The sequence below is a fragment of the Streptomyces sp. NPDC005878 genome (genome assembly GCF_040629815.1).
Lineage (GTDB): Bacteria > Actinomycetota > Actinomycetes > Streptomycetales > Streptomycetaceae > Streptomyces.
Genome location: NZ_JBEXWK010000037.1, coordinates 1 through 82,807, shown reverse-complemented (window position 1 = coordinate 82,807; position 82,807 = coordinate 1). Strand labels below are relative to the sequence as shown.

The window sequence follows — 82,807 nt, the reverse complement described above, 5'->3', positions numbered from 1 at the left end:
GCGCCAACGCCCGTGGCCCAGTACGTGGTGCTCTTGCCGAGCTAGCCGGCCGTCCGTCCACCGTCCCCCTCGCCCGCGCAGACGCAGGGCTGCCACGAGAAGGGACACCCACCATGACCGCGCCCGACCTCAATGCCGGAGAACTCCCGCACCTGACCACGGACCGCCCCCGCCACCGCTCGGCGACCCACCGGACCACCCGCGAGCTGTTCGGCCACGACGGGAAGTTCTTCACCGTCCCCGGCACATTCCCCGGCGGCCTGCCCGACCACATCGGCTTCACCCCCGCCGTCTACGCCGTACTCCACGCCCCCAACCCTGCGACCGGCGAGGCCGAGTTCATCGTCCGCGACGTCGACGGCCAGCGCCTCACCCTCGGAACCCCCGCCCCCGACCAGACCGCCGCCATCCGCAGTGCCCTGTCCGCACTGGCCGAAGACCGCCACGCCCACGCACAGCGGGTCGAGCACAACCGAGTCCACATCCTCGGCCTGGCCCCGACCCCGCCCGTGCGCATCGGCCACACCGAAGCAGACACCTGCGTCGTACACGTCCGCTGCTCCTGCCCGCAGGTCGAGGGGCTCGCGGCGCACTACGAGCACGTATCCCTGGCAGCAGACGGGTGGCTAGACGAAGCCCCCACCACGCCCTGGAAGTTCTGCCCGACCTCCCCGACCCAGGTCATCACTTACAGCGGCACGGCCCGCCTGACCAGTACCTCTCGCAACGACAAGGGCCAGGCCGTCGTGCAGGTCCAGCACACCGACGGGCGCCACGAGGTCATCGCCCTTGCCCGGGTGAGCGACATGACCTGATCTCCAACCTCATGCCGACAGCCGGCCCACGAGGGTCCCTCGCCTTCGCGGATGCGCACTCAACCGCCCCGCCACCCGAGGTGTGGTGGCGGGGCCTTCCCGTCCCCTCCCCGTTGGCTACAGCCGGGCTGGCACCGGCCGGTTCGTCCGGCAACGGCCCATCCGCGCAGGTGAGCGGCAGGTTGTGGGGCTTGGTATGCAAACGCCGAGTGTGCCGTCACCGCCCGGCCAAACCTGGCCGCGCTCCTCAACTCCCAGCTCTCCGAAGGGAATTGCTGCGATGACGGCCCTGTTCGATGGCCCCACCTCAGTGCACTTCTTCACCGGCGGCTGCGGTGACATGCGTGGCTTCACCGACGCCGGATTCCTGTCCCTGTACGCCGCGAACCACCACCCGGCCAGCGTGGTCACGGCGCGCATCAACTGGCCCGGCCTCTTCGTGAACCCAGCCGACGTACAGGCCATCGACATGCGCTGCGTGCCCTCAGCCCAGGTACTGGTCGCGTCTCCGATCTGCACGGAAGCATCCCCGGCGGGCGGCAAGGCCGCCCCGCGCAAGGCCGTGGAACTGGATGCGAACGGCCGCCCGAAGCCGGGCCCGGACTGGCCGCAAACCCGCATCACCATGTGGGAGCCCGTCCGCTACGCCGAGGTCCACCGACCCCTTGCCTACGTCGGCGAGAACGTCGCCCAGTTCGGCACCTCCCCACTGTTCAAGGCATGGCTGACGGTCTGGGAAGCCCTCGGTTACACCCCGGTCATTGCGTCGGTGAATGCCGCTCACCTCAAGGTCGACGGGATTCCTCCGCTGCCTCAGTCGCGGGACCGAGTGGTGTGGTGCTTCCTGCGCAACGACGTCGCCGAGGCCAACGGACTGCCCGACCTCCGGCCGACCTGCGACGCCATGTGCCCCACCTGCGGCCCCGTCGAAGGCGTCCAGCGCTGGAAGAAGAACCCGGAATTCCCGGTCGGCGAGTACGGTCGCAAGAGGCAGTACACCTACGCCTGCCCCAACGTGCGCTGCGGAGCGCATGTTGAGCCCATCACCCGCGGCATCGGCGAGGTCATCGATCACACCGTGCGCGGCTCCAGGTTCGGTGATGGCTACTACGACCACTTCACCGGCGGCCGCAAGCCCTACGTAGCGGCCACGCGAAACCGGGTCGCCATCGGCCTGGAGAGGTATCGCGGCAAGCCGTTCATCGTCACCCTGCGCAATCACTGCGACGCCAGCTCGCTCGATGACCCGATCGGCACGCTCACCGCCAAGGGCGGCGGCCACCACTACCTCGCGCGCCCCACCGCAGACCTGAGCATCGACGAGTGCGAGTACCGGCCGCTCACGACCCGCGAGAAGGCCAGGGCGCAGGGCTTCCCCGACCACCACATCTTCGCCGGGGAGGAGGACGACCTCCGCCTGCAGGTCGGCAACGCCGTCCCCGTCAACGTCGCAGCCTGGCTCGCCCGGCGCGTCAAGGCCGTCCTGCCCCGCTGATCCACTGCCGGGAAGAAATCCCACGCCACGCCGCCCCCGCGCCTACCCGCCGGGGGCGGCGGCAGTATGCCCGCCGCTCCGTGTCCAACCACCACTGCTCCGGGCCCAGCCCCTGTGCCCCGCTCGCACTGCCGTCCACCGTGGTTGCGGTCCTAACCCCGCCGGACCGCACCTTGTGGTCAGCCGAAACGCCCCGCACCGACCACTCGGTGCCTGACGGCGACCGGCACCCGCCGGGCCGCGCATCTCCGCGCCCCCGATGCGCACACCGCGCAGCCCGGCCTTGCGGCCCCCCGCCTCGCCGGGACCGGCCAGCAACCCCGCCCACGGCCGCAAGCCCCCCATCCCACCCAGCCACCGAGCTGGGTGCCGGGCCGTGGCGCGGCCATCAGCGGTGACCCACACGCGAACGGAGAGAAGGACCCGTGAAGCACACCTGCCAGACGATCGCCACCCGCGTCTGCATCGACGACATCCTCGGCCCGCTCGACTGCACTCTGGACCCGTCCAACCGGTGGAACGGCTGGCTGAGCCCCCATTTCACCCTTGACGCGGCCCGCGAGCTGTCGGCTCAGACGCTGCGCCTTGCCGAAGAGGACGGATACGACTGCGTCGACACCATCCACGTCATCGAAGGGCGCGCGGACAGCCAGGACACCGTCCACCTCATCGAGGGAGGCCCCCGCCGCCACTACGACGAGGAAGACGACACAGAGGAAAACCTCGCCATCGCCGTCCGCATCCCCTGGCGGTCCCTGAGCCGGGGTGCAACCGCCACGATCGCCCCCGCCACCCCGCAGGCCCGCAAGGCGGCCCGCAAGCGCAAGGTCACCGGACGCGGCGCCCCGCGTGCCGTTGTCGTACACATCCGCTGGCAGTACCTGGACGAAGGCAGCGACACAGCCGCCAACATCGTCCACCCCGACGACGAGGGTCTGTACCCTATCGGCGGCTGGGAATGGACCTGGAGCTTCGCATCTTGGTGGTGTGCCTGTGGCGAGGACAGCGTCTGGCACGAGACCCAGTGCCCGTGCGGCCTCACCCGAGACGCCCAGCCGAAAACCCCGCTCGGAACTGCGGGCGTCGAGGTCGGCAAGATCCTCCGCGCCGTGACGCCCCAGGCGACTTCGGCCTTGGTCGACATCACCGGCCTCGCCCGCGTGTGCGCCGTATTCGCCGGAGACAGCGAGATCGACACGGCCGACGACACCGGCCCCTTCGACACCGAGACGCTCGGCTGGGCCGACGAGGTGCTGCGCATGGCCATGGACAACGCCGCCCCCGAGGACATCGCCGCATCCGGCTGGGAGCTCGTCCCCGACGAGAGGTCCGCAGCCCTGTACCGGATCACCTTCCCTACGGCGCTCGCCGACTGATCAGAGTCCCGCTCCGAACAAACTGCCCGGAGCGGGACCGGCCCCCCTGCCGGCCCGCCATCCGGGGTTGCGGGTCTTGGTGCGCCGTTCTCGAACTCCTGACCCCGCGCTAGCGTCAGCTCCGGCTCTGATCAGAACCGGACCGGTGCCCCTGCACCACTCCGAGGCGCAATGCCCGCTCGTTCCCGGCACCCACCCCTGGGGGCCGGGAACGAGCGGGCTTTCGTCGGGGTGCATTCCTTCAACTCCCCAGTATGTGACTGCACTTGCCCCGCTTGCCTGCCGGTCCCTCACCGTACCCGCGCATCCGGAAACCCAGCCGGATGCGCGCCCGTACGAGAGGACACCAACCACATGATGACCCCGCCGCCCGACATGTATCCCGGTTGCACCTGGGCCGACCGGCCCGTGACCGCCACCACCACCTTCGGCATCGGCACAGCCGCGACCGTCGAACCCCGAACAGGGCTGACCACCCGCTACACCGTCCACGCCTATGACCCGCGCACCGAAACCGCGCTCGTCAACCCCGACCAGCGGGAGGACCGCCCGGGCGTGGTGCGCTCCGTTCCACTTGAGGAGCGCACCCGCCGCCCGATGGCGGTCGGCGACCTCGACGAACTGCGTCTCGTCCACCGCAGGACCCGCGACGACATCACCTGGCTGCATACCAACCACTGCCGCCACGCCATCAAGGCGGCGTTCACCGCCGGGGGAGACCGGGGCGTTCCCGGCCATCGCCGGGTGTACCGGATGTGGATGCAGACGACCGAAGAGCGCACCTACCGGTTCATCGTCCGCGCGCCCTCCCAGCAGGCCGCGTACGCCCTGGCCCGCACCTGGTGGCAAGGCTCTCCCACCCCCACCGGATATGCCGGCGGCCGCCTGGAGGATGGCGAGTTCGTCGACCTCCTGAGCTGCGAGGGCGCCCGCGACATGCCAGTTTGGCCCTATGTCGACGCGATCGCTGACCCGGTCTAGCGCTCTCTGCCCCACACCCTGCCCCGCCCCGGCTGTCTGTCTGCTCCACCACGGCCGGGGCAGTCGCCTCCAAGCGCACCACACGCCGACCCGACCAGTGCAGTTGCCCGGCTAACCCACCACGCCACGACGGTCCCCTTGCCGCGGCTGATCGCCGCTTCTCCTCATCCAAGCTCCCGAAAGGGCCCGTCCGTTCATGATCAAGTACACGCTGCGCGCCCGTGACTTCGCAGTCCAGGCCGCGAACCTCACCTCCGAGCCGGACATCACCGGCTCCGCGCAGACCCCGACGGTCGACGATCCACTAAACCCCACCCGCGTCACCGTCTACACCACTACCGGAGCGGCCGCCGCGCTGCGCATCGCCCAGCGCCACCTCAACCTCATCCACGCCAGGCTCGCCTACACCAACCCTGGCTCCGTCCACCGCACGGCCGCCGACACCGTGTACGCCGAAGCCCGTTCCCGCGCCGAGGCCCTCACCCCCGAACAGCGCCGAGACGAGAGCCTCCACGCCATCCATGGCGACGATGACGCCCTGCGGATGGACGCCCTGAACGACGTCATGGAAAAGCTCGGCGAGCTCGACACCTAGGCCCACCCTCCAAGATCCTCGCCCCCGGCACCCTCGTGGCGCCGGGGGCTCGTGCCATGTCCGCCTCGACCCGTAGATCCCGTGAGTGCTCAGGAGGAGCTGCGGTTTATGCAGCGCCGGACTCCTTGCTTGCGGGCCTTGCCGGCCGCTGCCCCAAGGTGCAGTCACCGGCCCCCCGGGAGGAGCGATGGCCATCAGTCTTGCCTCCCTCTGCGCCGTACGTGCCCCCGTGCTCATCGCTTGAGAGGAACCCGCCGTGTCCGCCACCCCGACGTACCACCACAGCCAGTCTCTGCTCTCCACACTCGTCACATCGGGGCTCTGGGCCAGCCTGAAGGCCGCCCTCGCCAACTGCGAGACGAGCCCGCACGATAGTCCCTACAACGAGGGCTTCGACTTCACGGCCTGCCAGCATCCCGGTGACCTCTGCTCCGTCTGCCTGAGCGGCTCAGTCCGCATCGGAGCGCGTGCGGGCGACCTGTCCGTGACGGTGCGTCGGGTCCGCAGTGACCAGTGGATGGCCGCGCTCGGCGCCATCGAGCACGCCTCCGAGCCCACCAAGCGCACCAATGCGGACCCATACTCCCTCGGCCCGCTCGGCGTGCCTGGCTGGCAGAAGGTGAAGTCCTTCGTGCCGAACACCACCTGCGGCCAACTGATCCTGCCCGGCCCGATCGATGTCTCCACCCACTTCAAGAACCACGCCGACCCCGCCTTCGTGCTCGCCACCGTGCGCATCGCTCCCTCCGCGCCTGAACACTGCGTACCTGCTTGGGGTCAGGGAGTGAGGTTCCTTAAAGCCCTCACCAGCGCCCAAGCAGATGCCGATGCCGCGGTGCGCTGCTCGATGTGATGTGTGAGTTAGACGAGCTCTGACCAGCCCCACCACCCCGTCCTGCTCTTTTTCCCTGTCCCCGGCCGCGTCCCTGTGCGTTGGCCGGGGACAGCTTCCTGCGTCCTGCCCCGTCCTGTCGTGCCGCCCGGCGCGCCCGGTTTCGGGGTGCCGTGTCTGTCTCTGGCTTCGCTCTGTCGGGTTTTTGTGAAGCGTGCCGTGTGTGAGGTGTTGGGGTTTGCGTGGCTTGATCGGGTTTCTGTGTTTCTGGTCCTGTTCATGTCACGGGGGCTGGTCGGTTCCTGGTGACGCCGTGACCAGGAATCGGGGTACCCCCCATGATCAAGAAGGATGCTGCCCGCCGGGTGGAGATAGTTGACCTGTTCGGCGGGCCGGGTGGCTGGGATCTGGCCGCGCAGTGGCTGGGTCTGCCGGTGACCGGGATCGAGCACGACCATGCGGCGTGTGAGTCGAGGCGGGCTGCCGGGCTGGACACCGTCGAGGGTGACGTCCGCGCCTACCGGCCCAGCGATTTCCCCACCGCGACCGATCTGATCGGCTCGCCGCCGTGTCAGCCGTACTCGATCGGCGGGAAAGGCGCCGGACGCCGCGCGTTGGACACGGTACTGCACTTCGCGGACCAGCTGGCCGCGCGCCGGGACATCCGGGCGGGGCTTGCCACCCTGGACGACGAGCGCACCGGTCTGGTCCTGGAACCGCTGCGGTGGACGCTTGAGGCCCTGGACGACGGGCGCCCGTACCGGACGGTGATGCTGGAGCAGGTACCCACCGTGCTGCCGGTGTGGGAAGCGATGGCCGCGATCCTGCGCGCCGAGGGCTACACGGTGGTCACGGGCCGGATGAACGCCGAGGAGTACGGCGTCCCGCAGACCCGGGCCCGCGCCGTGCTGGTCGCCCGCCGCCACGGTGAGGGCGAAGCCGCTCTGCCCGCCCCGACCCACCGCCGCTACTCCCGCACCACCGACCAGGCAGGCGGCAACCAGGAGTTGCTGCCGTGGGTGTCGATGGCCCAGGCGCTGGGCTGGGGGATGACGCACCGGCCCGCGCTGACCGTCGCGGTCGGCACGGCGGCCGGGGGCCCGGACCCCTCCTGTGTCGGCGGCTCGGGCAGCCGCGCCACCCTGTACGGGGAGCGGGACGCGGGCCGCTGGATCGCGGACACCCGGCTGGTGGACGCCGATGATCTGCCCGCCTACCGCGGCGGCCGCAAGGACATGATCCGGGTGTCCGTCGCCGACGCGGCCGCGCTCCAGACGTTCCCGCCCGGCCACCCCTTCCGGGGCTCGCGGACCAAGCAGTACGAGCAGATCGGCAACGCGATGCCGCCGCGCCTGGCCGAGGCCGTCATCCGGCGGGCGATGGCCGCCGAACTGGCCGCCCGCACCGGCACCCAGGCAGCCTGACCCGCCCCCTCCCGGCCCCCGGCCCGCGCCCCGCGCGGACCGGGGGCCGCTCCATGCTCCGGGCCGCCCCCGCCCGCCGCGCCTACCTCCCGCCCGGACGGGGCGGTGTGGCGCAGGGCGCCGGGACCGCTCCGCGCCTGGGCTGCCGCGCCCGTCTCCCCGCGCCCTCCCTCCGGTCCCGCCCGGCCGCATGTCCGGCGCGCCGACACCAACTCCCGGCCGCGCATTGCTGTTGCGGGGCTTGCCGTGTGCCGCGTCAGGGTGTGGTCACCGGGCCGAGAGAGCGGTGACCACCCTCCCGCTTCCCCGGCCCGCCGACCGCCCAGCGGTCCCGCCGCGGTCCGGCCGCGGTCGGGCGGTGTTGCGGGGCTTGCCCCGCGCCCCGTCACGGTGCGGTCGCCGGCCGGAGGGAGCGCTGCTCCCTTCCCGTCCCGGGGGTCGCCCCGGCTCCGCGCCGTCACCGGCCCCGTCCCGAGGGGCGCATCCGCCCCGCTTCGCGCCGCCGTCGGCCGCGCGCACCACCTGTTCCCGCGTTCTTTCGAGGAGGCCCGTATGGGCTACGACATGTACATCCACGACCCGATGACCGATGAGGAAGAAGCCGCCCACCGCCGGGCGCGCGAGGCGTTCGACGCGGCGGTGCGCGAACGTGACGGCCTCCCGCAGACCCTGCCCCAGTACCAGGACGCCAAGCGCCGCCTGGACGCCGCGAGGGCACGGATGGACAAGGAGGGCCGTTCCACCGAACTGTCCAGGATGGTCATCGAGGCGGGCGAGGAGATGCGCCACCTGGCGGTGTCCCACCCCGGATACGAGGCCGCCCAGCAGAAGGTCGACGCAGCGTACGAGGCCCTGCAGGCCACCGACGTCTCGTACTTCCGTCTCAACATCCACGGGATGGGCGTCTACCGGACGGTCATGGACGCGCTGGGCATGCTCGTCACCGGATACCCGCAGCCCAGCTTCCCCGAGCTGCCGGACGGTGTGACGTGGGAAGACGTCGATGCAGCCGTGGAGGAGGCGAACCCCGGGGCGGGCGACGGACTCCCGGTCAAGGCGGCGGCCGCCGTATACGTCAAGGAACTCAACGCCCACCTCGCCTGGCATCCGGAACCCGCATCCGGGATCGCCGCGCACAAGCTCGGCTCCAACGACGGATGGCTCGTCACCCCCGCCGAGATCGAGGCGGCGCTGGCGGCCTACCGGACCCACAGCGCACCCCAGGTGATGACGCTCCTGGGGGCCGCACTCGGTGACGAGGGCGACAGCCACAGCTACTGGATCGAGTGGATCACCTACCTGGAGCGCGCCCGGGTACGCGGCGGCTTCAAGGTGCACTGACCTCCCGCCGCCGCCCTGCGGCTCCTGGCCCCCGCCGCCCACGTGGCGCCGGGGGCCGCTGCCGTGCCGCACGCGCCTTCCGCCGCCCGCGGCCCGCCGAGCGCGCCCGCCCGGCCGGGCCGCCGCTCTGTGTCCCGTGCCGCCACCACCCTCCTCCGCGCGCTGAGGCGCCGCCGCGCGCCGCCTCACGGGAAGGGGGCTGCCGGGCCGGGGGAGCGGTGACCACACCAACCCGTCTCCCCGGCCGCGCCGCGCCGGGCGGCACCCGCCAGCCTGCCCGTGCGCCGGCTGCTTGCGGTGCTAGCTCGGCGCCGCAGCAGGGTCGCTCTCGCCAGCGCCGCCCGCAGTCGCGGCATCCCCAAGGCCATTGACCTGCGGATACCGGCTGCCCCGCGGCCATCTGCTGCGCGCCGTGCCGCCGCGCACCGCGCCATCACCGAGGAGAAGTCCATGAGTCACTTCAGCCTGCTTGTCGCGCTTCCTCCCACCAGCCCCGACAAGGTGGAAGCCGCCCTGGAGGACGTGCTCGCGCCGTTCGACGAGAACACCGAGGTCGCCCCCTACCGCGACTACGAGACCGGGAACGCCGAGAACTACTGGGTCGTCGCAGCCTGCCGGGAGGACGGCCAACTGCCTGCTGAAGGCCCGCTGACCTGGGAACAGGTCGCCGAGGCGGTCAACGCCCGCTACAAGCACGACAAGGACAGCAGCGCCTACCTGCACGTCGATGACGACGGCCGCGCCTACGAGGTCAGCACCTACAACCCGAATTCCAAATGGGACTGGTGGCAGATCGGCGGCCGCTGGACCGGCTACTTCATCCCCCAGGCCGACGCCGCCGACGATCCGCGTCTGCTGGTCGGCTCGCCGGGTGTATTCGGTGACCCCTGCCCGGCCGGGCGGGTGGACGGAGGCCCCCGCGAGCTCCTCGACCTTGCTGCGATGCGCGCCGAAGCGCGACGTGCGGCGGGCGAGCGGTACGACCAGTGGCAGCGCCTGGTTGCCGGACTTCCCGAGGCCGACGGCTGGTCGAGGTTCCTCAGCCGCCACCAGGCCGATCCGGACACCTACACGATCGGGCAGGCCCGCCAGGAGTACGGCGCACAGCCCCAGGTCAAGGCCGCCCGGCAGTCCCGCGACTTCATGTGGCTCGACTGCCCCATCGACACCTTCGCACCGGGACGCGACGCCTACATGCAGCAGGGAGCCGACCATGCCGTTCCCGGCTACGCCTACCTGGGCCTCGACGGCGTGTGGCACGCACCCGGAAGGATGGGGATGTTCGGCATGAGCACCGACACCCCCCAGGACCAGGCCGAATACGCCCGCCGCATGAACGAGCACCTGGACACGCTCCCGCCCGACACGCTGCTCGTCGCGGTCGACTGCCACATCTGACCGCCACCCTTCCGGCCCCCGGCCCGCGCCCCGCGGGACCGGGGGCCGTCGCCGTACCGCCGCCACGCCTCGCCCGCCTCTTTCCGGTCCGCCGACCTCCCTGCCAACGCCCAGCCCGTTGCTGTTGCTGAGCTTGGGCCGTTCACCGGCACTGTGCGGTCACCGGGCCGGGGGAGAGGTGACCACCCTCCCACTCCCTCGGGCCCGCTCCATCCGCACGCCGTCGCGCACGGCACGCTCGAAGGGACACTCATGCCCCGCCTGACCCGCACGCAGAACACGCAGCTCGACCGCGTGGAGCACTTCCTGAACCTGGCCCTTGCCGAGCTCACCAATGACCGGACCGTCGTCGCGATGAAGTCTGCCGGAGCCGCGACCGTGGAGTTCTACAACGAGCGCAGTGGCCAGTGGATCGCGCCCATCCGTCCGGCATCGCTCGCCTACCTCGATCACGCGATGCGCGCTGTCGAGTCGATGCGCCGCGACGCGGCGCCCAAGAAGACCGAGCCGCAGCCCTGATTCTCGAGCACAGCCCGCGCCTGCGGTTCGTGGCCCCCGTCGTCCTCGTGGCGCCGGGGGCCCTTCCACGCCCGCGCCCGGCCGTGCCGACCGCCGCACGGTCCGTCCGTGACGTGGTGTTGCGGGGCTTGCCGCGCGCCGGGTCATGGTGCGGTCACCGGGCCGGGGGAGTGGTTATCACCCTCCCGCTTCCCCGGCCCGCTCCACCCCCCGCTCCGCCGACCGCCCGCCGACAACCCGGTGACGGTCTGGCGATGTTGCGGGGCTTCCCCCGCACCCCGTCACGGTGCGGTCCGCCGGCCACAGGGCGGTGACCACCACCCCGCCCCTCGCCCGGCTGCCAACCCGACTGCGCACACCGCGCGTTCGAAGGAGAACCCCGCATGTCCATAGCCACCCCCGCCCCCGCCCCCACGACCACGGCCCGCGAGGCCACACCCCCCAAGGCCAGGGCGCCGCGCAGGGAGCCCCGCTACCCCCACATCCCCGCCCTGGCGGGCAACGCCAACGTCCGCGCGCTTCTCGGCCAGGGCCTCCACCCCGCCAGCGGGCAGCCCCTCGCCGACGCCCCCGGCGCGAACTGCGGGAACTGCCAGCTCGCCTACCGCATCCAGCTCCCCGACCGTGACGGCACGGGCGCCAGCGAGCGGCTGAAGTGCTCCAAGGCTCCGATCAGCCGCCGGGGCCGCCAGGGCATCGACCTGCGCCCCGCCACCAGCGACCAGCCCGCCACCCCCGCCTGCACACTGCACTGCGCGTTCACCGACTGGCCGTACGACCCCGACGGGCGCTACGACACCGGCGCCGGTCAGATCGGCACAGGCCGCGACCACGCCGACGACTGGGGCATCTACGCCGTGTACCGGATCTTCGGCATCGACCTGGAGCACCGGCGCGCCTGGGTCGAGCTCGAAGCCGAGATGGTCCCCTACGCCGCCGCCCCCACCGGCTACGTCGCCCGGCCGCCGCAGTACTCCCGCCCCGACCAGCCGCACCTGTACCGGTTCTGGACCGACCTGGCCCGCCTGCACACCGCCCAGCTCACCCACCCCGCCGACACGGGCCAGTGCACGCACGAACTCGTCCGGGGTGGCCGCGTCCTGACCGTCCCGACCGGCCACTGACCACCCCGCCCCCCTGCCGTGCCGGGGCCCCGCCGGGCCCCGGCCCCGCCCTCTCTCCTCCCGCACCAGGACGCCACATGCCTTCGCTTCACCCCGACTTCTTGCGCCTCGTCGCCCTGCTCGCCGACCACGACGAGACCAACGGCAACCTCCCGGCCGAGGACGGGACTGTCGCCGGATACGACAGCTTCGCCCTTCTGGGCGCAGCGGCCCACCGCGCCCAGCTGATGGCCGAGGGGTTCGGCACCCTGCGCAAGACCCTCAGCGCCCAGCAGCTCGACGAGTTGCAGCAGCTCCTCGCCTCGATGTGGAAGGACGGGTTTGCCGTCGGCGCCCGCTCCCAGCAGCCAGCCGCCTGAACCGCGCCCGCCCCGACCACCGCCGCCCGGCCCGCCCCCGCAACCCCTGGGGACGGGCCGTCGGCGTGCCCGCCAGGCCCCGGCACCCGCGCGTGGCCGGACAGCCTGCCCCGGCCGCCCCTTGCACGGCTAGTCGGCCGCCACTTCACCGTGCGCACACCCGTCACGGGCCACCGGCCCGACCCGAAGCGACAGGAACCACATCGTGCACAAGAACCCCGCCCCAGACACCCCGCTCGCCGACCTGCGCAGCGCCTTCGCCACCGAGATCGCCGCCCTCGCCCGCAAGCACAAGAACGCCGGCCAGGCCCAGACCGTCACGAACACCGGCCACACCGTCCTGTTCACCGGCATGTGGGGCGACCACGTCGGCGCCATCGACATCACCGCCCCGGACGGCCACCGAGTCCGCCGCGCCGACGGCTGGAAGATCGGCAAGACCGAGGACGTCGCCGCGTTCCTGTGGGACGTGATGGAGCAGGACAGGACCAGGGCGGCCGAGCGTGAGCGCCTCGCGGGCCTCAAGTCCGTGAGCATCACCTCCGCCGACGCCGCCGGTCACGCGCCAGGCCGAACGACCAGCCGGTATCACCTCACGCCCGATCAACTCGCCCAGGTCCTCGCGCTGGCCGAGCGCCTGGCCGCCGCGAACGCGGCCAGGTGAAAGCGGAACGTGCCGCGCGACGCCTTGACCGCGGCCGCCCGCCGCGGCTTGCGGGGCTTGCCGGCCGCCGCGCCACGATGCGCGTGCGTTGCGTGCACCATCCGACCCGCCAAGGAGCAGGAGGCCACCCGACATGACCGTGACCCGATGGTGTGTCAGCACCCACAGCGGCAGGACCATGACCACCCTGTGGCCCGACCGTTCGTACGCCCCGGTCAACGTCTACGACAACGGCTGGCTCGTCCGGGTCAAGGCCCGCGTCCGTACCGGACACTGCCGGGCCTGCCTCGGCGTCGGCTGCGGGAAGCCCGAGGTCAAACCGTCCTACGACGGCCCCTGCTCGCGCGTCCCGCAGGAGCTGATCACACGCGGCCGCATGCTCATGCCCGGCTGGCAGGCAGACCCCGCCGAACCCGTCGGCGTCCCAGCCGCGTACGCCCCCGCGCCGCAGCCCACCAGCGTCTGAGGCTCTGCTCCGCGCAGCCCCGACCCGCCCCCGGGTCGGGGCTGCGTCATGCCCGCCGTCCGTGCCGGTTGCCGTGCTTGGCCCGCGCCGGGCCACCGTGCCGTCACCGCGCGCCGGGCCCGCCCCTCTGGGCCGCCCCTGGCCGCACCCCACGTCACCAAGCGGAGAGAGCCCTTCATGGGATACATCACCTACGGCCACACCGAGCTGGACACCTACCTGCGCACCCACAACATGAGCCGGGCCGGAACCCTGTGCAACCTGAAGGACATGCACACCCACGTGCTCGAACTCGCCCCCCTGTGGTGGGAGCACACCGGCGCCACCCTGGGCGCCCTCCGCTTCACCGGCGGGTTCATGGGCAACGCCCTGTCCGACCTCTTCGACGACGACGACCTGTTCACCAGCTGCGCCGTCTCCGGCATCGACCACCTGCGTGCCGGCCTCGTCCCCGACCGGGCCCGCCGCACCCTCTACGGAGACGACCACGCCGACCGGCTGCTCCTCAACTTCCAGTTCGACACGTTCCACATCGCCGACGCCGACGACTCCTGCCGGTTCTTCGACGGCTCCCGCCGCCCCGTCGCGGCCGACACCACCGTGGCCATGCTGCACATCAACGACAGCCCCTCGTGGGTCCATCCCAGCGGCTTCGGTCCGGGTAACCTGCCCGGCGCCGAGACGCGCATCACCACCGTGCTCACCGCGCTCGACCAGAAGACCGCGGTCCTGAACGGATGGCGCGCGGCCATCGACGCCCGATAACCCCGTCCCCGAAAGGCTCCTGGCCTCCGGGCTCCGCGGCCAGCGCGGCGCCCGGGGGCTCACCCATGCCCACACCCGGCCGCGCGGAGCAGACAGCCCCCATCCTCGCGCTCCCGGCCCGCACTGGTTGCCGCGCTTGCCCGGCCCCGGGCCACCGTGCACCCCGCCGCCCCGCCCCCTTCACACTCCCGGAGCCGACCACCATGAACACCACCCCGACCCCCGCCGCCGTCGAGCAACTCCCCGGCGCGGCCGAGACCACGATCGACCTCACCGGCGTCACCGCGTACACGGCGGGCATCGTGCGCCTTGCCGAGGCGAAGGGCCTGCGCCCCACCTGGGGCCAGCCGCACGGCCGCACCCGCCGCATCATCCTTGACGCGGTCGGCCCGCACGGCGCGTTCGGCTCCATCGTCATCGGCCGTACCAGCGGCAAGGTCCTGCGCGCCGAGGTCATCCACGGCAACGACGCCAAGGTGCCCCGCCGTGCCACGGGCACCAACGCCGTGCGGGCCCTGCTCATGGACGTGACCCCGTCTGCCTGCCGCCAGGGTTGCAACGCCCAGTCCTCGACGGCGTGCCGCCCCTGACTCACCGGCGGACACTGCCCGCCCTGCCCCGGCCCGTCCTCGTACCTCGTGGGGGCGGGCCGTCGGCATGCCCGCGCCCGGTCTGCGGCCCGGTGCCCCGTCCTGGCCGCGCCCGGCGCGCTGGTTGCGCCGCTTGCCGGCCGCCGCTGCACGGTGCGTCCGCCAACCACGGGCCGCACCGGCCCGACCCCGCCGGACACGGCGTACTGACGAAGGAGTCCACCTCATGAACTGGGCCGATCTGCTGGAAGCTCTGCTGGTCGCGGGTTTCGTTCTGCCCCTGCTGCTCGCGGTCTTCCGCCTGATCCCCTTCACCGCCTGCCTGCTGATCCAGACCACGGCGTTCACCGTGATGTCGGTCTGGTCCTTCCTGCGCGGCAACGCCGAGGACACCGTCTGGTACGCCTCCCTGCCGGTCTTCTTCCTGCTGCTGCTCCGCCGCGACCACCGCCGCAGCAAGGCCCGCCACCGCGACCAGGACCGCGCCAACGCCACGGACGGCGCCTCCGGCCCGGACCGGACGGCCAGCAAGGACCGTGACGGCACCACCGATCAGGTCCACGTCATCACCACCGTGAAGAAGTCCTGACCCCTGCTCTCCTGGTCCGCCCAGCAGTTCTCGGCCCCGGTTCCGCGTGTGCGGTGCCGGGGCCGTCCCGTGCCCGCAACCACGAGCACGAGCCGCCGACCGCCGCCGCTCCCGCACCCCGGACGACGGCTGCGCCCCAGCCCGCGTGCGAAAAGGGGTTGTGGGGCTAACCCGTCCGCAGATCAGAGTCGGCGCAGCCGGAACGCCCGCCACGAACCCCCTCTCGTGCGCCGTGAGCGACCGGCTTCGGCCGGGCCACGCCAGGGACGCGCGGCTCCCCTCCCGTCCCGCGCGGCCCGGCCCCCACCCGTCGACCACCAGATCAGGAGCGCGATCGTGACCACGCCCCGCCCGCACACCCACACCGTCACTGCCCCTACCGGGGACGAGCCCGGCCCCGACCTGGCGCCTGCCGACTTCTTCGTGCCCGGCGCCCGCTACGTCGACGGCGACGGCTACAAGGCCCCCGAGCAGACCCACACCTTCCAGTGCGAGCACATCGCCCTCCACCCCCGCCCCGGCGCCGGCCCGCGCGCCTTCGGCTTCATGCGCAGCAACGCCCCCGACTCCAAGTGGTTCTCCGCCGCCCTGACCGAGGACGACTTCGACGAGTGGACCCGTATCCCCGAGGACCTCGTCAATCCGACCGGCGACGCTGCACCGGCGGCTCCCGCCACGTCCTGACCCGCGAGCCATCCCCGTGCACTGCCCGCCCCGCCCCGACCGCACCGCGGCCGGGGCGGGGCCATGTTGCGGGGCTTGCCCGGCCCCGCTCCACAGTGCGGCCCAGGCACCCGGCGACCGCCCGGTGCACGGCCAGCACGGCTCACCCCTGCTGTCTCTTCGAGGAGTTCCCCTTTGTTCGACGTCCTGCTCTCGATCATCACCGCCCTCCAGGTGGCATCCGCCCTGGCGGCCCTGTTCACGGTCTTCAAGCCCGGCATCTCCGAGCGGACCCGGAAGACGGCGTACACCGTCATGACCGCCATGACACTGCTCTCCGCCGTCGCCCACCTGATGAGCGGCCACATGTTCTACGGAACGCTGCTCGCCGTCGTCACCGCCCTGCTCCTGATCACCTGGAGTCAGGCGCCCCGGGTCCTGGTCCGCTGGGTCCGGGCACGTAAGGACGAGAGGTCCACGAAGTAGCGGGGCCAGTCCCCGCCTCACCCCTGGCCCCGGCCCGCCCTCGCAGCGGGCCGGGGCCGCCCCTTGCCCGCCGCACGCTGCCGGAACGCCCCGCCCGCGTCCTCTTGCCCGCCTTGCCGGCCGCCGCCGCACGGTACGGGCCACCAACGACCGCCGACGGCCCGGCGCCGTCCAACGGGCAGGAGCTGAACCCATGACCACCACCGCCGCCACCACCACCGCGACGACCGCGGCCGCGAGCGTGATGACCGCCGACAAGGCCCTGGCCCTCGCCGACCCCTTCACCCCCTTCGGCTTCGCCCCCGACCGGTAGGCGGAGATCTGCTTCTACCGCTGCCGGGACTGCGGAGCCCGTGGACCGGTCGGCCGGGCCCTGCTCGGCGGGGACTTCAACGACCTGCCCCCGGCGGAACAGGCCGCGCACACCTGGCCCACCGACCACTTCAACACGGCGGGACACGAGTACTCCGACCGCATCACGCTCTCCCGCGCCCCCGCCCGCACCACCACCATGCGCCGCATCAGCAAGACGCCCCAGTCCGGCGCCCGCGCCTGACCCACAGCGCGGCCCCGCGCACCGGCCGCGGCCGAACAGCCCGCCCCGCACCAGGGGCGGGCTGTGCGGCGCGGCATGATCCCGCCTCGCGCCGCAGCGCCGCCCGGCCGCCCTCGCCCCGCTTGGCCTCCCGCGCTCCACGGTGCGGCCACCCCGGACCGGAGCGACCGGTCACCAGGGCTCGCCAACCACTCAGCACAAGGAGGCGTCCGTGCTGTTCGCCGAACCCGCCCACCCCTACGACGACCCCGACCAGCCCCCTCAGTGGGCATGGCGTTACGGGTACTTCGAACTCCTCTACACCCCCGGCATCAAGACCCTGTCCCTGTCCCGGGGCCCCAAGTACTCGATCCGCGGCCCGAAGCACTCCTGCCGCCGCTGCCACGGCAGCGGCTACCTCCCCAGGCACATCACCCCCGACCGGGCCGCCGACACGGCCACCCCCTGCCCGACGTGCCCCGCCTACCGCGTCCTGTTCGAGGACCTGCCCCTGTGGCCGGTTCACTTCCTCGACCAGCTGCGCCGCCGGATCGGCGCGCGGCGCCGCACCACCGACCATCCGCCCCTGACCTCCGACAAGGCGGGGCCCGGCTGGGCCGGAGGCTACAGCGACGAACCACCGTTCTGACCCCGGCGGCGCCCGCCCGCTCCGGTCATGAGCCGGTTCCGGCCCCGCACGCACCGCGCGTGCGGGGCCGACCGCGTCGATGAGCGCCGCTGCCGCGTGCGGCTCCGCCCTCCGGCCGGCTGCTTGCGGCGCTAGCCCGACGTCCGGCCAGCGTCCCGCCTCGTCACGGGGCGGTCAGCCCCGGCAGCAGCGTCGGAGGGACGAACGATGACCACCGCCACGGCCCAGCCCCCGCGGACCCGCATCACCAACGAGAAGCACGCGCCCGGCAACCGGGCGATGAAGAAGATCTGGGTGCTGGAGAACCTGATCTTCCATCCCCGCACTGGCGAGGAGGAGCGCGCGGCCGCCGAGCGCATGCTGGACCGCGCCATCGCCGCCGCCCAGGAGAAGGGCCAGCTCACCAAGGAGGGCAGCAGTGATGGTGTCTGGCACGGCTACCGCCTCCCCGACATCCGTTACGGCGCCCGGTATGAAGAGGTCAAGCACCTGTCCACTACGGAGATCGCCAAGCGCATCCGCGCGGACATCAAACTCGCACGCAAGGTCGCGGCGAAGTTGGGCACCGCGACCGGTGCCGAGGTCGCCGTGACCGACTCGCTCACCGCGCTCGCCACCATGCCCAAGCAGATCAAGATCTCCGTCCGCACGGACTACTTCTCCGGCGGCAGCGCGATCCGTGTGAACGTCTACAACCTCCCCGAAAAGGGCTGGGGGTACGTCCAGGAGACGGACATGTGGGGAAAGCCGCAGTGGGTACCGGGCCGGGAGCTGAGCGCGATCCTGGCGGCCCTGAAGGAGATCCACGGCGCCTACAACTTCGACGGCTCGGACTCGAGGGTCGACTACTTCCACGTCAACTACTACGGCCAGGTCGAAGTCGACTGGCGCGAGCGCCCCTGATCCAGCAGCTTCTGGCCCCGGCCCGCACGTGCCCGGCCACCTGACCGGCGCTGCGGCCCACCTACCAGCCCGCCCTCCGGCATACCCGGGAGGCGGGCTGTCCACGTCACCCCTGCGGCGTCGCTGCTCCCGACGCCGGAGGTTGCCCGGCTTGGTTGCCGCCAGGCCAGTGTGCGGGCATCGAGAACGCGGCTCCCACCCCCGGCCCCGGCCGGGGGTGGTCGAGGCCCACCGGCGACAGCCCGGCCGGATGCGCTCTCGCACTCTTCCCGCCACCCCTGCACAGGAGTTGCCATGCCCGCGCCCGCTCACCCGACGGCCGCCGCCCCGCACACCGCCCCGGCAGCGCCCGTTCGTCCGGCCCCCTCCGACGGCCCCCGCATCGCGGCCGCCGACTTCTTCACCCTCGCCCGCACCGGCCGGGCGCAGACCACGCTGCCGCCCTTCCGCGACGGCGACAGCCTCAGCTGCCCGCTGGGCAACGAGTGGCTGCGCCACGACGGCCGGTGGATCGTCCCCGGCCGGCCGGGCGGCCTGACCCTGGACGACCGGACCGTCACCGGCTGGTGGCACACCCGGCACCGGCCGGGCAGCCGGTTCGCCCTGGTCCACCGGCTCACCCCCACCGAGACGAACCTGATCACCGGCGACTGCTACACCAGCCGCAGCCGCCTGCTGAGCCTGCGTGACGGCGCGTTCACGTACACCGAGCCGGTCTCCGGCCCGTGGCTGCGCGAGCTGGCCCGGCAGATCACCCGCACCCGCACCGTGAGCGTCCACCTGGAGCTGCCCACCGGCATCGTCACGCTCCACTCCCCGGCCGGTGACGTCTTCTTCCACCCCGCCGCCCCAGCCACCCCGGCAGCCCCGGCGCTCTGCGCCTGACCACCGAGGCGGTCTCCTCACCGATCGACAGCACTGCGCACCGTCGGCGTCCCCTCTCCCGGACCACACCCGGGGAAGGGGCCGCCGCGGTGCGCAGTGCTGTCGGCCGGACGCGGCGGGCGACGGCGCCCCGCGCGGCAGTTGCGGGGGTTGCTCACCGGGCCCGCACGCTCACCAGCACCTACCCGTGCCCGTGCCGAGAGGAACTGTCATGTCCATTGCCCGTACCGTTGTCGACCGTGCGGTCATGATCGCAAGCCGGCGTGAGCGGAACTTCGCACCCGAGCGTCTGACCGTCGTCCTGCACACCGGCCAGGCGCCCGTCGTGATCGAGGGCCGCCCGACCGGAGCGGGTACCCCGGCCCCCGACTGGCCGGAACTCGAACTTCCCCTCTACACCTTCGACAGCTGGTCCTCGGGCCTGTATCCCACGGTGGACCTGGCGGAATTCACCACCGCGGTCGACCGCGCCCTGGCCGACACCGGCAGCACCCTGATCGTCGCCGTCCACGCCGACGTCCCCGACTGGGACCTGGACGACGCTTACGCCTGGCGCTACGACTGGCAGGCCCGCGGGTTCACCACGGTTCCGGTCGCCGAAGCCGCCGCGCTGTTCCACGAGGACACGAACGTTCTGGCCTACCCCTGGGACCGTGCACCCTACGCCTCCGTGACCGCCCTTGACCCGGACCGCGTGAATGGGGAGGACCTCCCGGCCGCAGACGCCAGGACCGCGAAGTGATCACCCGGCTCCTCCCGCGAGAGAGGAGCCCCCTCCGGGCCCCTGGCACCCCGCCCGCTCCCGGGCCCCGTTGCCCGCACGACCTTTCGAGGACGTCGTCATGACCGCCACCCTCCGCGCCCGCACCGCCCGCTCGCCCCGCTACGCCGACCGCCGTCGGCGCCCCGCTGGCCCGCGCTCGACGAGCCGCACCGTCGACGCCGCCCGCTCCCGCCTCGCCCGCTCGCGCCCGTCCGGGCTGCGCCGCGCCGCGCCCTCGCTCAAGACGCGCGTGACCAGAGGGGAGTGGAGGACCCGCGTGCAGCAGGCCGCCATCCGGAGTGGGGGCATGGCGGCAGCGACGGCGTGGCGCTCCGGGGCGTACGGCCGCGCCGTCCCGTTCCCGAAGCCCGACCGCTCGATGCCGCCCCGTCAGGAACGCGCCGGACGCCCCCGGCGCTGAGGGCCTCGCCCCGCCCCTTGCGCCTCTTGCCCCGCGCTGGGCCATGTTCGCTCCAGCGGCCCGGAGAGGGCGGTGACCACCCCACCCGCCCCTTCGGGCCGCCCCAGCCCGGCAGCGCCCGGCACGGCAGACACACTCCCCTGGAGGACTTCATGAAGGTGACACGCAGCGGCTACGTCCTGAAGTTCGAGCACGTCCTGGACGGGCTGCGGGAGACCGCGGGCCAATGCAGGAACCCGGCCCACCTCGCCTTCGTGACCGCCGCGATCACCGCGTTCGAGGAGGAAGGCCCCGACGCCGCTCCCCTCCTGAACGGCTGCCCGCAGGCAGCCGCCCGGCGGATCTTCGACGAAGTCGCCGAGGCATACATCACCACCGAGCAGGCCACCCGCATCCAGGCCCGCAACAGCACCCTGGTCCGCGACTTCCAGCTCCCCTACACCAGCCACCGCCGCGCCCAGGCCCGCCGAGCCGCGCACGAGCGCCGCGGCCGCAACGCCACCGGCCTGGACCGGCTGCGCCACCTGCTGACCATCCCGGCCGCCTGACCAGCACCACGCCCACCGGCCCCGAACCCCCGGCATCCCGCCCCGGGTTCGGGGCCGCCGCATGCCCCCGTGATGAGGGGGTTGCGGGGCTTGATCCCGCCCAGGGCAGTGTCGGTGCTGCCGGAAGGCGCTCCCGCACCCCCTCACCGAGCGGTTGAGCCCCCGGCCGGCCGGGCCGCCCCCACCCCCTGGGGCGGCCCGGCACCCCCTCCCCGCCACCGCCCGCGACTCCCGGAAGAGGCCCCTACCGTGCCCGAGCGCACCCTGTCCCTGCCCGGCAGCACCGACCAGTTCATACTCACCGACCGCCCCGCAACCACCCTCACCGACCGCTACCGGCCGCTGCCCGACGGCATGACCCTCCACCACGCCGCCGTGGTCCGCGCCCACCAGGTGAGCCCCGGCGACGTCGTCGTCGCCTACTTCACCGACGGCCCCGGCACCCGCTACGCCGAGCACGTCCTTGAGGCGTTCACCGCCCACCCCCGCCGCTTCGGCGCCTGCCCGGCCCAGTGCGAGGAGTGCGAGGACATCCACACCCACGGCGCCACCGCGGACCGCTACCTGTGCCTGGACGACGCCGACGACCGCGAGGACTGCGTCATCGTCTACCGCAACACCCCCGTCGCGTTCATCCCCGCCGCCACCGCCGCGTCCCTGCCGCCGCTGGACTCCGCCCCGCTGCTCCCCGACCTGTTCACCCTCGACGACGACGGCGAGTCGGGCCCCTACGAGGCCCTGCCCGTTCCCCGCGCCTTCGGCCCGTGGGACGCCATCAGCGTCACCCGCACCACGGCCGAGCAGATCGCCGCCGACCTGGCCACCAGCCACACCGGCCGCCACCTCACCTGCCAGTGGCTGCACGACGCGCTGCTCATCTCCTCCGACCCGCGCCTGCGCACCGAACCGGGCCGCCCCGGCCGCCTTATCCGCCCCGACGCCGACGGCCGGTACCGGATCGGCGGCCTGTGGCCGTGGCAGCACTGGAGCCCCGAAGAGGACGACCCCACCCACTGACCCGGCGCCCCCTCCGGCGCCGGGAACCTCCCCCCTTCATCGACCAGGAGCCCCACGTGAAGATCCGTCTCAGCACACCCGAGACCACGTTCACCGTGTCCGGCACGATCAGCCGCCCCCCGCTGCTCGCCACCACCCGGGACGGCACGCACCAGATGCGAGCCGAGGAGTTCGAGGCCGAACTCCGCGCCCACTTCCCGGCCGAGGACACCCAGCGCTGGGAAGTGGACACGCTCACGATCCGGGGACGCCGGGTCGACGACCGCCGCCGCACCCTCGACGTGTGGACGAGCCGCCGCTTCTACCACCCCGTCGAATTCACCGACGGCGTGCCCGACTGGGTCCAGGCCCTGGCCGAGAAGGTCCTCCCCGACCAGCCGCCGCCCCGCCTCCCGCGTCGCGTCTTCTCCCTTCCCGAGCCGCCCAAGTCCGCCCCCTGACCACCGGCCGCCCCCGCCGCGCCCCTGCGGCCGGCGGGGTTGCGGGCCTTGGCCGCCCGCTCGAGAACCTCCGCCTGCCGCACCGGCACGCCACGGCCCCGGAGCGGCGCGACCACCACGTGAACAAGGGAGACGCACCATGCCAGACACGCTCGACACCTTCTGGGCAGCGATCGCCGAACAGCTCCAGGAGCTGCGCACCGCCAAGAACGCGGACGACGTCCTGCGCATCCTGGCCACCGGCCACGGCCCCGACCGCGGATTCTTCGCAGGCTCCGGTGGAGACGAGACCGTCAGCGACGCCCTGCACACCGCGGGCTGGGAACAGGTCTGGGCGGAGTCCTCCATCTACTACACGATGCGCGCCCCCGACGGATCGATGATCACCTACATCGAGGGCGACATCCAGCGCGGCGACCGTCACGGCAACAACCCCGGCCAGACCGTCCACTGACCTCCCGCACCCCGCCCCGGCTACCGGCCCCGTCCTGCACCCCGCAGGCGGGGCCGCCTGCCGTGCCTCGGGCCCGCACTCCCGGCGCCAGCACGCTTGCGGGCCTTGCCCCCACTCCTGCGCATGGTCCCACCGCACCCCTCCACACGACGGAAGGACCCCACGACCATGCCCACCCCCACCGCCGGACGGTTCCTGCAGAACGCCCTCAGCCGCGCCGGTATCACCGCCCGCCCCGACGGCGACAGCGGCAGCGACTACATCGCCATCCCGGTCGGCGACCACGGCATCATCAGGATCGGTGGCGTCATCGGCCGGGCCAAGGAGAACGAGATCCACTACCGCCCGAGCGAGCACCAGGGCTGGGGAGCCGTCTACTACCCCGACACCAAGAACGACGACGGCAACTTCACCGAGTTCTACCAGTCCACCAGCCCCGACCTCGCCCAGGACACCGCCCACGTCGTCAAAGCCGTCCAGAACATCATCGCCGGACGCTGACACCCCGCACCCCCGTACGCACGAGGACCACCCCGACTCACCGGGGTGGGCCTTCGCGTTCACCGCCCCTGCCGCAACCGGCTACGCGGTCCCCTCCGCGACCGCCATTCCCTGACGCACCCTGCGGGCCCCGCAGGCAGGCCACCCGGCCCCGGGTCCGGCATCCGGGTTGCCGCTCTAGCCGGCCGGGCCGCGACAGTGCCGCCACCGGCCGCCGCACCCCACGCCCCTCAAGGCGATCTGGTGCGGCCCCCGGCATCCCCCTTTTCCGAGCCCGAGAGGCAGCCCGGCATGTTCCTGCACCTGACGACCGTCCTCAACCTCGACCAGGACCCGATAGCCACCGTCGACGCCCAGTTCGTCGGCGGCGCCTTCGCCAACACCTCCATGGTCGTCGCCACCGACCCCGACCGCACCGGCAGCCAGGTCGCCCTCCACTCCTACGGGCCGTTCGCCACCGACAACGACGCCCGCGCCTGGGCCGTCGCCCACCTCACCCCCTACAGCAGCTGGACCGTCGCCCCCCTCGCCACCCCCTACACCAACGCCGAGGGCAACGCGGAACGCCGCAAGCCGATCACCCACTCCACGACCGCGCGCCCCGCCCGCGCGAACACCATCGCCGCCTACCTCAAGCCGCACCAGCTCACCCGCCTGCGCTACGGGACCCGCCCCGACACCCCCCGCCAGGGCTTCACCGCCCGCGAGTTCGACCACCCCCACCTCGGCCCCGTCGTCGAGCTCACCGCGCTCGGCCCCGACGCCTACCAGCGCGAGAGCGACCACCGCCTCATGCGCACCGTGCTGCGCCACGAGCACGTCCGCTACGAGGTCACCGACCATCACACCCACCTTCTGGTGCGGCGCCTGTCCGACGCCGAACTCCACGCGGCCGCCGACCGGGCCGCCGCCCGCGTCGCCCCTCACCTGGCCCCCCTCACCTCCGGCGCCACCGAACCGACGGCCGCCGAGGAGGCCGCGCACACCCTGTTCGACGCCGTCCTGAGGGCCGCGCGCGAGGTGGCCTCCGACCATCCCGACGACGCCGACCTCATGCACGAGATCCAGGACATGGACGCCCCCGATGCCCTGGCCGCCCTCCAGAACGCGTCCCTGCCCTCGGACATGATCGGCCCCATCGCGGACGCCCTCGTCCTCCTCGCCCCGCACACCTACAGCCCGGCGCGCTGACCGCACGCCCCGGCCGCCTTGCGGCCGTTGGCCCCGCCCCGGCCACGGTCAGCACACCGGCCGGGGGGAGCGGTGACCACCAACCCGCCCCCCGGCCGCCCCACCCGCCTCAGACAAGGACCCCGACCGCGATGCTCGCCCACCTGCTCCGCACCGCCCGCGCCCGGCTGTTCCCCCCGTACAAGTCCGCAACGTTCTCCTGCAGCCGGTGCGGACTCCGCGTCCACATCAGCGGCGACCCCGACTGCGTCCGCAAGATCCTCGACATCGCCGCAAGCCACCCCCGCCCCTGCAAGCCGAAGCCCAAGACGCTGTAACCCTCACCCGGCCCCCGGCGCGCACCCTCCGCGCGCCGGGGGCCACTGCCGCTCACCGACCCCGCCCACGGTTGCGGCCCTTGCCCCGCGCCCGGCCACCGTACGAAGCGCCGGCCCGGGGGAGCGGTGACCACCCCGCCCCCGGGCTCTCCGCCCACCCGCCAAGTGGCACCAGTTCAGGAGGCTCTGTGACCCACAACCCGCTGCGCCGCCCCGTCAACGTCGGCGAGCTCCTGCGCGCCGCCGACGAACGACCCGCCCCCGGGCACCTCGTCCAGGTCATCACCGAGTGGTCCGAGTCCTGTGCCTGCGGCGGCAACTTCCTCGGCCACGAAGAGGAACCCTGCCGCCCGGACTGCACCGGCTACTACCCCGTGGCCGGATGGAGCTACGTGGCGGGAGCCAGCAAGCCCGGCGACAGCGGCCCCACCATGGCAGACCCCTCCTACGCCTGACCCCACCCCCTCGGCCGGCTTGCGTCCGTTGGCGCCTACCCGGCCACGGTCCCCACACCGGCCGGGGGAGCGGTGACCACCAACCCGCCCCCGCCCGCCCCGGACAAGGACCCCGACCGCGATGCGCAAGCGCCGCCGACCCCACGCCCCACGCCCGCCCCTGGCCCCGTCCGCGCACCGGGCCGGCCACGGCCCGCGCCTGCTGCACGCCCAGACCCGGAAGACACCGCCCATGACCACCGTTCAGCACGACCCGGACCGCCTGCTCCCCAGCAGCGCGGACGAACTCATCCGCAGGCAGACGGGCCTCGACCTGCCCGCGCTCCTGGACAGCACACATCCCCTGGCCCGGCCGCTGCGCCTGATCCGCATGCAACTGGTGCTCGTCGAGCGAAACCTGAGGGAAATCAGCGACACGACGGCCCGGAGCATCGCGGTACGCCGCGAACTCCTCGACGCGGGGCACCTGGCCATCAGCCCTGTCTGGGCACCTCCGGCAAGCGCCCTCGACCAGTGCCTCGGAGAACGTGCCGGGATCATCAACTCCCTGAACACCCTCCTTGACTGCTGGCAGGAGGACGTGGCCGACGCGCCGCAGACGGAGCCCGAGCTGACCCCCGAAGAGACCGGGGAACGCGAAAACTCCTTGCTCTACTGGCTCGGCCCCCGCACCGACACGGCTCCCCGCGCCCAGGAAGACAACCAGTGACGCCCTTCGCGCCCCGCACACCTACGGCCCGGCGCACTGACCGCGCGCCCCGTTGAACCCCCGCCCCAGAGAGCAGCGCAGCATGAACGACTTCACCGCCCGAACCATCCCCGCCTTCCCCGACCACAACTCCGGCGTCCGACTGGTCGACGCCACCACCGGCAAGGAGATCACGCCCGGCCAGACGATCCCCGAGCCCTACGGCCACGGCCACATCACCTACCTCGGCCCGACCGTCCACACCCGCGAGGGAGACGCGACACCCCGGCCGGGCCGCGTCGCCGTCGTCCGCTACACCAACCCCGCCACCGACTGGGCGTTCCTGCCCGCCGAACTGAACGCCCGCTACGAGGACACCGACGCCGCCACCCCCTGCCCCTTCAAGAGCCACAACCCCGACGACGAAGGGGACGACGGCGACGAGCAGCCGGAGCTGCGCCCCGAGGAGGCCCGGGAACGGGCACTCGAAGGGCTGCCCGCCAACTGGCAGCGCGCCGCCCGCCGCGTGATCGACTAAACCCCCGGGCCAGGCTGTCACCACTCCAGCAGCCCACCACTCACGCATCGCCCCGGCCCCGCGCACCTGGACCTCACGTCCCCAGGCACGGGGCCGGCCGCGTGCCCACACCCCGGCCGCGCCTTGCCCGCGTAACCCCCCGCCGCCCCACCGTCACTCCCGTCAACCAGCCGCGCCCCGATGGGAGTACCGCCGTGACCCGCCCCCGCACCGCCCCCGCCATGACCACCTTCACCACCGCCCTGGGCAACGTCACCATCGACCTCACCCCCGGCAGCTGGACACGCACCTCCCACCGGCCCTCCACCGGCCAGCACTTCGAGGTCCCCATGAGCCACGAACACCTGCCCGCCGACATCAACAGGTTCGCCAGCAACGGCGTGTGGGACTCCATCGAAGGATCACCCTGCGGCCGCACCATCACCCTGACCCGGACCGACACCGCCGACACCGAAATGACCCTGACGTTCTCTCGGGACTGAACACCACCGCACCGTTGCCCAGCGCCCCCGGCCCCGCACCCACCGCGTGCGGGGCCGCTCCCGTACCCGGCCGACCACGCCGCGCCTTGCCCGCCTAACCCCCCGCCGCCCCACCGTCACTCCCGTCAACCAGCCGCACCCGATGGGAGTACCGCCGTGACGACCGCCGTGACCCGCCCCCTGACCGTCACCGCCCGCATCGCCGACGCCGACGCCGTCGGCAGCGCCCCGGCCCCGGCCGTGTACACCGCCACCGTCTACATGAACACCCACGACGACAACTTCGACGGCTACGAGCCGCACCACCCGCTCGCCGCCGCCACCCGCCGCGACGACAGCGCCCTGCGCCTGGTCTTCCGCGCCAGCGACCGCATCCGCAGCTACGAGGACGCCGCCGACGCCGCCTTCGAGGTCGGCAACGACCAGGGCGCGGACGACAACGGCCAGACCTGGCCCGGCAACATCCGCTCCGTCTCCGTCGGCGACGTCATCAAGATCACCGGCCCCGATGCCCGCACCGTTCACCTGAGCGTCGACTCCTACGGCTTCTCGCCCGTCCCCGAGCCCACCACCCTGGTCGCCCTCACCGACCCGCGCGTCACCCACCGCGACTGACCAGCTCGCCCCTCACGGCCCCGTGCCCGGACACCCGTCCCGGCACGGGGCCGCCCCGCATTCCGCCGGGCTTGCCCCTCTAAGCCCCGCCGTCCCGACCGTGTCGCCCGCCGACCGCCCGGCCACACCGGCCCGCGCGCCCGGCAGCACCCACCACCGACACCCCGGGACCAACTCATGACGACCGACCCCATCCCCTCCGGCCACATCAAGGACGTCGAGGCGCTCCTCGCCCTCGACCCCGGCGACCGCCCCCAGTGGTTCCGCGACCTGACCGCCGAGCTGACCGGCGACGCCCCCGCCGCCCTGGGCGACCGGGCCGAGACACGGCGACTGCTCGCCCTGCCCGCCGACCAGCGCCCCGACTGGCTGAACGAGTTCCTCGGCAACATGACCGTGCCGCCGCTCCCCGACACCAGCACCGACCCTCTGCTGGACGTCGTCATGGCCAACACCGCCTACGGGCAGAAGAACTGCACGCTCGTCTTCCCGCTCGCCAAGGTCCTCGCCGCCGCCGAGCACGCAGCCGCGGCCGACAAGCACAAGCTCGGCTACGCGGAAACCGAGGCCGCGCCCCGCCTGTGGTGGGTCAAGGACGACGGCACCTACCTCATGAGCAACGGACAGGACCCCACCGACACCCGCGACGCAGACGGCCGCCTGCCCACCGTCGTCCACGCCGACGGCTGGGGGCCGGGCACCGACGCCCGCTCCGTCCTCGGCGGTGACGACTTCCGCGAATCCATCGACCTGACCACCCCTGTCTTCGAGGACGGCACCACCCTGCTCGGCATGCTCCGCGAAGCCGCCGCCGACGGCGCCACCCGCTTCGTGCTGAAGGCCACCTTCGACGACACGTACATGGACCTGACCTACATCACCGAGTAACCGAGCAACCCCACGGCCCCGTGCCCGGACACCTGTCCCGGCACGGGGCCGCCCGCGTACCCCACCCCCTCCACGCCCCGCGGTGTCGGGACACCCCCGGCCCGCGTCCCGCACCGGGCCGAAGCCGCCCCCGCCGCCTTGTCGCCCTAACGCCCACGCCCCCGACCGTGTGCTCCGCCGCGCCCCGCGCCGGCACGTCCACCCAGCACCACACCCACGAGGGGCCCCATGACCACCCACACCCAGCACGCTCCGACCGCCACCGGCCCGGCCGACCAAGCCCCCGGCATCACGTACGCACTCCTCGTCCCCGGCCTGATCACCGTCTACGTCAACGCCCCCACAGAGGCCGCGGCCCGGCACGAACTGGCGCTGGAGGGCTCAGAGACCATCGAGCTCCACGAACCCGCACCTGACGGTCGGCCGCCTGACCATCACCGGCCTCGACCTGGTCCCGGCCGCCGCGAAGCTCGACAAGATCGACGACACCCTCATCGACGACCCGCTCCCCGACGCCGACTTCCACATCTCCGACATCGCCCGCGTCGCCGCCCGCATCCTCAACGAGCCCGACAGCACCAACTGGAACGCGTCCGCCGGAACGTACGCGGTCGTCGGCTACCTGGAGAACAAGACCCGCCACACCGGCATCTACACCCTGTCCGTGGTCGAGGGCACCCTCCAGCTCCAGCACGAGCGATGGGCCGACCCGTGCGCCGAGTTCGACGGTGACGACCTGCCCACCCTCGCCGAAGCTGTCGCCACCGCGATCCTGGACGACCTGTGCCGCAACGAGGACTGCGGCGAGTCCACCGGCGACGGCGAAGGCTACGACGGAGAGTGCGGCAGCTGCGCCGACCGCACCACCCGCACCGAAAACCTCGAACCCGAAGACGACTGACTCCACCCCACCTCGCCCCCGGCCCCCGCACCAGGAGGCCGGGGGCCGGTCCCTTGCCGCGCTAACTCCCCGCCACCCCACCGTCGGACCCGACGCGCCCGCCCCGGCCTCCGCGCCGCCGGCGACCCCGCGCGCCCTTCCACACCGACCGATGCCAGGGACCCGACATGACCAACCCCACCGCCCCCACCACCCCCGAGGACTTCGACGCCTTGCTCCGCGACGTCCTCGGTGAGAACTACCAGCCCCCCGCCCGACAGGACTGCACGCTCGCCTTCCCGCTCGACAAGGTCCGCTCCATCGCCGAGCTCGCCGTCGCCGCCCGCGAGCACGCGCTCGGCCCCGGCGACCCCGACGCCCGCCCCCGCCTGTGGTGGATCAAGGGCGACGGCACCTTCCTCATGAGCAACGGCATCGACAACACCCCCAACACCCGCGACGCCGACGGCCAGTGGCACCACATCGTCTACGCCGACAACTGGGGACCGGACACCGACCCCTCCACCGTCCTCGGCAGCGAAGACCTCCACGAAACCCTCGACCTGACCCAGCCGCTCCCCGACGGCCAGATCCTGATCGACCTGCTCCGCACCGCCCCCGACCACGCCACCCGCTTCCTCCTCCACATCACCCACGACGACGAGGGCATGGCTCTCACCATGACCACCAAGTAACCCCACCCCCTCGCGGCCCCGCGCCCGGACACCCGTCCCGGCACGGGGCCGCTGCCGTGTTTCCCGTCCCGCGCTCCCACCACCCCAACCCGCATCCCGCCCCCCGGCACCCGCACGCCCTGCACGCCCCGCACGCTCCCCGGCCCGCCTACCGTCCCAAGCGAACCCGCAGGCCCAGGCCACAACCAGAAGGGGGGAGCGCCGTGAAGCACGAGACCACCATCAACGAACTCGCCGCGTATGCAGGTCTCTTCAGCACCGTCGACCACATCACGGTCCCCGAGACCAACCCGGACACCGACATCACCGAGGAGGTCACCCTCCCCCCGCCGCTCATCCGCCGCACCCAGCGCCGCGACGACACCATCTGGTGGATCCTCACCCCGCCCGGCATCCACGAACGCATCATCGTCGCCGACCAGGCCACCGTCACCGTCTACCTCAAGGACGTCGACCCCGGACGCTTCACCGGCCACGTCCCCCCGCCCCAGGCCGCGCCCCAGCAGCCCGCCGCACCGGCCGCCTGGCCCCAGCAGCAGACCGCCGCCTACCCGCCTCAGCAGCAGGCGTCCGCCCCGCAGGCCGCCGCCCCGCAGCGGTCCGCCGCACCCTGGTCGAACCAGCAGAGCTGACCCCCCGGACCCCCCGGCCCCGGCCACCGCCCCGCGCGGCAGCCGGGGCCACTCCATGCCCCCGGCACTCCACCGTCACCGCGACGACTCCGGCCACCCCGGCCGCGCCCCGCCCCCACCCGCTGCCCCCGAAGGCCCCGCCGGCGTACCGGCCGAGGGAACACCCGGGGGAGCGGACCGGACCGGAGCGGCCGCAGGCGCCGGGGAATCAGCCGGAGCCGTCACCGGGGGAGCGGTGACCGGCGCCGCGCCCGCCCCGCGCGACACCGCGTCCGCCTGCCCCGACCCGCGCCCACCATCGAGCTGCCGCTCCCCGCCCGGCCCGCCCGCCGTCTCCTGCTGCGGTGCCACCGTCTTCCCCGCGGCCGCCGCCTTCCCCGGGGCGTCCGCCTTCCCCTTCTCCGGTGCTGCGCCCTCCGCGGCCAGACTCTCGCGCCCCAGCCGCCGCAGCTCCTTGACCCGCTCGACCCCCACACCCAACCGCTGCCCGCACCCGGCCACCGTCTCCCCGGCCTCCCCCATCGCCAGCACGACCCGCGCCGCCGCCTTCGCCGCGTCGATGCGCACCTGGCCGCGCTCCCGCACCCGCGCGATCTCCTCCTCCACCTCAGCGATCGCCGCCGCTTCGTCCTGAACCGCCAGCTCGAAGTCGGCCGCCAGCTCGTCGAACGCCGCCTCCTGGCGCAGTCGCTGGGCCTCCGCCTCCTCCGCCTCCCGCCGCCGCTCGGCCATCCGCTCCGCGGCCCGCGCCAGCGCCGCCTTCCGGCGCGCCAGCGTCGCGCTGTTCTTCCCCTTGCCCTTGGTCCGGCTCGACGCCATCACAGCCACCTCCCGGCATCTCGCGCCCACCCCTGTGGCAGGCGCCCGGTCAGTCTCAGCCGCCCGCACCCCCGCCAGGGCGGCCAAGGCACCCGCGTCCCAGGCCGTAGCACGCCCGTCGCTGCGCCCGGTCCCGCTCACGGGACGACGACCGGGCGGCCGGGGGAGAGGACCCGGGCAAGGGGTGGCTCGTGGGGAGGGGTGGTGCCGGAACCCGGTGTGTCGATGGGTGCCGGTGGTGTGTGGAGGCCAGGGGTGCCGGTCGGTGGTCGGGGTTGGTGAGGGCGTGGCTGTGTGGTCGCCGGCCGGTGACGGGTCGGTCCCCGTACACCTCTGGCACTTTTGACGCCTGCCCGTGCTCGAAGGGCGTTTTCCCTTCCGGCGGGACGCGTTCGAAGGTCGTTTTTCGGGCCCTGGAAGGATCGGGTCCCCGGGCCGGTCTTCGCCCGCACCGGCCCTGTACGCGGTGATCTTCTGGCGTCGTGGGGATGACAGCGAACGCGTTCACCGCGGGGCGGGAGCGCTACTACCGGCGCAACATCGCCCGCGGCGACGGCGCCCCTGGCGCCGAGCTGACGGTGTCCTCCAGCGTGCCCGGGGTGCCCCCCGGGGTGTGGCACGGGCAAGGAGCCCGCGCTCTTGGACTGTCCGGGCTCGTGACCGACGCGCAGATGCGGGCCCTGTTCGGACTTGGCATGCACCCTGACGCCGAGGAGATCGCCGCCCGCGAACTGGCCGCCGGGGCCTCACGCAAGCAGGCCATGAAGGCCGCCAAACTCGGGCCGGCCGTACCGAGCCTGGCCGAACTCTCCCCGCTCGACCAGGAGATCGAGCAGGTCCTGGAGCACGTCAGCCAGCGGCTGTGCCGCCCGCTGACGAAGGCCGAGACGCGAGACGTGCGGATGCGGTGTGCGGCGCGCGCCTTCGAGGCCGAGTACCACCGCACCCCCGCGGACGGCGCCGAGCTCGGCCGGTACCTGGCCGCCCGCAGCGGCCCGCAGCGTCGCGCCGTGACCGGATACGACCTGTGCTTCTCCAATGAGGAACTCTCACTGCTGTTCGCGCTCGGCGGCCCCGAGGTGCGCCGCATCGTCCTCGAGGTCCTGGCCCAGGCCCGCTCCGAAGCCCTGGCCTGGATCGAGCACAACGCCCTCGCGGTGCGCACCGGCCCGGGCGGCGTAGCCCAGCAGCGGGCCGAACCCGGGCTGCTGGCCGCGATCCATCTGCACTACGAATCCCGCGCGGGCGACCCGATGCTGCACGAACACGCGGTCATATCTCCGCGCGTGAAAGGCCCCGACGGGCGCTGGCGCAACCTGGACTCCCGGCTCCTGCTGCGCGACGTCGTCGTCGCCAGCGAGCTGTTCAACCAGCGTGCCCTCGAACTCGCCTGTGCCCGGCTGGGTCTTGCCGCCGAGGAAGTCGAGGTCACCCCCGGCCAGCGGCCGGTGATGCAGATCGTCGGCATCGACCGTCGGCTGCGCGCCGCGTTCGCGCAGCGCTCGACCGCGGTGCGCACCATGGCCGAGTCCCTCTTCGACGCCTACCGGCGCCGCCACGGCCGCCAGCCCGCACGGCCGGCCAGGACCCGGCTGCAGTGGCAGGCCACCGTGAAGACCCGCCCGCCCAAGAGGCAGGCCCGATCTCTGGACGACCTGCTCGCCGACTGGCGGCGCCGGGCGATCGCGGCCACCGACCGCACGGTCGTCGACAACCTGCTCGCCACCGCCCGCGCCGCCGCGGAGGACCGGCCCGCCCCGGCCGCGTTCGACCCCGCCGCGGCGGCCGAGGAAGTCCTGGCCGCGGTGACCGAGCGGCGTACGACGTTCCGCCGCCGCCACGTACTGGCCGAGGCACGCCGCTACCTGATGCGGACCCTGGGCGGCGCCACTGCCGCGCCGCAGGCAGCCGAGCAGATCACCGACCGGGTCCTCGCCCACGGCGACTGCCTGGACATCACCCCACCCGAGATCAACCCCCCACACCCCGACCTGCAACGCCCCGACGGCACCAGCATCTACCGGCCCATCGGCTCAGCTACCTACACCACCCACTCCCTGCTCGCCGCCGAGAACCGGCTGCTGGCCGCCGCCCGCACCAGCGTGATCCCGCCGGTCGGACGGGGCACCTTCAACCGCGTCGCCGCCCTGGGCCGCGGCCCGATGGACGCCGGACAGCGCGCGCTCGCCGCCTCCTTCGTCCTGTCCGAGCAGCTGCTGCTGGCAGGCCTCGGCCCGGCGGGCGCGGGAAAGACGACGGCGATGAAGCTGGTGGCCCGCGCCGTGGACGCGGCTGGCGGACGGCTGATCCCGCTCGCCCCGTCCTCCCGGGCGGCGAAAGTCCTCGGCAGCGACCTCGACCGGCGCGCCCACACCCTGCACTCCTGGCTGCACCAGCGCGGCCGCGCCGCCGACGGCAAGACGGTGGAGAAGGACTTCCAGCTACGCCCCGGCGACGTCGTCCTGGTCGACGAGGCTGGCATGGCCGGCACCCTCCTGCTCGACCGGATCCTCGCGGATGCGGCGGCCGCCGGGGCAGTGGTGCGCCTGCTCGGCGACCCGCACCAGCTCGCCGCCGTCGAGGCCGGCGGCGCCCTGCGGCTCATCTCCCGGGCCGGCGGCGCGATCGAACTCGACCAGCTGCACCGCTTCCGCGTACCCGGAGAGGCCGACGCCTCCCTGATCCTGCGCGACGGCGAGGAGCCCCGGGCGGTCTTCGACTGGTACCGCGACAAGGGGCGCATCGTCGCCGGAACCTACGAGTCGATGTGCGACATGGTCTTCAACGCCTGGGCCAAAGACCTGGCCAAGGGACTCACCTCGCTGATGACGGCCGCCGACACCGCGACGGTGACCGCGCTCAACCTGCGTGCCCAGGCCCATCACATCGCCGCCGGCACCGTCGACACCAGGTGGGCCGCCCCCTTGCGCGCCGGGCAGCGTGCGCACGTCGGCGACATCATCGTCACCCGCCTCAACCGCCGCCGCATGACCGTGCGCGGCGGACGGGACTTCGTGAAGAACGGCGACACCTGGACCGTCCAGAAAATCCTCCCGGACGGGGACGTGGTGGTCCGTCACACCCAGCACCGCGGCCGTATCCGCCTGCCCGCCGACTACCTGACCACCCAGTGCGAGCTCGGCTACGCCTCAACCATCCACCGCTCCCAGGGCATGACCGTGGATACCTCACACGCGATCGCCTCCGCCCGATCCAACCGCGAAGGCGTCTACGTCCAGCTGACCCGCGGCGCCCGCACCAACCGCCTCTACGTCGCGATCGAGGACGGCGACCGCCTCGACGACGTCCTCGCGGCGATCGCCGCCCGGCGCCGCGCCCAACTGTCGGCGACCGAGTCGATCGCCGCCCTGCAGCAGGAGATCGCCGCGCCCGGGCAGCTCTCGGCGGAGTTCGCCGACGTCGCCGAGCGCGCCACCACCGCCCGGCTGACCGGCCTGCTCGAGCACACCCTCGGCGCCGACCGGGCCGCGATGTTCATGGCCGCCGACGCCTACCCAGCCCTGATCCGCGCCCTTCACGACGCCGAGCGCGCCGGATTCGACCTGCCCCGCCTGCTGCGAAACACCGTGCCCCGGCGCGGCTTCGGCGACGCGGACGACCCCTCGGCGGTGCTGACCTGGCGGCTGCGCGAACGCCTCCAGGACGCCGTCGAAGCCCAACAAGAGGGCAACTCCCGCCCGCTGGCCGCGCTCACCCTGACCCAACTGCACACCCTCACCAAGCTCGCAGCCGCCCACCGGGCCGCCGCCCGCGAGGCGCTGCTGGCGGCCGACGCCGCCTTCACCAACCTGCCCGCACCCGTCACCACCCGTGGCGGCCACACCCACCCCGCCTGGGACCAGCGCCCCATGGGCGAGCTGACCCGCCGCGCGCTGGCCGCCGACATGGCCATGGCGCGCACCCAGATCCGCCACGCCCAGAAGAACAAGACCCCGCTGTCCGACACGGCCCGCCGCGTGATTGCCGACCTGACCCGCGAGTCGCAACTGCGCCGCGCTCTTAACTGGCGCGACGCCGCCCGTGAGGACTTCCAGCGCGAGCGGGCCACTTCCACCGCGGCCCCCGGCGCCACCTCGCTGGGCGCGATCCGCGGCACCCTGGCCACCCGGCGTACCGCCACGGCCGACCGCCAGCGCTCCGCGCGTGCCGCGCTGGCCCGCGCCGACGCCGTCTCCGACAAGATCTACGCCGAGCTCCGCTTCCGCGAACGCCTGCCCGACCACGCCCCGCACCGCCCCAACCACCGCGCGCAGATACCCGACTGGGTCGCCGACTCCCACGCCCTGGTCCACCCCGACACCCCCGAGCACTGGGCCACCCACCTCGCCGAGCGCCACCGCATCCTGGCCCGCTCGCTCGCCGACCGCGGTCACACCCTGGCCGCCGCCCCGCCCGCCTGGGCCCGCCCGCTCGGCAATCCGCCGCCCACTAGCGCCCCGCGCCGCCGCCACGCCTGGGCCACCACCGCAGCCCTCGTGGAACTGTGGCGCACCCGCCACGCCATCACCGGCGTGCCCGGTCTGGGCCCGCGCCCCGCCGACCCGAACGACGCGGCGGCCTGGGACGACCTGGACGCCCGGGTCCGCGCCCTGACCGGACGCCGCCGCCCGGTGCACCTCCCGCCGCCCGACGCACCCGCCTCCGTCATGATCGAAGCGGCCCTCAGCCACCTCGATGCGCCGCCGCCCGGCGGCCCGCTGCCCGACCACCCGGCCCTGCGCGACCCCCTCGGCATCGCCCCGCTGTCCTACGGCGCGCTCGATGCGCGCCTCGCCCGGCGCGCCCTGGCCGCCGTGCTCGCCGGCGAGCCCCTGCCCGAAGCCTGGATGGAGGAGATCACCGCCCCCGGCGAAGACGACGAGGACGAGCAGCGCACCTACACCAAGCTCCTGACCGCCATCGGCGACTACCGGCGCCGCCACCACCGCGCGGGCCCCGACGTGCTCGGCCCGCGCCCGGCGGGTCTGGACGGCGAGGAATGGGACCACCTCACCGACGCGATCGACCTGTACACCCACGCCCGCGTCGAGCGCCGCCTCGAGGAGATGCGGGCCCGCACCGCCGCCCAACGCGCCGCCCTGCTGCCGCCGACCTCACCGCTGCGCCAGCAGCCCCCGCCCGACACCAACCGGCCCGGACACCGGCCCCCGACCCGCTGACCCGTACCACCGGCACCCCTCGCATCCGAAGAATCGGCCCCCGGCGGGCCTCGTCTTCTCGACCGAAGGCAGACGGACATGGCACCTACAACCGGGCCCGGACGGATCCAGCTCGCGGGCCGCACCGTACAGCAGGCCTGGCTGCGCGAGCACTCCGTCCAGTCCGCTCCGCTGTTCGCCCGTGCCCGGGCCGAGGTCGGCCACGCCTGGTGCCTGTGCCGCCGGCCCGCCCTGCGCCTGGTGATCCGCTGCACCCGCGCGGGGCGCTACCACCTCGCGGGCTGGCCCGGCGAGGGCGAACAGCACGACTCCCACTGCCCCTTCCACAAACTCGGTCCCGGCCACTCCGGCCGCGACCGCTACAGCACGCAGGCCATCCGGGAGACCGACGACGGCGTGAGCATCCGGTTGGCCACGGCGCTCACCAGCCTCCTGGCCAAGCCCGAACACCACGACAGAGAGGCGCAAGAGACCGGCGACGAGTCAGGTGTGCGGCGATCCGTCGGCCTGCTCGGGCTGCTGCACTGGCTGTGGGAACAGGCCCGCCTCAACGTCTCGCACCCGCAGGATGGGCGCCGCACCTGGCGCACCTGCCACGATCGACTCCACCTACAACTGCGGGAAGTCACGCTGAACGGGCGAAGCATGGACGAGACGCTCTACGTCGTTCCGCCCTTCACTCCTGCGGCAGCCGACGCCAACGCTGCGGCCCTGGACGCCTTTCGCGCACGCCTGGGACGCCACGGCACGGCCGAACGGCGCGCCCTGATCCTCGGACAGGTCAAGGAGGTGGCGCTCACCCAGTACGGCGTTGCCTACCGCCTGGCCCACCAGCGCACCCCGCTCTACGCGCGCGCCGCCCTGCACGCGCGGGCCACCCGCTCCTACCGGCACGCTTTCGGCAAGGCGGCCGCCGAGCACGGCGCTACGCGGATCGCCCTGTTCGTCGTCGAGCGCAGCCCCAAGGGGCACCTCGTCGCCGTCGACCTGGCCGCGATGCTCACCACCGGCACCTACATCCCGGCCGACTCCTCCTACGAGGTGGTCATGGCCGACGCGCTCGCCGGCCGCCGCTCCTTCATCAAGCCCCTGCGGTACGACACCACGGACGCCGGCTGCCCGACTTCGTCCTCACCGACGTGACGCCCGCCGCCTACGTCGAGGTCTACGGCATCCACGGCCGGGAAGACTACGACCGTCGCAAGGCGGAGAAGAGGGCGTTCTACCAGCGACAGGAGGGTGAGCTCATCGAGTGGGATGTCGCTCAGCCTCTCCCCGATCTCACGCGCGACGGGCAGGGCGGTCGCGGATCGAGCACCCGACCCCGACCACTACACCAGTGAACGGGGGACGGACGATCTCAGGTCGGCTTGTCCGCCAATGGCGCGTCGACGAGCCAGCAACTGGCCGGCCGCCTCCTCCAGCGCGGGCGCCAAGAAGCCGTCGTCCTTCCACGTCGACCGCGCCGTCCGTACGACGTGCGCGGTGGCCTCGGCGAGACGCCGTCTCGGGTTCGTTGCCACCGGGACACTGCATCACAAGGCCCGTCCGGGTGCCACCAAGTTGCCCGACCCGGCGGTCCGCCTTCGCCCGGCGTGCTGGGGCGGCCGTGTGATGGGACACCGGTGAAGGTGGCCGACTCACCGCCTGAAACCCGCGCCGCACAGCGCCGGAAACCGGCTGCCCAACGCCCCGGCGGGTATCACATAGTGGAGCAACATCACCGTGCAACTCAGCAACCAGAACGGACGGCCGTGACGACCGCCTACAGCGAATCCTCTACCGAGCGCACCCCCGGACGGGCCTGGACGGTCCGCATCCTCGGCCACGGCAGCCGTGCCGCCTCGGTCACCTGCAGCACCGAGGCGTGCCGGATGCCGCCCCGCTCCGAGGACTTCACCGCGCTGCGCACCTTCGCCGCCGCGCACGCCAAGGCGCACGCGAAGGCCGCCACCGTCAACCCCAACGCCTACTGCCACTGCGGCTCCCAGCGATGCGGCGCCCACTCCGCCACCAAGACGGCCTGCGCAGGCCGGGTGGTGCTGATCCTGCGGCATGACCCGATCGTGCGCCGGGTGTGGAGCCTGGAGGAGGTCTGCGAGATGTGCGCCCCACTCATCCCGAACGCCACCATCGTGGCCCGCGCCGCACGCCCCGAGCGCACCGCCGCGCCCGCCGCGCAGGTGCCCACCCCCGCCCGGCCGGGCATCGCGGGCGGCTTCTCCTCGGCCCCCGGCGAGAGGGACGCGGCCCTCGTGCGGCGCCCGCGCCGCGCATCGCAGCGCCCCCGCCGGCGTTCCGGGCAGGGACGCTGACGAGCAAATGCCACCCCGTCCCGGCTACGCCGACACCTCCCCGGGCTTCGTCTACACAGGGTTCCGGTACGCCGACGGCCGGGACGCGGCGTTCAGCGCGAGCCTTCTGGAACAGATGGCCGGGGCCCTCGGGTAGTACGCCCGCGCCCGCGGCGCACGGCTGATCGGGCAGCCGCAGTTCGACTTCCCCGCTCAGCGCCCTATCCAGCGCGAGGTACGCCGCGCGCTGTTCGCCCTCGAGCGTCGCCCGTGGCGCTGGCCCGGCCTCACCCTGGTGCGGATCTGGCAGGACACCGAACCCGCCGACCGTGGCTAACTCCAGGCCGTCGGGCGGCCCTGGCGGAACCGGACCACCGCCCGGTCCCACACCGCATCCTCCGCCACCACGGCGGCACGGCGCGGGGTGGCCGATCGGCGCCCGGTGCGGTCGGCCGGATCCACGTCCGGTGCAGCAAGAGCCTGCGTCACCATCTCCCGCTCGGCCCGCGGCCCGGCTGCGGGAAGTCCCAGAAGAACAGCGGTGGCCTGCCTGATCAGAATCCCGGCGTCGTCCAGCAAGGTGTGCGCTCGTCCGTAAGCATGCAGATCGATCCGTCCGAATGCCCCAGTCACCTCCGGCAGCTTGGTGACCAACTGGAAGACCCCAGGTCGTCGATCAACCGGTACGCCCGCTGGGGATCGCGCTCGGCGAGCTCGCGCAGGGCCGCCAGCAGGGGAGTGGCAGCGGACGCATCGTGTACGGGGGGAGACAGAAGGGCAGTCACGCCTGCGTCCAACGACCGCACGCAGTCCGGGCAACGCCCCCGGCCGGGCGCCTTCGACCGGGCCGCCCCGCCCGCTCCTTTCCCGGGCCCCGTCCCGCCCCACGGGACGCGCTTGCGGTTGGTTCCTTTCCGATTCCCGCAGGGCGGACCTGTTGCGGCGGCCTGGCCGGTGGAGATCATCGGCACGGGCAAGCTGCCGCCAGCCGCCGTCCACGGGCCGCGCGGCACCCCACCGCCGAGCAGAAGGTCCCCTCGATGAGCGAGCAGCCCACTCCCCTCCCCGACGACTTCCGTGCCTGGTTGGCCGAGCGAGGCCCGGACGCGTACGCCCTGGTGTGGGTAGCGGAGGGCAGTGAGCCGGCCGGCTTCGAGAGCACCGAGGCGCCCCGGGTGGGGGAGAGCGGGATCGCCCGTGCAGGCGCCGACCTCACCCGCATCGCGCTGCAGGACGTCACCCACGGACGGGCCGAGACCCTGCGCCGCTGGCTTCAACTGGACGACGGAGTACGGCACCTGGCCATCCTCACGACCGAGTCCGGCGTCCTGCGCGAGCACACCCCCGGCGAACTCGCCGCCGAGCTGATGCACGATCCGGCCAGCGACGAGGCCCGGCTCACCGAGCAACTGGCCAGCTGGTTCTACCGCAGAAACGCCGAGGCGCAGCAGGGACTCGAACTCGGGTGGATCGCTGCGGCCGCCGCCTGGACCTGTCACATGCGCGCCCTGGCCAGCTATCCACCGCCCTCCGTACTCACCCCGAGCCTGGAGCGTGCCGGCGAACTGGACGAGCCCACCGCCGACCTGGTGGTCTCAACCGGGCTGAGGATTGTCGATCTCCTGGACCGGCTGGAGCGCGTCTACCGCACCCGCATCGAGCTGATCGAGGACTGGCACGCGGTCGAGTCCCTGGCCGCCGACGTCCCGGCTCTCGCCCCCATGGCCGACTGGCTGCTCGACCAGATCGCCCTGCGCGACGCGCCCGCCCAGCAGCTGCGGGCCGTCCTCGAGCCGGACCTCACCGACTACCTGCGCGACCGGCGAGCCGACGGCGCCCTGCTGCGCGCCGCCCCGGTCCTCGATGCGCCGCGCGCCGCACACCTGGCCCAGGCCCGCGAGACCGTCCGCGCCTACACAGCCGCCGCGCACTCAGGGCGCGAGAGCGAGGCGCGGCAACTCCTCGACGCCTTCCCGATCCCCACCCGCGACCTGTCCACCAGCGGCCCGGCCGCCGCCTGGCGGGAGAACTCGGCCACCGCGGCCGCCGCCGTCGAGGACCTGGCCGCGCAGCGCGCCGCCACCGGAGCCGAGGACAGCACCGTCGCCGACCCGGAACTGCTGCACGCCGCGACCTCCTACCTGGCCGCCCGCGAGGGCCAACTGCACCTCATGCACGACGCGCTCGGCCGCCTGGCCTTCCCCGCCCCCGTGCCGCGTGATCTGCCCGAGGCGCTCGCGCCGGTCGCCGCCGCGCAGACCCAGCGCCGCGTCATCGAGGCTTTCGGCACCCTGGAGCGCGCGGCCGAGGCACTGAACGGCCAGATCAACTACCAGCTCCAGCAGCCCGTCCCCGCGCACCGCCGCGCCACCGCAGGCGCCGAGAGTGACCTGCTCAACCGCGCCCTCGGCGCCCTGCAGCAAACCCGGGCTGCCGGCGTCCCCTTCGATGAGGAGGACATCCGCGCCCGCCTGCAGGAGGCCATGGCCCGCTCTACTGCCCCGGCCGCCTCCGGCCCGGCGGCGGCCACCGGCCATGACGAGGCCCATGCACAGGCCCTGGCCGCCGGGCCCGCCTCCTCCGGGGTAAACCGGTGACCTGGATCCTGAGCACCGTCATCCGTCTGCTGCTGCGCGCGGCCGGGCCGCTCGTCCGGCGCGGTCTGCCGCATCTCGCCATGGCAGTGATGGCCACGCTCGTGTGCGGAGCCGCCCTCGTCGCCGGGTACGGACTCCTCGCTCTCGCCCTGTGGCTGGCGGCCGTGGCGTGCCGCTGGTCACTGTGCTGCTCGGACTGCTGGGAGCGGTACTCCACCTCGCCGCGCTCGTCGGCCTGATCTCGGTCGTCCTGCTGATGCCGCTGGTCATCGCGGCCGACGTCCTCGGCCGGTCGCCCGCCCGCGACGAGCACTCCACCAGCGCGTCGTAGCGGCCCGATGCGGCGGGGGTTGGCCGGATCCGGCACGGCTGTCAGTGCGACCCAGTACCGTACTGTCCACCGGATTCGTCACGGGCTGGAGGCTCGAAGTGCCGATCGACAACCAGGGCCGCGAGCCCAAGGAGAACAGCACCCCCGAGCCGGCGGCCCGCGTCGTTGCCAATCTCCGTGGCAGCCCCTACCTCACCCCCCGCTCCCGGGTGCGCGGCAAGACCACCACCTCGATCGAGGTGGCTCAGCTCATGGCGCAGCGTGCCGGCAACCGCGTCCTTCTCATGGACCTCGACCCGGCGCCCTCCGCCACCAAGGACGACGTCCAGCAAGGTCTGGGTGAGCTCGGGCAGAGCTACGACCCGGTAATCCTCGACTACCCCGGCGCTCCTGGCGTCCCGGTGAGCCCGGAAGTGTGGGAAGAGGCCCGGCGCACCCTGGGCCTCGACGCCGACGAACGTCCCACCGCGTAGACCTTCCTCCGCCGGATCTCAGGCGCCATCGTTCCGGGAGGCGTCTTGCGTCCGGGCCGGGGCGTTGCTGCCTTCGATCGTCTCGGCGAGCTTCGCCGCCGTCTCCTCCAACCGCTCGAACACCAACTGCCGGCGCACCCGCCGAACGACCTCGCGGGCCATGCTCGGAACATCCACTCCGAACGTGCCGCCGGGCAGGTGCTGCTCGATGGCACGCTCCACGACTGCGGTCAGCCGGTCGCGCCCTTGCCTCCCCGTCATGCGACCAGACGCTCCCTGCAGAGACCTGCCTGGCGAGCCCGGAACAGCGCGGTGATGGTGAAGGCGTCGGTGATCTCGCCGGTCAGGGCCATCTTCTCGGCCTCGGCGAAGGGGACGGTGCGGGCACGGCGGATGCCCTCCCCGCGTTCGAGCTCACCGACGGTGTCGATCCGCGCTGCGTACAACTGGACTGCGTCCGCCAGGATTCCAGTGTCGGGATGTACCATTCCGAGGTCGATGAACTCGGTTGCCGGAGCGCCGATCTCCTCCTGCAACTCCTTGGCTGCGTTGTCGGCGTGCGCGAGTCCGGCGGTGGCGCCGCCCCGCGGGATCTCCCAGTGCCAGGCCCGCGTTGCGTGCCGGAAGTGCTCGATGAGGACGACGTCGCCGCCCAGCAGGGGCAGCACGGCCACCCCCGGCTCCACTTGCGGAGAGACCATGCGCAGGTAGCGGCCATGCCGGCCGTCCGGGAAGACGACCGGGTCCTGAAGCAGCATCCACCACTGGTCGCGGTAGATGACCTGTCCTTCGGTCATCGGCCAGTGCATGATGCTGATCGCGCCGTCCCCGGGCGGGGTGAGGAACCAGTCGGGGTGGGTGTCGCGCAGGTGCGCATACGCGGACTCGGGGGTGTGGTCCATCAGATCACCGACCTCGGCGGGAAGGGTGAGCAAGGAGCGGGGCAGCGGAACGGCGGGCGTCACGCGGCAACTCCCTGACGGGCAGCGGACAGATCGGCGGCGAGCTCGTCGACGGCGGTGTACGTCATGGGCCCGGCGGTGACGATCCGCGCCCGATCCCCGCTGTAGTGCAGGCGCCACTTGTCGACCACCCACCTGGCTGGCCGCTCGAAGGTGACCGTCAACGAGCCGGGGAAGCGTTCCGGCGCCACCCTTGCGGCCTCGAACGTGGCGAGCGCGTAGGCGGCGACCTCCTGGCTCCGGGCCACCATGGCGGCCACTCCGGCCCGGCCCAGGGAGCGCAGCCGCGTCCACAACAGCAGCGCACTGAGCCCGCTGCGGGCGCCGACCAGCAGGCGGTCGGGCACCGTGATCGGCAGGTTCGTGGGCGGGTCCTGCACGCGCCGCACCAGCGAGATGCCCGCCGGGACGGGCAGTCCCAGAAGGGGGTGCCCGGACAGGGTGATGGAGTGCGCGCCGTGCGCAAGCGACCACGACGCCACCAGGTCGCTGTGCGCGGCCGCCAGTCCGCCCGCGCTCGCATCGACGTGGATGTGCACCGGCCCGAACGCGGCAACCGTGGCGCGCAGTTCGGCCACGTCGTCGATGGCGCCGTGCAAGGGAGTGCCGCAGGTGGCCACCACCAGCGCCCCCGCCCCGCGCCGCATCCGGACCTGCAGCCGCAGATCATCGGGATCCATCGTTCCGTCGCCCAGCGCCCGGATGCGCACCGTGTTCATCCCCAGCAGCTCGCTGGCCCGCACGACGTCGTAGTGGGCCTGCTCGCTGACGTACACCGACGGCTCCGGAAGCCCGCGGCGCGCCAGGACCAGACCGTGCAGGAGTGCCTCGCGCGGCGAGGCCGCCACATAGCCGTGCGCCTCGTCGGGGGAGGCCCCGGCGAGCGCGGCGAAGTAGTTGAGCACCGCCTTCTCGTACGCTCGGACGCCGTCGTCGAAGCGGCTGTCGTCGTACGGGCCGCCCTGCTGGTGGTCAAACAGGCCGAGCAGCGGGGCGAGTTCGACCATCACCTGTTCCAGGTGGTCCGGGAGGCCCAGGAACGGCCGGTCGCCCGGAGCAAGGGCGCGCTGCAGCTGATGCAGTGCGCGGGTGTCCGCCTCGGGCGGGGACGGCTGGAAGCCGATGGCCAGGCCCTCGTCGGGCAGGGTCAAGGCGGTGCGGGGGCTCACGTCATCGGCTCCATACGGGTCGCTCGGGCTATGGGTGCCACTCCATCTACGCCCGCCCGCCGCCGCTGCGGGCCGCCCGGGCGTCGAGCACGCCGTGGGGCGGGAGGATGCGCCGCATAACCCGGTTGCGCCTCCCGCCCCACGGACTCGCCGGCCCCGAGCACTGCCGCCGCGCCGGTCGCCGGTCGCCGGGCGGCGGATTCCGCCTGCCGGGAGAGCAGGGCAAGTCGCGGAGCCAGCAGGTGGGACCGCAGCCGATGGTCGACGCCGTCACCACCGCTGGCCGCCAAGGATCGGTCACGTCCGGACCTGAGGGTGCGCACCCCTGCCGGGGCCGGGCGGGCCCGTGGGCAGTGCGGGCCGCCCGGCCCGTTTTCCTCCCACAACAAGGAGTTCCGCGTGATCGTTCGCCAGCGCGTCAAACGTGCCGTCGTGGCCGGTGCCCTGGGCCTGGCCGTCGCCTCGGGAGGCATCGCCACCGCCTCGACGGCGCAGGCCGCCGACACCGGGACCGACACGATCTCCTGCAAGGCCGTCAAGGTCCACAAGTCCTACTCCACCGGATCGACCACCGTCGGCATCGCCTACAAGGGCGACAAGATCACCTACAGCCAGTGGGTGTACCAGAAGTCCAAGAAGACGTGGTGGGTGCACGGCACGGTCACCCGCAAGTCGGACCACAAGAAGATCCGCGGCTACGTCGTCTACCAGTGCGCCAACCCGTACAACACCTGGCCCGCGCCCACCCCGCCGATCCCGAAGTAGCCGAGGGGCCCGAGCGGGCACCCCGACGCGGCCGGCTGTGCTCACCCGCGCAGCCGGCCGCACCGCTGCTCCCGCCCCGCGGACCAGCACGCCAAGTCGGCGTTGCAGGCCGTGGGAGCCGGGCGGCCGGCCCCGGCATCGGCCGCAACCAGGTGCGCAGCATCGATGCTGCAGGTCACCCCCGCGTCACGTTCTTCGAAAGGCTCCTTGATGATCCGCCGTATCGCGACCCGCGCCGCCGCAGTCCCCGCCGTCATGGCGGTCGCCGCCGCAGCAGCCCTGACCGTCACCACCGCCCCGTCCGCCTACGCCGTCGGCGAGAACAGCCAGTGCACCCACAACTGGGCCAACTTCGGTGCCACCGTGGGCAAGAACGCCTGGAACTTCCGCTCCGGCCCCTCCACGGGCTACAAGAGCCTCGGCTACCTGTACCGCGGCGACAAGCTCACCGTGATGTGCAGCAGGGGCAGTTGGGACTATGCCCAGATCACCAGCTCCAAGTCCGGGATCAGGAAGGGCACCAAGGGGTGGGTGCGCGACGACGGTCTGGTGAACCTGGCGGGCTGACGCTCCAGCCCGCACGTCGGGTTGTGTCCTCCTCGCCACCGGATCGCCTCAACGCTCTGCCGACCAGCGCATCACTGCAGCGCGCACGCAGAGCCCGGCCCATGAACCCCGCATCGGAGACCTCATGAAGACGCGCACCCGCGCCGCCACGACCCTGATCACCGCAGCCCTCGCCGTCGGGACCCTGGCGGCGAGTCCCGCCTCGGCGTACAGCGTGCACAACGTCCGCGACTACGACACCACCATCGAAGGCGGCACCGGAATCCGCTTCCACACCGCCCCGGGCTACAAGACGACGACCATAGGGCTGCTGGCCACCGGCGACAAGATCAGGGTGACCGCCACGAACCCCGGCGGGTTCGGGAACTGCACCTGGTACAAGGCCACGCTGAGGGCCAAATCGCGCAACGGCCTCCCGAAGGGCACCACGGGCTGGGTCAACTGGGCCTTCGTGCACAAGGACGTCCCCAAGGGCACCCAGGGCTGCTGACCTGCGGGATCCCGTAGACCCGCTCGGACTGCGCTGCGCGACGCCGTGACGGCGTCCAGCGGGAGCACGGCCCGGAGGTCCGCAGCACCTGCATCGAGGAGAAGACCGGGCCCATGTCGGCGAACGGCCGCCCCACCCGCCAAGCAGGAAAGCGAGAAAGACATGCATAGGCGCACTCGTGCCGCTCAGGCGGCGATGGGCGCCCTGGCCCTGGCCGTGGTGCTGACCGGCTGCAACGGAACGGACTCGCCACAGGGACACCCGAGCTCCGCCTCACGCACGGCGCAGGAGCAGACCACCTACCGTCTCGGCCAGGTCAGTCCGGTGCAGGAGAGCACCATGCAGGACTCGGCCGGCGCTACCTACACGGTCACCCCCACCAAGGTGGTGACCGGCACCGCGGCCGACATGAACAACTCCGGGCTGGAGAAGGACGCCACGGACGGGCCACAGGTCCCGGTGTACGTCTGGTCCACGCTCACCCACAAGAGCGGCAGGGCGATGCGGCTCGGCGACATGGACGACGACCTGATCGTCAAGACCAGCGGCGGCCAGCGCACCCGTGCCCTCATCGTCCTTCTGGGACAGGCGACGTGGCCCAACTGCCCGCCCTTCGACTCCGACAAGAAGCTCGCCGCGGGGCAGTCGGAACAGATCTGCAGCGCCTTCCTCATCCCCGCAGGGCAGAAGGCCACCGCCGTACAGCTCTTCCAGGGCTATTACCAGGACCCGCTGGAGTGGCCCGTCAAGAGCTGACCGGGCGTCCGCGAAGCCAACTCCCGAGGCAACCGCCCACAACGGCGAAGCCCCGAGCCGCGGCCGGGCCGCCGACGAAACCCGCCGGTTCCACAGCCGTGCTCCACGGCGTGCGTGCACGCAGTCCACACGAAGAGGAGTCTTTTGTGCCATCGACCGCCAGACAGCGCCTTACCACCCTGACCACCGCCGTCACCCTGCTCGTCGGCGCCGCGGCGATGGCCGCGCCGAACGCCTCAGCCGTCGGTTCGTCGGCCTGCCGCTACCACATCACCCGGAAAACCTCGACGATCACCACCAACGGGGTCAACATCCGCACTGGCCCCGGCACCGGCTACGCCTCAAAGGGCCTGCTCTACAAGGGCGACACGTTCGTCGCCACCTGCGGCGTACTCAAGGGCCCCGTCGAACACCGCCAGGCCTGGATGTACTCCAAGCTCCTCCACCGCTCCAAGAGCGGTCTCCCCGCCGGAACCTGGGGCTGGATCCGCGACGGATTCGCCGTGTCCCGCTGACGACCAGACACGCCGGCCGGCCACCCTCCAGCGCACGGGCAACTGCCGGCGGCGGAAGCCCGCGACAACCGCGCAACCATCACTGCGGCGGCATCCCCACCCGGGGGTGCCGCCACGTTCCGTGCCGGGCCGTACGGGCATACTGCGAGGCGGTGCTGACGTCCGGATCGCCTGGCGGAACCCCGCCCCGGGCAGTGCGCCTCCCCCTCCCGCCCGAGGGAACGAGGATGGGAAGCCCAGCCCAGCGCCGCGAGTACCGGGTGTCCTGTCGTGCATGAGGACACAGCACTGCGCCGGCCGGGCGGCCGGGCGTCTTCGAAGCCGTGAGTACTCCGGGAATGCAGCACTGCACTTCCTTGCCCGGGTGTGGCCCGGCCTGGCCGAGAAGGACACCGCAGCCACCGTCTACCAGGATCCGGACTGGCTGCTGGGATGGGCCCGGCACCTGCCGGCCTCCTGCGAGCCGCTGATTGTGGCGGCCATGGCCGACCAGCAGCCTGTCGCGGCTCTCGCCCTGGTTCGCGAGGTCGACCGCACCGGCCGCACGCGCATCACACCGCTGTCCTGGCCCGCGTGCGAACAGGTCCGGCCCGTCGGCGAGAGTGAGGAAGCGGTGAGCGTTCTCGTCCGACGCCTGCCCGCTCTCGCCGACGACGTGCTGGTCGCCGACCTGGCGGCAGACTGCCTCCTGGCCGAGCAGGCATACCGACGATGGGGCCAGCCACGCACACAGACCCTCTACGCCACGGTGGCGCTGCCGGTGGACCTGGCCGGCCTGTCCCGGTCGACGCGGCGGGATCACACACGCCGCCGGAGGGCCGTCGAGGCGCTGAGCGACCGCGTCGGATATCACCGCACCCGCACGGCGTCGGAACTCCTCGCCGCCTACGAGGTGCTGGAGAGACTGTTCCGCCTCCGTAACGCACCGCGGGCTTCAGCTGCCGGGACGGCCGACCTCGCGCTGCCCTGGAGGCAGGTCCTCGAGCACTGTGCTCCCCTCGCGTTCATCGCCACTCTGACCCTGGACGCCCGTCCGGTTGCCGCTCAGCTGTGCCTGCGGAGCGAGAACCGCGTCCACTCGGTGATCACCGCGATGGATCCCACGCAGCGCGACCTGGCGCCGGGGCACGCCCTGCTGCACAGACTGTGCGAGGACCTGACGGGTGAGGGATACACCACGCTCGACCTCGGCCGCACGACAGCTGAGGACGGCCAGCGCTCCTACAAGGCGGCCTACGGCGCGGTGTGGACCACCACCCACACCTACGCAGCCCCCCTGAGCGGCCGCTCCCTCGCGCGGCAGCTCGCCGGAGCGGCGGACCTGGAGACTGTGGGCCCGTGCTGATCGGCCGGGACTTAGCCCCTTGCCCGGCGCACCACCGGGAACAGCCGTGACGGCCGGCGGGTGCCGGGTGGCGGCACCCGGCCCGGGGATGCCGCCGCGTGCCGTACGGGCGCACCCGCGAGGCGGTGCTGACGGCGCGGCGACTTCCTGCCTGCTGACAGCCGACCGAACCCGTGGGCGAGGCGTCGACGCTGCTGCTTGCCGCGCTCGCCGCCCTGGCTGCGGACCCCGTGAGGCGGACCGGTGAGGGGGAATGCCGCACCAGATGCTGCGACTTGATGCCCGATGCCGACCGCTGCCGGGGAAGCGGCGTTGAAGCAGCCTCCGTGCCCTGTTGGGCTGTGCCACCAGCGGTTCATCCCCGTGCCGCTGCCCCGCCCGCACGGCGCGCGCCCTGACGAGCCCGCCGTGCGGGCGGCCCCGCGAGACAACTCGACTTCCCTTGCAGAGGCAGGCAGGCGATGGCCCACGCGCAGGTCCGTGACGTCCCCCGCACCACAAAGGCGCCGGCCCGCGCACCACAGCCGCCATCCCTGCCCGCACCGGCCGCAGCCCCGGAGCAACCGCGCACCGCGCCGACCTTCCGCGCCGTGCTGCGCCACCGATATTGCAGCCGCCTGCTGATCGCCTCGATCATCGGACGCCTGTCGCTGGGCATGGTGCCCGTCGCCCTGATCCTGGCGGCGCAGGCAGAGGGCCACTCCCTGGCGAGCGCCAGTCTGCTGGCCGCGCTCTACGGCATCGCCCCGGCACTCGGACTGCCGCTGCTCGGCAGGCTGGCCGACCTGCGCGGCCTGCTCCTGCCCTGCTACCTCGGCGCTGCCCTGGTCGCCGTCGCGCTCGGCACCCTGGCCGTGGCGGGCACCGCCCACCTGCCGCTTGCCGCCCTGTGCGTCGCCCTGGCCGGAGCCGGATGCCCGCCGCTGGAGGGCGGGCTCCGCTCACTGTGGCACGCAGTGCTGCCCGACGACGCCCACGTGCGCACCGCCTACACGCTGGACTCGTCCACCCAGGAGATCGTCTACGTCACCGGCCCCGCCCTGGCCATCGCGATGGCCACCTGGCTCTCCCCGGCCGCGGCCCTCGCCCTGGGGGCCGCCGTCACCGTGGCCGGCTCTCTCGCCTTCGCCACCGCCCCACCGGCCCGTGCCTGGCGGGCCGCGCCGCGCCGCCGCGAGCGGCTCGGCGTGCTGCGCCCGCCCGCCATGCGGCCTCTGCTGCTCTCCCTGGTCTTCCTCGGCGCCACGGTCGGCGCCCTCGACGTCGCCGGGATCGCGGTGGCCGAACGCCAGGATGCGTCCTGGCTGGCGGGCGCGCTGCCCGCCGCGTTCTCCGCCGCCGGACTGCTCGGCGGCGTCCTGTTCGCCCGCCTCCAGCCCACCACCGCCCCGCGGCCACGTCACCTGATGCTGCTCGGCGGCGCGTACGCGGCCTGCTGGCTCCCTTTGCTCGCCCCGCTGCCTGCCCCGGCGGTCCTCGCCCTGGCGCTGCTGCCGGGCGCCTTGTTCGTACCCCTGCTCACCGTGGCGTCCCTGACCGTCACCGCGCTCGCCCCACCGGGCACCTCGACCGAGGCGGTCGGCTGGATGTCCAGCGCCATGCGGCTCGGCCTGGCCGGAGGCACCGCCCTGGCCGGCCCGCTCAGCGGCCACTTCGCCGTCCCGCTGGTGGCCGCCGCCGGCTGCGCGCTCCTGCTCACGGCCCGCACCGCGCCCGCACCCGCACCCGCACCCGCCGCCACCCCGGTGTGAGACCACACCGCCCGCACACACCGGTCCCACCTCCCGGCACGCCGAATGCGATCGCCGCGCCAGCGCTTGGCACGCCCCGGCGGACCGCCCGTCACGGGCCCTGCCCGGCCCCCAGGCAGCGCGTCCCCACGGTGTAACGCCCGCCCAACTTTCCGGCGGGCAGGGGGCCACTCCCACCTCGCGGGACGGCATCAACGATCGCAGTCGTGGGCCCTGGTACATCCTGGCGGCCCGCCGGTCACGGGCCCCGGCTGGCCTGGAGGCTCCCTGGCACAACCGCCGATCAAGGGGAGACCGCTGTGCCGTTTCCGTCCGTCCTCCGCCGCACCGTTCCCGCCGTCGCGCTCGCCGCGACCGCCGCGCTCGCCGTGGGTGCGGCCCCGTCCGCGTTCGCCCAGACCCCGGCGGCTGCCTCGGCGCAGGCCCGCGCGGCCATGCCGTGCAAGCCGGGGGTCTACTACTACGTCTACCAGGCCAACGGCGTGAACTTCCGCACCGGCCCGGGTACCGGCTACGCCTCGCGTGGGCTGCTGTACAAGAACGACTGGGGCAAGAAGATCGCCACGAAGGGCAGCTGGATCAAGCTGCAGCTCGGCACGAAGTCGCGCAGCGGCCTGCCCAAGAACACCACCGGCTGGGTCGCCAAGAAGTACGTCTCCGACTGCGTCCCGATGCAGCTCGACTGACCGCCCGCCACCCCAACGGCCCGTGTCCCGCCCGCACCCGACTGCGGGCGGGACACGGGCCCTTGTGTTGCTAGCGCCCGCAGGCCGTGCCGTCGAGCGTCTCGGCCGCGCTGAGCGCCGCCAGGACCTGACGCTCGCCGTCCTCCTGCTCGAGCAGGCCGGCCGCCACCGCCTCGGCCAGCCAGGCCGCGTGCCCGAGCGCGACCGCCACGGCGTACCAGAGGTCGCCGCGGGCCGTTGCGCGGTCGCCGTGCCCCTCCCGCATCCACTGGTGGGCGGCCCGCAGCGCGGCGGCCACGTCCCCGCCGTGCGTGTCCAGGTCCTGGGTGGTCAGCGGACCGATCCAGGTGTCGAGGTGTGACCGCACCACCTGCAGGTAGGCCCGGTGGTCGGTCATCGTCCCGCAGCGCCCGCCCGGCTCCCGCCTCGTGTGCCGGCCCGGCCAGTGCCCGGCGAGCCACCGGTGGCTCGCACACACCTCCACCCGGTACTGCAGCGCACGCCCCTTCGTGCGGCTGCGGCCCTCGACCATGTGCGTGGCGGGCGCGGAGCAGGCGGTGAGCTGGCGCAGTACAGGCATCGGTTCGTCCCTTCGTTGCGGCATCGGCCCATCGAGCCTGGACGATCAAGAAGCCGCTGTCGGGTCCGCAGGAGCACACCGGGCGTGACGGGCGTCACGTCGGGCCGGGCGGCGGGCGGTCCGCCGGACGGACCGGGAGCGCGACGTAGGAGGGGATTTGTTCCGCATCCCAGACCGCCGGACCAACTCGTGTCCCACCCAAAGGAATTAGCGGATTTCATCCCGTTTTGCCCCTGGCGGTGGGGGGCCGCTCCTGTTGAGATCACCTCTGTCCAACCGACGCTTCACCGTCTTCTCCGAGGAGCCTTCGAGATGAACCAGCGCCCGTTCACGTCCCGTCCGCTGTCCGTCGTCCGCCCGCTGGCGTCCGCCCGGCCGCGCCTGGCCGCCCGCCCGGGCGAGGAGCTCGCCGAGCGCCCGTTCGCCGCGGTCACGGCGCGCCCGTAACCCCACGGCCGGCTATTCCCCGCCCAAGCGCCCGCCCGGGCCCCCGTTCATCCATCCGCCCGGGCGGGCGCTGCCGTATCCGGGCCCGCATCACCCCTCCCTGACCAAGGAGTCCACCCCCGTCATGCACGCACCTCTCGTCCGCGCGTCGATGCGCCTGGCCGCCACCGTCATCGCCGCCGCGGCGGTCGGCACCCTCGCCTGGTCACCTGCCTACGCGGCCCCGACGGGCGGCCACGACAAATTCGGACCGGGCTACGCGATCCCCGACAGCGACGGCCACGCCGCCAGCTCCCACATCGGCGCGTACGGGCCGCCCGGCATGAAGGTGTACGGCAACTACGAGACGTTCTGTGCTGATCCCGAACGCAAGGGCCCCGACGCGGCGGGCGGCTACAGCGACCCGAAGACCGTCGACCACTGGACCTCCTCGGTCACCGGCCGCCCCGTCCCCGACGCCCACCTCGCCTACGCCTCCTACATCGTGGGCAAGTACGGCCAGACCCGCAACGCGGCCCAAGCCGCCGCAGTCGACGCGGCCGTGTACGAGTGGCTGGCCGGCGGCACCTACGGCATCGACGGCGCCCGCGGCAAGCAGCGCCTGGCCTACCCCAACGTGGACCCGTCCGCCCGGACGACAGCGCTCGGCTACCTGGCCGAGGCCAAGAAGTACGCGGGCCCCTACCGGCTGACCGTCACCCCGAAGGTGACTCAGACCCCGGCCGGGAAGAAGGTGACGGTCACCGTCGCGGTCACCGCCCAGCTCTCCGGAGCCAAGGTGCCCGGCGTCAAGGTCGCACTCGCCGAAGCGGGCCAGGACGGCGAGCACGGGCAGGTCACCACCGGCCAGGACGGAACCGCCGACTGGGAGTTCACCGCCGACACCAAGGGCACCGCCACCGTCCGGGCCACGGCTGCGAACCTGCCCGGTGCCGAGCTGAAGATCCTCACGCCCCGCGACAGCCGGGCGCAGCGGATGCTGCTGGCCGGCGACACCACCACCGCGAGCGCGGATGCCGCCATCAAGGTCACTGCCGCCCCCGGAGGGGTGACCATCCACAAGAAGGACCCGGGCGGTGAGCGCCTGGTCGGAGCTGCCTTCCAGCTCACCGACCCGCGATCCGGCCGGGTCGTCGCCGAGGGAAAGACGGGCTCTGAGGGCACCCTGGCCTTCGACGACCTCGTGCCGGGCACCTACCGGCTGCGCGAGACGGACACCGGCAGCCGCCTGCACGAACGCGTGCCCGACCAGGACATCACCATCACCGAGGGCAAGCGGGCGGCCGCCAACCCGATCACCATCATCGACCCGTTCAAGCAGGGCGAACTGCTGGTGAAGAAGACCGACAAGGTGACGGGGAAGCCGCTGGCCGGAGCGGTCATCACGATCAACGCCGACACCCTGAACGCCTCCGGCGAGCACGCCCGGGGCAAGGAGATCGCCCGCCTGACCACCGGCAAGGACGGCACCGCCAAGCTCCAGCTCGATGTGAAGCTCAAGAACGGCACCTCGTACTGGGCGAGCGAGACCACCGCGCCGGACGGCTACCGGGCCGACGCCGCGCCCCAGCGCTTCACCGCCACGCCCGGCGCCCAGGTCGCCGTCACCCTCGCCGACTCCAAGGCCCCCGCCCCCACCAGCCCGCCGGCAACCACACCGTCCCCGGCCGCGCCCCACCAGCCGGCCACGCCCTCCGCGCAGCTCGCCCACACCGGCTCGGCCAACACCACCTGGCTCATCGGCGCGGGCGGCGTCCTGGTGGCCGCTGGCGGCGGCGCCGTGTGGGCCGGATCCCGCCGCCGGCGCCAGGCGCACACGCCCGACAGCCAGTGACCGACCGGACGGGGCACACCGCGCGCCCCGTCCGGAGACTGGTGCGGTGCCGGAGCAGCCCGCTCCGGCACCGCCACGGCACCCCTCGTCGGCGGCCACGGCCTGCCCGCCGTCACCTGCTGCCCGGCAGCCAGCACCCTCGCGCGGTCGGCCTCTTGCCGCCGTCGCCGGGCCAGCGCGTGCACGGCACCGCACACCGCCGACACCACGAGGGCGGTGCTCATCACGATCGCCGCCGTGGCGGACAACTGATGCGCCTGGGCCAGGAGGTCCTCGGGCCGAGCGTGGGCGGGATCGAGCCGGGTCTGCGTCACCCACACGGCCAGTCCGCAGGCGGCCAGCAGGCACCCGGCCACCACCCACACGATCCACACGGTGCGCGGGGCCCACATCCGCCTCTCCACGGGCAGCCCGCTCTCGTGCCGGGCTGTGCGCGCCTCCTGGGCCGCCTGCCTGCGCACGGCCTTCTCCGCCACCATGCACCCGGCGGCCAGGACCCACAGCAGCACCACGGCCACCGCGACGCCGGTGAACACCGCTCCCTTAGCCCGGGCCACCACCGCCAGCGTGAAGACCGTGAACCCGAGCACCCCCAGCAGCGCGGAGGCGGCCTCCCACCGCTTCGCCCACGGCGCGTCCTGCCCCGGCTGCCACACCGCCCAAACCCTGCTACCGGCCACGGCCATCGCCGCGGCACAGACGGCCAGCCACACCAACGCCCCCACCACAGGCCCTCCTTGAGTCCGCGCCCACCGGACGCGGGCTGGGCCCGATCTTCAAGGCCCCGCCGACGCACCGCCAGGGGCATCCCGCCGGGCGGGCGCCGGATCGTGGTCCGGCCCGCCTAGGGCGCACGCGGCAAGGCGACGCGGCCCGCGGGGCGGTACGAGAAGCTCATTGCCCGCCCCGGCCGCGGCGTGGTTGGCTCCGGATGCCCCAGCCCTGGAGAGACCGTGATGCGACCCGCCCCCGTGCACCCGTGGACCGCGTTGGCCGTCGGCGCGGTGATCTGCGTGCTCGCCGCCGGGGTCCTGGGCGCACGCGCCGAGATGAGTGTGGCGGCCGCCGGTCTGGCGGCCGTCGCCGCCTACGGAACGGCCAGGACGCGCAGCGGCCTGCCGTGCGCGGCCGTCGCCTGGCTGGGAGCCGGGAGCGTCGCGGGCATCCTGAGCTGGGGCCTGGGCGAGGACTACCCGTTCGGCTACGCGCTGGCGGCCTTCCAGCTTCTCGTCGGCGCGCTGTTGCTGCCCGGGCACCTGCGGCGCTCGGCCCGCCGGGCCGTCGCGGGTGCCCGGGCGGGCCGCAGCGGGGGTTAGACCTTCGCCGGGACCTTCTCGGCAGCGGCTTCGGGAGCCTGCCCGGCCTCGCCGACCGCGGTGCCGTCGACAGCGGGTGCCGCATCCGCGTCGGTGTAGGCGGTGTACATCGCGCTTCCCTGCTGGTGCGACTTCTCCGCGAGCCCCTTCTTGACCAGGGTCTCCAGGTTGTTGCGCACCGTCTGGATGGACGTCGCCCGGTCGGGATGATCCTGCGCGAGCTGGTCGCGGACCTCCTTGGCGACGCACGGCTGCCCGGGAGTCTTGAGGAGGATGTCCAGGGCGAGCTGCCACAGCGGCGGCCCCGTCTTCTCCTCGGCCGCGGCCTTGGCCGCCGGTGCTTCCGCGGCGGCGGCCGGCTGTGCCGGGGCTTCCTTGGCCGAGGCCTTCTTCGCGGCGGCCTTCTTCGCCGTCGTCTTCTTCGCTGTCGTCTTGGCGGCCTTCTTGGTCGCGGCCTTTTTCGCGGGGGCCGTCTTCTTCGCCGAGGCCGTCTTCTTGGCGGCCTGCCTGGGCTGCTCCTCCTTCACCGACTGGTCCTGCCGCTGCTGCGGAACGGCATGGGGCGCGTCGGCGACCGTCTCGGCCGGTGCGGAGGCTTCGGCCTGCTCGGCCGTGTCCGCCGACGGAGCCTCAACCTCAGCGGCGGCCGGCTCAGCCTCGGGCCCGCTTGGTACCGGGGCCTCGGGCAAACTGCCCAGCGCCTTGGCCAACCAGTCCTCCTCCGCCTTGAGTTGCTTCAGGCGCTCCTGGAGACCCGCGATCTGCGCGGTGACGTCGCCCTGCTCCTTGCGGTTGGCCGCGAGGTCATCGGCGTACTGCTGCGCGTACTTGTTTTGGATGGGGGTCTTTGCGGGCTCGTCGGCCACGACAGCACTCCTTGTACCTGGTTGTTGCTGCCGGATGCTACTCACTGTGAGAGGGCGGCAGTTGCTCTCCCGTACGATCACCACCCTTCCGGTGAGCGTGGAGGCCGGCTCGCGGCCCGGTCTCCACACTCACCGCGGGACCGGTGATGTCACTGGGGCAGTTGCATGTGGGCCTCGTTGGCCAGTTGCCGTGCGGCCTCTTCCCAGCGGGCCCGGGACGCTGGCCCGACGGCGTTGCCGAGGTCGGGCAGGACGGTGGAGGACAGGCGAAGGCCCTGGGCCGCGGATGCCCGACGGAGGGCGCCGAGCACGTCGGCGGGCATCCGTGTGGTCGGAACCAGCCAGGGGCGGCGCCTGCCGGTGGCGATCGGCAGGTCCCACAACACCTCGTCGGAGGCCTCGGCGACCCGTGACCGCAACGCGGCCTCCCACTCCTGGTCGGACAGGCTGCGCGTGACACGCGCACCCGCCGCCTCGTCCCATCCGGCGGCTTGCTTTCGCCGCAGGTGCGCGATCCAGCCGTCCCGCGCCTGATCCCACCGCGTTCCCCACCGTTGCCGGCCGGCCTCGTCGGTGTCGTGCAGGAACAGGCGCCTGGCGAGGGTGTCCTCGGGCTCGTCGTCCGCGGCATGCGCGCCGTGGTCGCGGGCGAACTGGTCGAGGCGTTCTTCGTACGCGGTGTAGTCCTCCCGGTCGGCCGGGCCGGAGCGCTCAAAGTCCCGGTAGGCGCCTTCGAGCCAGGCCCAGACCTCTCCTTGGGGGGTGAGGTGCACTTCGGTGACGTCCCGGCCCGGGGGGCGGGGCATGTGCCGCCAGGGGGCGAGGGTGAGGTCGGCGGTGCTGGCGGCGGCGCGCGGCAGGCCGGTGGGGGAGGCGTCGATGACGACGTGGCTGAAGGCGCGGTCAAGGGCGGGGTGGCGCAGCAGGAGGGCCAACTGCCGCGCCTCGTCCGGGCCGTCGGCGCCCGGGGTCGAGCAGCGGACGAAGGCGTGGCCGAGGCCGGGCATGGGGAGGACGTGACGGTCGGGCTCCTGGGACACGGCGGCGAGCCCGGGGTCCGCCTCGGGCCAGTGATGCTCCTGCAGACCCGGCCCGCCCTGCCTGCCGCGCGCTGTCAGGAGGTACAGCACGCGGTGGCCCTGGCCGGACAGCGCCTGGGCGAGGCCGGCGGCCAGAGAGCTGCACCCGTGGCCGCCCTTGGAGTTGACGACCGCGATGACGCGCGGGCGCCGGGGCCGATCCAGCAGCTCCGGGTGCGGTCCGGCGAGCTCGGCATCCTCGGGCAGCACCGTGTGGAAGTCGACCGTGTCGTGGTTGGCGAAGAGGCGGATGCGGCGCAGCACCGTGCTCGCGCGCTCCCGTCCGTCCGGCGTACCGGCCCAGAGGACGTCCTGGCCGGTGCTGTTGGCCGGGCGTTCGGGCAGGTCCGCCCGGGCGCTCAGCAGCGCCGGGCCATGGTCGCGGGGGAGCAGCAGGGTGCCGCCAGCCGGGCCGGTCAGGGCGAGCCACGGTCCGGTGGTCGTGCGCTGGTCGAGGCCGGATGCCCCGTGGCCGTCGGCGGAACCCGCTCGCAGAAGGCACCGCACCACGCGCTCGCGCTGCGCTGCGGCGGCGGCCAGGATCAGCGAGTCCTCGCGCGGACCGACCCAGGCCAGCGCGAAGGGGCCGCCGTGGTCGTGGGGACGGTGCGGGCCGAACTCGCCGACGAGCGCGGCCAGGACACGCGCTTCAAGGTCTCGTTGGCCGTCGGTGGATGCTGCGGGAAGAACGTCGCGGCGGCGTCGCACCTCGTCGAGCGCGAGGGCATGGGGCTCACCGGTGCAGAGGCGGCGGGCGCGCGTACGGCGCTGGTTGCTGGTCGTGGCCACGGCGTACTCCGTTTCGGCAAGGCTCACGTCCCGGCACCGCAGCCCTGCAGGAGTCGTCCTGTGCGCTGAGGGTGAGGACTAGCCGTGGCCGGTTTTGCCGCCGAAGAACGCGCCGTGAAAAGCCGGGTATCGACGCGCGCGGTCGGGCCGCCGTACAGCCCTGTCCGCCCGTACCATAGCAGCGCGCCCATGCCCGGCCGCACCATGACGGCGCTGCGTGTCGCCGCCCCCGGTCCCGTGGCACGCGCCTCGCACAGGATCCGCAGCCTCTTTTCGCCCCGCCCGGCGGAACGTTCCCGCTGCGCTCCGCCGCCTGCCGCGGCACAGTGGTCGACCAACGGAATCGAAGCCGCCGTGGTGGAAGCCCTGGCAGCGCAGACATGACCGCACCCGACGATCCCGGTGACCACGACGCCCCGCACCGCACCGGTCATGACCTGCGCAATAAGCTCGGCCTTGTCGCCGAGCCGCGACGGGGGAGGACAGAAATGACCAGCGAGAGGGCCTACTGGCACGAGGACGCGGCCTGCCGCAGCACCGACCCGGACGAACTGTTCGCGGACGGCACGGCGCAGAACCGGGCCAAGGCCATCTGCACGGGATGCCCGGTGCGCACCGAGTGTCTGGTGGAGGCCCTCGACAACCGAGTCGAATGGGGCGTGTGGGGGGGAATGACCGAACGGGAGCGCAGAGCGCTGCTGCGCCGCAAGCCCAACGTCGCCTCGTGGAAGAGGGTCCTGATCGACGGCCCCGCCCCTCAGCCGGCGCCGCGCGCGAGGGGCTGAGGACCCTGCCCGCAGGGGGACTCGGCCCCTGCCCCTGTCAGACGTCGGCCGAACGCACAGGCCAGAGGCTCTTTGGCGGGCGGGCAGGGGCTGAAGGGGCTGGAACCTCGGCAAGCCATCGAACAGGCGGACGGAGGGCGGGCAGGGGCTCAAGGGGCCGTGTTCGCCCAAAAGTGAGGTCAGAACAGCATGCCGTCGGGCGGCGGCTCCGACTGCGGGGCAGGAGCAGGGGCCGCCTCCTTGGGCGGGGCGGGACGGCGGCCCCGGGCACGGTCGGTGAGACGGCCGTGCACCCCCGCGCGGACGGTACGCGGATCCACGGCCTCGTGGGGCGTGGCGTCCTGGTACTGCCCTCCGGGCTCGCTGCGGTCGTTGTCCTTGACGTAGAAGACGCGCCGCCGGTAGCGGCGTGAGGGCTCGGTGGGTTCCGCGCTTTCCTCGAGCTCGGCGTAGCCGATGATGCGGCCCGCCCGCATGGCGCCGCTCGGCTTCCCGGTCTTGTTGCGGGTCTTCTCCCACATCCACCGGACGTAGTCGTACTTCTCCTCGGTCACCTCCTGGCCCTCGACCCAGACGATGTTGACCTCCTGGGAGAGGCTCCTCGTCGAGGCATCGGACATCGGTGTCTCTCCATAGGTAGGCGCGGGGCGCGGGGCCGGGACCGGGGCTGAGGAAGGACCTGTGTCAGACCCTGCGCCGCCGACCCGGCCGGGGAAGGAAAGCAGCAGGTCAGGAAGGTTTTCAGGCGACATAGGAAGTCTCGCAGGGGCTGAAAGGGGCTGACATCTCAGTTTGTGGAGCCGAAGGGCGGCGGTGCTCAATATGAGGAGATTCCTCAAAGTCGGCCCCTTTCAGCCCCTGCGGCCGGAGCGTTGTGGGCTCTGACCTGCGGGTTTTCCGTGACGGGGCGGGCGGGGGGATAAGCCCCTGGGTCGGCCCCTGCGTGAGCTCCTGCCTCATGCTCCCGTCCTTTCGTCTGCGGCGTCCGGGCCCTCGGTGAGCAGCCCGAGGCCGGGGAAGTAGCGCTGTCCGTTGGTCTTGGGCAGTTGCTGACCGGTGCGGATGTGCAGCTTCTGGCGGACCAAGCGGGCGAACTCGCGGGAGTTCACCGGCACCATGTCTTCCCCGCGGCACCAGTCCCGGTATGCCTCGCCCAGGTGCTTTTGCAGGACGCGGTACTCGCTGCCCATGACGCAGCAGTCCCTGAGGAAGCGGCCGACGGAGTCTTCCGACTCCTCGTAGTCCTGGGTGGCCAGCCGTACCCGCTGGGGGCCGTCCAGGCGCAGGTCGCTGCCGTTGAAGTAGGTCACCGCGCCGTCGATGAGCCACTGCAGGATGCCCGGTCCCTCGCTGGCGACCAGGCGGTCGCCGAGGTCGTCCACGACGCGCTCGCTGGGCACGATCCGGTCGAATTCGATGATCCTCATGCGCCGCCAGAAGCTGAATCCGCCCGCCTGGACCACCGGCCGGTGGTTTCCGACCAGCCACAGCTTGTGCGTGGGCTCGAAGCTGTAGAAGTTCTCGTACATCCTTCTGGCTTTGATCCTGTCGCCGCCGGTGAGCAGCTTGAACTTTGCCTCGTCGAACCTCGATCCCTGGTTGATCTCCGAGCACACCACCAGGCGTCGCCCCTGGAGGTCGGCCAGTTCGGTGGGGTGGTCCGCGTACGGGGACGCCATCAGGAAGTTGGGCGGGGCGGAGTCGGCGTACTCGCCCAGCAGCTTCAGCAGCACGTCCACCAGGACGCTCTTGCCGTTCTGCCCCTCCCCGTACAGGAAGGCCAGCACCTGCGCGCCCTGCGCGCCGGAGATCGAGTATCCGCACAGCGTCTGCAGGTAGGCCCGCATCTCCTGGCCGGCCGCGTCGTCGCCGAAGGTGTCGGTCAAGAACGCGTTCCACATCGGCGTCGGCATGATTCGCGGCGTGACCGCGGTGGCCCGGCTGTGGTGCTGCGAGGTCGAGGGCGGCACCATCCCGCCCGTGCGCAGGTTGACTACCCCGCCTGGCGTGCACAGCGCGTGCGGGTCGGAGTCCAAGTCGTCGGGCTGCAGGGTGAGTTCCGGCAGCGTCTCGGCCATCTTCACCAGCGCGGCCGCTCCCGACGCGCTCTTCGCGCGCTTGCGGTGCCGTGCCAGATCGCGGTCCGGGTGGCGGACGTTCTCGTCCGAGCGCGGGTCCTTGCGCGGCATGTTGGACGCCAGCTGCATCGCGGAGTACCGGATCGCGTTGGTGTTGGTGTCGGGAACCCATCGGTACTCCGCCCACCGGTACCAGCCCATGCCGTACACAAACCGGTAGTAGTCGCCGTACACGCGCTGGAACAGGATCGCCATGTCGAAGTCGGTCAGCTCGTCCGGCAGCAGCACAGGCTGCGGCGCGGCGTCGGCCGGGGAGGCATCCGCCGTCAACTGCTGCGCCGCGCGCGCCGCGTCGTAGGGCGCATCGTCCGGGGCCCGGCTTGTCGGCACGGCCGAGCTCGTGCTGCTCGTGTAGCTCATGGCTCAGCGGTCTTTCGTCGGGTTCAGGGGGCGGCGCTGCCCGGCGACCAGCCCGGACTGGATGATCCTGTGCGCTTCTCGTTCGCGCTGCGGACGGGCCTGCACGGCCACATCCACGAGAGCCGCGTGGGCCTCGGCATCGCTCGACACCAGCCCGGCCGCGACCAGTCCGCCCAGGGTGAAGGCGGCCTTGTTCAGTTTGCTGCTCCAGCCGCTGCCCTCCGGCAGCCGCTCGCACTCGGCGACCTGCGCAAGAGCCGTCGCGGCCACCGCGTTGGCCCACGCGGTCCGTGCCTGCGGCGCGGCGATCTGGCGGGCCAGATTCGGCACCGCGGCCGCGCGCGGCCGGGCGGCGGCCGTCGTCAGCAGATGGCCGGTCCGCTCGAGCGCACCGGCCAGCCAGCCCGGCAGCCGCGCCGGAGTCCGGACCTCGCCCACCGCCTGGTACGTCCCCGCCGCCGTCCGCGTCCCGGGCGCCACGATGTAGCCGCCCTCGGCGCGCACGTCCAGTTGCCATCCCAGCGCCCGCCCGCTGTGGTCCCCGCCCGCCGAGCTCGCCCAGCGGGTCCCGCGAGGCGCGGTGAACCACAGGTGCCGCCCGCCCGAGGGGGTCGACACTGTCAGCGTCCGCACAGCACCGGCCGCATCCGGGCCCCCGGCCAGACGCGCCAGCAGATTCCAGGTGTCCCATCCGGTGCGTACGGCCCGCGCGTCCTGCTCCGTCACGTCGAAGGCGGGCAGCACCCGGCCCGTCTCGACGGGGCCCTCGACATGACAGTCCACGTCCACGACCACCAGTCCGGCCGGGCCCGTGGCCACCCCGACCCCCGGCACTGGACGCTCGCTCCACCACCGCGCGATACGCCCGGCATCGACGGTGGCCGCATAGAAGCCGTGGCACCAGCGGCCCTGCCCGATGCACGGGCATCCGGCCGGCGCGTGCGCCTCGTACCGGTCGCTGGTCTTCCGGCACCGGCTGCACCCCGGGCGGGGCGTCTTGTGCCCGGCCTGCAGGGGAAAGACAGGCCACTGCCGCCGCGCGCACCAGGCGGCCACCTCGGCGGCCCTACTCTCCACGGCCGCCCGCTTCCCGCCACCGTGTCCGCAGGCCGCCCGCCCCCACCCCGCGCCCCCGCGGGGAAACCGGCGAGAGCACCGCGGGCGAGGGGGCCTCAGCACGCCAGAGCGGGGGCATCCTCAACGCCAACGCCCCCTTCCTCCGCCACGACCTTCAGCATCGACGTGGCCCAGCGGCCCAGCGGCATCAGGACCAGCGGCTCGGCCTCGTCCCCTTCCTGGTGCAGCCAGTCCGCCACCGCCTCCAGGGCGTGCTGGACCTCCACGCGATTGCCGTCGACCACCAGCGTGGTGCGCGTCTCGACAGGCCCGTCCTCCAGCAACCGCCGTGCCAGGGTCATCACTTGATGATCGCGCGCCAGCGCCTCCTTGGTCCGCGAGCCGGGCTTCGCCCTGCGGTTCGTCGACCGATTGGCACCGAGGGTGCGCGCGCACAACGCCAGCACCGCGTCCACGGCCCGCATCTCGTCGGCGGCGGGCATCAGCCCGATGCGATTCAGGTTGCTCAGCGTCTGCGTGCCCACTCCGGCACGCGCCGCGACCCACCGCTGGGAGCGCGGTCGCATCAGATCAGCCAAGTCCAGCATCGCAACAACCCTTGATCACGGTCAGCCGACTGCGCCCCGGCTGACATGGCAACGAACCAACAAGCGCCGAGGGTGATTGACCCTCCGTCGCCCTGAAGCTGCGCGCTACTTAACTCCAGACCCAATGGTCTGGTCAAACAACACGCCGGAGATGAACACACAACTCTCTCCTTCGTGAGATATCCGCAGGTCAAGCCTGCAATTCTGGAAGGCGAGCAAACCGGGGGAGCGCGAGGCCATCCTTTCGGCGGCCCAGCGTTCGCACCGTACGCGGTGATGGACCGTCACCCAGTCATTGCGGGCAATTCCGGCAAGCTCCCCGTCGTTGTCCGCTGCTCCCCGCGCGCTCAACAATCCTGCGGCCGCGCGTCGTTGCCCGGCTGCCAAGATGCCGTCATGCACGCGCCGCCGATCGCCTGTCCTGCTGACCGGATCCCGGACGCCACCGGCGTCACCGCCTTCAACCGCGCCTACGGCGAGGCCAGGGACGCGGGCGCGGTGTTCGTCTGCATCGCCCGCAGCGGGCAGCGCTGGACGGTGAAGACCGACACGAGCACCGCGGCGCCCGGGCACACCGTCAGCGACGTCGCAGCCACCGCCGTGAGCGAGGCCATCGACCGTCTCCACGACCGACGCGAGGTACGTCTTGCGCCCCAGCCGGCCCGGCCGGGCAGCACCGTGCTGTACGACATCGCGGGCGAGGAGCGGGCCCGGCAAATCGCGGCGGCCCTGCACGCCGCTCTCCACGGCGACTTGAACCCGCTGGCCCGCGCGGCGCCGACCGCCTGAGCCCGCCCGGCGCCGGACTCGTGATCCTGGCGCCTGGTCCGCCCGGCGGGACGCCCCCGCACCTGGTCGTGCCAGGTGCCGAAACCAGGCGCCCCGTGGCAGTACCGGCCGCTTCCCCGGACGGCAGGGTGAAGGGGCCTCCTGTTCTGGGACGGATCGGGGAGAGCCCGGGGCGGCGGTGGGTCCTTGCACGCTAGGCCGCCGCCCCGGATGCCCCGAAGGGATCGAGCTGGACGAGGGGCACCGTGATGGAGCAAGCACCCCCGGCGGCCGGTGAGCGGCTCACCGGGGACGCCGGAGCACGCGAGGGGGCCGTGGAGGACTTCGCGACCGACGACATCGCGGCCATGCGCGAGCAGGGCGACCTGCCCGCGTTCATGCGCCTGCAGATCCGCCCGGTGCGATCCCCCGTGCAGGTCGTGGCGCTGTGGCAGAGATTCTCCGCTCCCGCTGGGCACAAGCCCGGCGCCTGGCCGTCGGCCGCGCCGCTCGGCACGGACTACCGGCGGGCTCCGGGGGAGCCCGAACTGTGCGACTGCGCCCGGTGCCTGGCGCTGGCCGCCCCGTGCGAGGAAGACCCCTGCCGGTGCCCACGGTGCGGCACCGCGCACGCCCCGGCGGCGTGACGAGCCCGCACACCCCAAGCCGGGGCGGCCGGGCTCGTCGGGGCTAGTCCAGTCCGGCGTAGGCGATGCTGAGGACCGTGATGGTCCGGGTCTGGTCCCCGATCAGGAGCACGACGGCAAGGTCGCCCGAGGCCCACAGCCGCATCAGTCCGTCATCGACGTCGCCGTACGGGCTGGTGGCCGCCCGGGGATCGTTGGCCGAGTCGAGCAGGAACTGGGCGACCCGGGCGCGCGCTTTGTCCGGAAGGTCCCGGTATACGGCGTGCAGTGTGGAGTCCATATAGAGCCGGTACATGGGTCAGGCGGCCCGGCTCTCCGCGATCGAGTCGGTGACGTCCGTGTACTGCTCGGGGAGTTGCCCGCCGTGCTGCCGCTGGTAGGCGTGCAGCTCACGGCCGCGTTCTGCGGCGGCCTTCAGGTCCTCGATGACCTTGATCCACTTCTCGCCGAGCGCGGCGAGCCCCGACAGCGGCGTGGTGTTCAGCTGCCGCACGAACTCCATGCGCATGCCGGCGTCCGGCAGGGCATGGGCGATGGAGTCGGGGGTCCAGTCGTCGCTACCCATGATCACAACCGCCTCGAAGGTCGTCGGCACGTGCCGCTGCTCCCCTCAGGGTAGCGGTCCGGCCGCGCCCGGCGGGAGACAACCGGCACGAGCTCCGGCACTCCGCAGGCCTGAAACCGCCGGGCAGACCCGGCGCTGGCGCAGGAGCCGGGTGCGGCCGGACCGGACGAGCTCCCGCCGGGCGGGACAGGCGGCCCGGACACCGTCGCAGCGCCCGGGAAGCAGGCCGCCACAGCTGCTCGGCGCCACGGGGAGCTGATTGCCTCAAAACGCCCGGCACCACGGCCGGGCCCCGCCGGCTCAGGAGGACCCGGATGAAGTCGACGCGCATGCGCCTGGCCCGCGCCGCCGTACCCGCCGTGGCGCTGGGTGCCCTGATGGCGTCCAACGCCACAACCGCCTCGGCGGCGACCACCTGGTGGTACAGCGGCGGCCCGCACGGCAGCGGCGCCGCCGCGACCTTCCGCGAACAGGGCGACCGGCTGGAGGTGTGCGACGTCAACACCGACGGCTACCGCGCGCTGGTGGACGTCCAGACCGCCGCCGGGGCGCACGTCTACCGCGTCACCGACAGCTACAACGACAACAAGTGCACCGTCGTGAGCGCCGCCGACGGCCGCCACAACATCGCCGAGAAGCGCTCCTACAAGCTGCGGGTCTGCGTGATCAAGACCGGGCAGTACCCCTCGTACTGCAAGACCTCCGCCACCTTCTACAACGACCACTGACCGCGGCGAAGAGGGGAGTGATCGCGTGGACAGCAGCGTGCTGAAACACCCGCGGATCGCGGAGGCCGTCGAGACGCTCGTGGCCGCCGGGGGAGGACGCATCACCTACGACGTCGGCGGAGGCGGCCGGGAGACGCTCCTCGCCGCCGGCGCGCGACTGGCGGCCAAGACGAACGCCCCGCTGACGATCGTGGAAGCCCGAAGCCTCCATTCCGACGTCCGCGCCTTCGTCCGCGAGGTGCAGCCCGAGGCGCGCAGCGCGGTCATCTCCGCCGAAGAGGCGGCCCTGCAGCCGGCCGGCAGCATCAACGGCGTCCTGGCCGTGCACGCCGACGTCCTGCGCGACGCGGACGTGCGCAAGCCGCTGCTCGCGATGGCCCACAGCGCCGACCACCTCCTCGTGGCACGCCACGACTACAGCGACACCACCCTCGACGCCCTCGCCACCCCCGGCCTCGTCCTTCGGCTCCGTGACCTGATGTCGTCAGCTCCTCGCCCGGCGCCGATCACCCTGACGCCCCCGCCGATGGACATGAGTGTGGCCCTGCGCCTGGTCCGGCAGGCCAACAGTGACGTCCTGCCCGACCAGGACCTCGTGGTCTTCGATGAAATGGCCGAGGTGCTGGAGAGGGTGGATCCCGCGGAGGTCAGACAGCGCATCGGCGACCTTCGCAGCAAGTACGAGGCGACCATCGAGCTGGCCCGCCAGCGCCGGGCCGCGACCGGGCCCACCGCCCCGTCACGGACGCCCCCCGGCCACGGCCAAGAGCAGGCGGCCGCACACCAGCAGAACCGGTCCCAGGGGACCGGCCGCACCTAGTCACCTGCCCGGACCGGCCCACGGCAAGGAAGACGCCGGCGGCCGGACCGTGCCCGGGAGAGCTGAAGGCCCCACATGAACGATGCGATCGACCACCCCGAGGCGGCACAGCTCGTCGACTCGCTCGTGGCCTCCGGCGGAGGCCACGTCGCCTACGAGTTCGGGGCCCCTGGTCGAGAGATCGCGGTCGCCGCGGGAGCGCACCTGGCCGCCCGCACGGGCATGCCGCTGACAGTGATCGACTTCCGCCACCTGCTGCCCCAGATCCGCACCACCGTCACCGAGCTGCACCCGGACCTCGCCTGTACTCCCATGTCCGCCAGCGAGGCGGTCCAGCATCCCGAGCGCAACACCGGCGGCGTCCTGGTCGTGCACGCCGACCTCCTGCACGACCCCGGCACTCGCGAGGCACTCCTTGCGCGGGCCGCCGCGGCCGACCGGCTCATCGTGGCCAGCCGCGCCGACATCGACGCATCCGTGCTCCCCACCCTTCCCGGCCCCCGCTTCGCCGTGAGCGCCCGCGCGATGCCGCCCGCCCCTCCCAACGCCTCGAGCCCTGACATCCACAGACGATTCACGGGGGCCATCGGCACGTCGTACCCGGACAGGTTCGCCGAGCTGATGGCTTCTGCAGCCCAGGTCAGGACTCTGCCGCTGTGGGAGGGCAGCGTGCCGGTGGCGCCCGCTACGTGGCCGCAGGCCGCCGCTGTCCTGGAGGCCTTCGCCCGGTCCCGGCCCGGTACGGACGAAGCCGCGGTGCTGCACGCGGTCGCCAGCCTCGACCTCGCGCTGGCCCCGGCCGGGACCGGGCCGGTCGTCGGGGAGTACGTGCGGATGGAGAACCGCAAGGCGCGGGGCATCGCCGCCATTTACGGGCCCGGAGCCGGAAGAGGCATCGACACGATCGAGACGGCCCTGCACCGAGCAGAGACCTGCGAAGTCAACCTGAACCCGTATGCGCAGTGGAGGCAGATCAACACCATCATCGGCGCCCTCCAGCGCGTCCACGGCACCTTCCGAGAGCAGGCTGGCGCCGCCTTCCCCGAGCTGTGGGCCGACAACCACGTGGCGGGATGGTGGAGGCAGACTTCCCTGGCGGCCTGCGCACGGATCGCCGACCTTGGCCTCCAGCGGGCCATCCCAACTTCCGGATACGGCGGACATCCCGGTGTCGCAGCCCTGCGCGACATCGGCCGCGCCGCCCTGGTCTACACGGCCCTCGCCGATTCCCCCGCCGCGCCGTCCACGCTCCCGGACCTCCCCGGGGCACCGGGCCTTCGTGCCGAGGCTGCCGTCCGTGCGCAGAACGCTGAGCGTTCCGAAGTTGCCGAACTTGAGGCGGTCCTGCACGAGGACATCGGCCAGCTTCTTGCTCAGGCAGAGGAGCGGCTCGCAGCTATTCGGCGTGCTGCCGAGGAACGGGCCACAGAGATGCGCGACCGCCAGCTCAGAGGCGCCCAGGACCGCGCGACAAACGGTCACTCGCCCCGCGCTCCGGCTCAGCAGGACCAGCGGCAGTCCGCCGCACACCAGCAGCAGGGCCACCAGCGCCCCGGCCTCACCTAGAAACCCGCCCCGGACGCGCCCCGCCAACCGCGTCACCAGCGGCACACGACCACCGCCCTTCGACCCTTGGGAGACCGCCATCAACGCCATACGCAAGAAGACCGTCGCAGTCGCAGCCGCCGTCCTGGTGGGAGCGGTCGCCTGCAGCACCGCCGAGAACCTCACCGCCGCGCAGAAGCTCGACAAGGCCGTCGACAAGCTCGGTCAGCAGACCTCCCTCTCCTTCGAGCTCGGGCTGGACACCGACGCCGCCACCCTGAAGGCGCTGGACTCCGACGCCGCACCGGGTGAAGAGATGCCCGAGCAGGTCGCCGAACTCCTCGCCGGCGCCCGCGTATCCGTCTCCGTGCAGTCGAAGAAGCCACTGAAGGACTCCTCCGCCACCGACATCACCGGCATGGCGATGAAGGCCTCCGGCCCGGACGGTGACCTGCTGGAGTACCGACAGGTCGGCGACTGGGCCTACCTGCGCGCCGGCGTGAAGCCGCTGGAGAAGGCAGCCGGCAGCCAGCTCCCCGCTCCCGAGGACCTGCCACCCGACGCCACTGACCTCAAGCAGGTCCTCAGCGGCGGCTGGGTCAAGATGCCGGCCGACAGCCTGACCAAGAACACCCCCGGCCAGGAGAGCTCGCCCTCCGCGAACCCCAGCGCCCAGGCCCGGCAGAAGAAGGTCATCAACGGCCTTCAGCAGCTGATCAACCGCGAAGTCCAGTTCGAGGACACCGGGACCAAGGACGGCGCCGACCACATCACCGCCACGGCCCCCTTCCGGACCCTGCTCACCGGACTCTTCGACGAACTCCGCCCGCTCGCCGCGGACCTCCCTCAGGGCGCCAAGCTGCCGACCAGCAAGGACCTCAAGGACGCCCCGGACAAGAAGATCACCGCCGACTTCGCCCTCAAGAACGGCACCCTCAACGAGGTATCGGTGGACCTCGCCCCGCTGGCGCAGACCAAGAGCGACAAGTTCGCCCTCGTCCTGCGCATCGGAAAGGGCGACCGGGCCACCGCCCCCGCCCAGGCCACCCAGATCGACCCGAACGCCCTGACCCAGCAGATCCTCGGAGGCCCCGCCCTCCCGAGCCAGGAGGCGCCAGCCCTATGACCCCCCTGCCGACCCGCTCAGGCGAAGCCGACCCCGGTGACCTGACGCTCGACGTCCAGCACTCCACGGTGATGTAGCCGGGCATGTGGGCGGCCCGTCCCGTTTCCCGCGTCCGCAAGGGCGCAGCGTCGGACCGGGAACGGGTCAGCGTCATGTTCACCACGACGACGGGCCGCCGAAGGAGAGAGCCCAGCCACCTCGCCCGCCCCGGCACGCACCACGGCGGGGTGCGTGCGGCTACCCCCAGCGGCCGCGGGGAGCCTCGGGCACCGGATGGTTCGCACGCCGCCGCAATGCCTCCTGGTCCAGCCGGGCCGCCTCCTGGCCGGCCCTGTCGCGCAGTTCGACCCAGCCAGCGGGCGGAACGGGCTCGAGCACCCGCTCCCCGTCCCAGACCGGCCCCGGCCGGTGCAACGCATCAAGCTGGGCCTCCAGGTCCCGCTCGAGGTCGCTGGTGGCCCGCACGAGCCCCCGTGCGTCCTCGCCGCCGTCGCGCACTTCGACGATGAGGCGGTGGTCGAACAGGTGGGCCAGCCGCACCATCCACCAGCGGGAGTCCTGGTGGATCTGGCTGGACGGGGCGCGGGCCAGGTCCACGGCTGACAGCGCCCCGTGCTCGTCCACCCGGGCCAGCACGTCCCGGTGCAGCGCGGTCAGCCGCGGCCGCTTACGGGTCTTCCGCGCGCTCGGGGGCACCTCCGGGACGCCAGCCCGGCGCCACAACAGGGCGCGCATGCCGACCATGCACGCGTGCTCGTGCCGGGCACACCACGAGCCGTCCCGGCCGGGGGCGTCGACCAGCTCCAGCAGTCCAGGGCACACGTCGCACAACCGGAGCACGACCGGCTCGGCACCGCCGGACCCGTCGCGGTGATCACCCGGCCACCACGGCTGCTCCACCGCGTCCTCGCGGCCGCACAGTGCGCACCCGGATGAGTGAATCGGCTCCTCGGCCAGCGCCGTGCGCAGCCTACGGACCGCACCCCACGGCCACACCTCGGCCGAGCCCTGGTACTGGAGATCATCGGCCCAGCCCAGCGACAGGCACTGCTCGCACAGCCCGACGGGGGACGAGGCCAGCGGTGCACCGCGCGGGGCAACGCGCGCGGCCTCACCCTGCCGCCCGCACCACGAGCAGTTCGTCAGCGGCACGTCCGCCGGCCGCTGATAGGGCACGGTCGCCTTCGCGGAGACGGTCAGATCCCGCTCCTCCTCGAACAGCAGCTTCCCCTCAACCCCTTGGGCTGACCCGAACAGCCGGACGACCTTGCTGCGCCCGGCGAGCGCGAGCCGGGTACGCCAGTGGCCGTACCCGACCATGTCCCACACCCGCTGCCGCTCCCCGCGGTCGCGGGCGGCATCACGCAGGCGCTGTTCGGCCTTGCGCTGCTCGAGCGGGTCGTCCAGGCGCGGCCGGAGATCCACGGCGAGATCGACGTGCAGCAGCGACTCCCGGCCGGGATCGGCGTAGGCGCCCACCGCACGGATCTCCTTGACCCACCACAGCGTCGCATCGGGATCAGCGTTGACCGCCCGGGCGGCCTTGACGACCTTGGCGACCAGCGCGTCGGCGTTCTTACGGGTGGACGGCCTGCGGCCGGAGGCATGGGCCAGGCTCCGCCCCGCAGGCGTCAGCGTCCAGGTCCGGTAGTCGTGGTACTCGCAGTCCTCGCTGCGGCAGTCGTAGCAGTGCCGGGGCTGGTCGAGGTCCTCGGGCGCGGTCAGGTACCCGGCGCCGACGAGAGCGGCCAGCAGCGCCAGGCACCCCTCCCGGTCCAGATGCACGGCACGCTGGGCGTCCTGGACGTGCAGACCGAAGGAGTCGCCGCGCTTGAGCAGGTCACGGATCTCGCGTGTGGCATGGCCCAGCAGCGGAGCATCCAGGTCCACGACCCGCTCGCCCTCCTGCCGCCCGACGCCGCCGAGCGCCATCAGGCCGGGGCCTCTGTCCCCGTCCTCCCGGGCGTACCGGCCCGCCATCTCTGCGAGGAGACCCCCCAGATCCTCCAGACCCTCCACTGAACCCCTTCTCTACGTCCGCTGCTGTACGAGACGCCGGAGCGATCCAGCCTGCCGCTCAGCTTCTGCCGATCCGACCCTATCGGCGCGAAGACCGGGGCCGGACGGGCATGCGCGATCATGGGTCTCCAGCGCGGAGAGGACATCAACCATGGCCCTGACACAACCGGAGTGGTTCAGCGATCTCGACGCATGGTGGACGCCAGCGGTAGGCGACGACGTCGCCCGGCACGTGGAGCCGGTCGGTACGGACGACCGCGGACGCCTTCATGTGCGCTGTTCGAGTCCCGCATGGCGGACGCAGACCCGGTTGATCGCTGCGGTGCTGATCGCACGCATCAACGAGCTGCTCGACGCCGACGCGCAGGTATCGGGCATCATCGTGCAGACCGTCACCGGGCCGGTTCCACAGATCATCCGGGACCGGTGGTCCGACATCGTGGGGGAGGACCTCGCCGACCAGGTGGAACCGGTCAGTCTCGGCGCTCAGGGTCAGGAGTTGTGCACGGTGGCCGCCTCGTCCTGGGCACGCGACCAGGCCGTTCAGCGAGCACCGCAGATCCTGGCCCGGATCCGCGAGCTGATCGGCGCGCAGTGCACCATCACCCGCTGGATCCCCAGCACGCTGAAACCGGTCGTGGTCCTCGTCGCGGCCTCGCCCTCCCTTACCGGCCGGCAGGCCGTCGAGGACGTACTGCTGCAGACCTGGCACGACGCCATTGAGGCGTTCGGGATCGAGCACAGCCTGCTTCTGGAGCACGGGCGCGAGACACAGGCCGACAGCTTCATCCAGGAATGGGCCGCCAGCCTCCAACTACCCGACGGCACAGGCCCGATGTCCGTGTCCTTGCCGGCCGACACAGCACGGCACCACCATCACGCGCAGGACATCCGCGACCAGCAGCTGGCGGCCAGACACCCCGACCTGTGCCTGATTCTGGTCCGCCGCGCCGACGAAGTACTGCCGCTGGAGGAACACGCGGCCGCCGCCGGCATCCCCCTCCAGCGCTGCGTCCTCGTGTGACCTCCGCCCCGTGGGACAGGCGGCTGAGGCCCCCTCTCCGCGCCGTAGGGTGCCCAGCATGAAGGCAGACCACGCCGTGTTCCCGGAGACTCCGATCTACAGTCGCCTCATCGCCGAACGCGGCGACATACCCGCCCGGGCCCGCGACGAAGCCGACCGCCTGCACCGCTTGCAGGAGCAGGTCTTCTCCAGCACGAGCAATCCCGGCCGACCGCAGAAGGCAGGTCAGCCGGGCTCCTTCTTCGACACCGCGCCCCTTCCCCCGAGAACCTCGCAGTCCCCGCCAACTGAGTAGCCGCCGGCAGCGATCCGGGACCGGCTTGGTCTTGGCGGGCTGGCTCCGGCGGCCTCTGCCCGCGCCCGACGGCGCCCCGCCTCCACCCGTTCGCCGGGCGGGCGAGGAACAGAGGGACAGCGGCCCCGGGACCTACGACGTTGCCGCGTCCCGCTGCGCCCGCTTGTCCCGGAGCCACTTGCGCGGGCTGACCCCCGCCGGGCGTTCGCTCTCCCACCGGACCTCGTCGGCGGCCTTCTCCGCCTGGACGACCGCGTGCGCGGTGGCCAGGCGGGCGTACGCGAGGGCCTTGGCCACGGTCGACAGGACGGCGGCGGCGAACCGCGGGTCGTGCTGGTCCGCGGCCGCCACGGCGAACGCGGCGGGGAACCCCATTTCCGCCCGGGAGTTGACCATCTCCCACTCGACGTGTCCGATGCCGTCCACCTGGACGGTCTGGGGGACGAGGAGGGTGGCGTGGGCGCGGACCTCCCGGTACAGGGCGGTGCTGTCGGGGTTGTTGCGGTCGAGGTGGTCCTCGTGGCCGACGGCCACGTGTACCTCGTAGCCGGCCCAGGTGAAGCGGGCGGCGCGCTGCGGGGTGAGACGCACGTCGGCGAGGGGCGCGCCCCACTTCGACGGTTCGGTCTGCCGCAGGCCGGGGTATGCCGCAGCGAGAGCCGCCACGGTCTGGTCGAGGGGGCTGGGCGAGCTGGGCAGGGCGGACTCTTGGGGCACGGCGGGCCTTCCTGGCTGCGAGGGGATGGGTACGCGTCCAGGCCGCACACGGTGGCCGGTGCGTTCGCCTGGTGACGCCATCCCCACTCGCGCGGGAAGCAGAAGAGCAGTGCTCCTAACGGGAGCCATCCCCGCGTGCGCGGGTCAGAAGGCCGGGCTGCCCGGCTGGCATCAGGATGCCACACAGACTTCCTCGCGGGACGCGTCTCTCCACCGGCCGCGGGGGCCTGGGCCTGTAGGTCGGACGAGCCCGCCGACCGCCACTCGCGTGTCAACGGGGTACGAGAACTTCATGCTGTGGGCGTGCTCGCCGTAGCTTCCACCCACCGGGGAACTGCGGGGAGGGCCAGCGCGGCGGCTCCCAGACTCGTCAGGTTCCATCGCCAACCGTGGCCGCCCCGCAGGGAATCGGTTGCTTCGGCGTCAGGTTCCACCCAGCCCCGGGCGCGCAGCCGCTCCATCACGGCGGTCACCTTCCGGCCTTGGTCTCCGCCGGGGCTCCGGCTCTGCTCGCTGGTGTCCCGGATCTCGGGCCCCTCGGTGTGCTCGACGGTGAACACGGCTCCGGCCTTGACCCTCTCGAGCTCCCGGCGCTCCCTCTTAGTCGGTGGTTCGGGCCCGTCGGCGGGACGTGCCACCGCTGCGGCGTGGACGCATCGGTGGCACGTCGCGTGGGTGTCCACGGGTTCACTCAGGGGCATGAGGTGCGTGCGAGTGATGCCTTCGCACAGCGCCCGGCCTGCCGGGTGCTGCCGACGGGCGCCGGTGAGCAGATCGATGGCTGCTGCAGCGTGCCGAAGAGGGACGTCCACCATGAAACGGGCGTCCGTCCGTACGGTCAAGGCGAACGGTGCCGCAGCGGTGATCCGCTCCCACAGCTCCCGTTCCCTCTCCTGCCAGCGGCGCCGCTCCTCGGCAAGTTCCCGCTCGTAGCGTGCGAGCGCTTCGCGCTGGTCGATCAGCAGCACTGGTTTCCTCCCCGGCGTGTCGTTGCCGACGAGCATGCAGGTGCGGCCCCCGGGCGGCCAGCGAGTCACGGTTTCCCGGAACAATAGGTCCGGAGTGCCCTGACAACGCCGGCCCGCAGGACACCCATGAGCAAGGCCGACGGCGAGAGCATCACCACGGACCGCTACCCGGAGCCGGAGATGCGCTAATACGCCGCTGCCCGCGCCCCTGGTCCGCCGCTCGCCAGCCCCCGTAGAGGGCGAGCCCGACCCGCTCGTCGACGGCGGCCACCGTGAGCTCCTCGTCTTCAGCGGCCGAGCCAGTGCCGCTCGACGACCATGTCGTCTCCCGCGTAGCGGTGCCACAGATGGGGGCCGACGCCCGGCCAGGCAGGGATCCCGGGCAGCGGCGGGCGGCCGGCCCGTTCGGCGTCGTCGGCCAGGATCCGGGCGAGGCTGGCCCGGTACTCCTCGTTGCCCCGGTGCCCGCGTTCGACGTCGGCGAGGACCTGCCGCAGCGGGTGGGTGCGTACCTCGATCCGGCCGCGGTGGGTGGTGCGGGCACTGTGGGTGAGGATCTCAACCCAGGACCAGGCGTCCAGCCCGCGCGCGAACGCGATCCGGTCGATGTGGTCGGCCAGGGGCCCGCCCCGGTCGGTCCAGGCCGCGTACAGGCGCACCGAGCCGTCGGGCTGGGGCACGTCGGTGCGCACCAGCGTCTCGGGCCCGGCCGCGGCGAGCGCACCCTCGACCACGGCTTGTTCGACCGGGCCGCGGCTCCCGGTAGGCGCGAGACCGGGCCGCGCGGGCGCGGGCGGGGCCGTGAGGACGGGCACGGGCAACTCCGGCGGCGGCGAGTAAGCGGGCAGGGCTCCGCATCCTCAACGACGAGCCAGCCGACCGGTCACGGCCCCGCAGGCGAATCAGTCGGCCCCGCCCGGGCCCGGGCGCCCCGGACTGCCCGTACTCTCCCCGCAGACGACGGGGCGCGCACGGCCGATTCGTGCGCCCTTCTCGGGCCGTCCCGCTGGCCGTAGTGTCATGACGACGCCGCAGTCGGCCGCTGACGGCACCCAGGGAAAGAAGGGGCCCGATGTGAAGCGACGGAGCATGCTGGCAGCGGGAGTTGCCCTCGGAGCCGGTGCCGTCGCCGGACCCGCCCCGGCATGGGCGGCCGCCGAGACGGGACTGTCCGCCGGCGACATCGAGGCGGCCCGCCGGCTGTTCGCCGCCGGCGCCTACACGCGGCTCGACGAGGTGCTGCCGCTGCTCCTGGCCGCCGCGCACAGCACCGAGCAGACCCCGGCGAGCGCCGCCCGGGCCGCCGCGGTGTGGGTGCTCGCCTCCCAACTCGCCGTCAAGCAGGGCCACACCGCCCCCGCCAGCACCTACGCGGAGCGGGCCGCCGCCGCGGCCCGACGCTCCGGCGACCCGGTGGTGCTCGCCGCCGCGGCCCGCGCGGCCGCAACGCCGCTGCGCCGCACCGGACGTACGCACGAGGCCCTGCTCCTGCTGAACGAGGCGCGCACCCACCTGCTGGCCAGCGCCCGGCCCACGGCCGCCGAGCTGGAGGCAGCCGGCCTGGCGGCGCTCACCGCCGCCTACACCGCCGCCCAGGCCCACCAGCCCGCCACCGCCCGCGACTTCGCCGCCCAGGCCGAAGAGAACACCCTCCGCCTCGCCCGCCACCCGCACACCGCCAGCCGCCCCCGGGAGCTGACCGCCAGCCAGTGCACCCTGTACGGGATCGGGATCCACCGCCACCTCGGCGACGTTGACACCGCCCTCGCCCACGCCCGCCAACTGCGCCCCGCCCACCTGCCCACCGCCGAGCGCCGCGCCCGCGCCGCCACCGATACCGCCCGCGCCCTGCTCGACGCCAGCGACACCGTCGGCGCCTTCGCCCAGCTGCGCCTCGTCGAGCTCGCCGCCCCGCTGGAGGCCCGCCGACCCTCGGTACGCGCGCTGACCGCCCACGTCGCCGAGCTGCGCCCCGATCTGCCGGGCCTGAGCGACTACGTGCACCGCACCTTGGCGTCCCCCCTCCGACCTGCGTAAATTTCAACACGAACCCGCCCGGCCGAAGGCCGCCTGGCGCCCAGAGCCGTCCCGCTTCACTGGGCTGCGCCTCCCGGGCCGCCCGGATCGCCGCGGAGGCCCGGGCGGGCTGGACGTGCCGCTGCGCTTGGCCATGGCCAGCGTCCGCTCGCTGCTGGCGTACACCACCGAGCATGATCGACTCGCGCCTCCCGCCTGAGCCGTTGCGGTCATCACCCGGCCACCACGGCTGTTCTCCGCGTTCTCGCACCCGCAGCGCGCCCCTGGACCTCTGGGACCGGGGCGCGCGGGCTTAGAGCTGTCGCTTTCCGTCACGCGGAACGTGCGGGCAACTCCCGGCGCCAACCCTTGAGACCTTCACGCCAGGCCAGTGCGCCGGGCCCAGTTGCGCCACCAGGCTCTCCATCAGCAAAGCAGACGCACCCATCCGATCAAAGGACGAGCTTCGGTGAGCGACAACCTGCCCCAGACGGTCCGCTTGGGGACCCCTGCGCGGCAGCGTCCGGCTGGGCAGTCACCCAAGGCGACGACATCGCATATGCGGGCGTTCCGCCTCACCCTTGACCCGACCCCGGCTCAGCTCGCCGACTTCAACCGCCATGCTGGCGCCTCCCGATGGGCGTTCAACCACGCGCTCGCCATGAAGCGGGCCGCTCACCAGGAATGGCGCAGCAAGGTCGACGCTCTCGTCGCCGAGGGCATGCCGGAGGCCGCTGCCCGCAAGGCGGTGAAGGTGAACATCCCCACCAAGCCGTCGATCCAGGCACACCTCAACCGGATCAAGGGCGACAGCCGCCGACCCACCGAGCTAGGCATGTACGGACCTCACCGCCCGTGCCCTTGGTGGTGGGAAGTGTCCACCTACGCCTTCCAGTCCGCGTTCATCGACGCCGACATGGCCTGGAAGAACTGGATGGACTCCCTGACCGGCAAGCGCGCTGGTCGTAAGGTCGGCCACCCTCGGTTCAAGAAGAAGGGCCGCGCCCGCGACTCCTTCCGCCTCCACCACCACGTCACCAAGCCCACCATCCGCCCTGACGGGTACCGACGCCTCAACCTTCCCCGGATCGGCTCGGTCCGCCTGCATGACACCAACAAGCCCCTGGCCCGCCTCATCGACCGCGGCCAGGCCGTCATCAAGTCCGTCACCATCGCCCGCGCCGGCCACCGCTGGTACGCCATGATCCTGTGCGAGGTCCACCAGCCCGCCGCCGCAACGACCCGAGCCCAGAAGACCCGCGGACGCGTCGGCGTAGACCTCGGCGTCAAGGTCCTCGCCGCCACCTCCAAACCCCTCACCCTCACGCCCGGAGCCGCCGAAACCCAGCTCATCCCCAACCCCCGCCACGCCGACCAAGACCGCCGACGCCTCACCCGAGCCCAGCGCGCCTACGCACGTACCCGCAAGGGCTCCACCAACCGCGCCGACGCGGCCCGCAGGATCGGCCGCATCCAGCATCAGATCGCCGAACGCCGCGCCACGACTCTGCACACCCTGACCAAACGCCTCGCCACCGGCTTCGAGACCGTCGCCGTGGAAGACCTCAACGTGAGCGGAATGACCGCCACCGCTCGAGGCACCCTCGCCCAGCCCGGCCGCAAAGTGAAGCAGAAGGCCGGCCTGAACCGCGCGATCCTTGATGCCGCTCCTGGCGAACTCCGTCGCCAACTTACATACAAAACCGGCTGGTACGGCTCTCACCTTGCGGTCCTGGACCGCTGGTGGCCCTCCAGCAAAACCTGCTCAGCCTGCGGGTGGCGAAACCCAAGCCTCACGCTCGCCGACAGGACGTTCAACTGCCACCAATGCGGCCTGAGCCTCGACCGAGACATCAACGCCGCACGCAACATCGAACACAACGCCCAACCCGTCGCCTCTGAGAGAGGGGAGACGTCAAAAACGCCCGTCGAGGGAGCACAAGTCCCGCCGGCCAAGCGGACGGAAGGCAGCACCCAGCGAAGCGGGAAGACCCGGCCACGGCCGGGCCACCCCCGAGGAGTAATCCTCGGGTCACCCACACCGCGCGACACCCGTCCACCCCGCCACTCGGACGTGGCCCACCAACTCAATAGCGACCACCGCGCGGAAAAACATGCAGGTCAAGAAGTGTCCGACCCATGCGTACGCGGGTGACTCGCGGACGCTCAAGCGGCACGACAAGCTCGCCGGAGTCCGACCCATGCGTACGCGGGTGACTCGCTGACAGGGGGACACCACTTCGGGCACTATGAGTCCGGCCCACACGTGCGCGGGTGACTCGGTGATCCTGCGCGGGCCCTGCTCGGCCTGCCGGTCCGCCTACGCGTGCGCGGGTGACTCTCGGGGTAGAGAGTCGCACGTCGGTGATCATCAGTCCGGCCCACGCGTACGCGGGTGACTCGGATGCAGGTTGTCCAGGGCTGGCGGATCGTGAGTCCGGCCACGTGTACGCGGGCGACTCGAACTACGAGAACGGACGCTCCGAGACCAAGCCGTCCGGCCCACGCGGGTGACTCGCCCACGCCGATGCGCTCCCACGCAGGGGAGCCGTCCGGCCCACGCGTACGCGGGTGACTCGTTGTAGGGCAAGCCGGAGACAAGTTGACGAGGGCAGTCCCTGCCCACAGAGTGACCGGCTTCTTACAGGGCGGCCGACCAGCGGCCATGTGAGAGCGTGGTTTCTCCGTGAACACCAGGACAGCGGGTCGCCGCGGATCACGGGCTACTACCTGACAGGCACCCTGTGCCGATGACCGCGGGGCCCAGCGCCCGAGCGCCGCGCCAGCCGCATGCCGACTTGCACTGAGCGCAACCGGTCCCGATTTGCACTCAGCGCAAGTCGTCGAACCCTAGGGCAAGTTGCGCTCAGTGCAAGTCGGCCGCTCCGGCGGCTGCCCGGGATCCGTGACAGTGGCTCAGGCGAACAGCCCGATCGAAGCGGCCTGCTCGTACTGGTCCTTCGGCAGCTTCGCACGGCGGTTGCGCGTGTTGCTGCGCCACACGCCGACCTGCAGCACGTGATGCACCCCTGCCTCGTCGACGACCGTTTCGCGATGGGCCCGGGGGATGCGCACGTGGCCCTCCCGCTGCCAGTACTGCCGGGCTGCGGCGAGGTTGCGCTCCCAGCTGCTGGCCTCCGCCGCCAGCAGCACCCCGCCCCCGCTCGTCTCGGCAGGCAGAGCCACCGGGACCGCCGGCTGCACCCCCACCTCGAGCAACCGCCGCTGCTGCTCCTCGCTGAGCCGGCCCCAGTCCTTCTGCTGCTGAAGGAGCCACAGGCCGATGTCATCGCCGAACACGAGCATCCCGGGGCGCAGGTCCGCCAGACTGGCCCCGCCGTCCAGGCAGGCCTTCAGACCGGCGTAGTGGCGCTGCCAGGCGATCGGCCACTTCGGATTCCAGTCGGGATCGATCGCGCGCAGCAGCCCATCCCGCGCCCGGGCCCGCTCAACGTTCTTCCCCAGCCCGCCGGGCTTACGGAGATTCTCCAGCTTCTGGCCGATTGCCCGGCCGTCGATGACCGCTTCCCGAGGAGCCGCGAGCGTCCCGTACATCTCGAAGTACCGGCGCGCGCAGGACACCCACACCTCGAAAGCCGCGTCATGGACCGACCACACCATCCCCAACGCGTTGAGCATGTCGAACCGCCACGGCGCCAGCACCCCCTCCCGCTGCGCCCGACGCTGCTCACTGACCCACCCGCCAAGCGCGTAGACCTCGTCCTCGTCCTCGCTGTCCGGCACCGGCACCGTCGCGTCCAGCGGCACCTTCGCGTGCCCGTGCTTGTCGACCCACCGGCGCAGAAAGTCGTAGCCCGTCAGCCAGAGCTCGGAGTCGGGCTGCAGGATCCGGCGCTCCACGAACCGCGCGATGAGGTCCGGGTCGCGGGGAGTGGAGAACTTCAGCAGCTGCTCCCACATCTGTGCCGCGCGCTGCTGGCTCTCCTCGGCCTGGACCTGGTCGTCGCCCTCGCTGCTGTCGCCCGGGTCACCGGCGTCCTTCGCTCCGGGCGGGGTGACGGGGTGGGGGTCCAGGCCAGTGACGTCCTCGCTCTCACCGCGGCCGGTGTGCTCGGTGCGCAGCGTGAGGCGCTCGATGAGGCCGTCCCCGTGTGAGCGCAGCCCTTGCAACACCGCCACCAGCGGCCGGTAGGAGGGCGAGGTCAGCATGTCGTCCGGCTTCTCCCCGGGCTGCAGATACACCGGCACCACGATGCGCGCGATCTTGCCCTCGCCCGGCGCCTGGCGAAGGGCCCGCCCCACGTTCTGCACGATCTCCGTCGCACTGCCGCGGGTGTCGGCGAACGCGACCCCGCCGACCCCTCGGCGCCCGCGGATGTCCTGCCCCTCCCCGACGGCCTTGCAGGAGGACAAGATCGAAAAGTCCGTTTCGCGCCCCTCCTCGTCCACCCCGTCCCCGAACCGGTCCATGACCAGCCGCCGTACCTCCAGCGTGTGATCCCCGCACAGCCACTCCGCCGACACCCGCTCCGGATACCGCTCCGGATCGCCGGCGTGCAGCTCCGCCGCGGTTTCCGGGAAAGCCCGCGCGAACGCCATCGCGTCCACGGTGCGATTGTGGAACGTCATCAACGACTTCACGCGCACCGCAGCGGCCAGCTTCAGCAGCGCCGCCTGCAACACCGCCAGCCGGCGCCCGCGCACCGCCTCATCGTCCGCGTCCGCCTCCGGCGGCTCGGGATCGGCGATCTCCAGCACATCGACCTCAAACCTGGCCAAAGTGCCCCGCTCCACCGCCTCTACCAGCCCATACGTGAACGCCCGCTTCCCGTACACCGCCTCATCGTCCATCGACACCACGAGCCGGTCCCTCCGGCCCGCCCGCCCCTCGGGCACCGCCCAGATCTTCGGCGTCGCCGTCAGATACAGCCGTCGATCCGCCACGATCCTCGTGTTGTCATGCACCGCCGCCCACGGCTTCGCCGCATCCCCCGACGTATGGTGCGCCTCGTCCGCGACCAGGAGGTCGAACGGCTCCAACTCCTGCCCGTACGCGCCCAGCAGCGCCTGCTCGATCGGCCCAGGAACGTCCTCACCGTCCTCCTGGCGCCAGCTGAGCGACTCGTAGGTGGCGAACACCCACACCGGCCCCCGCCCGGCCCACAGCCCCAGCTGCGGAGGACTCGTCGTGGCCCGCACCCCGAACTCCGCGAACGCCGCCCTCGACCGCGAGACCACCGCCACCGCCCGCCCGGAGAACCCCGCGGCACGCCACGATGCCGCCGTCTGCACCAGCAGACTCCGCCACGGCGCCAGCCACAGCACCCGGCCGCCAGAAGCCACCGTCCGCGCGGTGCCGAACCCCACGGCCGTCTTGCCCGTACCCGGCGCCGAGACCCCCAAGGTCCGAAGCCCCGCCGCCGGAATCGGAGCACCGGCCGGCAACTCCCGCGCAGCCGCGGCGATGTGCTCCTCGATGTGGCGCCATTCCGGCGCCCCGCCACTGCTCATCGGTCACCCCACGGGGAGGACACGAACGAGAGCATCATCGGTCACCGCCTTGCACTTGTCGATCTTGACGAGTTGATCAGTGGTGACACCCAAGGCCTCATTTCCCCAGACCTTACCCGCTGATGCATCACCGGATTCTGTGTATACTGGTGACCTCAATCTACTACCGCAACCAACTTCCTCGCAGGGTTTCCCGCCCACAGTTGCACAACCAACCGAAAGAGTGAGCAACCATCAAGCTGGCGTCGGCATGTCAGTGCAACCATCACAGGGCAACCACCAACCAAGTTGATGGTTGCTCACAAGGCAACTACCTGAGCAACCATCAAACATCCTGCACCTAAAGAGTCCACCCGCACCCCTCCCCGTAGCCAGCCGCCTTTTCCTTGAGAGCAACGACCCGAGGGGGCCAGAGACTAAGACCAGAGCAACCATTACTGACCCGATGTCGACTGTAGTTGCTTCTGAACCGCGTAGCGGATCAGAACCGGGACGCCGTCGGCGTCCAATGCACCCGCTGCGTAGCAGCGGCGCGTCGTGTCTGCGTAGCAGACCGCGCG

The 82,807-nt window shown here is 72.6% G+C and carries 91 protein-coding genes; 71 read left to right on the top strand and 20 right to left on the bottom strand.

Annotation, left to right across the window (positions count from 1 at the left end):
- Positions 1-113: 113 nt before the first annotated feature.
- The 40 genes from ABZ404_RS35060 to ABZ404_RS34865 all read left to right on the top strand — a co-directional run bounded on the left by ABZ404_RS35060 (position 114) and on the right by ABZ404_RS34865 (position 30,979).
- Positions 114-815, top strand: a complete 702-nt coding sequence (locus ABZ404_RS35060; protein WP_358836533.1) for a hypothetical protein — start codon at positions 114-116, stop codon at positions 813-815.
- A gap of 280 nt (positions 816-1,095) precedes the next feature.
- Positions 1,096-2,310 (top strand): DNA cytosine methyltransferase, encoded by a 1,215-nt coding sequence (locus tag ABZ404_RS35055; RefSeq protein ID WP_358836532.1) that lies wholly within the window; start codon positions 1,096-1,098, stop codon positions 2,308-2,310.
- Positions 2,311-2,735: 425 nt separating this feature from the next.
- The gene (locus ABZ404_RS35050; RefSeq protein WP_358836531.1) at positions 2,736-3,686 is read left to right on the top strand and encodes a hypothetical protein; all 951 of its coding nucleotides are present in this window, start codon (positions 2,736-2,738) and stop codon (positions 3,684-3,686) included.
- 354 nt (positions 3,687-4,040) lie between these two features.
- Positions 4,041-4,667: a hypothetical protein gene (locus ABZ404_RS35045; RefSeq protein ID WP_358836530.1), complete on the top strand. Its 627-nt coding sequence runs from the start codon at positions 4,041-4,043 to the stop codon at positions 4,665-4,667.
- A gap of 196 nt (positions 4,668-4,863) precedes the next feature.
- Positions 4,864-5,262 (top strand): hypothetical protein, encoded by a 399-nt coding sequence (locus tag ABZ404_RS35040; RefSeq protein WP_358836529.1) that lies wholly within the window; start codon positions 4,864-4,866, stop codon positions 5,260-5,262.
- Between the two features lie 256 nt (positions 5,263-5,518).
- Positions 5,519-6,115 carry a hypothetical protein gene (locus ABZ404_RS35035; RefSeq protein WP_358836528.1) on the top strand — a complete coding sequence of 199 codons (597 nt, stop codon included), beginning with the start codon at positions 5,519-5,521 and terminating at the stop codon, positions 6,113-6,115.
- A 317-nt stretch (positions 6,116-6,432) separates the two neighbouring features.
- Positions 6,433-7,518, top strand: a complete 1,086-nt coding sequence (locus tag ABZ404_RS35030; RefSeq protein ID WP_358836527.1) for a DNA cytosine methyltransferase — start codon at positions 6,433-6,435, stop codon at positions 7,516-7,518.
- A gap of 552 nt (positions 7,519-8,070) precedes the next feature.
- The gene (locus ABZ404_RS35025) at positions 8,071-8,859 is read left to right on the top strand and encodes a hypothetical protein (RefSeq protein ID WP_358991298.1); all 789 of its coding nucleotides are present in this window, start codon (positions 8,071-8,073) and stop codon (positions 8,857-8,859) included.
- Between the two features lie 450 nt (positions 8,860-9,309).
- Entirely contained in the window at positions 9,310-10,257 is a 948-nt protein-coding gene (locus ABZ404_RS35020) for a hypothetical protein (protein ID WP_358836690.1), read from the top strand.
- Between the two features lie 252 nt (positions 10,258-10,509).
- Positions 10,510-10,776, top strand: coding sequence for a hypothetical protein (locus tag ABZ404_RS35015; protein WP_358836526.1), 267 nt, complete (start codon positions 10,510-10,512; stop codon positions 10,774-10,776).
- 383 nt (positions 10,777-11,159) lie between these two features.
- Positions 11,160-11,900, top strand: a complete 741-nt coding sequence (locus ABZ404_RS35010) for a hypothetical protein (protein ID WP_358836525.1) — start codon at positions 11,160-11,162, stop codon at positions 11,898-11,900.
- Between the two features lie 77 nt (positions 11,901-11,977).
- The gene (locus ABZ404_RS35005; protein ID WP_358991295.1) at positions 11,978-12,259 is read left to right on the top strand and encodes a hypothetical protein; all 282 of its coding nucleotides are present in this window, start codon (positions 11,978-11,980) and stop codon (positions 12,257-12,259) included.
- Between the two features lie 205 nt (positions 12,260-12,464).
- A complete protein-coding gene (locus ABZ404_RS35000; RefSeq protein WP_358836865.1) occupies positions 12,465-12,923 on the top strand; it encodes a hypothetical protein in 459 nt (152 codons plus the stop codon).
- 133 nt (positions 12,924-13,056) lie between these two features.
- Positions 13,057-13,389, top strand: coding sequence for a hypothetical protein (locus tag ABZ404_RS34995; protein WP_358836864.1), 333 nt, complete (start codon positions 13,057-13,059; stop codon positions 13,387-13,389).
- A 177-nt stretch (positions 13,390-13,566) separates the two neighbouring features.
- Positions 13,567-14,154, top strand: coding sequence for a hypothetical protein (locus ABZ404_RS34990; RefSeq protein WP_358836863.1), 588 nt, complete (start codon positions 13,567-13,569; stop codon positions 14,152-14,154).
- Between the two features lie 203 nt (positions 14,155-14,357).
- Positions 14,358-14,744, top strand: coding sequence for a hypothetical protein (locus ABZ404_RS34985; RefSeq protein ID WP_358836862.1), 387 nt, complete (start codon positions 14,358-14,360; stop codon positions 14,742-14,744).
- 226 nt (positions 14,745-14,970) lie between these two features.
- Positions 14,971-15,333 carry a hypothetical protein gene (locus ABZ404_RS34980; RefSeq protein WP_358836861.1) on the top strand — a complete coding sequence of 121 codons (363 nt, stop codon included), beginning with the start codon at positions 14,971-14,973 and terminating at the stop codon, positions 15,331-15,333.
- Between the two features lie 336 nt (positions 15,334-15,669).
- On the top strand, positions 15,670-16,017 hold the full coding sequence (locus ABZ404_RS34975) for a hypothetical protein (protein WP_358836860.1): 348 nt from the start codon (positions 15,670-15,672) through the stop codon (positions 16,015-16,017).
- A gap of 174 nt (positions 16,018-16,191) precedes the next feature.
- Positions 16,192-16,482 carry a hypothetical protein gene (locus ABZ404_RS34970; RefSeq protein ID WP_358836859.1) on the top strand — a complete coding sequence of 97 codons (291 nt, stop codon included), beginning with the start codon at positions 16,192-16,194 and terminating at the stop codon, positions 16,480-16,482.
- A gap of 767 nt (positions 16,483-17,249) precedes the next feature.
- Complete coding sequence (locus ABZ404_RS34965; RefSeq protein WP_358991292.1) at positions 17,250-17,666, top strand: hypothetical protein; 417 nt, start codon at positions 17,250-17,252, stop codon at positions 17,664-17,666.
- A 207-nt stretch (positions 17,667-17,873) separates the two neighbouring features.
- A complete protein-coding gene (locus ABZ404_RS34960; RefSeq protein ID WP_358836377.1) occupies positions 17,874-18,569 on the top strand; it encodes a hypothetical protein in 696 nt (231 codons plus the stop codon).
- Between the two features lie 294 nt (positions 18,570-18,863).
- Positions 18,864-19,454, top strand: coding sequence for a hypothetical protein (locus ABZ404_RS34955; protein WP_358836378.1), 591 nt, complete (start codon positions 18,864-18,866; stop codon positions 19,452-19,454).
- A 247-nt stretch (positions 19,455-19,701) separates the two neighbouring features.
- The gene (locus ABZ404_RS34950) at positions 19,702-20,196 is read left to right on the top strand and encodes a hypothetical protein (protein ID WP_358836379.1); all 495 of its coding nucleotides are present in this window, start codon (positions 19,702-19,704) and stop codon (positions 20,194-20,196) included.
- Positions 20,197-20,296: 100 nt separating this feature from the next.
- The gene (locus ABZ404_RS34945; protein WP_358836380.1) at positions 20,297-20,638 is read left to right on the top strand and encodes a hypothetical protein; all 342 of its coding nucleotides are present in this window, start codon (positions 20,297-20,299) and stop codon (positions 20,636-20,638) included.
- Positions 20,639-20,790: 152 nt separating this feature from the next.
- Positions 20,791-21,186: a hypothetical protein gene (locus tag ABZ404_RS34940; protein WP_358836381.1), complete on the top strand. Its 396-nt coding sequence runs from the start codon at positions 20,791-20,793 to the stop codon at positions 21,184-21,186.
- Positions 21,187-21,435: 249 nt separating this feature from the next.
- Positions 21,436-22,203, top strand: a complete 768-nt coding sequence (locus ABZ404_RS34935; RefSeq protein WP_358836382.1) for a hypothetical protein — start codon at positions 21,436-21,438, stop codon at positions 22,201-22,203.
- A gap of 56 nt (positions 22,204-22,259) precedes the next feature.
- Entirely contained in the window at positions 22,260-22,643 is a 384-nt protein-coding gene (locus ABZ404_RS34930) for a hypothetical protein (RefSeq protein ID WP_358836383.1), read from the top strand.
- A 139-nt stretch (positions 22,644-22,782) separates the two neighbouring features.
- Positions 22,783-23,097 (top strand): hypothetical protein, encoded by a 315-nt coding sequence (locus ABZ404_RS34925; RefSeq protein ID WP_358836384.1) that lies wholly within the window; start codon positions 22,783-22,785, stop codon positions 23,095-23,097.
- Between the two features lie 168 nt (positions 23,098-23,265).
- Positions 23,266-23,598: a hypothetical protein gene (locus ABZ404_RS34920; protein WP_358836385.1), complete on the top strand. Its 333-nt coding sequence runs from the start codon at positions 23,266-23,268 to the stop codon at positions 23,596-23,598.
- Between the two features lie 291 nt (positions 23,599-23,889).
- Positions 23,890-24,789, top strand: coding sequence for a hypothetical protein (locus tag ABZ404_RS34915; RefSeq protein ID WP_358836386.1), 900 nt, complete (start codon positions 23,890-23,892; stop codon positions 24,787-24,789).
- A 131-nt stretch (positions 24,790-24,920) separates the two neighbouring features.
- A complete protein-coding gene (locus ABZ404_RS34910) occupies positions 24,921-25,106 on the top strand; it encodes a hypothetical protein (protein WP_358836387.1) in 186 nt (61 codons plus the stop codon).
- A 188-nt stretch (positions 25,107-25,294) separates the two neighbouring features.
- Positions 25,295-25,561 carry a hypothetical protein gene (locus tag ABZ404_RS34905; protein ID WP_358991289.1) on the top strand — a complete coding sequence of 89 codons (267 nt, stop codon included), beginning with the start codon at positions 25,295-25,297 and terminating at the stop codon, positions 25,559-25,561.
- A gap of 232 nt (positions 25,562-25,793) precedes the next feature.
- Complete coding sequence (locus tag ABZ404_RS34900) at positions 25,794-26,270, top strand: hypothetical protein (RefSeq protein WP_358836389.1); 477 nt, start codon at positions 25,794-25,796, stop codon at positions 26,268-26,270.
- 82 nt (positions 26,271-26,352) lie between these two features.
- The gene (locus ABZ404_RS34895; RefSeq protein ID WP_358836390.1) at positions 26,353-26,787 is read left to right on the top strand and encodes a hypothetical protein; all 435 of its coding nucleotides are present in this window, start codon (positions 26,353-26,355) and stop codon (positions 26,785-26,787) included.
- A gap of 194 nt (positions 26,788-26,981) precedes the next feature.
- Positions 26,982-27,269 carry a hypothetical protein gene (locus ABZ404_RS34890; protein WP_358836391.1) on the top strand — a complete coding sequence of 96 codons (288 nt, stop codon included), beginning with the start codon at positions 26,982-26,984 and terminating at the stop codon, positions 27,267-27,269.
- Between the two features lie 156 nt (positions 27,270-27,425).
- On the top strand, positions 27,426-27,884 hold the full coding sequence (locus tag ABZ404_RS34885; protein WP_358836392.1) for a hypothetical protein: 459 nt from the start codon (positions 27,426-27,428) through the stop codon (positions 27,882-27,884).
- 177 nt (positions 27,885-28,061) lie between these two features.
- Positions 28,062-28,772 (top strand): DUF3085 domain-containing protein, encoded by a 711-nt coding sequence (locus ABZ404_RS34880; protein WP_358837765.1) that lies wholly within the window; start codon positions 28,062-28,064, stop codon positions 28,770-28,772.
- A gap of 664 nt (positions 28,773-29,436) precedes the next feature.
- Positions 29,437-29,673 (top strand): hypothetical protein, encoded by a 237-nt coding sequence (locus ABZ404_RS34875; RefSeq protein ID WP_358837766.1) that lies wholly within the window; start codon positions 29,437-29,439, stop codon positions 29,671-29,673.
- Positions 29,674-29,840: 167 nt separating this feature from the next.
- Complete coding sequence (locus ABZ404_RS34870; protein WP_358837767.1) at positions 29,841-30,347, top strand: hypothetical protein; 507 nt, start codon at positions 29,841-29,843, stop codon at positions 30,345-30,347.
- A 203-nt stretch (positions 30,348-30,550) separates the two neighbouring features.
- Positions 30,551-30,979 carry a hypothetical protein gene (locus ABZ404_RS34865; RefSeq protein ID WP_358835372.1) on the top strand — a complete coding sequence of 143 codons (429 nt, stop codon included), beginning with the start codon at positions 30,551-30,553 and terminating at the stop codon, positions 30,977-30,979.
- A 75-nt stretch (positions 30,980-31,054) separates the two neighbouring features.
- Here ABZ404_RS34865 and ABZ404_RS34860 read toward each other — a convergent pair whose 3' ends face one another.
- Positions 31,055-31,798: a hypothetical protein gene (locus ABZ404_RS34860; protein WP_358835373.1), complete on the bottom strand. Its 744-nt coding sequence runs from the start codon at positions 31,796-31,798 to the stop codon at positions 31,055-31,057.
- 488 nt (positions 31,799-32,286) lie between these two features.
- Between ABZ404_RS34860 and mobF the strand changes: the two genes are divergently transcribed.
- Together mobF and ABZ404_RS34850 are read left to right on the top strand one after the other, a co-directional pair.
- Entirely contained in the window at positions 32,287-36,978 is a 4,692-nt protein-coding gene (mobF, locus tag ABZ404_RS34855) for a MobF family relaxase (protein WP_358835374.1), read from the top strand.
- Positions 36,979-37,056: 78 nt separating this feature from the next.
- Positions 37,057-38,121: a DUF1173 family protein gene (locus ABZ404_RS34850; RefSeq protein ID WP_358835375.1), complete on the top strand. Its 1,065-nt coding sequence runs from the start codon at positions 37,057-37,059 to the stop codon at positions 38,119-38,121.
- A 188-nt stretch (positions 38,122-38,309) separates the two neighbouring features.
- On the opposite strand, the gene ABZ404_RS34845 is transcribed toward ABZ404_RS34850, so the two are convergent.
- Positions 38,310-38,501: a hypothetical protein gene (locus ABZ404_RS34845; protein ID WP_358835376.1), complete on the bottom strand. Its 192-nt coding sequence runs from the start codon at positions 38,499-38,501 to the stop codon at positions 38,310-38,312.
- A 231-nt stretch (positions 38,502-38,732) separates the two neighbouring features.
- Between ABZ404_RS34845 and ABZ404_RS34840 the strand changes: the two genes are divergently transcribed.
- A complete protein-coding gene (locus ABZ404_RS34840) occupies positions 38,733-39,293 on the top strand; it encodes a hypothetical protein (RefSeq protein ID WP_358835377.1) in 561 nt (186 codons plus the stop codon).
- 7 nt (positions 39,294-39,300) lie between these two features.
- Complete coding sequence (locus ABZ404_RS34835; RefSeq protein WP_358835378.1) at positions 39,301-39,429, top strand: hypothetical protein; 129 nt, start codon at positions 39,301-39,303, stop codon at positions 39,427-39,429.
- A gap of 176 nt (positions 39,430-39,605) precedes the next feature.
- On the opposite strand, the gene ABZ404_RS34830 is transcribed toward ABZ404_RS34835, so the two are convergent.
- Complete coding sequence (locus ABZ404_RS34830; RefSeq protein WP_358835379.1) at positions 39,606-39,926, bottom strand: hypothetical protein; 321 nt, start codon at positions 39,924-39,926, stop codon at positions 39,606-39,608.
- A 386-nt stretch (positions 39,927-40,312) separates the two neighbouring features.
- Between ABZ404_RS34830 and ABZ404_RS34825 the strand changes: the two genes are divergently transcribed.
- The 4 genes from ABZ404_RS34825 (at position 40,313) to ABZ404_RS34810 (ending at position 42,673) form a co-directional block, all read left to right on the top strand.
- The gene (locus ABZ404_RS34825; protein ID WP_358835380.1) at positions 40,313-41,869 is read left to right on the top strand and encodes a hypothetical protein; all 1,557 of its coding nucleotides are present in this window, start codon (positions 40,313-40,315) and stop codon (positions 41,867-41,869) included.
- Positions 41,866-42,108, top strand: coding sequence for a hypothetical protein (locus ABZ404_RS34820; RefSeq protein WP_358835381.1), 243 nt, complete (start codon positions 41,866-41,868; stop codon positions 42,106-42,108). The genes ABZ404_RS34825 and ABZ404_RS34820 overlap by 4 nt, the downstream gene beginning before the upstream one ends.
- A complete protein-coding gene (locus ABZ404_RS34815; protein ID WP_358835382.1) occupies positions 42,054-42,200 on the top strand; it encodes a hypothetical protein in 147 nt (48 codons plus the stop codon). The genes ABZ404_RS34820 and ABZ404_RS34815 overlap by 55 nt, the downstream gene beginning before the upstream one ends.
- Positions 42,201-42,298: 98 nt before the next feature.
- Positions 42,299-42,673, top strand: coding sequence for a ParA family protein (locus tag ABZ404_RS34810; protein WP_358835383.1), 375 nt, complete (start codon positions 42,299-42,301; stop codon positions 42,671-42,673).
- Positions 42,674-42,691: 18 nt separating this feature from the next.
- Here the strand turns inward: ABZ404_RS34810 and ABZ404_RS34805 are convergent, their stop codons facing one another.
- The 3 genes from ABZ404_RS34805 to ABZ404_RS34795 are packed head-to-tail and all read right to left on the bottom strand — an operon-like array spanning position 42,692 to position 44,804.
- Positions 42,692-42,934 carry a hypothetical protein gene (locus ABZ404_RS34805; RefSeq protein WP_358835384.1) on the bottom strand — a complete coding sequence of 81 codons (243 nt, stop codon included), beginning with the start codon at positions 42,932-42,934 and terminating at the stop codon, positions 42,692-42,694.
- On the bottom strand, positions 42,931-43,638 hold the full coding sequence (locus ABZ404_RS34800) for an NUDIX hydrolase (RefSeq protein ID WP_358835385.1): 708 nt from the start codon (positions 43,636-43,638) through the stop codon (positions 42,931-42,933). The genes ABZ404_RS34805 and ABZ404_RS34800 overlap by 4 nt, the downstream gene beginning before the upstream one ends.
- Entirely contained in the window at positions 43,635-44,804 is a 1,170-nt protein-coding gene (locus ABZ404_RS34795; RefSeq protein WP_358835386.1) for a pyridoxal-dependent decarboxylase, read from the bottom strand. Before ABZ404_RS34795 ends, ABZ404_RS34800 begins: the two co-directional genes overlap by 4 nt.
- A gap of 399 nt (positions 44,805-45,203) precedes the next feature.
- On the opposite strand from ABZ404_RS34795, the gene ABZ404_RS34790 reads away from it, so the two are divergent.
- From ABZ404_RS34790 to ABZ404_RS34755, 8 genes are all read left to right on the top strand, one after another.
- Positions 45,204-45,569 (top strand): hypothetical protein, encoded by a 366-nt coding sequence (locus tag ABZ404_RS34790; RefSeq protein WP_358835387.1) that lies wholly within the window; start codon positions 45,204-45,206, stop codon positions 45,567-45,569.
- A gap of 210 nt (positions 45,570-45,779) precedes the next feature.
- The gene (locus tag ABZ404_RS34785) at positions 45,780-46,136 is read left to right on the top strand and encodes an SH3 domain-containing protein (RefSeq protein WP_358837395.1); all 357 of its coding nucleotides are present in this window, start codon (positions 45,780-45,782) and stop codon (positions 46,134-46,136) included.
- A 124-nt stretch (positions 46,137-46,260) separates the two neighbouring features.
- Positions 46,261-46,626 carry an SH3 domain-containing protein gene (locus ABZ404_RS34780; protein WP_358837394.1) on the top strand — a complete coding sequence of 122 codons (366 nt, stop codon included), beginning with the start codon at positions 46,261-46,263 and terminating at the stop codon, positions 46,624-46,626.
- A 162-nt stretch (positions 46,627-46,788) separates the two neighbouring features.
- Complete coding sequence (locus ABZ404_RS34775) at positions 46,789-47,382, top strand: hypothetical protein (RefSeq protein WP_358837393.1); 594 nt, start codon at positions 46,789-46,791, stop codon at positions 47,380-47,382.
- A gap of 146 nt (positions 47,383-47,528) precedes the next feature.
- Entirely contained in the window at positions 47,529-47,897 is a 369-nt protein-coding gene (locus ABZ404_RS34770; protein WP_358837392.1) for a hypothetical protein, read from the top strand.
- A 274-nt stretch (positions 47,898-48,171) separates the two neighbouring features.
- On the top strand, positions 48,172-49,242 hold the full coding sequence (locus ABZ404_RS34765; protein ID WP_358837391.1) for a GNAT family N-acetyltransferase: 1,071 nt from the start codon (positions 48,172-48,174) through the stop codon (positions 49,240-49,242).
- A gap of 590 nt (positions 49,243-49,832) precedes the next feature.
- On the top strand, positions 49,833-50,993 hold the full coding sequence (locus ABZ404_RS34760; RefSeq protein ID WP_358991286.1) for an MFS transporter: 1,161 nt from the start codon (positions 49,833-49,835) through the stop codon (positions 50,991-50,993).
- A gap of 299 nt (positions 50,994-51,292) precedes the next feature.
- A complete protein-coding gene (locus ABZ404_RS34755; protein ID WP_358837821.1) occupies positions 51,293-51,679 on the top strand; it encodes an SH3 domain-containing protein in 387 nt (128 codons plus the stop codon).
- 70 nt (positions 51,680-51,749) lie between these two features.
- On the opposite strand, the gene ABZ404_RS34750 is transcribed toward ABZ404_RS34755, so the two are convergent.
- Positions 51,750-52,259, bottom strand: a complete 510-nt coding sequence (locus ABZ404_RS34750; RefSeq protein WP_358991283.1) for a hypothetical protein — start codon at positions 52,257-52,259, stop codon at positions 51,750-51,752.
- A 312-nt stretch (positions 52,260-52,571) separates the two neighbouring features.
- Between ABZ404_RS34750 and ABZ404_RS34745 the strand changes: the two genes are divergently transcribed.
- The 4 genes from ABZ404_RS34745 (at position 52,572) to ABZ404_RS34730 (ending at position 55,856) form a co-directional block, all read left to right on the top strand.
- Positions 52,572-52,706, top strand: a complete 135-nt coding sequence (locus ABZ404_RS34745) for a hypothetical protein (RefSeq protein ID WP_358991280.1) — start codon at positions 52,572-52,574, stop codon at positions 52,704-52,706.
- Between the two features lie 124 nt (positions 52,707-52,830).
- Positions 52,831-54,540 (top strand): SpaA isopeptide-forming pilin-related protein, encoded by a 1,710-nt coding sequence (locus tag ABZ404_RS34740; RefSeq protein ID WP_358991277.1) that lies wholly within the window; start codon positions 52,831-52,833, stop codon positions 54,538-54,540.
- A 375-nt stretch (positions 54,541-54,915) separates the two neighbouring features.
- Positions 54,916-55,281, top strand: a complete 366-nt coding sequence (locus tag ABZ404_RS34735) for a hypothetical protein (RefSeq protein WP_358991274.1) — start codon at positions 54,916-54,918, stop codon at positions 55,279-55,281.
- A gap of 215 nt (positions 55,282-55,496) precedes the next feature.
- Positions 55,497-55,856 (top strand): hypothetical protein, encoded by a 360-nt coding sequence (locus ABZ404_RS34730; RefSeq protein ID WP_358836912.1) that lies wholly within the window; start codon positions 55,497-55,499, stop codon positions 55,854-55,856.
- Here the strand turns inward: ABZ404_RS34730 and ABZ404_RS34725 are convergent.
- Both ABZ404_RS34725 and ABZ404_RS34720 read right to left on the bottom strand, forming a co-directional pair.
- A complete protein-coding gene (locus ABZ404_RS34725; protein WP_358836913.1) occupies positions 55,853-56,722 on the bottom strand; it encodes a hypothetical protein in 870 nt (289 codons plus the stop codon). The two genes, ABZ404_RS34730 and ABZ404_RS34725, sit on opposite strands and share 4 nt — an antisense overlap.
- A gap of 149 nt (positions 56,723-56,871) precedes the next feature.
- On the bottom strand, positions 56,872-58,590 hold the full coding sequence (locus ABZ404_RS34720) for a hypothetical protein (protein ID WP_358836914.1): 1,719 nt from the start codon (positions 58,588-58,590) through the stop codon (positions 56,872-56,874).
- 488 nt (positions 58,591-59,078) lie between these two features.
- Here ABZ404_RS34720 and ABZ404_RS34715 point away from each other — a divergent pair, with 488 nt between their 5' ends.
- Complete coding sequence (locus ABZ404_RS34715) at positions 59,079-59,375, top strand: WhiB family transcriptional regulator (protein ID WP_358836915.1); 297 nt, start codon at positions 59,079-59,081, stop codon at positions 59,373-59,375.
- Between the two features lie 179 nt (positions 59,376-59,554).
- On the opposite strand, the gene ABZ404_RS34710 is transcribed toward ABZ404_RS34715, so the two are convergent.
- The 4 genes from ABZ404_RS34710 to ABZ404_RS34695 form a co-directional block, all read right to left on the bottom strand.
- On the bottom strand, positions 59,555-59,995 hold the full coding sequence (locus ABZ404_RS34710; RefSeq protein ID WP_358836916.1) for a DUF6009 family protein: 441 nt from the start codon (positions 59,993-59,995) through the stop codon (positions 59,555-59,557).
- Positions 59,996-60,331: 336 nt separating this feature from the next.
- On the bottom strand, positions 60,332-61,873 hold the full coding sequence (locus ABZ404_RS34705; protein ID WP_358836917.1) for a phage/plasmid primase, P4 family: 1,542 nt from the start codon (positions 61,871-61,873) through the stop codon (positions 60,332-60,334).
- Between the two features lie 3 nt (positions 61,874-61,876).
- Positions 61,877-62,929: a bifunctional DNA primase/polymerase gene (locus ABZ404_RS34700; protein WP_358991301.1), complete on the bottom strand. Its 1,053-nt coding sequence runs from the start codon at positions 62,927-62,929 to the stop codon at positions 61,877-61,879.
- Positions 62,930-63,045: 116 nt separating this feature from the next.
- Complete coding sequence (locus ABZ404_RS34695; RefSeq protein ID WP_358835718.1) at positions 63,046-63,537, bottom strand: hypothetical protein; 492 nt, start codon at positions 63,535-63,537, stop codon at positions 63,046-63,048.
- A gap of 396 nt (positions 63,538-63,933) precedes the next feature.
- Here ABZ404_RS34695 and ABZ404_RS34690 point away from each other — a divergent pair, with 396 nt between their 5' ends.
- Both ABZ404_RS34690 and ABZ404_RS34685 read left to right on the top strand, forming a co-directional pair.
- Positions 63,934-64,326 (top strand): hypothetical protein, encoded by a 393-nt coding sequence (locus tag ABZ404_RS34690; RefSeq protein ID WP_358835719.1) that lies wholly within the window; start codon positions 63,934-63,936, stop codon positions 64,324-64,326.
- Between the two features lie 248 nt (positions 64,327-64,574).
- Positions 64,575-64,952 (top strand): hypothetical protein, encoded by a 378-nt coding sequence (locus ABZ404_RS34685; protein WP_358835720.1) that lies wholly within the window; start codon positions 64,575-64,577, stop codon positions 64,950-64,952.
- A gap of 43 nt (positions 64,953-64,995) precedes the next feature.
- Here the strand turns inward: ABZ404_RS34685 and ABZ404_RS34680 are convergent, their stop codons facing one another.
- Together ABZ404_RS34680 and ABZ404_RS34675 are read right to left on the bottom strand one after the other, a co-directional pair.
- Entirely contained in the window at positions 64,996-65,232 is a 237-nt protein-coding gene (locus ABZ404_RS34680; protein WP_358835721.1) for a hypothetical protein, read from the bottom strand.
- An 18-nt stretch (positions 65,233-65,250) separates the two neighbouring features.
- Complete coding sequence (locus ABZ404_RS34675; RefSeq protein ID WP_358835722.1) at positions 65,251-65,547, bottom strand: hypothetical protein; 297 nt, start codon at positions 65,545-65,547, stop codon at positions 65,251-65,253.
- A gap of 284 nt (positions 65,548-65,831) precedes the next feature.
- On the opposite strand from ABZ404_RS34675, the gene ABZ404_RS34670 reads away from it, so the two are divergent.
- The 4 genes from ABZ404_RS34670 to ABZ404_RS34655 all read left to right on the top strand — a co-directional run bounded on the left by ABZ404_RS34670 (position 65,832) and on the right by ABZ404_RS34655 (position 69,736).
- Positions 65,832-66,245 (top strand): hypothetical protein, encoded by a 414-nt coding sequence (locus ABZ404_RS34670; RefSeq protein WP_358835723.1) that lies wholly within the window; start codon positions 65,832-65,834, stop codon positions 66,243-66,245.
- A 25-nt stretch (positions 66,246-66,270) separates the two neighbouring features.
- Complete coding sequence (locus ABZ404_RS34665; protein ID WP_358835724.1) at positions 66,271-67,065, top strand: hypothetical protein; 795 nt, start codon at positions 66,271-66,273, stop codon at positions 67,063-67,065.
- A gap of 75 nt (positions 67,066-67,140) precedes the next feature.
- Positions 67,141-68,631, top strand: a complete 1,491-nt coding sequence (locus tag ABZ404_RS34660) for a hypothetical protein (RefSeq protein WP_358835725.1) — start codon at positions 67,141-67,143, stop codon at positions 68,629-68,631.
- A gap of 127 nt (positions 68,632-68,758) precedes the next feature.
- The gene (locus ABZ404_RS34655) at positions 68,759-69,736 is read left to right on the top strand and encodes a hypothetical protein (RefSeq protein WP_358835726.1); all 978 of its coding nucleotides are present in this window, start codon (positions 68,759-68,761) and stop codon (positions 69,734-69,736) included.
- Between the two features lie 237 nt (positions 69,737-69,973).
- Here ABZ404_RS34655 and ABZ404_RS34650 read toward each other — a convergent pair whose 3' ends face one another.
- A complete protein-coding gene (locus ABZ404_RS34650) occupies positions 69,974-71,755 on the bottom strand; it encodes a hypothetical protein (protein WP_358835727.1) in 1,782 nt (593 codons plus the stop codon).
- Between the two features lie 151 nt (positions 71,756-71,906).
- Between ABZ404_RS34650 and ABZ404_RS34645 the strand changes: the two genes are divergently transcribed.
- Together ABZ404_RS34645 and ABZ404_RS34640 are read left to right on the top strand one after the other, a co-directional pair.
- Positions 71,907-72,779, top strand: coding sequence for a DUF721 domain-containing protein (locus tag ABZ404_RS34645; protein ID WP_358835728.1), 873 nt, complete (start codon positions 71,907-71,909; stop codon positions 72,777-72,779).
- A 76-nt stretch (positions 72,780-72,855) separates the two neighbouring features.
- Positions 72,856-73,074: a hypothetical protein gene (locus ABZ404_RS34640; protein WP_358835732.1), complete on the top strand. Its 219-nt coding sequence runs from the start codon at positions 72,856-72,858 to the stop codon at positions 73,072-73,074.
- Positions 73,075-73,206: 132 nt separating this feature from the next.
- Here ABZ404_RS34640 and ABZ404_RS34635 read toward each other — a convergent pair whose 3' ends face one another.
- From ABZ404_RS34635 to ABZ404_RS34625, 3 genes are all read right to left on the bottom strand, one after another.
- Complete coding sequence (locus ABZ404_RS34635) at positions 73,207-73,791, bottom strand: hypothetical protein (RefSeq protein WP_358835729.1); 585 nt, start codon at positions 73,789-73,791, stop codon at positions 73,207-73,209.
- 290 nt (positions 73,792-74,081) lie between these two features.
- Positions 74,082-74,759 (bottom strand): hypothetical protein, encoded by a 678-nt coding sequence (locus ABZ404_RS34630; protein ID WP_358835730.1) that lies wholly within the window; start codon positions 74,757-74,759, stop codon positions 74,082-74,084.
- A gap of 287 nt (positions 74,760-75,046) precedes the next feature.
- Positions 75,047-75,574: a hypothetical protein gene (locus ABZ404_RS34625; RefSeq protein ID WP_358835731.1), complete on the bottom strand. Its 528-nt coding sequence runs from the start codon at positions 75,572-75,574 to the stop codon at positions 75,047-75,049.
- Positions 75,575-75,779: 205 nt separating this feature from the next.
- Between ABZ404_RS34625 and ABZ404_RS34620 the strand changes: the two genes are divergently transcribed.
- Complete coding sequence (locus ABZ404_RS34620; protein ID WP_358991271.1) at positions 75,780-76,796, top strand: transcriptional regulator; 1,017 nt, start codon at positions 75,780-75,782, stop codon at positions 76,794-76,796.
- 538 nt (positions 76,797-77,334) lie between these two features.
- Positions 77,335-78,930 (top strand): RNA-guided endonuclease TnpB family protein, encoded by a 1,596-nt coding sequence (locus ABZ404_RS34615; protein ID WP_358837057.1) that lies wholly within the window; start codon positions 77,335-77,337, stop codon positions 78,928-78,930.
- A gap of 761 nt (positions 78,931-79,691) precedes the next feature.
- On the opposite strand, the gene ABZ404_RS34610 is transcribed toward ABZ404_RS34615, so the two are convergent.
- Positions 79,692-82,247, bottom strand: coding sequence for a Helicase associated domain protein (locus ABZ404_RS34610; RefSeq protein ID WP_358837058.1), 2,556 nt, complete (start codon positions 82,245-82,247; stop codon positions 79,692-79,694).
- Positions 82,248-82,807 lie beyond the last annotated feature (560 nt).

Coding starts and splice junctions, on each gene's coding strand:
- ABZ404_RS35015 (WP_358836526.1), top strand. CDS start 10,510: ATGCCCCGCCTGACCCGCACGCAGAACACGCAGCTCGACCGCGTGGAG.
- ABZ404_RS34945 (WP_358836380.1), top strand. CDS start 20,297: ATGACCGCCACCCTCCGCGCCCGCACCGCCCGCTCGCCCCGCTACGCC.
- ABZ404_RS35040 (WP_358836529.1), top strand. CDS start 4,864: ATGATCAAGTACACGCTGCGCGCCCGTGACTTCGCAGTCCAGGCCGCG.
- ABZ404_RS34680 (WP_358835721.1), bottom strand. CDS start 65,232: ATGGACTCCACACTGCACGCCGTATACCGGGACCTTCCGGACAAAGCG.
- ABZ404_RS34950 (WP_358836379.1), top strand. CDS start 19,702: ATGATCGCAAGCCGGCGTGAGCGGAACTTCGCACCCGAGCGTCTGACC.
- ABZ404_RS34910 (WP_358836387.1), top strand. CDS start 24,921: ATGCTCGCCCACCTGCTCCGCACCGCCCGCGCCCGGCTGTTCCCCCCG.
- ABZ404_RS34955 (WP_358836378.1), top strand. CDS start 18,864: ATGCCCGCGCCCGCTCACCCGACGGCCGCCGCCCCGCACACCGCCCCG.
- ABZ404_RS34895 (WP_358836390.1), top strand. CDS start 26,353: ATGAACGACTTCACCGCCCGAACCATCCCCGCCTTCCCCGACCACAAC.
- ABZ404_RS34670 (WP_358835723.1), top strand. CDS start 65,832: ATGAAGTCGACGCGCATGCGCCTGGCCCGCGCCGCCGTACCCGCCGTG.
- ABZ404_RS34695 (WP_358835718.1), bottom strand. CDS start 63,537: ATGCTGGACTTGGCTGATCTGATGCGACCGCGCTCCCAGCGGTGGGTC.
- ABZ404_RS34660 (WP_358835725.1), top strand. CDS start 67,141: ATGAACGATGCGATCGACCACCCCGAGGCGGCACAGCTCGTCGACTCG.
- ABZ404_RS34880 (WP_358837765.1), top strand. CDS start 28,062: ATGACGACCGACCCCATCCCCTCCGGCCACATCAAGGACGTCGAGGCG.
- ABZ404_RS34645 (WP_358835728.1), top strand. CDS start 71,907: ATGGCCCTGACACAACCGGAGTGGTTCAGCGATCTCGACGCATGGTGG.
- ABZ404_RS34915 (WP_358836386.1), top strand. CDS start 23,890: ATGTTCCTGCACCTGACGACCGTCCTCAACCTCGACCAGGACCCGATA.
- ABZ404_RS34980 (WP_358836861.1), top strand. CDS start 14,971: ATGAACTGGGCCGATCTGCTGGAAGCTCTGCTGGTCGCGGGTTTCGTT.
- ABZ404_RS34825 (WP_358835380.1), top strand. CDS start 40,313: ATGAGCGAGCAGCCCACTCCCCTCCCCGACGACTTCCGTGCCTGGTTG.
- ABZ404_RS35060 (WP_358836533.1), top strand. CDS start 114: ATGACCGCGCCCGACCTCAATGCCGGAGAACTCCCGCACCTGACCACG.
- ABZ404_RS34900 (WP_358836389.1), top strand. CDS start 25,794: ATGACCACCGTTCAGCACGACCCGGACCGCCTGCTCCCCAGCAGCGCG.
- ABZ404_RS34780 (WP_358837394.1), top strand. CDS start 46,261: ATGAAGACGCGCACCCGCGCCGCCACGACCCTGATCACCGCAGCCCTC.
- ABZ404_RS35055 (WP_358836532.1), top strand. CDS start 1,096: ATGACGGCCCTGTTCGATGGCCCCACCTCAGTGCACTTCTTCACCGGC.
- ABZ404_RS34620 (WP_358991271.1), top strand. CDS start 75,780: ATGACGACGCCGCAGTCGGCCGCTGACGGCACCCAGGGAAAGAAGGGG.
- ABZ404_RS34710 (WP_358836916.1), bottom strand. CDS start 59,995: ATGTCCGATGCCTCGACGAGGAGCCTCTCCCAGGAGGTCAACATCGTC.
- ABZ404_RS34985 (WP_358836862.1), top strand. CDS start 14,358: ATGAACACCACCCCGACCCCCGCCGCCGTCGAGCAACTCCCCGGCGCG.
- ABZ404_RS34990 (WP_358836863.1), top strand. CDS start 13,567: ATGGGATACATCACCTACGGCCACACCGAGCTGGACACCTACCTGCGC.
- ABZ404_RS34785 (WP_358837395.1), top strand. CDS start 45,780: ATGATCCGCCGTATCGCGACCCGCGCCGCCGCAGTCCCCGCCGTCATG.
- ABZ404_RS34920 (WP_358836385.1), top strand. CDS start 23,266: ATGCCCACCCCCACCGCCGGACGGTTCCTGCAGAACGCCCTCAGCCGC.
- ABZ404_RS34835 (WP_358835378.1), top strand. CDS start 39,301: ATGCCACCCCGTCCCGGCTACGCCGACACCTCCCCGGGCTTCGTCTAC.
- ABZ404_RS34610 (WP_358837058.1), bottom strand. CDS start 82,247: ATGAGCAGTGGCGGGGCGCCGGAATGGCGCCACATCGAGGAGCACATC.
- ABZ404_RS34745 (WP_358991280.1), top strand. CDS start 52,572: ATGAACCAGCGCCCGTTCACGTCCCGTCCGCTGTCCGTCGTCCGCCCG.
- ABZ404_RS34925 (WP_358836384.1), top strand. CDS start 22,783: ATGCCAGACACGCTCGACACCTTCTGGGCAGCGATCGCCGAACAGCTC.
- ABZ404_RS34775 (WP_358837393.1), top strand. CDS start 46,789: ATGCATAGGCGCACTCGTGCCGCTCAGGCGGCGATGGGCGCCCTGGCC.
- ABZ404_RS35045 (WP_358836530.1), top strand. CDS start 4,041: ATGATGACCCCGCCGCCCGACATGTATCCCGGTTGCACCTGGGCCGAC.
- ABZ404_RS34690 (WP_358835719.1), top strand. CDS start 63,934: ATGCACGCGCCGCCGATCGCCTGTCCTGCTGACCGGATCCCGGACGCC.
- ABZ404_RS34615 (WP_358837057.1), top strand. CDS start 77,335: ATGCGGGCGTTCCGCCTCACCCTTGACCCGACCCCGGCTCAGCTCGCC.
- ABZ404_RS34740 (WP_358991277.1), top strand. CDS start 52,831: ATGCACGCACCTCTCGTCCGCGCGTCGATGCGCCTGGCCGCCACCGTC.
- ABZ404_RS34705 (WP_358836917.1), bottom strand. CDS start 61,873: ATGAGCTACACGAGCAGCACGAGCTCGGCCGTGCCGACAAGCCGGGCC.
- ABZ404_RS34685 (WP_358835720.1), top strand. CDS start 64,575: ATGGAGCAAGCACCCCCGGCGGCCGGTGAGCGGCTCACCGGGGACGCC.
- ABZ404_RS34995 (WP_358836864.1), top strand. CDS start 13,057: ATGACCGTGACCCGATGGTGTGTCAGCACCCACAGCGGCAGGACCATG.
- ABZ404_RS35030 (WP_358836527.1), top strand. CDS start 6,433: ATGATCAAGAAGGATGCTGCCCGCCGGGTGGAGATAGTTGACCTGTTC.
- ABZ404_RS34850 (WP_358835375.1), top strand. CDS start 37,057: ATGGCACCTACAACCGGGCCCGGACGGATCCAGCTCGCGGGCCGCACC.
- ABZ404_RS34870 (WP_358837767.1), top strand. CDS start 29,841: ATGACCAACCCCACCGCCCCCACCACCCCCGAGGACTTCGACGCCTTG.
- mobF (WP_358835374.1), top strand. CDS start 32,287: ATGACAGCGAACGCGTTCACCGCGGGGCGGGAGCGCTACTACCGGCGC.
- ABZ404_RS35005 (WP_358991295.1), top strand. CDS start 11,978: ATGCCTTCGCTTCACCCCGACTTCTTGCGCCTCGTCGCCCTGCTCGCC.
- ABZ404_RS34750 (WP_358991283.1), bottom strand. CDS start 52,259: ATGCCTGTACTGCGCCAGCTCACCGCCTGCTCCGCGCCCGCCACGCAC.
- ABZ404_RS34940 (WP_358836381.1), top strand. CDS start 20,791: ATGAAGGTGACACGCAGCGGCTACGTCCTGAAGTTCGAGCACGTCCTG.
- ABZ404_RS34730 (WP_358836912.1), top strand. CDS start 55,497: ATGCGACCCGCCCCCGTGCACCCGTGGACCGCGTTGGCCGTCGGCGCG.
- ABZ404_RS34860 (WP_358835373.1), bottom strand. CDS start 31,798: ATGGCGTCGAGCCGGACCAAGGGCAAGGGGAAGAACAGCGCGACGCTG.
- ABZ404_RS35020 (WP_358836690.1), top strand. CDS start 9,310: ATGAGTCACTTCAGCCTGCTTGTCGCGCTTCCTCCCACCAGCCCCGAC.
- ABZ404_RS35010 (WP_358836525.1), top strand. CDS start 11,160: ATGTCCATAGCCACCCCCGCCCCCGCCCCCACGACCACGGCCCGCGAG.
- ABZ404_RS34765 (WP_358837391.1), top strand. CDS start 48,172: ATGAGGACACAGCACTGCGCCGGCCGGGCGGCCGGGCGTCTTCGAAGC.
- ABZ404_RS34805 (WP_358835384.1), bottom strand. CDS start 42,934: ATGACGGGGAGGCAAGGGCGCGACCGGCTGACCGCAGTCGTGGAGCGT.
- ABZ404_RS34960 (WP_358836377.1), top strand. CDS start 17,874: ATGACCACCGCCACGGCCCAGCCCCCGCGGACCCGCATCACCAACGAG.
- ABZ404_RS35025 (WP_358991298.1), top strand. CDS start 8,071: ATGGGCTACGACATGTACATCCACGACCCGATGACCGATGAGGAAGAA.
- ABZ404_RS34715 (WP_358836915.1), top strand. CDS start 59,079: ATGACCAGCGAGAGGGCCTACTGGCACGAGGACGCGGCCTGCCGCAGC.